The sequence below is a fragment of the Rhodococcus sp. GXMU-t2271 genome (assembly GCF_041414735.1).
GTDB classification, from domain to species: domain Bacteria; phylum Actinomycetota; class Actinomycetes; order Mycobacteriales; family Mycobacteriaceae; genus Rhodococcus; species Rhodococcus indonesiensis.
In genome coordinates this window covers 1-113625 of record NZ_JAUIZP010000002.1, presented here as the reverse complement: position 1 = coordinate 113625, position 113625 = coordinate 1, and the positions used below count along the sequence as shown (strand labels likewise).

Sequence of the window (113625 nt, the reverse complement as noted above, 5' to 3'; positions counted from 1 at the left end):
TCGAGGGCGCGGCGGGTGTCGGCGAGCCGGTGCGCGGCGCTGAGCCCGCCACGCAGGGTGCGGGCCTGCGGCGAGGACAGGTCCGCCAGCAGCGCCGTCACGTCGGCCAGCGTGTCCTCACCCCGCAGCAGCACGGTGAGCGCCTCGTCCTCGCTGCGCGCGTACAGCGGCCGCTGCCGGGCACCGAGACCGGCGTCGAGCACGCGCCGCACGTCGGCCGCGGCCGGGGTGTGCAGCTGCAGGATCCGGATCCGGCTGCGCGCGCCGGCCGCGTCGGCGAGATACTCCGCAGCGTCGCCGGAGTCGAGGACACCGGCGACGAGCAGTCCGAACACCTTCGCGCCCAGTGCATTCCGTTCTGCACGCAGCCGTCGCGGTTTGTCCAGCTCGAGGGTGACGAGGGAGACGGCGTGGCCGATGAGGACGAGTTCGACGTTCTCGAGCGGCCGGTCGGCCTGCACGGCCAGGTATCCGCTGACGACGCCGGCGTGCGTGACCGGCTGCACGGTCAGCGTCCGGCCGGGCCGGCTCGCGGTGACCGAGCCGGCGCCGTCCGGGCGCAGCTCCGAGATCTGCTCCGCCAGCTCCGCCGCGGCCTCGGGGTGGGCGACCACCTCCCCGGTGCGCTCGTCGAGATAGGCGACAGCGGTGTGAGTGGCGACGGCCAGTTCCCGCACGATCGCCGGCACGCCGCCACGCAGCACGGCACGGGTGATGCGCACCTGGGTGTCGGCCGCGCGCCGCACGAGTTCGTACTGCTGTTCGGCAAGCCGGGCGGTGACGGCACGGCTCACGGCGGCGAACGGCGTCGTGTACGGCACCTCGAGCAGAGTCAGCCCCACCGCGTCGGCCGCCTCGAGGACCGCCTGCGGAATCCGCTCGTGCGACAGCCCGGTGCCGAAGCCGAGGGCGGCGACGTCCGCCTCCGCGAGGCGGCGCACGTACTCGCCGCCCTCCTCCGGCTGCAGCCCCAGGCCGGTGGTGAGGACGAGTTCCCCACCGGAGAGCCACGGCCGCGGGTCCAGCAGTTCGGTGGGTTGAACGAAGCCGATCTGGCGATCCTTCCCGGCCCGGCCACCGCGCAGTGCCAATCCCAGTCCCGGTTGCCGCAGCAGCCAGGCGATGCCGACGCTCATGAGGTCATCGTAGAACGACTCGACGAAATGGCGCGGTGCGTTTCGCCGTGTTGTACGAAACGGCCCTGTCTCGGGTGCCTGGCCCACTTTCATACTCGAATCGTCTTTTCCGCCGCCGAGCCCGAGGAAGCCTCATGACGTACATCGAATACCGCCTTCCGCAGCAGCGTCGCCTGGTCACCGCGCTGCCCGGCCCGCGCTCGGCGGCACTGACCGAGCGGCGCCGCACCGCCGTCGGGGCGGGTGTGGCCTCCTCCGTGCCTGTCTACGCGGCCGACGTCGACGGTGGCATCGTCGTCGACGTCGACGGCAACGCCCTGATCGACCTGGGTTCCGGCATCGCGGTCACCAGTGTCGGCGCCTCGGACCCGGCGGTCGTGGCGGCGGTGCAGGAGCAGGTCGCGCACTTCACGCACACCTGCTTCATGGTCACCCCCTACGAGGGCTACATCGCCGTCGCCGAGAAGCTCGCGGCCCTGACCCCCGGCGACCACGCCAAGCGCACGGTGCTGTTCAACAGCGGCGCCGAGGCCGTCGAGAACGCGGTGAAGATTGCCCGCGTCGCCACCGGCCGCAGCGCTGTGGTGGTCTTCGACCACGCCTACCACGGCCGCACCAACCTGACGATGGCGCTCACCGCGAAGAACCAGCCCTACAAGGAGGGCTTCGGCCCGTTCGCCCCGGACATCCACCGCGTGCCGGCGTCCTACCCGTTCCGGGAGGGCCGCAACTACGACGGCACCGAGGTCACCGGCGAGCAGGCCGCCCACCGCGCGATCTCGCAGATCGACAAGCAGATCGGCGCGCACAACGTCGCCGCGATCGTGCTCGAGCCCGTCCAGGGCGAGGGCGGATTCATCGTGCCGGCCAAGGGATTCCTGCCGACCCTCGTCGACTGGGCGAAGGCCAACGGCATCGTCTTCGTCGCCGACGAGGTGCAGACCGGCTTCGCACGCACGGGTGACTGGTTCGCCAGCAACGATGAGAACGTCGTCCCGGACCTGATGACCCTCGCCAAGGGCATCGCCGGCGGCATGCCGCTCGCCGCGGTGACCGGCCGCGCCGAGCTGATCGACGCCGTGCACGGCGGCGGACTCGGCGGCACCTACGGCGGCAACCCCGTCGCGTGTGCCGCGGCGCTCGCCACCCTGGACCGGATCGAGCAGCTGGACCTGTGCGGCCGCGCCCGTCGCATCGAGCAGATCGCGACCGAGCAGTTGCGGGCGCTCGCCGCGGACGTCGACATCGTCGGCGAGGTCCGCGGCCGCGGCGCGATGCTCGCCGTCGAGTTCGTGCAGCCCGGCACCCGCGAGCCGAACCCGGAGGCCACCAAGGCGATCGCCGCGAAGGCGCTCGAACAGGGCGTCATCGTGCTCACCTGCGGCACCTACGGCAACGTCGTCCGCCTGCTGCCGCCGCTGGTGATCTCCGACGAACTGCTCACCGACGGCCTCGACGTCCTCACTGCCGCCGTCCGCGACGTCGCGGGCGTGCGCCCGACCCTGGCAGGAGCCACCCGATGACCCACACCCTTCCCACGGGGGTCCCGACCCGCCTCTGGCTCGGCGGCAAACTCACCGACTCCGCCACCGGCGCGACGTTCCCCGTCGAGGACCCGGCCACCGGCGCGGTCCTCGCCGAGGTCGCCGACGCCTCCGCCGACGACGGACTGCGCGCCCTCGACCTCGCCGTCGCCGCGCAGGCCGAGTGGGCGGCGACCCCGCCGCGCGTGCGGGGCGAGATCCTGCGCACCGCTTTCGAACTCGTCCACGCCCGCGCCGACGACTTCGCTCGCGTCGTCACCCTCGAGATGGGCAAGACCGTCGCCGAGGCCCGCGGCGAGGTGAACTACGGCGCGGAGTTCCTGCGCTGGTTCGCCGAGGAGGCCGTGCGCATCGGCGGCCGCACCGCCACCGCCCCCGCCGGCAACGGGCGCATCCTCGTCACCAAGGAACCCGTCGGGCCCGTCCTGGCAATCACCCCGTGGAACTTCCCGCTGGCGATGGCCACCCGCAAGATCGGGCCCGCCCTGGCCGCCGGTTGCCCGATCCTGGTCAAGCCAGCCGCCGAGACCCCGCTGACGATGCTGCTGCTCGGGCAGGTCTTCGCCGACGCCGGCCTGCCGGCCGGGGTCCTGTCGATCCTGCCCGCCACCGACGCCGCGGCGCTCACCGGGCCGCTGCTCGCCGACGCGCGGCTGCGCAAGATCACCTTCACCGGCTCCACCGGCGTCGGCAAACTGCTGGTCCGCCAGTCCGCCGACCGGCTGCTGCGCACCTCCATGGAACTCGGCGGCAACGCCCCGTTCCTGGTGTTCGACGACGCCGACGTCGACGCCGCCGTCGACGGCGCGATGGCCGCGAAGATGCGCAACGGCGGCGAGGCCTGCACCGCTGCCAACCGCTTCCACGTCGCCCGCACTGTCGCGGACGAGTTCACCGACAAGCTCACCGCCCGCATCGCGGCGCTGCGCACCGGCCACGGCCTCGACGACGGCACCGACCTCGGCCCGCTCATCACCGCCCGCCAGCGCGCCACGGTCGACACGCTGGTGCGCGACGCCGTCGAACGCGGTGCCCGCGTCCGCACCGGCGGGCAGATCCCCGACGGGCCCGGCACGTTCTACCCGCCGACCGTGCTCGACGAGGTGCCGGCCGACGCGCGGCTGCTGCGCGAGGAGATCTTCGGCCCGGTCGCGGCGATCACCGTCTTCGACACCGAGGACGAGGCCGTCGCCGCCGCCAACGACACCGAATACGGCCTGGCCGCCTACTTCTACACCCGCGACCTGAACCGCGCGATGCGCGTGGCGGGCGCGCTGAAGACCGGCATGGTCGGTGTCAACCGCGGGGTCATCTCCGACGTCGCCGCCCCCTTCGGCGGCGTCAAGGAGTCCGGTTTCGGCCGCGAGGGTGCTGCCGAGGGCATCGAGGAATACCTCGACACCAAATACATCGCCCTGTAGCGGGACCACCAGGAAATCGAATACCGGCTCGGTCCGGGAGTGCGGCACGTCGCACCCCCGGACCGAGCCGTATTCTGTTGCGGATCAGCCCTTCCGAAGCCGGTCCAGGCGGGCTTCGAGTCCGGCGATCATGGCGTCGAGGCCGGCGTCGAAACCTGCGTCCGGGGTGTAGTCGCCGCCCGATCCGGCGAACGCGTCGATCGCTGCGGTGAACACCGGGCTACCGCCGGCGAGGTCGGCGGTGTCGAAGATGTCGGCCGGGGCGTTGGCGTCGAGCGCGGAGCCGAAGATGAACGACTCCAGCGCGACGACGACCGGCACGATGGTCTCGATCGGCCACCCGGCGTCGGCGAAGCCCGCGGCCACCGCCTCGTAGACCGCCAGCGTGCGGGGCGCGCCCGCCACGGGCATCACGGCGATCACCGGGACCAGCGGCGCGTGCCGGGCGAACACGTCCCGGTAGGACAGGGCCCAGCGCCGCGTCGCCACGGCCCACGGCTCGACGCCGAACCCGCTCACGTCGACCTTGGTCATGAGATCCTCCTGCACCCACAGCAGGACGTCCTGCTTCGAGCTCACGTGGTTGTACAGGGCGGACGGGGCCACACCGAGGGCGCGGGCGAGCTTGGCGACGGTGAAGGCGTCGTAGCCGCCGTGTTCGATCACGTCGAGCGCGGCGTCGGTGATCACTTGCCGAGACAGCACTTTCGTCGACGGCCGACCGGCGCGCCGGTGCGTCCCCTCTCCCACGCCGCTTCCCTTCGTCTCACGATTCCCGGCCACGAATTGCCGCGAAGGTCTTCTCCTCGCGCCTCGATGAGGTTACAGTGTGATGCGACACATATGAATGTCGTTCATTTTCTCGAAGGGGAATCCCATGCAATCCATCGAGCGTGACGTCGTCGTCGTGGGGGCGGGCCCGTCCGGTCTGACCGCCGCCCACCGCCTGCGGCAGGCGGGCCTGCGGGTCGCCGTCCTCGAAGCCCGCGACCGTGTCGGCGGCCGCACCTGGACCGACACCATCGACGGAGCGATGCTCGAGATCGGCGGTCAGTGGGTGTCCCCCGACCAGACCGCCCTGATCGCCCTCCTCGACGAACTGGGCCTGCGGACGTTCGCCCGCTACCGCGAGGGCGAGAACATCTACCTCGACGCCGAGGGCCGGCCCGTCCGGTACTGCGGCGAGACGTTCCCCACGTCCGAGCGCACCCGCGCCGAGATGGACAAGCTGATCGCGCTGCTCGACGAGCTCGCCGCCGAGATCGGCCCCCACGAGCCGTGGGCACATCCGCGGGCGCGGGAACTCGACACCGTCTCCTTCCACCACTGGCTCCGGGCCAACTCGGACGACGAAGAGGCATGCGCCAACATCGGGCTGTTCATCGCCGGGGGCATGCTCACCAAGCCGGCCCACGCGTTCTCCGCGCTGCAGGCGATCCTCATGGCGGCCTCCGCGGGTTCGTTCAGCAACCTCGTGGACGAGGACTTCATCCTCGACAAGCGCGTCGTCGGCGGTATGCAGCAGGTGTCGGAGCGGCTGGCCGAAAAGCTGGGCGACGACGTGTTTCTCGGCAATCCGGTGCGAACCCTGCACTGGCCCGAAGGTGAGGAGGCCGGGGCACCGGGGCGCGTGCGCGCGGTGGCCGACGGGGTCGCCGTCGATGCCCGGTTCGCCGTGCTGGCGGTGCCGCCGAACCTGTACTCCCGCATCTCCTACGTCCCGCCGCTGCCGCGCCGCCAGCACCAGATGCACCAGCACCAGTCCCTCGGGCTCGTCATCAAGGTGCACGCCGTGTACGACACGCCGTTCTGGCGCGAGGAGGGCCTGTCCGGCACGTGCTTCGGCGCCGGGGCACTCGTCCAGGAGATCTACGACAACACCAATTTCGAGGATCCGCGGGGCACCCTGGTGGCCTTCGTGGCGGACGAGAAGGCCGACGCCGTCTTCGAGCTCTCCGCCGCGGAACGCAAGGCCGCGATCCTTTCGTCCATGGCCGGTTATCTCGGCGAGAAGGCGCTGAACCCGGTGGTCTACTACGAATCCGACTGGGGGTCGGAGGAGTGGACCCGCGGGGCCTACGCGGCGAGCTACGATCTCGGCGGCCTGCACCGCTACGGCAAGGACCAGCTCACCCCGGTCGGACCGATCCTCTTCTCGTCGTCCGATCTGGCTGCCGAGGGCTACCAGCACGTCGACGGCGCTGTGCGCATGGGCGAGGACACGGCCCGGCGCATCCTCGACGCCCTCGGCTCCCCCGCGACGGCGACCGCAGCGTCCGGCGCCCCGGCGCACTGACCGGCCGGACCACGATAAGACCGAACATACTGTTCCACACCACTTTTCACGCTCGCTCGGCGCCGGTCCCGGCGTCCGGCCCGCTCACGACGAGGTGAACATTCCGGTCCCGGCGGCGCCGCCCTCCGAACCCTCCGCACCCCATCCGCCGGCCGGATCCCCTGGCCCGGCACCACCGGTGCGGCCCACACTGATCACCAGAGTTCCTGCCCCCGGTCGGGCAGGCCTCCGAGAGGAACCCAGTCATGACCGATCTCCGCGAGAACTACATCGACGGCGCCTTCGTGCCCTCGACGGCCACGCAATCCCTGCCGCTGATCGACCCGGTCGACGAATCCCTCGTCGGCTCGATCCCGGTGTCGACCGCCGCCGACGTCGACGCCGCCGTCGCGGCCGCGCAGCGCGCGTTCCGGACCTGGGGCAGGACCACCCCCAAGGAACGCCAGGCGGCGCTGCTGAAGCTGGCCGACGCCCTCGAAGAGCACTGCGACGAACTCGTCGAGGCGGAGTGCCGCAACACCGGCCAGCCGAAATCCATGATCGCCGACGAGGAGGTCAAGGTCGGCGCGGACCAGCTGCGTTTCTTCGCTGGCGCGGCCCGCATGCTCGAGGGCAAGGCGGCCGGCGAGTACATGGAGGGCCACACCTCCTACGTGCGGCGCGAGCCGATCGGCGTGGTCGGGCAGGTCACGCCCTGGAACTACCCGCTGATGATGGCGCTGTGGAAGATCGGACCCGCGCTCGCGGCCGGTAACACGATCGTGCTCAAGCCGAGCGACACCACCCCCGACAGCACGCTGGTGCTGGCCCGCCTGACCCGGGACATCCTGCCCGACGGCGTCTTCAACGTCGTGCTCGGCAACGCCGCCACCGGAACCGCCCTCGTCGAGCATCCCGCGCTCGGCCTGGTGTCGATCACCGGCTCGGTCCGCGCCGGCACCGAGGTGGCGATCTCCGCGGCCCGGCAGCTCAAGCGCGCGCACCTCGAACTCGGCGGCAAGGCCCCCGTCCTGGTGTTTGACGACGCCGACGTGCCGAAGACCGCCGAAGCCGTCGCGGCGGCCGCCTTCTTCAACGGCGGCCAGGACTGCACGGCCGCCACCCGGGTACTGGTCCACGAGTCGATCCACGACGACCTCGTCGACGCGCTGGTGCGGCAGGCCGAGCAGCTGCGTCCGGGCCGGCCCGACGACCCGGACGCCTTCTACGGCCCGCTCAACAACGCCGTGCACTTCCAGCGCGTCACCGAGAAGATCGCCGCCCTGCCCGCCTCGGCGACGATCGTCACCGGCGGCAAGCGCGCCGGCGAGAAGGGCTTCTTCTTCGAACCGACGATCGTCACCGGCGTGGATCAGCACGACCCCATCGTGCAGGACGAGACCTTCGGCCCGGTCCTGACGGTGCAGTCCTTCGCCACCGAGGACGAGGCCGTCGCGCTGGCCAACGACGTCCGCTACGGGCTCGCCGCGAGCGTGTGGACCCGCGATCACGGGCGCACCCAGCGGCTGTCCGCCGCGCTCGACTTCGGCGCGGTGTGGATCAACTGCCACATCCCGCTCGTCGCGGAGATGCCGCACGGTGGGTTCAAGCAGTCCGGCTACGGCAAGGACCTCTCCGCCTACAGCGTCGAGGACTACACCCGTATCAAGCACGTCATGAGCACCCACGACTGACCCTCCGCGGCCCCACCGCGCCGTTGCCGGAAGCCGGCCGTACCCCTACCGCCGGCTTCCCCTACCGGATCGGAATCCCATGAGACTGGTTGTCGGATACCTCGCCACCCCCAGCGGCGCGGACGGGCTGGCGCTCGGCGTCCAGCTGGCCCGCAGTCTGGGCGCCGAACTCGACATCTGTATGGTCCTGCCCCCGGACCGCCCGGTGCCCTCCCGGGTGCCCGCCGAACCCGGATACGAGGACGTCCTCGCCGGCACGGGCGAAGCATGGCTCGCCCAGGCGGCGGCCACGGTGCCCGACGACGTGCGGGCACACACGCACCTGAGCTTCCACGACTCCTTCGCGCAGGGCCTGCTCGACGAGGTGGCCCGGCTCGGCGCGCGCGCCGTCGTTCTCGGGGCGGCGGGCGACGGGCTCCTCGGCCGGCACTCCGTCGGCACGGTGTCCTCCGAGCTGCTGCATTCGGCGCCCGTGCCGCTGGCCCTGGCACCGCGTGGATTCCGGCACTCCGCCGCGCCCCACGTCCGCGAGGTCACGTGCGCACTCGGCACCCGCACCGGAGCGGACGTCCTGCTCAGGACCGCGGTCCGCGCCTGCGAGCGGATGCGCACGCCGCTGCGGCTCGTCTCGCTCGTCGCCCTCGACCCGCAGGCTCTCGGCCGCGACGCGCGCAAGTCGCACGAGCTCGCCCTCGAGTCGGCGCGGGACCACGCCCGCACCCTGCTGGACACCGCCCGCGCCGAGCTTCCCGGCGACTACCCGGTCAGGTCGCTCGTCGCGGACGGGGACACCGTCGAATCGGCGGTGGCGAAGCTCGAATGGCACGACGGCGACGTCGTGATGGTCGGCTCGAGCCGGCTCGCCCAACCGCACCGGCTCTTCCTGGGTTCGACGGCAGCGAAGATGCTGCGGGTCGTTCCGGTGCCCATGATCGTCGTTCCCAAGCACGAGTTCGAGAACAGTGAGTAGACCCGTCATGACGAATTCGCTTCCCACCACCGAGATCCGGGAGGTCATCCCGATGACCGCACCCACCGACGGGGTCGTCTCCAAGGGCCTGGCCGCCGGCCAGATCGGCACGTTCGCCGGGGCCGTCCTGGGCATCTCGTCCGTCGCGCCGGGGTACACGCTGACGGCGAGCATCGGCCTGATCGTCGCGGCCGTGGGGCTGAAGATGCCGGCGATCTTCATCGCCGGGTTCATCCCGATGTTCCTCACGGCGTATGCCTACCGGGAGCTCAACTCCGAATCACCGGACTGCGGAGCGTCGTTCACGTGGTCGACGAAAGCCTTCGGCCCGTACGTCGGGTGGATGTGCGGCTGGGGCATGGTCATCGCGACGATCATCGTGCTGTCCAATCTGGCCGCGATCGCCGTCCAGTTCTTCTACCTGTTCCTCGCTCGGGTCACCGGCGACGCCGCGCTCGCGGATCTACCCGGGAACAAGCTCGTCAACGTCGGCACGACCCTGGTGTTCGTCGCGATCGCGACGTGGATCGCGAGCCGTGGCATCACCACCAGCGAACGCGTCCAGTACGCGCTCGTCGGCTTCCAGATGGTGCTTCTGCTCGCGTTCGCGGTCGCGGCGCTCGTGCACGTCGGCGCGGGCGACGCGCCCGCCGGACTCTCGCTCGACGCGGCCTGGTTCGACCCGTTCCACGGGCTCGCGCTCGGCGCCTTCGTGATCGGCGTGACCGGGTCGATCTTCGCGTTCTGGGGATGGGACACGTGCCTGACCCTCGGGGAGGAGTCCCGGGACCCGAAGAAGACCCCGGGGCGGGCCGGGTTGCTCTGCGTGGCAACGATCCTGCTGACCTACCTGCTCGTGTCGGTCGCTGCGATGATGTACGCGGGAGTCGGCACGACGGGTCTCGGGCTGGGCAATCCCGACAACTCCGAGAACATCTTCGGCGCCCTCGCCGATCCCGTCCTGGGCCAGTGGGGCGGCCTGCTGCTCTTCCTCGCCATCTTCGTCTCGTCGGTCGCAAGCCTGCAGACCACCTTCCTGCCCGCGGCGCGGACGATGCTCGCCATGGGCGCCTACGGCGCGTTCCCGCGCCGGCTGGCCGCGGTGCACCCCCGCTTTCTGGTGCCCTCGTACGCGACGGTCGTCGCCGGGGTCGTCACCGCCGTGTTCTACGCGGGCGTGACGTTCCTGTCCGAACGGACCCTGCTCGACACCATTGCGGCGCTGGGGATCATGATCTGCTGGTACTACGGGATCACCGCGTTCGCGTGCGTGTGGTACTTCCGCGGACGGCTGTTCACCAGCGCCCGCAACGCCGTGTTCCGCTTCGCCTTCCCCCTGTCGGGCGGGATCATGCTCGCCGCCGTCTTCGCGATCTCCGTGGGCGAGAGCATGAATCCCGACAACGGCAGCGGTGCCGAGATCGGCGGCGTCGGGCTGGTGTTCTTCCTCGGCTTCGGGATCCTGCTGCTCGGCGCGGTCCTGATGCTGGTGATGCGGGTCCGCAACCCGCAGTTCTTCCGTGGGGAGACCCTCACGCGCAGCACCGCCGCGCTCACCGGTGAGACGGACGTGCTCTCCACCGACCGCGGTTGACCTCGGGCCGCACCGATCCCCGCCGGCCGGGCGCTCAGCGCCCGGCCGGCGTCTGTGCGATCAGGCCGGCGACCAGTACGCGCAGGCCGAATTCGAAGGCGGCATCGGCCCGTTGCGGATTCGGGCCGGCGGCCTGCAGCGCGGCGCGCATCGCGTCCCCGGTTTCGGGGACGCTCGCCCACACCACCTCGGGTGCGGCGAGATCGAGCGCCGAGCCGAGAACGAAGCTGTCCACCGTCGTGACGGCATGCAGCACCTGCTCCGGCGTGAACCCGGCATCGGTGAAAGCCTGTGCCAGAGAGTTGTACATCCCGAACGCGACCGGTGACTGCACGGTCTGCGCGGTGAACAGCGGGATCAGCCGCGGATGCGCGGCGTAGGCGCGACGGTACTCGCGGGCGAGGGCGGCGACGGTCTCGGACCAGTCGCCGGCCGGGTCGCCCACGACGATGGTGGACATGATGCGTGCCCGCATGGCCTCGACGATCTCGGCGCGCCCGGACACGTGGTTGTACAGCGACGACGGCCGCACCTTCAGCCGTTCGGCCAGTCCGGGCATGGTGAAGTCCCCCGCGGTGTCCACCATCCGAATGGCTGCGTCCGTGATGATCTCGGGCGAGAGCAGCCGCTTGGGCGGTCGTGGCATACGAATACTCCTCGAAATCGTCGTGGGCTCTTGCCCTGAACGCGCTCGTCCACCATACTTAACGAATCAAATTCGTTTTATCCCCCGGACCGATTCCCGAGGACTCCATGCTCACCATCACCGCCACCACGCCGCCCGACTCGCTGTGCCGGGTGGAATCCCCCGATCGGCCGCCGCTGCGCGTCGGACTGGTCCAGCACCGCTGGCACGACGACGAACGGACGTTGCGCGCCGAACTCACCGAGGGCATCGCCACCGCCGCCGGGCTGGGCGCACGCGTCGTGTTCCTGCCCGAACTCACCCTCAGTCGCTACCCGGCCGACACACCCGGCGGCGCCGACGCCGCCCGGACCGCCGAGGACCTGCGGACCGGCCCGACCGTCGCCTTCGCCGCGGCCGCCGCCTCCGCCCACGGCGTGTTCGTGCACGCCTCCCTCTACGAACGTGCCGACGGCTCCGACGGACTCGGCTACAACACCGCCGTCCTCGTCTCCCCGGCCGGCGAACCCGTGGCCCGCACCCGGAAACTGCACATCCCCGTGACCGCCGGATACCACGAGGACACCTACTTCCGGGGCGGACCGGCCGACGACCCGTATCCCGTCCACACCCCCGACGGCCTCGACGGCGCCCGCATCGGCATGCCGACCTGCTGGGACGAATGGTTCCCGGAGGTGGCGCGCGCGTACTCGCTCGCCGGCGCCGAGATCCTCGTCTACCCGACGGCGATCGGTTCCGAACCCGACCATCCCGAGTTCGACACCCGTCCGCTGTGGCAGCAGGTGATCGTCGGAAACGGCATCGCCAACGGCACGTTCATGATCGTGCCGAACCGGCACGGCTGCGAGGGAGCCGTCACCTTCTACGGCTCCTCGTTCGTCTCCGATCCGTACGGTCGCATCCTCGTGCAGGCACCGCGCGACGAATCCGCCGTGCTGCTGGCCGATCTCGACCTCGCACAGCGCCGGGACTGGTTGTCGCTGTTCCCGTTCCTGGCCACCCGCCGCCCGGACACCTACGGCTCGCTGACCGCCCCGGTGGACGCGCACGCACCCTTCGGAGCCGCGCGATGAGCTGGCGCATGCCCGCAGAGAGCGAACCGCACGAGCGCACGTGGATGGCCTTCCCCACCGAGGGATACTCGCTGGGCGACACCGCGGAGGAGCACCACGAGGCCCGCGCCACGTGGGCGGCGGTCGCGCATGCCGTCGCCGAGTTCGAACCCGTCACCGTGGTGGCCGATCCCGGCCAGGTCGACGCGGCTCGCCGGTACCTGTCCCGCGACGTCGAACTGATCGAGGCTCCGCTGAACGACGCCTGGATGCGCGACATCGGGCCGACCTTCGTCCTCGACGACGACGGGCGCCGCGGCGGGGTCGACTGGGTGTTCAACGGCTGGGGCGCCCAGGACTGGGCCCGATGGGACCACGACGCCCGGATCGCGTCGTTCGTGCTCGAGCGCGCCGGCGTCGAGCGTGTGGCATCGACGCTCGTCAACGAGGGCGGCGGCATCCAGGTCGACGGTCTCGGCACCGTCCTGCTCACCGAGACCGTTCAGCTCGACCCCGGCCGCAACCCGCACCTGGACAAGGCCGCGGTCGAGGCGGAACTGCGGCGCACCATCGGTGCGACCTGCGCGATCTGGCTGCCGCGCGGGCTGACGCGGGACCAGGAACGCTACGGCACGCGCGGGCACGTCGACATCGTCGCCGCGATCGCGTCTCCGGGTGTGGTGCTCGTCCACGACCAGCGCGACCGGGACCACCCGGACTTCGACGTCACCGCCCTGATCGTCGACCGGCTGCAGCACAGCACCGATGCCCGCGGCGAGCCGTGGCGCATCGTCCGGGTGCCGGCCCCGGCGACGGTGCGCGACGACGAGGGCTGGGTGGACTACAGCTACATCAACCACTACGTGGTCAACGGCGGGGTGATCGCCTGCCGCTTCGGCGATCCCGCCGACGACGAGGCCGCGGAGATCCTGGCGGCCGCGTATCCCGGCCGCCGCGTCGTGGGGGTGGACGCACGGCCGCTCTTCCGCCGCGGGGGCGGCATCCACTGCATCACCCAGCATCAACCGCGGTGACGGGTCCGCCGGAGAGCGCCCGGAACGCATTCCCGAGCCGGGTCGGTGGTCGCTACCGTGCGGCCGTACGGGACGCGGTGAAGGGCGTCGGACCCGCGATCGCCACGTTCCCCGGGCGCTCATCGGGGACGAGCACACAGTGGGTACGGCCGTAGACGGTGTACATGCACTTGTTGTTGTGGTTGCACCGTCCGGTCACCGTGTGGTCCGCGCGGATGCGCTCGATCAGATCCGGCTCCCGCAGCAGCGCGCGCCCCATGGCGACGAAGTCGAACCCCTCCCGCATGCCGGTGGTGATGTGGTCGTAGTTGTTGATCCCACCCAGGAGGATCAGCGCGGTGTGCTCCATGACGGGAACGAACTGGCGAGCGGACTCGAGCATGTACAGATCCTCGTAGGGATACGAACCCAGCGCCCGTTTGCCGAACAGGCGCACACCCGTCCTGAAGGGTTCCTTCATGACCGACGCGAACTCGTCGACCGGCACGTCGCCGCGGAACAGGTACATCTGCTTGAAGAAGGACGAGCCCTGCGTCAGCTCGAACGCGTCGAGGTTGCGGTCCTGGTCGAGCAACTGCGCTGTGCGAAGGGACTCGGTGAGCCAGATGCTGCCGCGGATCCCGTCGTCCATGCTCATCTTCGCGGTGACAGCCACTCGCGTGCCGACCACTTCCCGCACCCGCCGGGCGATCTCACGGACGAAACGGGAGCGATTGTCGATGCTGCCCCCGTACTCGTCCTTCCTGCGGTTCAGAAGCGGACTGAGAAACGAGCTCGGCAGATACAGATGGCCGAAGTGCAGTTCGATTGCATCGAACCCGGCCTCGACCGCGACGGCGGACGCCTCACCGAATTGATCGACGACCTTCTGGATCTCGGCACGACCGATTTCGCGGCAGTACTCGAAAGACGACGGGTTGATCACCCGGCTCGGTGCCATCGCGGTGACACCTGTGATCTTCTTCGAGGCCACGACACCGGCGTGGCCGAGTTGAGCGGAGATTGCGCCGCCGGCCTCGTGGACGGCATCCGTCAGCTTCCGCAGCCCGGGAAGCGCCTTCCGGTTCATCAGTATCTGGCCGGGCGCGCTGGCGCCCTCGGGAGCCACACAGCAGTACGCGACCGTGGTCATGCCCACCCCACCGCGGACGAAGCCGAGGTGGAAGTCGATCAGGTCGTCGGTCACCAGCCCTTCGGGTGAACGCCCCTCCGACGTCGCGGCCTTGATGATGCGGTTGCGAAGCCGGACAGGGCCCAACATCGTGGGGGCGAACGGGTCCCGGGGCGCAGTGGCCGACCCGGTCGAGGTTTCCGAAACGGTCATGACGAGCAGCCCTCCCGACTGATGGAATGTGACCCTACTTACATTCCGCAGGCATCCGTGGCCGTGTCAACGAACGTCCCCCTCAGCGGACACCCTCGCGAGCTCGACGCTCGCCCGGGACGGCCGCCCCGGCGACGGTGCGTGACGAGGAGGACCACAATTCCGCCGCCGGGACGGCGTCCACTGCATCCCGGCATCGACCGCGGCGGTCGTCACCGGCGCAGTCCGGTGTCGGCGAAGATGCCCCCGGGACCCGCCCCCGCCTCTACTGTGTCTTCGGGACGGCCGGCGGCGCGTGCGGGAGGTTTCCAGTGACGGAGGAACGACCCGACACCGGGACGGCAGATCGGATCGTCGGTTCGATCGTCGACTCCACCGGCATCTCCCGCGCGAAAGCATTTCCCGCGCACATGCTTCCGTGGTTCGCCGAGGTCGGTGCCGGGGCGTCGCCGAGCTGGGCGGTGTTCTGCGTCGACGACCACCTGGCGTTCACACCGTCGCTGTCGGTGACGGGTGATCTGCGGCTCCGGATCGACCGCGACCGGCTCCGGTGCGTCGGCGACGGGATCCGGTGGGCTCCTGCCGGCCTGTACGACCAGGACGGGACCCGGTCGTCGCTGTGCACCCGCGGGGTGCTCGAGCGCGTCGTCGACGCTCTCGCCGGGATCGGGGTGCAGGCCCGGATCGGGCACGAGGTGGAGTTCACGCTCGTCGGCGGGCACGGCGAGTGGGCCGCATACGGACTCGGCGCCGTCCTCGGGCAGGACGAGTTCGTCGCCGACCTGCTGCGTGCCGCCGCAGGCGCCGGACTGGGGATCGAACAGATCCACGCCGAGGCCGGTGCGCAGCAGTTCGAACTGTCCCTGTCGCCCGCCGACCCGGTCGGCTCGGCCGACGACCTCGTTCTCGCGCGCATCCTGATCGGTCGCACCGCGCGCGCCCACGGGATGCGCGCGTCGTTCTCGCCCGTGCCCGTCACCGGCGGGTCGGGCAACGGCGCCCACGTCCACGTGTCCTTCACCCGGGACGGGCGGCCGCTGCTGTCCGGCGGCGACGGGCCACACGGGATGACGGACGCGGGCGGCAGCGTCGTCGCCGGCATCCTGCGCGCCCTCCCCGACTTCGGTGCCGTCCTCACCGGGTCCGTGCTCTCGCACCTGCGCCTGCGCCCGGGCATGTGGGCGGGCGCCTGGTGCTGCTGGGGACTCGAGAACCGCGAGGCCGCGGTGCGGCTGTGCGCCCTCACCCGGGGGAATCCGCACGGCGCGCACCTCGAGGTCAAACCGGTGGATCCCTCGGCCAACCCGTACCTCGCCTGCGCGGCGATCCTCGGGGCCGCGCAGGCCGGCCTCGTCGATGCGCTGCCCGTGCCGGCGGAGGTCCCGGTCGATCCGGCCCGGCTCACCGATGCCGAACGCGCCGCGCTCGGGGTCGGCCTCCTGCCCACGGGCCCCGACGACCGGCTCACGGCGCTCGCGTCGTCGCGGCTCGCCGGGGACCTGTTCGGGCCGTCCCTGCTCGAGGCGCTGCTGGCGGTGAAGAGCTACGAGTTCGACGAGTACCGCGCGCGGCCGCCCGCCGAGCTCGCGGAGCGGTTCCGCTTCGCCTGGACCACCTGAGTGCGTGGCGAATCTCACCGTAACGGGCGTGCGGGGATCGTCGATCTACGGCCGTCGGTAACTGTGGAGAACGGACGACCATGCACAACCCCGAGTCGGTGGATCCCCTCGCGGCCACCCAGCCCATCGCCAAGCTGCTGGCCCCGAGCGAGCCGGCCGCGGCACCCGCGTCGCGTCCTGCCGCCCCGGCCCCGATCTCTGGTGCCGAGGTCCGGCGCGTCAAACGGCTCACCTACGGTGACGAGCCCCGCGGGCGCTCGTGGCGGCCGGATCTGTGGACGGTCGTCGGCGTGCTGGCCGTGCTGCTGGCGGTCGTGTTCGTCGTCGTCGCGGTGCTCGTCTCGGGGAACCGGTCGCAACCGTCGTACCGGCCCGGTTACGCACCGTCGGGCATGGGCGCTGCGTCCGCGCCCGTCGCGGCCGTCGCGTGAGGACCCGCGACCTGCTCTCCTCCCGCTGAGCGGGATCGCCGGAGTGTCGACGCCCTCCCGGGGCAGCAGCATCGACCTGCTGACCGAGTAGGAGGAGTGAATCGATGAGTGAGTTCGAAGGCCGGGTCGCGCTGATCACGGGCGGGGCACGCGGACAGGGACGCAGCCACGCGGTGGCGCTGGCCGAGCGCGGCGCCGACATCGTGCTGTGCGACCGGTGTGCCGACAGCCCGGTGGTGCCGTACCCGCTGGCCACCGAGGCCGACCTGGAGGAGACGGCGGAGGCGGTGCGCGCCACCGGGCGCCGATGCCTCACCGCGAAGCTGGACACCGCGGACCGCCCGGCGATGGACGAACTCGTCGCGCAGGCGCACGCCGAGTTCGGCCGGATCGACATCGCGGTGGCGAACGCCGGAGTGTCGGTCGCCGCCCCGGTTCAGTCGATGACCGAGGCGCAGTGGGCCGAGGCGATCGGATCGAACCTGACCGGGGTGTTCAACACGGTCGGGGCGGTGGCAGCCGGCATGGTCGAGCGGGGCTACGGCCGGATCGTGACGATCTCGTCGATGCTCGGGCGCGCGGGCAACACCAACATGGCGGCGTACAGTGCGTCGAAGTGGGGCGTGATCGGGTTGACCAAGAGCGCCGCGCTGGATCTGGCTCCGCACGGGATCACGGTGAACGCGATCGCGCCCGGGAACATCTCGACGCCGATGATCCACAACGACTTCCTCTACGGCCTGATGCGCCCGGACCTCGAGCACCCCGGCGCCGACGACGTGGCGCCGGTCTTCCAGAGCCTGCACGCGCAGCCGGTGCCGTGGCTCGACCCCGAGGAGATCACCCGCGTGGTGCTGTTCTTCGCCGCCGAGGCGAGTGCCCACATCAGCGGCACCGTACTGCCGGTCGACGCCGGCAACGCGGGCCGAGTGACCGCATAGGCGCCTCCGGCGCCGGTGCGTCCTTTGGGCGGCCAGGGCAGCCCGAAGGACGCACCGGGGGCGTCAGCCCCAGCGGGACTGGCCGCCGTCGAGGGGGATGGTCGCGCCGGTGAGGTAGCCGGCGTCCTCGCCGACGAGGAAGACGACAGCCCGGCCGATGTCGGTCTCGGGGTCGCCGATGCGGCGCAGGGGGATTCCGGCGCGGAACTCCTCGGCCTCCTCGGGGTTGCGTTCCATCCAGCGCTCGAGTCCCGGCGACAGCGCGTGGGGGGCAATGGCGTTGACGCGGATGCCGTCGACGCCCCACTCGCACGCCGCGGCACGGGTCAGCGACCGCATGCCCTCCTTGATCGACCCGTAGACGCCGTAGTTGCTCGCGTCCCACCGGACCGCCGCCGAGGTGACGAGGTTGACGATCGATCCGCCCCCGCGTTCCTTCATCACCGGGTAGCAGGCCCGCATGAGCCGCAGCGTCGCGAGCGGGCCGGTGGCGAAGGAGCGCTCGAACTCGTCGTCGGTGAACGACAGCAGCGGTCCGGGCCGGCAGTCGTTGGCGTTGTTGACCAGGATGTCCACGCCGCCGAAGTGCTCGACGGTGCGCTGGACCGCCGCGTCGACGTCGTCTGGGTTGCTGACGTCGCAGCGCACGGCGAGCGCCTTGCCGCCGAGCTCCTCGATCGCCTCGGCCGTCGAAACCACCTTGGATTCGGTGCGGCCGGCCGCCGCGATCCGCACGCCCTCCTTGGCGAGGGCGAGGGCGATGCCCCGGCCGATCCCCTGCCCTGCGCCCGTGATGAGCGCGACCTTGCCGTCCAGCTTGCTCATGTGTCCTGCTCCGGTTCTCTCGCCACTTCGGAAGTCCCGGTGTGTCCCAGGCTTCCCGTCCACTATCCTTGACCAAGCACTTGCTTGTCTATGCCGGTTTCCCTGTTCTTCCGCGAAAAACGTCGGACGGCAAGCAGTCTCGAACCGATCCGAACTCGCAGAAAGGTAGCCACGTGCACCTTCCCAATCCTGCCGACCACACCGGGCGCGCCGTGATCGTCACCGGCGGCACCAAAGGCATCGGCTTCGTCGTCGCCGAGCACTTCCTCGCCGCCGGCGCCGACGTCCTGGTCTGCGCCCGCAACGAACCCGAGACGCTGCCCTCGGTCGACGGCCGCAGTGCCGCGTTCCGGGCCGTCGACGTGCGCGACCCGGCCGACGTCGCCGGCCTCGTCGACGACACCGTCGCCCGGTTCGGCCGGCTCGACGTGCTCGTCAACAACGCCGGCGGGTCGCCGGACGCCGACGCCGCCACCGTCTCCCCGCGTTTCGTGGAGAAGATCGTCGCACTGAACCTGCTCGCCCCGTTCTACGCCGCGCAGGCGGCGAACCGGGTGATGCAGGAACAGCCCGAGGGCGGCGCGATCGTCAACATCGGCAGCGTCTCGGCGCACGACCCGCAGCCCGGCACCGCCGCCTACACCGCCGCCAAGGCCGGCCTGCTGGGCCTGACGAAGGCTCTCGCCCTCGAATGGGCCCCGAAGGTGCGGGTCAACCACATCACCACCGGCCTGATCCGCACCGAGGCTGCCGCGTCGGTGTACGGCGACGACGGCGGCGCCGCCGTGACCCGGACCCTGCCGATGGAGCGGATGGCGGTCCCGTCGGACATCGCCCGGGCCTGCCTGTTCCTCGGCAGCGACCTCGCCGCCTACGTCAACGGCGCCGACCTCGCCGTCCACGGCGGCGGCGAGTTCCCGGCCCGGTACATGGCCCTGCACGGGAAGTGACCCGGCGCGGATCGGTGCCCGGATGCCGGGCACCGATCCCGCCTCACGCGAACGACGCCCGCGCCCCCGAGATCACGGCCCGCCCGTCCCCGACCACCTCGAACGACACGTCGTCGCGGCCACCCCAGGCCCGCAGCTCGGCGACGTCGCCGGGGAACACCGGCGCCGCGAAGCGGCCCTGCAGCGTGGCGAGATCCGCCGGATGCGCACCGACGAGCCGCGCCAGCGGCAGCGTCGCCGCCGCGAGCGTGCACAGCCCGTGCATGATCGGACGCGGTTGCCCGATCCGCGCGGCCGCCTCCGGGTCGATGTGGATATGGTGCCGGTCGCCGGTGAGCCGGTAGAGCGCGGCCTGGTTGGCGGCGGTGACCAGCGAGGCGGTCAGCTCCGGCTCACCCTGCGGACCCGCCGGCTTCGACGGGCCGCGCTCGCCGCCGAATCCGCCCGCGCCGGGCGCGAAGATCGACCAGGTCGCGACGAAGTACTCGCACTCGACCCGGACCTCGAACACGGCCGCGGCACCCTTGTCCCACACCTCGCCCACCGACGCCCGCAACTCCACCTCGCCGCGGCGCGGCAGCGGAGCCAGCACGGTCAGCTCCTGCGAACCGTGCAGTGCGGTGCCGGTGTCGAACGCACCGCGCGAGCCCAGCTCGTCCGGCGCCCACTGGGCCAGGGTCAGCGCGAACGTCGGCAGCACCCGCAGCCGGTCCTCGAGCACCAGGTCCAGGTCGGTGGCCGGCTGGGCGCCGACGGCGAGCGCGTACAGGATCGCGTCGCGCTCGTCGTAACTCACCGTGCGGGTGCCCAGGTCGGCACCGCGCCACGCCCCGGCTTTCTGCTCCACTGCCGTCATGTCGTGTCCTTCCGGGTTCAGGCCGCGCCGAGGATCAGGCCGGAGGTGGGAACCGCGGTTCCCGCCGTCACCAGCACGTTCTCGACGCCGTCGGGTTGGTTGGTGGAGGTGCCGCGCAGCAGCCGCACCGCTTCGGCGATGCCGTTGACGCCGTGCAGATACGCCTCGCCGACCTGCCCGCCGTGGGTGTTGGACGGCAACCGGCCGCCGAGCTCGAGGTTGCCCTCGCGGATGAAGTCCTTCGCCTCGCCGGGGCGGCAGAAGCCGAGTTCCTCGAGCTGCGGCAGCACCAGCGGGGTGAAGTGGTCGTAGAGGATCGCGGCGTCGATCTCGTCCGGGCTCAGGCCGCTCTGCGCATAGAGCTGCCGGCCGACCAGGCCCATCTCCGGGATGCCGGTGATGTCCGGCCGGTAGTAGCTGGTCATCATGTGCTGGTCCTTGCCGGACCCCTGCGCGGCGCCCTTGACGAGGACCGGCGTGTGCTGCAGGTCCCGGGCCCGCTCGGCGGAGACGACAACGAGCGCCTGCCCGCCGTCGGTTTCCTGGCAGCAGTCGAGCAGGTGCAGCGGCTCGGCGATCCACCGCGAGTTCTGGTGATCCTCGAGCGTGATGGGCTTGCCGTAGAACCACGCCGCCGGGTTGTTCGCGGCGTGCTTGCGGGCGACGACGGCCACCCGGCCGAAATCCTCACTCGTGGCCCCGTACTGGTGCATGTACCGGCGGGCGAACATCGCGACCCACTGGGCGGGAGTCGCCAGCCCCTGCGGCGTCAGCCATGCGTAGGCCGCGCGGTCGGCGGTCGAATCCATCGGCCGGTCGTGCTGGCCGAGACCGAACCGGACCCCGGAACGTTCGTTGAACGCGCGGTAGACCACGACGACCTCGGCGACGCCCGTCGCGACGGCCATCGCGGCCTGCTGCACCGTCGCGCATGCCGCCCCGCCGCCGTACCCGATGCGGGAGAAGAACTTCAGCTCCCCGAGCCCGCAGTTGCGGGCGACGAGGATCTCGCCGTTGGTCTCCATCGTGTAGGTGGCCAGGCCGTCGACCTCGGACGGGTCGATGCCGGCATCGGCGAGCGCCGCGACGATCGACTCGCACGCGAGCTGCAGCTCGGAACGGCCGGACTTCTTGGAGAACTCGGTGGCGCCGATGCCGACGATCGCGGCGGCACCGGAGAGCGGACTGGTCATCGGGTTCCTCCCGGCCGGTCGGTGAAGGCGATCGTGACGGTGCCGGTGGCGTGATCGCCGAGGCTGTTGGCCCCGCGGACCCGGACCTCGACGAGCCCGTCAGACTTGCCGACCACCTCACCAGTCATCGTCATGGTGTCGCCGGGGTAGTTCGGCGCGCCCAGGCGGATCTTCACCCGCCGCACCACGGCGCACGGACCGGCCCAGTCCGTCACGAACCGGCCCACCAGGCCGTTGCTGGTGAGAATGTTCATGAACACGTCCTTCGATCCGCGCTCGCGGGCGAGTTCGGGATCGTGGTGGACGTCCTGGAAGTCGCGGGTCGCGAGGGCGGTCGCGACGATCAGGGTGCGGGTGAGCGGGATCGCGAGTTCGGGCAGCACCTCGCCGATCTCGATGTCGTCGTAGCTGCGGTCCGTGGACACGGTGGCGGTCATGCGACCACCTCGACCCCGGCGGCGAGCTGGGCGCCCAGCCGTGCCAGGTCCGACGCGGACCCGCCGAGGGTGGCGCCGATCTGCTTGCCCCACAACAGGTGCCGATGCACCGGATAGTCGGTGTCGACGCCCATGCCGCCGTGCACGTGCGTCGTGCGGTGCACGACGCGCTGGCCGCCGTCGGTGGCCCACCACTTGGCGACGAGCACCGACGTGCCCGGATCCACGCCCTCGGCGAGCAGCCAGGCCGCCTGCCACAGCGTCACCCGCATGGCCTCGAGGTCGATGTAGCAGTCGGCGAGCTGATGGCCCACCGCCTGGAACGTCGCGAGCGGACGCCCGAACTGCATGCGCCCGTTGAGGTAGGTGACGGCCTGCTCGACCGCCCCGGCACCGACACCGAGCTGCAGGGCGGCGAGTGCGAGCTCGACGCGGTCGAGCAACCACTGCACCGCGGTGCCGTCGGCCGGGCCGAGCAGCTCGGCGGGCGCCCCGTCGAACGTGACGTTGCCGCAGATCTCCCACGTGGTGGACTGCGTCTGCTCCACGGCGACACCGTCACCGGCGAGGTCGACGACGAACAGCGCGGCACCGGCCGGCGTCGTCGCCGACACGATCGCGCGCTCCGCGACGTGGGTGACCGGGACGACGGCCTTGGCGCCGCTCAGGTGCCACCGGCCGTCGGTCTCGGTCGCGGTGGTCGCCGGAGCACCGTCGACGAACGGGCCGAACTCCTCGAGCCCGATCGTCAGCAACCGGCTGCCGTCGGCGACACCGGGAACCAGAGCGGTGCGCTGCGCGTCGGTGCCGAACTCGACCACCGCCAGGGCGGCGAGCACTGACTGCCAGATCGGGACGGGCGCCACGTGCCGGCCCTGCTGCTCGAGCAGCACGTACAGCTCGGACAATCCGAGACCGCCGCCGCCGAGCTCCTCGGGCAGGGCGACGCCGAGCAGACCGGTGGTGGCGAGTTCGCGCCACAGCTCCCGGTCGACGCGCTCGTCGCCGAGCTCGACCTGCTTGACCCGGTCGATGCCGGCCTTGCCGGTGAAGACCTCGCGGGCGAGGCCGCGAATCGCTTCCTGCTCTTCGCTGAAGTTGAAATCCATCTACGCGTCCTCCCGTGCGGCCGGCCGGAACGCGGGCAGCGTCAAATCCGGGTCGGCGTCGATCCAGTCCAGTTCCACCGGCATGCCGATCTCCACCGCGTCCGGCGCGACACCGGTCATGTTCGCGATCAGGCGGGTGCCCTCCTCGAGTTCGATCGTCGCCACGACGAGCGGGTACTCGAAGCCGGGGATCTGCGGGTGGTGGTTGACCACGAAGCTGTAGACGGTGCCGCGGCCCGACGCGTCGACGGTGTCCCAGTCGAGCGAGCGGCACTGCCCGCACATCGGCCCGGTCGGGTGCCGCAGGGTGCCGCACGACGTGCAGCGCTGGATCACCAGGCGGTGCTCCTTCGCCGCCTCGAACCAGAAGGCGTTGTCGGCGTTGAGCGCCGGGCGCGGCCGCAGCCCCTTCGGCTTCGCCTGTCCCGCGTCCTTCGGCCGGAAACGCAGCGTGCGCCACCGCTGGGTGGCGACGACCTCGCCGGCGCCGTTGCGGTACGTCTTGAGTGTGGTCACGAAATGCCCGGCGCCGAGGCCGGTCTTCTTCTCCTCCGAGATCGACTCGATCACCTCGGTGAGCGAGACCCGGTCGCCGGGACGCAGCTCGGCGAAGAACTCGAAGTCCGAGTCGGTCGCGACGACGGAGGTGTATCCGGCGGCGTCGAGGGTGGCGATCAGGTCGGTCCACACCTGTGACGGGTCGTTGTTCGCCATCTTGTCGGTGAAGGTGCGCATCGTCCACACCTGTGTCATGAGCGCGGGTGCGACGGCACCGTCGCGCCCGGTGGCGCGGGCGGCCTCGTCGTCGAGGTAGATCGGGCTGGTGTCGCCCATCGTCTCGACCCAGTGCCGGATCATCGGGGTGTTGACCTCGTCCGGACCCCACGTGGTGGGGGTCAGGGTCTGCCCCTCGAACGCGCGCAGCGCGGTCAGCAGTTCGCTCACTTGACCCTCTTCTCCCGCACCAGGCCCAGGCCCATGGTGCCGACCATGTCGCGCAGGACCTCGTTGACGCCACCGCCGAACGTGTTGACCATGCCCTGCCGGGAGATCTGCTCGATCTGACCGGCCAGCACCGCGCCCGGCGACTCGGGCCGGATGCGACCGGCCGCGCCGAGGATGCCCAGCAGCGTCCGGTAGACGTCGACGTGCGTCTCGGTGCCGTACACCTTGGTGGCGCCGGCGTCCGCGCCGGAGAGGGTGTCGGCCGCGACGGCGGCGGTCATCTTCCAGTTCAGCAGCCGCATCGCCTCGAGCTTGGCGTAGGTGCGGGCGAATTCCTGCTGCACCCAGGGAATCTCGATGGTGCCGTTCTCGCGGGCCCAGTCCAGCACCTGATGCCACAGCCCGTAGGTGCGGCCGCCGATCGCGGCCAGGCCGATGCGCTCGTGGTTGAGCTGGGCGGTGATCAGCGGCCAGCCGCCGTTGATCTCCCCGACCACGTCCCGGTCGGGGACGCGGATGCCGCTGTAGTAGGTGGCGGTGACCGACAGGCCGCCGACGGTGTGGATCGGCGACCACGAGAACCCGGGCGCGTCGGTCGGCACCATGAGGATCGAGATCCCGCGGTGCTTGGGGGCGTCGGCGTCGGTGCGGCACGCCAGCCACACGAAGTCGGCCGTGTTGGCGCCCGAGGTGAAGATCTTGTTGCCGTCGACCACCCACTCGTCGCCGTCGCGCACCGCGCGGGTCTTCAGCGACGCCAGGTCGGTGCCGGCCTCCGGCTCGGTGTAGCCGATGGCGAAGACGATGTCGCCGGAGAGGATGCCGGGCAGGAAGCGGTCCTTCTGCTCCTGCGTGCCGTACTTCATCAGGGTGGGGCCGACCGTGTTGACGGTGACGAACGGGAACGGCAGGCCCGCGCGCTGCACCTCGTCGAAGAAGACGAACTGCTCCTCGATGGACCGGCCCTGCCCGCCGTACTCCGTGGGCCAGCCGATCCCCAGCCAGCCGTCCTTGCCGAGCAGCGTGACGACCTCGCGGAAGTACTCGCCCCCCACTCCCTGCTCACCGGCGCGGCGACGCTTGTCCTCCGGCAGCAGCGACGCGAAGTAGGCGCGCAGCTCCTTCCTGAGCGCGACCTGCTCCGGGGATTCCTTCAGATCCATCGCGAATTCTCCTAGCGACCGAATGTCGTTGTGACCTCGGACGCTAGTCAGCGGGGCCGCCGCGCGGGCGAACCGTCTCGAACAGCGGGAACCGGCCGGTCACACCCGGCCGAGGCGTTCGGCGCAGGCGGCCATCTCGTCGACGACCCGGTCCAGCGTCCCGGCCTTCGGCGACGCCGACAGCACCATCCGCGTCGCTCCCAGCGCGCGGGCCCGGTCGAGGCGGGCCTCGTCGAGCCGCGGCAGCGTCGCCCCGAGCACCAGTTCCACGGCGCCGGGATCGCGGCCGGCCGATTCGGCGGCGCGGCGCATCTGCCCGATCGCCCGATCGAGGTCCTCCCCGGCCAGGCCGAGGGGCTGAAATCCGTCGCCCAGGCGTCCGGCCCGCCGGGCCGCGGCGGCGCTGTGCCCGCCGATGTACAGCGGCACCCCGCTCTCGCGGTGCGGCTTCGGCCAGCTGTGGGCGCCACGGAAGGCGTAGAACTCGCCGTCGAAGTCCACGCCCGCCGGGTCGGTGCCGGCCCACAGGGTGCGCATCACCGCGATCGCCTCGTCGGCGATCTTTCCGCGCCGGTCGAAGTCGCCGCCGCACGCCTCGATCTCCTCCCGCATCCAGCCCAGTCCCAGACAGATCCGGACGCGGCCGCGGGAGAGCCGGTCGAGAGTGGCCAGTCGCTTGGCCAGCACCACCGGATGGTGGTTGGGCAGCACCAGCACCCCGGTGGCGAGGCCGAGGTCGGTGGTGGCACCGGCGACGAACGACAACAGCTCGAGCGGGTCGGGCAGGTCGCAGTCGTCGGGCAGGTGGGACTTGCCGGTCGGCGAGTACGGATACGCGCTACCGGTGTTCGAGATCACCACGGAGTGCTCGACGGCGGAGATCTCGTCGAACCCCAGTTTCTCTGCGGCACGAGCGAATTCGAGAATCCTCTCGGGGTCCCCGCTGTGTCCCAGCTCGATCGGCACCACCACACCCAGCTTCACGTACGTCCGTCCTCTCGTGTCGCCGCTCCCCGAGCGGTCGTCTCCTCGATCAGCTTCGGCGCCCACACCACCTTGCCGAGCAGCCGGTCCGCGTCGGGCGCGGTCGCCAGCCACACCGCGGCGGCGGCGGGCACCGTCGCCGGCACGGCCTCGAATCCGGCGTCCTCGACGGCGCGCGTACCGCCCCGGGCCCGGCCCGCCTCGGTGACGACGAACCCGGGGGTCAGGTTGAACGCCCGGATCCCGCGGGCGCGGTACTCGGCGTTGATCATCCCGGCGATCCGGGCGAACGCGGCCTTCGACGCCGCGTACGACAGGCCCCAGCCGCCCTCCCCCGGCGGGGCGGGCGGGTCGACCGCCGCCGACCCGGACACCAGATCGATCACCACACCGCTGCCGCGGTCGAGCATCGCCGGCAGCACCGTCTGGATCAACGCCACCTGGTGCAGGTAGTTGCCGTCAATCATGGCGGCGGCGTCGGCGAGGTCGATGTCGAGCAGCCGGTCCATGTTTCCCGCGGTCTGCGCGTAGGCGTTGGCGACCAGCACGTCGATCCGGCCCCACACGTCCAGGACGCGCCGGCCCGCGCCGCGCACCGATCCGACGTCGAGCAGGTCCATCGGGACGGGCAACGCCCGCACCCCGAGAGCCTCGATCTCCGCGGTGGTGGTCTCGAGGCTGCCGGGCACGGCGATGGGTTCGTCGCCGTCACGGCGGCTCCGGGGCGGTACGGCGCCCTGTCCCTCGCGCACCGTGCGGGCGGTGACGGCGACGTCGAAGCCCGCACGGGCGAACGCGAGGGCGGTCTCACGTCCGATGCCGCGGCTGGCGCCCGTGACGAGGGCGACGCGGGTGCCGGACACCGGGCTACACGCTCAGCAGCCGCTGCCGGCCGTGTGCGGCGAATTCCTCGTCCAAGGCGGACTTGTCGGCCTCGCTCATGGCGGTGTACTCCGGCGCGCCGCGTCCCACCCACCGGTAGACGGGTTCGGTGGTGTGCCAGCGCTGCGCCTGCAGCTCGCGCTTGAGGACCTTGTTCGAGCCGGTCACTGGCAGGTTCGTCGACACCCGCACGAACCGGGGAACCGCCTTCGAGCCGAGATCGGCTTGGCCGGTGAGGAATTCGGCGAACTCCACCGGATCGAAGTCGGCGAGCGAGGCGATCTCGATCGCCGCCATCACCTGATCGCCCGAACGCGGGTCCGGCACCGCGTAGACACCGGTGGTCACGACCTTCGGGTGCCGGCGCAGGACCCGCTCGATCATCAGCGCCGAGGTGTTCTCGCCGTCGACCCGGATCCAGTCGCCCTTGCGGCCCGCGAAGTAGATGAAACCGGCCTCGTCGACGTAGCCGAGGTCGCCGGTCCAGTACCAGCCGTTGCGGATCCGCTCGGCGTCGGCGACGTCGTTCTTGTAGTAGCCCTCGAAGGCGCGGGCGCCCTCCTTGTTGATCATCTCGCCGATCGCCTCGTCCGGGTTGAGCACCCGGCCGTGCTCGTCGAGCACCGCACGGGCGCACTCGGCGAACGTGTCCGGATGCACCACCGCGATCCCGGCGTGCGCGGGCCGGCCGAGCGCGCCCTCCGGCGCCGCCGGATCGAGCCGGACCGACCCGGCGCCCTCGCTCGAGCCGTACCCCTCGTACAGCACCGCGCCGAACCGGCGCACGAACTCGGCCTTGTCCTCCGGCGAGGCCTCGGTGCCGAAGCCCCGCTCGAGCCGGTTGTCGGCGTCGTCGGGCTGTTCGGGGGTGGCCATCAGGTAGGCCAGGGCCTTGCCGACGTAGGTGAAGAACGTCGCGCCGAAGAACTTCACGTCGGGCAGGAACCCGGACGCGGAGAACTTGCGGGTCAGGCACACCGTCGCACCGTTGGCCAGGGCCGGCGCCCACAGCGCCATCAGCGCGTTGCCATGGAACAGCGGCATGCAGCAGTAGTCCACGTCGTCGCGGTGGTGCCCGTACTTGGCGGTGTTGGCGTACGCGAGCCGCGACAACCGGCCCTGGGAGCACTTGACGGCCTTGGACCGGCCGGTGGTGCCGGAGGTGAACAGCAGCAGGAACAGGCTGTCCTCACCGACGCCGTCGGCGATGGCCGGCTCCGCTCGGTGCGCATCGATCCGCGCCGCATAACCGGGATCGTCGATCAGCAGGAAACGGTCCTCGTCGAGGCCCAGGTCGAGTCCGCGCAGCTTCGCCATCCCGGCGGTGTCGGTGACGATGAGCTGGCAGTCCACGTAGCGGATCTCGGCCTCGAGTTCCGCCGCGCCGCGTGTGGGATTGATGCCGACGACCGTCGCGCCCGCCAGGGCGGCCCCGCCGAGCCAGAACAGGAAGTCCGGGACGTTGTCGAGGAGGATGCCGATGTGGAACGGGCCGTCGACGCGCAGCGACCGCGCGAGTGCGCCACGCGCGGCGCTCTCGCGCACCACGGCGTCCCACGTCCAGTCCTGTTCCCGGGTCCGCAGGCCGAGGCGGTCGTCGCCGACGCGGTCGAGCAGCATCTCGGCGATGGTGGCGCGCTGCACCCCCGTCTCCGTCGCGGCGGTACCGGGGTTCACGGTGCTCGTCATCGTCGCGGCTCCTTTCATGCCGTCCGGAGCACGCAGTGGGTGCCCCCGTAGATCGCGGTCATGCACTTGTTGCAGTGGTTGCACAGCGACGCGGCGGTCGCGTCCTCCTGCATGCGGTTGACGAGGTCCGGCTCGCGCAGCAGTGCCCGCGCGGCGGCGACGAACTGGAAGCCCTCGGCCATCGCCTCGTCGATGATCGCCCGGCCGGTGATGCCACCGAGCAGCACCAGCGGCATCTTCAGCTGCGACCGGAACTGCTTGGCGTCCTCGAGCAGGTAGCCGTCGCGGTAGGGGTACTCACGCAGGAAGTGCTTGCCCACCAGCTGGATTCCCAGCTTCGTCGGCTGCGGCATCACGGCGGCGAAGTCGCGCAGCGGCGCGTCGCCCTTGAACAGGTACATCGGGTTGAGCAGCGAGCTGCCGGCGGTCAGCTCGAGGGCGTCGAGCGAGCCGTCGGCCTCGAGCCACTTGGCGACCTGGATCGACTCGTCGAGCCAGAAGCCGCCGGGCACACCGTCGTCCATGTTGAGCTTGGCGAGGATCGCGATCTTGTCGCCGACGGCGTCACGGACGGCCCGGGCGGCCTCCCGCGCGAAGCGGGCGCGGTTCTCCAGCGACCCGCCGTACTCGTCCTTGCGCTTGTTGATCTTCGGGCTCAGGAACGAGCTGATCAGGTAGTTGTGCCCGAAGTGGATCTCGACGGCGTCGAAGCCGGCCTCGACGGCGCGGCGCGCGGCCTCGGCGTGGCCCTCGGTGATGCGGGCGATGTCCGCCTTGGTGGCGGGCTTGCTGAAGTTCTGGGTCGTCATGCGGAAGGCGCGGCTCGGCCCGAGGGCCGGGGTGCCGAGGTACTTCGCGGCGGCGACCGGACCGGCGTGGCCGATCTGCGCGGAGACCGCGGCGCCCTCGTTGTGGATCGCGTCGGTGAGCTTGCGCATGCCGGGCCGGGTCTCGTCGGTCCACTGCAGCTGGCCGGGAGCGGTCCGGCCGTCGGGTGCGACGGCGCAGTAGGCGACCGTCGTCATGCCGACGCCGCCGGCGGCGGGCCGGCGGTGGAACTCGATGAGCTCGTCGGTGACGAGCCCCTTCGGGGTCAGGCCCTCGAACGTGGCCGCCTTGATCACCCGGTTGCGCAGGGTCAGCGGGCCGAGCTTCGCGGGGGCGAAGGGATCGACCCTCGTCGTCGGGGTATCGAGAAATGTGGACATGCGGTTGCTCCTCCGGCAGCGATTCTGCGCCGAACGTAGCCCCGGCTGTCGGGTGGATCACGGCAAGTCTCGCTCAGTGGTAACCACTACCGCAGTGGCTGCCCGACATGAGAAATTGCAGTGGTACGCCTCACACGCGGCCGCGGCCGGGGTGGGGCTCCAAGGTCTATCGCCGCAGGTGGCACGGTGTTCACGTGACACGAAGGAAAGGTCCCCGCATGACTGCGTCCGCAGATCCCCGGCTCTACCTCGACGAGGTCGTCTCCCGTCTGACCGGCCCGGGTGGCCGGTTCGAGATCGTCGAGGAAGAGGTGCTCGGCGCCTCGATGCCGGTGATGAAGAACCGTGGCAAGGCCGTGGGTGAGCTGCTCGCCGACTCCCTGCGCTGGGGGGACCGGGACTACCTCGTCACCGCCGACCGCCGGCTCTCGTTCGCCGAGCACGCCGCCGCCGCGTACTCCCTCGCCCAGGCGCTGCGCAGCGACTACGGCGTCGAGAAGGGCGATCGCGTCGCGATCCTGGCCGCGAACACCCCGGAATGGGTGATTACGTTCTGGGCGAGCCAGACGCTCGGCGCGATCACCGTCGGCCTCAACGGCTGGTGGGTGCCGCGGGAGATCGAGTACGGCCTCGGGCACAGCCGGCCGAAGATCCTCGTCGTCGATGCCAAGCGCGCCGAGGCCCTCGCGGACGTCGACACCACCGGGATCACGGTCCTGACGATGGAGGAGGATCTGCCCCGCCTGATCGCGCAGTACGCCGGGGCCGAGCCGCCGCACGTCGACATCGACGAGGACGACCCGTCCGTCATCCTCTACACCAGCGGCACCAGCGGCCGGCCCAAGGGCGCGCTGCACTCGCACCGCAACCTGCTGGCGGTCGTCGACTACCACCGGTTCAGCGACGCCCTGCTCGCGGCGTTCACCGGCCGGACCTACAGCGACGACGTCCCCAGCGACCTGCGGTACCTGCTCACCTCGCCGCTGTTCCACATCGCGAGCCTGCACAACCTGGTGATCCCGCGGCTGGCGACGGGCAGCGCGGTGATCATGCACCAGGGTTCGTTCGACGTGGACAAGGTGCTGAGCCTGATCGAACGCGAACGCGTCACCAACTGGGGCGCGGTGCCGACGATGGCGTCGCGGCTGCTCGAGCACGAGGGCCTCGACAAGTACGACCTGTCGTCGCTGACGGCGTTCGCGCTGGCGTCGGCGCCGTCGTCGATCGCGTTCAAGGACCGGCTGCGCGAGAGGGTGCCGTTCGCGCGCGACGCCCTCGTCGACAGCTACGGCCTCACCGAGTGCAGCACCGCCATCGCGGTCGCCAACTCGCAGGACCTCGAGGCGTTCCCCGGCACCCTGGGCCGGCCGATCATCACGGTGAGCCTCGAGATCCGCGACCCGTTCGGCGAATGGCTGCCGGACGGGGTGGAGGGCGAGGTGTGCGTGCGCAGCCCGTTCGTCATGCTCGGCTACTGGGAGGACGAGGAGGCCACGGCCGCGGCGATCACCCCGGACCGGTGGCTGCGCACCGGCGACTACGGCGTCATCGAGAACGGCCGGCTGCGCCTGACGGGCCGTCGCTCGGACCTGATCCTGCGCGGCGGCGAGAACGTCTACCCCACCGAGATCGAGCAGACCCTCGACGAGCATCCGGCCGTGCGCGAGTGCGCCGTGATCGGCGTCCCGCACCCCGACCTCGGCCAGGAGGTCGCGGCGGTCGTCGTCCTCGCCGACGGGGCGAGCGCGACGGAGGAGGAGCTGCGCGAGTACGCGGCCGAGCGCCTGTCGTACTTCAAGGTGCCCACACGCTGGCGGATCACGTCCGACCTGCTGCCCCGCAACGCGACGGGCAAGACGGTGCGCCGCGAGGTCAGCATCTAGTTGCGCGGGGCGGTGCTTCTTGCGCGCGTTCTGACGCGCGCAAGAAGCACCGCCGGTCGCGGATGCGGCTACTGCGACCGGGACACGAATCCGGGGTCCTCGACCGCCAGTCGCTGCCGCACCGGCTCGGGCATGGTCGAGCACGAGTCCGCACTCGGGCGGTCGTCGGCGTGGTCGGCGGCCGAATCCTCGATCCCCACCGATGCGACGATGTTCTCCCAGCCGCCCCAGCCGGCGAAGCGGGCGGGCAGATCGACGTTGGCGGCGCCGTTGATGTGGAACGCCGCGCTCGGGTACGGCGCGTCCGGCGGCGTGGCGACGCCCCCGCCGGGCAGGCGCACCACGTCCTCCGGATTGGGCAGCATGCCCGCGAGTTGCATCGCGTGGTACTGGTACATCTCCCACGGCGCGGTGTCGAAGTAGTACCAGCTGGCCGCGCACACTCCGTAGAGGTCGGGACCGAACTGCGCGTAGTTCAGGTACAGCTCCATGATGCGGGCGTCGGGCAGGGTGGTGCTCAGCAGGATCGACGGCACCGTCTCGACGGCTTTGCGGATCGCGCTCTGGTCGGGGGTGAAGAACATGTTCTTCGCGAGCTGCTGCGGGATCGTCGAATACGTCTGCTGTGGCTCACCCGTCAGGTGGGCGACGGCACGGTCGGCATAGTCGCCCCAGTGGAATGCCTGCGCACGAAGACCCATCTGGTCGTCCTCGTGGGCGATCACCGAGGCGACGACATAGCGGCTGACATGATCGAGCGAGACGTACTGGTAGGTGACCGGACCGTCGTCGATGCGCATGAACCGCGACGACGCCGGCGTCCACACCCGCAGCGACGCGGTGGCCGTCAGCGCGATCAGCACGAGCGCCGCGACCGCCGCCCCTGCCCACTTCGCCCGCGCGGGCCACGGGTTGCGCGGCGGCTGCGCCGGCAGCGGGGGCTGCCCGGGCCGGGCGACGGGTGGCCACGGCGGTTCGGGCCGGCGGAATCCTGCGTATTCGGGCTCGCGGCGGGGCTGCGGCTCGGACCGGCGGGGCCACTGCACCGCGGAGCGCCGCAGGCGGGGCCACTGCACCGCGGAGCGCCGCAGGCGGGGCCACTGCACCGCGGAGCGCCACAGCCGGCGCGGCTTCGGGCCGCGGCCCTGCGGTTCGCGGCGCACCGGTTCCTCGGGCGTCGCCGCCCAGGCGCGCAGACGGGCGGCGACACACCGGGTGCACCGGCCGTCGACCCGCCTCTCGAACGGACCCACGATCCGGCCGCACGTGGTGCACCTGCCCGGCCTCATCGCTGCACACGCCTCCCACTGGTCACCGACACGACCCCCTCATCTTCGTCGCCGACGGTCACGGGCCGGTCTCGGGGGGGTCGGGACCCGGATGCTCAGTCCACCCGCGGCGCCCACTGGACGCCGTTGATGTGCGCACCGCCGTCGACGAACAAGGTGTTACCGGTGAGGTAACGCGCGGCGTCGCTCGCGAGGAACACCGCGACGGGCCCGATGTCGTCGAGCGGGTCACCGATGCGGCCCATCGGGTTGGCCTGCGCCGACGCCGCCGCCATCTGGGGGTCGGCTGCGGCCACCCGGCGGAACGCCTCGCTCTGCGCGCCCGGGCAGATCACGTTGCAGCAGATCTGCTTCGGCGCCCATTCCCGCGCCGCGGTGCGGGTGAGGGTGCGCAGCGCCTCCTTGGCGGCGTTGTACTGCACGGAGTACATGTGCGCGTTGACGCCGTTGAGCGAGCACAGGTTGATCACCCGGCCGGTGCCGTGGCGCTCGAGTTCCGGGAGAGCGCGCTGCATCGCCCAGAACGCCGCCATCACGGCCGTATCGAATCCGGCGCGCAGCTGCTCGTCGGTCATGTTCTCGAAACGGGCGTACCCGGAGCCGCGCCAGGCGTTGTTGACGAGGACGTCGAGACGGCCGAACCGCTCGACCGCGCCGTCGACCGCGGCGTGGACCTGGTCCTTGTCGGTGACATCGGTGCGCACGAAGTGGGCACGCGCACCCCACTCGTCGCGCAGCCACCGGGCGGTGGCGTCGCCGGCCTGCTCGTCGATCTCGGCGACGAGGACGTCCGCGCCCTCCCGCGCGTACGCCGCAGCGATGCCGCGTCCGATGCCCATGCCGGCGCCGGTGACTACCGCGACGCGGCCGTCGAGTGCTCCCATGCGGACTCTCCTATCGGGGGCGCGGAACCGTCTTGTCGATGAAGAGTCCCTCCACCGAGACGCACAGCTGCCCGTCGGCCGTCGTGATGTTGCCGACGGTGCGGATCTTGCGGCCGTCGACGGAGACGAGCCGGCCGGTGATCACCAGCGGCTCGAACAGCGGCGTGGGCCGGTGGTAGTTCGTCTCGAGCTTCGCCGTCATCCCGGACTTGCCGCCCCACGCGTTGGCGACGCCGAGCACATGGTCGAGGATGAGCGCGGACACCCCGCCGTGGACGCACCCGGGCGGACCCTGGTACGGCATCGTCAGCGTGACCGTGCCCCGCACCGAGCCGTCCTCGAGCCCTTCGAGGACCAGCGGTGGGGCGATGGCGTTCTCGGGCCCGGTGACCGGGTCGTGCCGGGTGACGCCCTCGCCGTTCCACATGTCGATCAGTCGTTCGGCGACCTCCGGGGCGTGCTCCTCGAGGTGGTCGGCGATGCTGTTCAGCTCCTCGGCGACCCGGTCGAGGTTGGCGTTGCCGCGGTCGGTGCGCAGCATGGCGTCGACGACGCGGCGCGCGGCGGCGGTCGCCCGGTCCACCGGCGCGTCCTGCGGCGCCGAGGTCAGCACCGTGCCGTGGGCGTGGGTGGCGGCGGTGGGATGCGTGCCGACCTTCACGGACGCACCTCCATGACGGCGTGCGTGAGGACGGGGGCGCCGTCGCGCTCCGGGCAGGTGGCCAGCAACGTCAGCCGGTCACCGTCGCGCCAGACGGCGGTCTCGATGGTCTCGCCCGGGAACAGCGAGCCGGCGAACCGCACCGACCAGCTCCGCACCCGCGCCGGGTCGCCGTCGAGCAGACCGTCGACGACGGCCTTGCACACGATTCCGTAGGAGGCCAGACCGTGCAGGATCGGCCGGTCGAAACCGGCGGCCTGTGCGAATGCGGGCTCGGCGTGCAGCGGGTTCATGTCGCCGCTGAGCCGGTACAGCAGTGCCTGCCGGGTGCCGGTGGGCGAGACGAGGACGGTGTCGGCGTCGCGTTCGGGCACCGCGTGCGGCGTCTCCGGGCCGGGTTCGCCCCCGAAGCCGCCCTCGCCGCGGGCCCAGATCTGCATGCCGGTGGTCCACAGCGGTGCACCCTCGGGGGTGGCGGCGGACTGTTCGAGCACGATGACGGCGGCCTTGCCCTTGTCCCACACGTGGGCCACGCGCGACGAGATGTGCGCCGTCCCGGAGGTGGGGATGGGGGCGTGCAGCTGCAGCGATTGCCCCCCGTGCAGGATGCGCCGCAGGTCGATGTCGATGCCGGGCAGGTTCATGCCGGCCGGCTTCAGCGCACCGGCCGAGATGCCCTGACCGGCCACCATCGCGAACGTCGGCAGCACCCGCAGGTCCTTCTCGTACACCCAGCGCAGCTCGGCCGGGTCGAGTCCGTCGCCGCCGGCACCGAGGCCGAGGTGATACAGCATGACGTCGCGGTCGGTCCAGACCGCTTCGCGCACAGTGGGTTCGGCGGACAGCGCGATCTTCGGGTCGATGGGCACGGTCAGTTCTCCTTCTCGTCCGCGGATCCGGTGAGGGTCCCGGCCCGGTACAGCGTCACCACGCACGCGCCGCCGAGCCCCAGATTGTGTTGCAGGCCCACGCGCGCGCCGTCGACCTGGCGGTCACCGGCCTCGCCGCGCAGCTGCCAGGTGAGTTCGGCGCACTGGGCCAGGCCGGTGGCACCGAGGGGATGGCCCTTGGAGAGCAGGCCGCCCGACGGGTTGACCACCCACCGGCCGCCGTAGGTGGTGGCCCCCGACTCGACGAGCTTGCCGCCCTCCCCCGGGCCGCACAGGCCGAGCCCCTCGTAGGTGATGATCTCGTTGATCGCGAAGCAGTCGTGCAACTCGATCACGTCGACGTCGTCGACGGTGAGCCCGGACTCGGCGAACACCCGGGCGGCGGCCGCCCCGGTCATCGGGGCGCCGACGACGTCGATCATGGAGCGGCTGTCGAACGATTCGCCGGTGTCGGTGGTCAGCGCCTGCGCCACGATCTCGACGGCCCGGTCCTCGAGGCCGTGCTCGCGCACGAACGCCTCGCTCGCCAGGACCGCCGCGCCGGCGCCGTCGGAGGTGGGCGAGCACTGCGAGCGGGTGAGCGGCGCGTGGATCATCTTGTCGCCCAGGACCTGTTCGAGGGTGTACTCGTCGCGGAACTGCGCGTAGGGGTTGTGCACCGAGTGCCGGTGGTTCTTCACCCCCACGGCGGCGATCTGCTCGGCGGTGGTGCCGTAGCGCTCCATGTGCTCGACCGCGGCATTGCCGAACAACTGCGCTGTCATCGGCCCGGTGCCCCACTCGTGCAGGTCGGTCATGACCTTCAGGTGGTGGTCGAGGGTGGTGACCTTGGGCAGTTCGCCGGTGCCGGTGAGGGAGGTGCGGGTCATCTTCTCGAACCCGACGGCCAGCGCGACGTCGGCCTGCCCGCCCTGCACCCAGTCCCGCGCCGTCATCAGCGCCGTGGACCCGGTGGCGCAGTTGTTGTCGACATTGACGATCGGGATGCCGGTCAGCCCCACCTCGTACAGGGCGCGCTGACCGGCGGTGGACGGCTGGAACACGTAGCCGACGGCGGCCCGCTGCACCCGCCCGTAGCCGATGCCGGCGTCGCTTAGGGCGGCGTCGACGGCCTCGCGGACCATCTCGGGGTATTCCCGGCCGCCGGTCTCGATCTTCTCGAACTTCGTCATCCCCACGCCGACGACGAACACGCGACGCCCGTGCCGCGCCGACGTCACCGCGGCGCTCACTTCCCGGGCTCGGGGTCGCGGGGCAGGCCGAGCAGGCGCTCCCCGATGATGTTGAGCTGGACGTTGGTGGTGCCGCCGGCGATCGACATGCACTGGGAGTTGAGGAACATCTGCGTCGCCGACCGGCGGTCCTGCGCGCCGAGCAGAGAGCGTGGCCCGGCCCAGTCCATCGCGACCTCCCACACCTGCTGGATGTGCTCGACGCCGAGCAGCTTCGCGACCGAGGACTCGGCGCCGGGCTGCGCCCCGGCCAGCGACCGCAGCGTGGTGCGCAGCGCCATCAGCCCGCCGGTCTGCGCGTCGCACAACACCTTCCCGAGGACGGTGGCCTGTTCGTCGTCGAGCCCGCCGGGCAGTTCGGCGGCCAGTTCGAGCAGGGCCTCGCCGCCGGAGCCGAGGGACGAGTCGTGCGAGAGGGAGACGCGTTCGTTGGCGAGGGTGGTGCGAGCGAGCTTCCAGCCGTCGCCGGGCTCGCCGACGAGGCACTCGTCCGGGACGAAGACGTTGTCGATGAAGATCTCGTTGAACAGCGCCTCGCCGGTGATCTCGCGCAGCGGGCGGATGTCGAGACCCTCGCTGCCGCGCATGTCGACGAGGAAGTACGACAGGCCCTTGTGCTTGGGAGCGGAGGCGTCGGTGCGGGCCAGGCAGATGCCCCAGTGGGCGTCGCGGGCCATCGAGGTCCACACCTTCTGCCCCTGCAGGATCCACCCGCCGTCGACCTTGGTGGCCTTCGTGGTCAGCGACGCCAGATCCGAGCCCGCGCCGGGCTCGGAGAACAGCTGGCACCAGACGATGTCGCCGCGCAGCGACGGCGGCACGAACCGCTCGAGCTGCTCCGGGCTGCCGTGCGCGATCAGGGTCGGCACCACCCAGTTGCCGATGATCATGTCGTGCGGCCTCAGGCTGGCCCCGCGCAGCTCCTCGGCGATCACCAGCTGGGTGACCGCGTCGGCACCCTTGCCCCACGGTGCGGGCAGATGTGGTGCGGTGTAGCCCTTCTCGGCGAGGTACGCGGTGCGTTCGGTGCCGTCGAGAGCGACGGCGGGCTCGAGTTCGCCGCGCACCTCGGTGCGGATCCGTTCCGCCTCCGGCGGCAGGTCGATGCCGAGGACGCGGCGGGTGCCGCCGCGGGTGAGGTCGGTGACGCGCCGGCGCCACGAGGCGGTGGAGCCGAGCAGGATCCGCAGCGACTGGGCGCGGCGCAGATACAGGTGCGCGTCGTGCTCCCACGTGTAGCCGATGCCACCGAGGATCTGGATGCAGTCCTTGGCCACGGCGAACGCGACCTCAGGGGCCGTGGCGCCGGCGACGGCGGCCGCGAGGGACGCCTCGTCGGCCTCGGCACCGCCGGGGGTCAGGGCACGGGCGGCGTCCCACGCGCACACGCGTGCCTGCTCGGCGAGTGCGAGCATGCGTGCGGCGCGGTGCTTGACGCCCTGGAACTGGCCGATCGGCCGGCCGAACTGGCGGCGCACGGCGGCGTACTCGGCGGCGGTGCGCACGCACCAGTCCGCGATGCCCGAGGCCTCGGCCGCGAACAGGGCGGCGGCGAGATCGGTGACGCGCTGCGGATCGATCCGCAGCACGTCGTCGGCGCCGAGCGCCAGCCGGTCCACCTCGAACTGCGAATTGCCGCGGACCACATCGTGACTGGGCAGGTCCTCGACGTCGACCCGGTCGCGGCGCAGCAGCACCCAGGCGCGGTTGCCGGCGTCCTCGGCCGCGACGAGCAGCAGATCGGCGGTGTGGCCGCCGAGGACGAATCCGGATCGTCCGGACAGTGTGGTGCCGGCCGAGCCGCGCCCCACCCGCAACGTGCCCGGCTCGAGGGCGACGCCGGCGAGCGTGGCACCGTCCGCGAGACCGGCGAGTTCGGCGGTGCGGCCGGCCTCGCGCAGCACCGCGGCGGTCAGCACGGTCGACAGGAACGGGCCGGGCACCATCGACCGGCCGAGTTCCTCGGTGACGACCGCGAGTTCGACCAGACCGCAGCCGGCGCCGCCAACCTCTTCGGGCAGGTGCAGACCGAGCACACCGAGTTCGGCGAGCGAGTTCCAGAACGCGGGACGGGTGTCGGTCTTGGCTTCGACGGCCTGGCGCACCACGTCGGCGGTGACGTGGCGGGTGGCCCAGCCGCGCACCGCGTCGCGCAGGTCGCGGTCCTCGTCTGTCAATCCAATGGTCATGTCGGCCTCGCGAATTCGATGGTGTCGGTCAGATGCGTTCGATGACGGTGGCGGTGGACAGTGCGCCGCCCGCGCACATGGTGACCAGGGCCGTGGACCGGTCGGACCGCTCGAGCTCGTGCAGGGCACTGGTGAGGAGCCGGGCACCGGTCGACCCGACGGCGTGACCGAGGGCGATGGCGCCGCCGTTGACGTTGACCTTGGACATGTCTGCGTCGAGCACCTGCGCCCACGACAGGACGACCGCGGCGAATGCCTCGTTGATCTCGACGAGGTCGATGTCGTCGAGCGTCATGCCGGCCTTGCCGAGGACGTGGCGGGTGGCATCGATCGGACCGTCGAGGTGGTAGTACGGGTCGGACCCGACCATGCCCGAGGCGACGATCCGGGCGCGGGGCCGCAGGCCCAGCTCCTGGGCGCGCTCGGCGCTGGTGAGCAGGACCGCGGCGGCGCCGTCGCTGATCTGCGACGCGGAACCGGCCGTGTGGATGCCGCCCTCGACGACCGGCTTCAGTGCGGCCAGGCCTTCGGCGGTGGTCTCGCGCAGGCCACCGTCGCGGGTGACGACGGTGGTCTCGCCGGTGGGCACGCCGTCGACGAGGACGGGCGCCTCGGTGGGGACGATCTCGCGGTCGAACCGGCCCTCGGCCCATGCGGCAGCGGCGCGGCGCTGCGACTCGAGGCCGAAGGCGTCGGTGTCGCCGCGCTTGATGCCGCGCTTGGCGGCGATGCGCTCGGCCGAGGTGAACTGGTCGCCCATGTCGATGGTCCAGTCGTCCGGGTAGGGGCTGCCGGTCTCGGGGGTGAGGGCCTGGCCGAGGAACACCCGGCTCATGGATTCGACGCCGCAGCCGATGCCCGCGGTGATCTGGCCGGAGGCGATGAGACCGGCGACGATGTGGACGGCCTGCTGGGAAGAGCCGCACGCGCAGTCGATCGACGTGGCGGCTGTCGTGTAGGGCAGTCCGGCGTGCAGCCAGGCCTGCCGGGTGACGTTGTTGGACTGCTCGCCGGCCTGGGTGACGCAGCCGCCGACGATCTGTCCCACCTGGTCGGCGGCGAGGCCGGTGCGCTCGAGAACGGCGCGCTGGGCGGTGCCGAGCAGGGTGGCCGGGTGCAGACCGGACAGGGCGCCGCGGCGGCGGCCGACGGGGGTACGGGCCGCGTCGACGATGACTACGTCGGTCATGAGCTGGCTCCTCGGAACATAAGTGCTGGGCAGGTGTTCATGGGACGCGCCGGGGAACAGAACCGGAACGCGTTCATTTTTGGAATGTATTCCATTTCTTACGCCGAGGCAATGGTCTGTTTAGGATCGGATGTCGGTCTATACCCGGCCGACAGAACTAGAATTCATTTCAGTTCTATGGGTACGCCACGGTTCGACGCACGAGTGCGCGACCGCGGGGGTCAGACAGAGAGCGCCGGGCTCGCGTTCGCCGGGCTCGTGTTCGCCGGACTCGCGTTCGCCGGACTCGCGTTCGACAGCCCCGCGAGCAGCAGCTCACACGCCACCCGCAGGTCGGACTCCGCGTCGGGAACCGAGATCCGGCCGTTGAGACTGGACTGGATGATCCCGAACCACGCCTGCTCGAGGACCCGCACGAGTGTCGCGTCCCGTTCGGTGACGTACTCGAGCCCGGCCGCACGGTAGAGCACCTCGCGGAAACGGTGGTCGATCTTCGCGACGTCGGGAATGGACGTCGCCTTGGCGGTACTCGTGGACTGGATCATCGCCGTCGCCAGCAACGGCCGTCGCCGCAGCGCCCGCGTCGCCCGCACGAGCGCCTCGTAGACGGCCTCCTGCGGAGTGGCGTCCGGGTTGGTGCGCTGGGCCATCCGGTCGCTCATCTGATCGATCTGATCGACCATGACCGCCACGAACAGGTGTGTCTTGGACGGGAAGTACCGGTACAGGGTGCCGATGGCGACGCCGGCCATCTTCGCGACCTCGTGCATCTGCACCCGCTCGAGTTCCTTCTCGGTCGCCAGGCTCGCGGCGGCGTCGAGGATGCGCCCGAACCGCGCGCGCTGCTCGGCGGACGTCGGCTCCGCGGCGTCCCGCGCTTCGGCAACTCTGGGCACGGGGTCCTCCTCCGTCGTCTCGTCCCTGCGGCAACGCCGCGCCCTCCAGCATCCCGCGTTCCACGCCGAGCCGCCGGAGATCTTCCACTCAGTGGGACGTGCCCGTGCTCGACGCACGAGAGGCAGGATACAGCGGTCCCGGTCACCCCTCGTTCCGGCAGGCCCCGGGTCAGATCAGATTGTCCTCCACCGGCAGCCCGAACGCGCCCCGCCCGTACATCGCGAGGGCACGCTCGGGATCGTTGGCGACGTGCACGCTGCCCGCGTGCGCATCACGCCATGCCCGCTCGACGGGGTTCCCCCGGCCGAGCGAGTTGCCGCCCGAGGTCTTGAACAGCAGATCGATCGCCTCGACGGCACGCTCGGTGCCCCGCACCTGGTCGCGGCGCAACCGCAGCCGCAGCCTCGTCGGCAGCGGCTGCCCCGCCACCGCCAGCTCGTACAACTCCCGGATGTTGCGGTCCGTCTGGAGGATCGCCGCATCGATCTCGGAGGCGGCCCGGGCGACGGCGACCTGCGCGAACTGGTCCTCGGCGAACCGGCCCCCGCCCAGGCTCAACCGCACCCGGTCCCGCATCGCGCCCAGATACTGCTCGTAGCAGCCGGCGACCGTTCCGATCACCGGCGCGGCGACCGCGGTGGTGAAGATCGCCGCGAACGGCAACCGGAACAACGGCCCCGGATTCACCGCATGTCCGGGGGCCCGCAGCTGCGCCAGGTCGTAGTTGCGCACCGTGCGGTGATGCGGCACGAACGCGTTGTCGACGGTGATCTCGTTGCTGGCGGTTCCGCGCATGCCCACGACGTCCCACACGTCCTGGATCCGGTAGTCGCTGCGCGGCACCAGGACGGTCATGAAGTCCACCGGCCGGCCCTCGGCACCGACGACGAGCGCCCCGAGCAACGCCCAGGTCGCATGCTCGCACCCGGACGAGAACCGCCAGCTGCCCGACAGCCGGAAACCGCCGTCGACCGGGACGAGTTCGCCGACCGGCGCGTACGACGAGGACAGCAGCGTCGAATCGTCCTGCCCCCACACGTCGTCCTGGGCCTGCGGGTCGAACAGGGCCAGATGCCAGGAGTGGACCCCGAGGATCGACGTCACCCAGCCGGTCGACCCGCAGGCCCCCGAGATCTCCCGTACCACCTCGTAGAAGCGCACGGGGTCGCATTCGAGACCGCCGTACCGGGCGGGCTGCAACATCCGGAACACCCCCGCGGCGGCCAGGTCCTGCACGGTCTGGTCCGGCACCCGGCGCGAGTCGTCGACCACGTGCGCGCGTTCCGCGATGGACGGCAGCAGTTCGCGCACCTTCGTCAGCACGTCGTCGGGCATCGGCGTCACTCCTTCGTGACCGGGGCGGGTACGAGCTCCCCCATCGTGCGGCGCCGTCGCCGCGGACCGCCGGAACGTGTCCCGGACAGTGGGATCGTCGCACCCCCGGTGACCGGCCTCACCTAGCGTCGAATCCACGGTCGCAGGCGGCTGCCGTCCCCCGGCCCACCCGCGCACAGCACCGAGGTGCTCCATCCGATACGACATTTCCTCCGAAAGGACGGACGACAGTGAGCTCCAGCAAGTCCGACGACGTCGAAGTTCGCGAGATCGTGGCCGGTGCCGCGCCCACCCGGTTCGCCCGGGGATGGCACTGCCTGGGCCTGTCCGAGTCCTTCAAGGACGGCAAGCCGCATTCGATCCACGCCTTCGGCACCAAGCTCGTGGTGTTCGCCGACAGCAACGGCAACCTGAAGATCCTCGACGCGTACTGCCGCCACATGGGCGGCGACCTCAGCCAGGGCACGATCAAGGGCGACTCGGTGGCCTGCCCCTTCCACGACTGGCGCTGGGGCGGCAACGGCCGGTGCACGTCGATCCCCTACGCGCGGCGCGTCCCGCCGATCGCGAAGACCCGTGCGTGGCACACCCTCGACCAGGACGGAATGCTGTTCGTCTGGCACGATCCCGAGGGCAACCCGCCGCCCGCCGACGTCACCATCCCCCGCATCGAGGGCGCGACGAGCGACGAGTGGACCGATTGGGTCTGGTACACCACCGAGGTCGACACCAACTGCCGCGAGATCATCGACAACATCGTCGACATGGCGCACTTCTTCTACGTGCACTACTCGTTCCCCACGTACTTCAAGAACATCTTCGAGGGCCACGTCGCGACGCAGATCATGCACGGTCAGGCGCGCGAGGACATGCGGCCGCATGCAGACGGCCAGCCGAGGCTCGTCGGCAGCCGCTCCGAGGCGGCGTACTTCGGTCCGTCGTTCATGATCGACGACCTGCAGTACAAGTACGAGGGCTACGACATCGACTCGGTGCTGCTCAACTGCCACTACCCCGTCAGCGAGAACAAGTTCGTCCTGATGTACGGGATCATCGTGAAGAAGTCGGACGCCCTCGGCGACTCGGCCGACGAGACGGCCCGCAAGTTCGGTGACTTCATCGCCCGTGGTTTCGAGCAGGACGTCGAGATCTGGAAGAACAAGACGCGCATCGAGAATCCGCTGCTGTGCGACGAGGACGGCCCGGTCTACCAGCTGCGCCGCTGGTACGAGCAGTTCTACGTGGACGCCGCCGACGTCAAGCCGGAGATGACCGAGCGGTTCGAGTTCGAGATGGACACCACCCGCCCCGTGGCTGCGTGGATGAAGGAGGTCGAGGAGAACCTCGCCCGCAAGACGGCAGCCGAGGAGGCGGCGACCACCGATGCAACCCCTGCAGTGCACTGAGTGCGGCGCCCGGGTTCTCGTCGCCAAGAACAGCTGGGAGCACACCTCCGTCCAGTGGAACGAGGAGGCGCGGTCCCGGTGCCCGGAGATGCGTGAGCAGGGTGGGCAGGACTCCCGGCCCGGGGCGCCGCGCCGCGGTTGCGCGAAGCTCGCCGAGACCATCACGTGGGCCGCGACCGAAGGCCGCCTGACCGTCCTCGACGACACCCCGGTCCCCGGACCGATCGTCCAGTAAGCCAGCCGGAAAGGAACTTTCGTGATCGACGTCAAGCAGTACGGCCCGTGGGCCGTCATCGCCGGCGGCTCCGAGGGCGTCGGCTCCGCCTTCGCCGACGAGCTGAGCAAGGCGGGGCTGAATCTGGTGCTCATCGCCCGCAAGCCCGGCCCGCTCGAGGAGACCGCGGAGAAGGTACGCAGCAACGGCGTCCAGGTCCGCACCCTGGCACTCGACCTGCTCTCCCCCGACGCCGTCGAGCAGATCCGGCAGGCGACCGACGACGTCGAGGTGGGGCTGCTCATCTTCAACGCCGGCGCCAACAGCTACGGCCACGAGTTCGTCTCCGGCGACCTCGACGGCTTCCGTGGCGTGATCACCCTCAACATCGATCGGCAGCTGGAACTTTCGCACCTGTTCGGGTCGAAGATGAAGGAGCGCGGGCGTGGTGGCATCATGCTGCTCGGCTCGCTCGCCGGCTACATGGGGTCCGAGCACCAGAGCATCTACGCGGCGTCGAAGGCGTTCAGCCGGGTCTTTGCCGAAAGCCTGTGGCTCGAACTGGCCCCGCACGGGGTGCATGTCGTCGAACTCGTCCTCGGCGTGACCCGCACCCCGGCGATGATCCGCGCCGGGTTGAACTTCGACATCCCCGGCATGCTCGTCGCCGAGCCGGAGGAGGTGGCTCGGGAGGGCCTCGAACACCTCACCGACGGCCCGGTGTGGGTGACCGGCGGCAACTACGAGGCCGCGGTCAAGCGCAGCGGATTCCCCCGCGACAAACTCGTCCGGGGCGCGGCCGAAGCGATGCGCAAGCTGCTGAACCGGAGCTGACCGACCGGATTTCCGGGCGCCGGTGTGAAAGCACCGGCGCGGGGGTACCTTACACACGATCGGGTCGGCCGGACTGCGCACATTCCATGACAGTCGGTCCACCGTCGACTTGCTGCGCAGGACGGCCGGCCCGATCGGTTCTCGTATCCGAACTGCCCATCCGCCGAGCACGGCGGGTGGGCAGTTCGTTTCGGTGCGGGTCGGAGCGCCGGCGGTCGGGACCAGAAGTTCGATACCGCAGATTCAGCGCCCGGACCCTGATGCGCGAGGCGGCATCGAGGTTCTCTCGGTGTCGGCGGATGGGGTGCCCGTTCGAGCGGGGCGCGTTCGAAGTAGGCAGCGTGCTCGAACGATCAGACCATGACCGTTATCGGCATCTACCCTCAGCAACTGGATCCATACACGCTGATGGACACCACTATGCCCCGGTTTCCTCGGGTTGCATCACATGCACGAGCGCTCCGGTGGGGTCGGTGAACATGGTGATCCGTCCTACGCCTGGAACGTCGTGTGGCTCCTCGAGTACCTTGCCGCCGAGCTCGGCAACCTTGGCGGCGGTGGCGTCCGCATCGGCCACGGCGATGTAGCCGATCCATCGTGGCGGAGGGGATCCGGCGTAATCTCGCGCCGTGGGATTCATCATTCCGGCGATGTCCTTGCCCTCGTGACGGAACAGTGTGTAGGTGCCCAGTGGGCCCGCGTCGACCTCGTGTTTCTCCCAGCCGAAGAGGGCACTGTAGAACTCCCCGGCCGACGCTTGATCGGGTGTGACAAGTTCGTTCCAGATGAAGCTGTTCGGTTCGGTCACGCCGGCCTCCTCGAAAGCGTGTGTGGCGCTCCTTCAAGACATATCCGAGTCCTGTCGAACACGCGTTCGTCCAAGCAATTGTCATTGTCTCAGGAGTCTCGTGCCTGCGGTGCCAGCATTTTCGTCGACCCGTTGTGGGTCCAGTTCCAGACCCTGATCCCTGCACGGGCCGACACCCATCCGTTGGGCTGTCACCGGCGGCGGGTACCGGACCGGGTGGTGTTCGACGAGCTCGTGGCCCGGCTCGTGCCGGGCTCCTACCAGGCGCACGCCGATGGCCGGGTCTCGGCCACCACCCTGCGGCCCGGCGACGAGTGGATCAGCGCGGGGGTGTTCGACCAGCTCGAACAGGCTGCGCCGGTGGACGGCGAGGGCCACCGGTCGGGGTCGTCTCGATCCGCCCGGCCTTCCGGCGACAGACCGGCGAGTTGCATTCGCCAGCAACGACTTCCACGAGTACCGTGACGGCAGGGTGGCCCGGTTGTGGACCGTCTTCGACGCGAGGGATCTGCTCGTGCAGCTGAGTGTGCTCCCCAAGTCGGGGAGTACCGCCGAGAAGGCCGTGATCGGCCTGCACCGACTCCGCCTTCGTCTCCGGCGCGCGAGAATCGACCGGTGATCGTGTGCGCCTTTCGTGCGACGTGCCTGGCACGATACGCACACCGGAGACAACGACATCAGGAGCTGCGGTCACCCGCGTCGGTGCCGGTTCTTCGTCCGTCGTGGTCCCCGGGTGCCTGCCGTTCCCGGTGCCCGGAACGCACCGGGGGCGTGGGCGTGTCCCTGGTGCTTCGTCGGGCGTCCGCTCTGCAGATGACTTCGCGCATACTCCTCACGGAAGAATGGAATCTCGGCCTCAGTGCAACAGCTTTCCCAGGGCACCCGCGGCGGCCATTACGGCTGCGGCGAGCTTTTCCTCTCCTGCCGTGAGCTCGAATACAGAGATGCCCACGGCAGCTTGGGTGCCGCCGGGACGACTCGGGACGGCGGCGGAGATGCCGATGGCCGCGGGGACGATTTCGCCTTGCGATAGCGCATAACCGCGGCGGCGTGCCGCGGCGACTTCGGGGCGTTCACCGTCCATCGGCGGCATCGAGGCCAGCATCGCCAGGCCCGCGGAGCCGCGGTCGATCGGATCCACCTGGCCGGGCCGGAATGCGATGTGCATTTTCGATCGTCGCGGCTCGACCACCATCATCGCGCGCACATCGGACTCCGATTCACGCACCACCAGGTGGGCGGTTGCCTCCACCGTGTCCGCGAGCTCCTCGAGGATCGGCCGCGCCAGGGTACGCAGGTCCTGCTCGACGGAGTCGGCAAGCGTCACGAGCCCGGTGCCGAGCGAGATCCGCTTGCGGTTGTCGCGCCGGCACAATCGGTGTGCCTCGAGGGTGCGGATCAGCCGGTGCGCGACCGTGCGGTGTACGCCGATCCCGTCCGCGATCTCACTGACCGTCAGTCCGCGTGGATGGACGGCAAGCAGTTCGAGGATTTCCAGTCCGTGATGCAGGGTCTTCGACATTCCCGAGTCCGCCTGTACGCGGACGATGTCCGAGTCGGCCGTTCGCTCCGGCCGTGACCCCACCTGTGTCATAACCACGCCTCCCTTGACAGGTGTGAACCGTACCACCTAGCGTATTCGTTAGTCGCACACACAGTGCGATAATAGCACACAGTGGGGACGGTTCAAGTGTCATGACGCCCAGCGATACGGATGTCGACGCGACGGTGCTCGCGCAGCTTCACCAGCTCTACGCTCGGCAGAGCCATCTCATCGACGGTGGCGCGGCAGACGAGTGGGCGCGGACGTTCACCCCGGACGGGGAGTTCCGCTCTCCCAGTTACCCGGCGCCCGTCGTCGGTGTCGAAGAGCTCACGGCGTTCGCCGAGCGGTTCTTCGCGGCCGCGACCGCGGCCGGCGAAGTGCACCGGCATGTGATCACCAACGTCGACGTCGAGCCCGGCGACGGGGACACCCTCGCGGTGCGGGCCTATCTGCAGATCGTGGCCACGGTCCGAGGCGGGAAATCGCGAGTGGTGCGTTTCACCACCCTCACCGACCGGGTGGTCCGCCACGACGACGCCTGGCGGATCGCGCGACGCATCGTCCGTCGCGACGACTTCTGAAAATCCACAAGACCTTTCGTACTTCTTTCGATACCGCTCTCCTGGAGGACCTCGACCATGGATACCGACACCACCGACGCCCAGAACCCGGGCCGCACCGTCACCACCGCGCTGACCGCCGTGTACCCGGAAATGGTCGGCAAGGTCGCCGTGGTCACCGGCGCCGCCCGGGGCATGGGCGCTCGATTCACCCAGGGCCTGGCCACCCGCGGCGTACACGTCGTCGCCGCCGACATCGACGACGTGCAGATGAAGGAAACCGCCGAGAAGATCAACGCCGCGCTCGCCGCGAATTCCCTGGCGGACCAGCCCGGTACTGTGCTCGGGACACGCGTCGATGTCACGAACGCCGAGGACCACGAGAGCCTCGCGCAGGTGGCGCTGCAGACGTTCGGACGCATCGACTTCTGGGTCAACAACGCGGGCATCTTCCCGTTCGCCCTGGCCGAGGAGATCTCGCCCGAGCAGATCGCCGCGACACTCGACGTCAATGTCGAAGGTGTCCTCTTCGGCGCGCAGGCTGCCGCCCGCCACCTGCAGCCCGGTGGGGCGATCGTCAACATGTCGTCGGTGTCGGCGCTCCGGGTCCGCAAGGGCCGCGGCGCCTACTGCACGTCGAAGGCCGCGGTCGCACATCTGACCGAAGCCCTCGCCGTCGAGTTCGGTGACAAGGGCATCCGGGTCAACTCGATAGCTCCCGGCTATATCGACACCGAGATGACCCGGTGGGTGCAGGACAATCCGGCTGCGCTGGCGCACGCCCTCGACGTCGTGCCGCTGCACCGCCTCGGTTCCCCGGAAGAGGTCCTCGGCCCGCTGTTGTTCCTGCTCTCCGACAGCGCCCGCTACGTGACCGGTCACTCCATCGCTGTGGACGGCGGCTCCCGTCATGTGTGAGTCCACCGTCCTCGTCCCGTCGGCCGACCGATTCACCTCCCGGACCGCCGGGCACGCCGCCGTCGACGGCGGCCTCCCTTCCTATTGTTCGAACGACCGCACCAGCGCGGAGACAGGGAACGCATTGTCATGACCGACGACACCTGGGACGTCATCGTCATCGGCGGCGGCGGAGCCGGCCTGGCCGCTGCGGTCACCGCGGCCGAGCAGGGCGCATCGGTGCTGTTGTTCGAGTCCGAGACCGAACTCGGCGGCTCCACGCAGCTCTCGGCCGGTCTGTTCACCGCCGCCGGCACCAGCGTTCAGCGGGGCCTGGGCATCGAGGACTCGGCCGAGAAATTCTTCCAGCACTACATGGACCTCAACCAGTGGATGCTTCAGCCGGGACTGATCCGCACTTTCTGCGAGAACGCCGGACCCACCCTCGAATGGCTGATCGAGCTCGGTGTGCAGATCCCGGCCCGCGAGTCCGCGAACGCCCACATGCCCGGACTCTGCCAGGCCGGCGTCGAGGACGTCTGGCGCGGGCACGTGCCCAAGGACCAGGGATACGGCTTGGTCCAGGTCCTCGACAAGGCCCGACGCAGGCACGGTGTCGAGGTGGTCCTGGGCACCCGGGTCCAGAAACTGCTCGCCGAGGACGGCCGTGTCGTCGGTGTGGTCGCGGACGACCTCGACGTCCCGGCTCACGCCGTGGTCGTCGCCTCCGGGGGCTTCGCGCAGGATCCCGAGCTGGTCGACCGCTACTATCCTGTCGCGAACAACGCCGGCGAGTCGCTGTTCGTGGTCGCCGCCCCGGGCAGCCGGGGCGATCACCTCGCGTTCGGTCGTGACGTCGACGCCGCCGTCACCGGCGACGGTTGGGGACTGATGCTCCCGACCGCCTACTTCCAGCGTTACCACCACTGGCAGTCCGGCTTCCCACCGAAGTCGCGGATCCACGTCAACCGGCACGGCCGCCGGTTCATGGACGAGGACGCCTCCTACGCGGTCTCCACCGGCATCATCGAGGCCCAGGACGGCCCGGTGTGGGCGATCTTCGACGAGCGGGCCCGGCTCGGCCTGCCCAGCGGGTACACCGACTGGATCCCCGGGCGCGTCGCCGAGGAGGCCGACGCCGGTCGGACGCTGCGAGCGGGCACCCTGGCCGAGCTGGCCGCGCTGCTCGAGGTACCGGCCGACGCGCTGGCCGTCACCGTCGAGCGGTGGAACGCGCAGCTCCCGGCTGGCACCGACGACGACTTCCTGCGGCACCGCACCCTGGCCAACAAGGGCTCCACGGCCGCCCCGGACGCGATCGCGCACGGTCCGTTCTACGCGGTGAGAATGCTGCCCGCCGAGCTGGTCTGCACGCACGCCGGCCTCGAGATCGACAGCAACGCCGCCGTCGTCGACAGGACCGGATCTCCGATCCCCGGTCTGTTCGCTGCCGGGGAGGCCGGCGCCGGAATCCTCGGACTCCGGTACGTCGGCGGCGGCAACGCCGTCGCCAACGCTCTGACCATGGGCCGGATCGCCGGTCGCAACGCGGCACGCGCCTCCCGCCTCTCGTCCACGCACCCCTCCGCCCTCACCTCTGTCCGCCCCTGACCTCAGGGTCTTCACCCCGGTCCCGCACACCCAAAGGACGCGCCATGATTGGTGATTCCCCCGTGATTCCCGTCGCGGATGAACCTGCGCACACCCAGTCCCACCCGAAGAAGCAGTCGACCGCCACGGTCATCCGCGCCGCTGTCGTCGGCACCGTCGTCGAGTACTACGACTTCGGCATCTACGGCTACATGGCCACCACTATCGCCGCACTGTTCTTCGTCTCGGACAACCCCACGGCCGGCCTGCTCGGCACCTTCGCCACGTTCGCCGTCGCGTTCTTCCTCCGGGTGCCCGGTGGAATCTTCTTCGGTCACATCGGAGACAAGTACGGCCGCAAGAACGCCCTGTCGTGGACGATCCTGCTGATGGTGGTGGCCACCGCCGGCATCGGCCTGTTGCCGTCGTACTTCACCCTCGGCCTGTGGGCCACGGCGATCCTCGTCCTGGCCCGCTGCCTGCAGGGCTTCGCCGCGGGTGGGGAGCTGGGCGGCGCCAACGCCTTCGTCTCGGAGTCCGCACCCGCCCGCTGGCGCGGGATGCAGACGTCGATGGTGAACACTGGCACCTACCTCGGCTCGCTGGCGGCCTCGCTGGTCGCGCTCGCCCTGACCTCGGTCTTCGACGACGAGACCGTGCTCGCGTGGGCATGGCGGATCCCGTTCCTGCTCAGCATCGTCATCGGTGTCATCGGGGTGTGGATCCGAACCCAGCTCGAGGACACCCCGGAATTCGAAGAACTCGCAGAAAGCGGCGAGACGAAGAAGCTCCCGATCCGGGAACTGCTGGCCACTTCCCGCAGCAGCGTCGTGAAGATCATCTTCCTCGGCGCCCTGATCACCGGTGGCTACTACATCGCCTCGGTCTACGCCGCCACGTACCTCAAGACCACCGGTGGCCACACCTCCCAGGTCGCGTTCCTGTCCACCTCCCTGGCCCTGGTGCTCGGTGTCATCACCCTTCCCCTCGCCGGCTGGGCGTCCGACAGGTGGGGCCGCAAGCCCGTGCTGTTCACCGGCAGCTTCGCCGCCATCGTCCTCGGCGTCCCGATGTTCATGATGATGGCGGGCGGCAGCATCTGGCAGGCCGTTGTGGGCCAGTCGGTCCTGTTCATCTGCGTCTCCGTGGTCAACGGGGCGTCGTACGTCACGTACGTCGAGATGCTCAAGACCTCGGTGCGCTACACCGGACTTGCGTTCGGCAACAACGTCACCAACATGGTCCTCGGCGGCACCGCCCCGTTCATCGCGACCTACCTCATCGCCCTCACGGGTAATCCCCTCGCCCCCGCCGGGTATTTCGTGCTCACTGCAGTCCTCACCTTCGTCACGGTCTTCTTCGTCACGGAGACCAAGGGCTGCGAACTGAAGACCGACTGACCCAGACAAGGACAGCGCTATGAACACCGAGTTCTCCGGCAAGACCGTCGCCGTCACCGGTGCCGGCAGCGGGATGGGCCGTGCCGAAGCACAGCTGCTCGCCTCCCTCGGGGCGCATGTGTGGGTCGCCGACATCGACCCCACCGCCGGCGAAGCCGTCATCGACCAGATCAGGGACAAGGGCGGTGCCGCCGACTTCTACCGGCTCGACGTCACCGATCCCGAGGGGTGGAGCCGATTCGCCGAGGTGATCGACGCCGCCGACGGGACCCTCGACGGACTGGTGAACAACGCGGGGGTCAGTTTTCGATACGGAATCGAGGACACCTCCGTGGAGGATTGGCGGCGGGTCATGGCGATCAACCTCGACAGCGTGTTCTACGGAATGCGGGCGTGCGCACAGTTGCTCAAGCGCAACAGTGGTGGCTCGATCGTCAACATCTCCTCGATCGCCGGTATGCTCGGTTACTTCGCCGCCGCCTACGGCGCCAGCAAATGGGGCGTCCGCGGCCTGTCGAAGGTCGGCGCACTCGAGTTCGCCGAACACCACGTGCGGGTCAATTCGGTCCACCCCGGGCTCGTCGAGACGCCGCTGCTGACCTCGGGTACGACGGAATTCGTCGACGAGAGCCTGAAATCCGTTCCCGTCGGCCGGTCGGCCGACCCCGACGAAGTGGCCGAAACCGTCGCATTCCTGTTGTCGGACAGATCGAAGTACATCACAGGCACCGAGATCGTCATCGACGGCGGCCTGACTTCCGGCGGCCTCTACCACCGCATCACCCGCGAGCTCGGCTGACATGTCACTCGAGGACAAAGCCGTCATCACCGACGTACTGCACCGGTATGCCCGCTACGTCGACCGCGCAGACTTCGACCGCGTCGCCGAATGCTACTTCCCGGACGCCATCGACACCCACGGCGGCTACATCGGGTCCGTCGACGGACTGATCGAGGACATGAAAACCCGGCACCGCACGATCGACTCCTCGATGCACTACATCAGCAACATCCTGATCGACCTGGACGGCGACACCGCGAACGTCGAGTCCTACTGCCTGTGCTACCTGCGCCAGGCACCGGCCGACGGCGAGTCGACTCAGATGCTGAGCACCATCAAGTGCCGATACGTCGACCGGTTCGAAAAACGAAACAGCCAGTGGCGCATCGCCGAACGTATCGTAGTATTCGACGAATCACGACACGAGCGGATCGAGAACGTCCTCGATCCGACCTGGGTGAGCCCCCGCAGGACGGCCGACGATTCCCTCTACACCGGGAAGCCGTAACCGGAACGTGCACGAGGGAGGTGACCGCGGCGGCAGAAAACCGCCACGCTCACCTCCCTCTCGGTTCGCAGAGAAGTGCTTCCTGAGCTGCGCGCATACTCCTTTTCGCTACCCGATACGCGATGCCCGCGGGGCGGCGGCGACCGCCACGGCGCGGTGTACATGCCGACGGCGGGATGGACCATCCAATAGCCGCACGAGGCACTACCAGCCCACCACGCCCGTGATGAAGTGCGGCACAGTCACGCACTCGTGCACAACGTGTGGAGGCCCCGCCGAATCCGGAATAGTGAATAAGCACGATTATCCATCAAATCACTTGGGATGCAATGGTTCTGATGCGAAATCATGTCCGCATGCGATCTGCGGGTCGACCGCATGGGCACGGGCTGGCGTCCGGTGCGGACTCCTGTGCCGCCTCACGTCCGTCGACCCCGTAGGAAACCCCGGTGGTACGGGAAGAGCTGCAGGTTCGGCTTCGGGGACTCAGGTTCGGTAGATGTGGGCGCGGTGGTCGATGTCGACGATCAGGACGGTGCGGTGTTCGTCGTCGACGCGGAGCAGGATGCGGTAGTCGCCGCGACGGGCACTGCGCAGGCCCTCGAGATCGTTCCGCAGCGGCTTGCTCAGCCGGTGGGGATTGTCTGCGAGTGGGCCGGAGATGAACTCGACGACCGCATGCACGATCCGCCCCGGTAGTCGGGACAGGGCTCGGCGGGCCGGTGAGGCGATCGCGACGTCGTAGGGTGCCGGCGCCTCCTCGGTCATCGGGGCGGCAGGCCGTGCTCGGCGCGCAGCTCGTCGAGCGAGACGGTCTGGCCGGCGGCGTACTCGCGGTCGGCGACCGCGACCGACTCGGCGGTGCCGGACCGAGACAGCCAGTAGATCGTCTCGTGTAGTGATTCCAGATCGTCGGCCGACATCAGGACCGCGGCCGGTTTGCCGTGCCGGGTGATCGTGATGATGTCGTGTGTGGCTTCGGCACTGTCCACCAGCGCTGAGAGCTTGTCCTTCGCTTCGCCGAGCGGTACCGTCGTCATGCTTCGATGATAGCCCCATTTTCGGCCTCAATGTAGCCATACATTTGGCCGATAACGAGGCCTTATGTCAAGCGGGAGCGGCGCGACGGTGCAGGTTATGGAACGCAGGTAAATCGTCGTTGGTGGGAGCACCTCAGGCCTGTGCCCGCAGCCGGGAGCACCGGATCCATCGACTATCCCTCTGCGTCCGAGATAGTCCTAAGCCTGAATCCACCGAAGGACCCACTGCGTAGCAGCGTGTCGAACTGAAGAAAGTGCCCCCTGAACTGGGAAGATTGAAGTTCTCACACAACAAATCCACCAGTTCACGAAAGGCACTTCCGGTGAAAGTGTCCCACAAGTTCATCGACGGCTCAGCGGTGTTCGACGAGGACAACCTCGTCTCGTGCGCTGGTCTGGTCCCGGTCATGACGTTGGCCGAACACACCCGTCTGTCGGACCTGCTCACCGAGAAGGTCTCGATCACCACCACGAAGGTTGCCTCCGGGGCCGCGAACCCGGCACCGAAACTGCTCACCCTGATCGCCGGGATGTGCGCCGGCGCCGACAGCATCGACGATATCGACCTGTTGCGCTCGGGCGGCATGACACACCTCTTCGGAGGTGTCTACGCCCCCTCGACCGTGGGAACGCTGCTGCGCGAGTTCAGCTTCGGCCATGCCCGCCAACTCGAATCCGTGCTCCGCGAACACCTGATCGCACTCACTGCCCGGGTCGAGATCCTGCCCGGTGTAGCCGAGCAGGCGTTCATCGACATCGACTCGCTGCTGCGTCCTGTCTACGGCCACGCCAAACAAGGCGCGAGCTACGGACACACGAAAATCGCCGGCAAACAGATCCTGCGCAAAGGCCTGTCTCCGCTGGCGACGACGCTCAGCACGGCGGACTCCACGCCGATCATCACCGGCATGCGACTACGCGGCGGGAAAGCAGGCTCGGGTAAAGGTGCAGGTCGGATGGTCACCCAGGCCATCGTGACCGCCCGGGCGGCAGGCGCAACCGGTGCCCTCGTGGTCCGTGGCGATTCCACCTACGGCACCCGTTCGGTCATCTCGGCATGCCTGCGCGCGAAAGTGTACTTCTCGCTCGTCCTGGCCAAGAACACCGCGGTCCAACGCGCGATCGACTCGATTCCCAACAACGCGTGGGCCCCGGTGAGATATCCCGGTGCCGTGCGTGACCCGGACACCGGAGCGTGGATCTCCGACGCCGAGGTCGCCGAAACCACCTACACAGCTTTCGCTTCGACCAAGGCTCCGGTCACCGCCAGGTTGATCGTGCGTCGTGTCAAAGACGCCCGCTACCCCGACGCGTTGTTCCCAGTGTGGCGATATCACCCGTTCTTCACCAACACCACCGCCCCGGCCGCCGACGCCGATGTCACCCATCGCCGGCACGCGATCATCGAAACCGTCTTCGCCGACCTCATCGACGGGCCACTGGCGCACATGCCGTCGGGGAAGTTCGGGGCGAACTCCGCCTGGGTGCTCTGCGCGGCGATCGCCCACAATCTGCTGCGCGCCGCCGGTGTTCTTGCAGGTGGGGGGCATGCTCGCGCCCGTGGGGCGACGCTACGCCGCAAGATCGTCAATCTTCCCGCCCGATTGTGTCGGCCGCAACGAAAACCGATCTTGCGGCTACCCACGCACTGCCCCTGGTCGGACGCATGGATTCGACTGTGGACCAACACCATCGGCCAAAGCCCGCCAACTATCGCCTGAACACCGACCGACCCGCCGAGACGGCACGACCGGAGTCGCACCGTGGAAAAGCTGGGCAGACCAGCGACTCCTTCACGTCCTGAGCCCGCACTCGCCCGGTATCCGGATCCGCATCAATCTTCAAGGCCTCATCCGTGGATTCAGGCTAAGGATGAAGTCCTCGCGCAGAAGAAGTACTTGGTGAAACAGATCGAGCGCATAGACAACGATCTGGCCTCAGCGTCTACCAGCGAGCGGGACGAGCTTGCGCAAGCTCTGGCCGTGGCGGAAGAAGTGCTCGACACACTCGTCGACGTGAAACACGCGCTCAAGTTCGATCAGACGATCGAGCAGGCCGCGCAGTGGATAGACAGGAATATGTCCAACACCTCGAACAAGCCGATGGCAGATCTGTCGAAGTCCATGTACGCGATCGCGTCCGGGATCGCTCACGGCTACACATGGACGACGAACTATCTACAGGACACCACTGACCTTTCGAACATCGTGGCTGATTTCCTGTACGCCGCCACAACCACCACTGAAGCCGCTGTCGCTCTCTACGAAGCACAAGCGTCAGCTGACGGCGAAATCGGCGAGAGCTGCCCGTCGCACCTTCGTGATACCGCGGAACGTCTGTATCGAACATACGCTGCCGGATCACCGGATCTTGCGGCACAGGCGGAGACGGGATCGACTTCGGCTGTCCCCCTCTAACGATGGAGATCACGACTACCCCGGATTGCTCTCCAGGACTCCCATCAGGTCCTGGAGGAGCGCATCGGCACGCTCTTCGATGTCATCGAAGAGATCGGCGAGGTCGTCGAGGCTTTCGTGGTCGCGGCGACGAGCGGCGATGCCGCGCTCGTAGTAACCGGAGTCGAGGTCGATCTCCGGCTCGACCCACGTATCGGCGTCGTCCCGTTGTGGGACAGGTAGTGCTCGACGGATCGGGGCCCGACCGGACAGGTGTGCTCGTACCAGCATCGACACCGACTGCGCGGTCATCGCTTGCGCGTGCGGGAGGTGACCCCAGCGGTCGATCGGACACAGCAGCGGCTGGCGGGCCTGTTCCGCATCGAGCGGGTCGGTGACGATCGCGGTCGGGTCAGTGAGGTGATGGCGCAGCAGATGCGTGCCCGGGTACTGGTCGAGAAACGCCTGAATGTCCGCCCACCGCTGGTAGACCTCGGCCGCCGGACTGTCGTCCGTGTCGGGATCCGGTGCGAGCCGGACGCGCTCGCCGGTCCAGGTCGTAACCACGACAGCGTCCCCGGCGAGGCGGATGTCGCGGCGGCGCAGCCGGGTGATGTCGGTAGAGGTCATGCCGGTGGCGGCAAGGACCAACAGGAGGGCGTCGCGGCGACCGAACAGCCCGCTCGGCCAGCCGGTGGTGGGCAGCTGTGCGGCGCGCTGCAGAAGTCGTCGGGCGATCCGGTCGAGGCGGGAGACGCGATTGGCATCGAGGTGCCGGCGCACCGTCTCGGTCCGCCCCGGGGCCGGGTAGCCGTGCCGAATGTGGACGGCGTTGATCGCCGACAGACGGCGTCTCCGCGTCGCGACCGCCGCGGGATGTTCATGCAGGAACAGCGCCAATGTCTCGGGTGCAGCAGGGATGGGCCGGCGGTCGGCGGCGGTGCACCAGTCAGCGAACAGTGCCCAGTCGTGCCGATACCGGGGCGGGACCCGCAGCCCGGACACCGTTTCCGGAGAGTCTCCGAGGTGCTCGGGCGAGGTACTCATACCGTTCAGAGACCCAGGTTGGTGACGGCGTTGCCGAGGAGGGGTGCGTGTTCGCGGGCGTAGACCTCGAGCATGGCGGGGGTGGTGTGTCCGGTCTGACGCATGATCGCGTGCGCGGAGGCGCCGTTGCGGAAGGCCTGGGTGACGAACCCGGCCCGCAGCGAATGCCCACCCAACTGCTGGACGATCTCGGGGTCGTAGCCGGCCTGTTGGGCGCGGCGGCGGATCGCGGCGTGCACCGCCGCCCCGGACAACGCCGTCTCGGAGAGGTTGCCGTTGCGGCGGATCGCGCGCAGCAACGGCGCACCGCTACCGGTGCGGGGGCGGGGGCCGCGGCACACGTGCGCCGCGAACGGCTCGGCGCTGCGGAGCAGCCGGATGACGGCGGGGCGGCCGCCCGCGTCGTGGGCGGCGACGACCTGGGCCCACCGCATCCATGCGCACGGCGGGCAGCTGGTGTGGCTGTGCGTGAAGGGCAGGGCCCGGACGGTGCCGCGGCCCTCCTGATCCGTCTTGGACTTCCGGAGGCGGATGTGCAGCCCGTCGAGCCGATGCAGCGCGACGTCGCTGCAGGTGAGAGCGACGAGTTCGCTGCGGCGGAACGCCCCGGCGAATCCCAACAGGAGGATCGCGGTGTCGCGGCGTTCGACCACCTCGTCCGCCCAGTTCTGGCAGTCGGCGCGGGCTTTGTCGACGATGGCGAGGATGTCGGCGGTGAGCAGCGGCGCGCGCGGGCTGCGGGGCCGGTCCCCGGCGGTGGCGTAGCCGCGGAGGATCCCGGACATCGCCTGGTGGACCAGGTCGTCGCCGGTGGGGCTGGGGTGCCCGCTCTGGCGGTGGTGGTGGGCGATCGCGGCGAGGCGATGGGCGAGGGTGGCCGGGGCGTAGGCCCGCTGTCCCGTCTCGGTGACGGTGTCGGCGCAGGCGACGAGGTAGGCGGCGACGGTGACCGAGTGCGCCGGCAGCGCGGTGTGGCCTTCCCGCTGGCACCAGGTGGTGAAGGCCCGCCACGCCGAGGCGTAGGTGCGGCGGGTGCCGGCGCCCCGCACCCCGGCCACCGACTCCGCGATCCGGTCGGCGGTGGCCGAGGCGAGATCCGGCAGCGCGTGCCCCGGCGGGGTCCCAGGTACCGCGAGCGGCGCGTCGTCGGCGGGTTCCGTCTCCATATCCTCGGTTGCAACCCGTACCGGACAGCGCCGACAGGGCCTCGGCGTGGGAAGACACGCTCACCTCGGGGTTCGCGGCAATAGCTGCGTGAATGGCATTTTCATGCTCGACATGTTCAGCGGTCGAAGCTTCGGATCGAGGGTCGGCACATCCGCGCCCGTCAGATCGTGCTCTCCGAGCAGCCCGACCATCCGTCCCTACCGAAGTCGCTCGCGCAGATGCTCGTACGGCGGCGTCGCGCCGCCGGTAGGCGGAACGAATTCGAACCCCAGCGATTTCCGGAACAGAACAACGCGGCGGAACAACGATTCCGGGGCGAGCCGCTCGGCCACCACGGTCGGTGAGCCGATCCGCTGGGCCGGCCACGGACCCGCTGGATCCCAGTTGCCGCTGTGCGTCACCGCCAGCACCGCGCCCCGCCCACCTTCGATCGCCCGGTGGATGTGTTCGAGTCCGCCTGCCACGGATTCGACGCGCTCGGCCAGCCGCACCACGATCCATCGACGGCAGCCCGAACGCCTCGCACCAGTACCTGGTGTGGGAGCGCAGGCTCGCGCGCACCAGCTCGTCAGGCACCTGCGTTGCGGTGGTGGACAACACCGGGCCAGGTTGCGCCGCAACTGAACAGGCCCACCACCGCGGGCCGCGCCGTCGGCGGCCACCTCGAACATGCGCATCGCCCACTGCTGCGGCAGTGCGCGCACCGGGATGACCGCCCGCGCACCGCCTGATCCACGCGCCGGCGGACCACGGAGCACGAAGGCCCGGCCGGTGCTCCCCGGCCGGGCCTTCGTCGTGCCTCTGCGCGCTAGGACTTCGGGCTGAACGCCGCCAACGGCTCGGAGCCGGACCAGTCGTGACCCCAGTAGCTGTCGGCGGTGATCTCCTCGGCCGTGTAGTACGCCTCGTCGACGAGCATTCCCTCGGTACCGAACTCGAGGTCCCAGCCGCCGGGGGCGCGCACGTAGAACGAGACCATCTTGTCGTTCGTGTGCCGGCCCAGCGTCGAGGAGATGGAGAACCCGAGCTTGCGCACCCGGTCGAGTGCCTGGCCGACGGCGTCGAGGGTGTCGACCTCAGTCATCAGGTGCACGAGGCCGGGCTCCTCCGTCGGCGGCGCCGGGCACAGGGCCAGGCTGTGGTGGCGCTGGTTCACACCGAGGAACCGCACGCGCCGCGCCGGGCCGGGAGCCTGGAGCCGGATCGCGCCGCGCGGCAGGAAGCCGAGCACCTCGGTGTAGAACGCGTGCGCCGCGTCGAAATCGGTGGCGGGCAGCACGACGTGGCCGAGGCCCTGCTCACCGGTGATCCACCGGCCGCCGTGCGGGGTGACGACGGGGCTGTGGTCGAGCACCGGACCGAAGAACACCTCGACGCGGGTGCCGATCGGGTCGTCGAACGCGATGACCTGCTCGGCGTCGCGGTAGTCGCACTCCTCCTGGGAGAGGACCTCGACGGTGACGCCCGCCTTCTCGACGGTCTCGCGGACACGCTGCAGGGCGAACTGATCGCGCACCTCCCAGCCGACGGCGAGCGCCTTGTCGGAATCGCCGGGCAGCACGATCAGGCGGGCCCGCCGCTCGTCGACCCGCAGGTAGAGGCCGTTCGGCTCGGGGCCGGAGCCGACGGCCATGCCGAGGCCGTCGACGACGAGTTCACGCCAGCGCGCGACGTCGGTGGTCTGGATCCGGAGGTATCCGAGTCCTCGAATATCCGTCATTTGTGTTCCTTCCAGGACGTTCGGCGGGAGAGCTAGATCATCGAGCGGTGGACGCCCTGCGGCTCGCCGCCGAGCTGGCTCAGGGCCGACGCGTAGAAGATCGAGCCGGGCACGTGGATCGCGTGCGTCAGGCCGGCGTGCGCGTCGCGCCAGAACCGCTGCATCGGGGTGTTCAACTGCAGCGCACCGCCGCCCGCGCGGGCGAAGATCTCGTCGACGGCCCGCACGGCCCGCCACGCCGCGGCGGTCTGGGTGCGGCGTCCGATGGCGCGGTCCTCGAAGGTGACTTCCTGGCCCTTCTCGGTCTTGTCCCAGAAGCGGTCGACGGTGTCGAGGATCGCGGCGCGGGACGCGGCGATCTCGGCGGCGGCTTCCCCGATCGCGAACAGCACGTGCGGGTCTTCCTTGATGGGCACACCCGTGATCGCGACGCGTTCCTTCTGCGCGGCGATGTGGCACTGCAGCGCGCCCTCGGCGATGCCGATCAGCGACGAGGTGATGCCCAGCGGGAAGATGCACGAGAACGGGAAGTTGTACAGGGTCTGGGAAAGCCCCGCCTCCTTCGGGGCGGTGCCGTCGAAGACCTTCGCCGCGTCGAGGGTGCGGTAGGCCGGAATGAACGCATTCTCGACGATCAGGTCCTTCGAGCCGGTGCCGCGCAGACCCACGACGTTCCAGCTCTCCTGGTCGATCTCGTAGTCCGAGCGCGGCAGCAGCACGTGCAGCACCTTCGGCGGCATCAGGCGGTTGCCGTCCTTGTCGCCCACGGCCGCGCCGATCATCACCCAGCCGCAGTGGTCGGTGCCGGACGAGAAGGACCAGCGGCCGTTGAGGATGTACCCGCCGTCGGTGGGCACGGCGACACCCATCGGGGCGTAGGGCGAGGCCATCCACATGTCCGGGTCCTCACCCCACACCTCGTCCTGCGCCTTGGTGTCGAAGAACGCCAGCTCCCACGGGTGCACGCCGACGATGCCGGTGACCCAGCCCGTCGCGCCGTCCATCGCGCCGATCGCCATCGCGGTCTCGGCGAACTCGCGGGGATGGACCTCGAGGCCGCCGTACTTCTTCGGCTGCAGCATGCGGATCGCTCCGGCGTCGCGCAGCCGCTTGGCGTTGCTGTCGGTCAGGCGCATGAGCTTGTCACCCTCGGCGCCCTCGGCGCGGATCTCGTCCGCGTACTGGATGATGTTGTCCAAAACCTGGCCCATGACTGTCAGCTCTCTGCTCGGGACCCGGGGGTCTACTTCTGGGCGGCGAGACCGACGGCGATCTCGATGAGTTGGTCTTCCTGGCCTCCGACGAGGTTGCGGCGGCCGGCCTCGATGAGGATCTCCGCGCCGGAGACCCCGTACCGATCGGCGTGCGTGGCGGCGTGCTTGAGGAAGCTCGAGTACACGCCGGCATACCCCATTGTCAGCGACATCCGGTCCAGGAGGCACTCGCCGTCCATGATCGGCCGCACCACGTCCTCGGCGGCGTCGATGATCTTCAGGGTGTCGATACCCGTCCGGATACCGAGCTTCTCGGCGACGGCGACGAACGCCTCGACGGGCGTGTTGCCCGCGCCGGCGCCGAACCGGCGGGTGGAGCCGTCGATCTGCAGTGCGCCGGCGCGCACCGCGAGCACCGAGTTGGCCACGCCGAGCCCCATGTTCTCGTGCCCGTGGAAACCGACCTGCGCGTCGTCGCCGAGCTCGGCGACGAGGGCCGCGACCCGGTCCGAGACCCCTTCGAGGACGAGCGCGCCGGCCGAGTCGACGACGTACACGCACTGGCAGCCGGCGTCGGCCATGATGCGCGCCTGCTTCGCGAGCACCTCGGGCGGCTGGCTGTGCGACATCATCAGGAATCCGACGGTCTCGAGTCCGAGCTCGCGGGCCAGACCGAAGTGCTGGGCGGAGATATCGGCCTCGGTGCAGTGCGTGGCGATCCGGCAGATCGACGCGCCGTTGTCGGCGGCCTCACGGATGTCCGACCGGACACCGAGACCCGGCAGCATCAGGAACGCGATCTTCGCCTGCGTCGCGGTCTCGACGGCGGCCTTGATCAGCTCCTGTTCGGGGGTACGGCTGAAGCCGTAGTTGAACGACGAGCCACCGAGGCCGTCGCCGTGGGTGACCTCGATGACGGGCACACCGGCGGCGTCGAGTGCACCGACGATCGAGCGCACGTCCTCGACGGTGAACTGGTGACGCTTGGCATGGGAGCCGTCACGCAACGACGAGTCCGTGATCCGGATGTCGAGATCAGCGCTGTAGGGCATCGACTGTGTTCCTTCGAAAGTACGGTCTGCGGTGGGGGTCTACACGCGGGCGGTGAGCAGCTTGGCCGCGAAGCTCTCGCCCACCTTCGTGGCGGCCGCGGTCATGATGTCGAGGTTGCCCGAGTACGGCGGCAGGAAGTCGCCGGCGCCCTCGACTTCGAGGAAGATCGCCACCCGGGCGCGTCCCCCGCTCATCGGGGTGGGGTCGTCGAACTGCGGCTCGGCGCGCAGGCGGTATCCGGGGACGTAGCCCTGCACCGTGGCGGCCACCTCGTGGATCGACGCGGCGATCGCGTCGCGGTCCGCGTCCTCGGGGATCGAGCAGAACACGGTGTCGCGCATGAGCATCGGCGGCTCGGCCGGGTTGAGGATGATGATGGCCTTGCCCTTGCGGGCGCCGCCGATGGTCTCGATGCCGCGGCTGGTGGTGATGGTGAACTCGTCGATGTTGGCGCGGGTTCCGGGGCCGGCCGACGGGGAGGCGACGCTCGCGACGATCTCGGCGTACTCGACCTCGGTGACCCGGGAGACGGCGTGCACCATCGGGATCGTGGCCTGGCCGCCGCAGGTGATGAGGTTGAGGTTCGGCGCGTCCTCGTGTTCGCCCATGTTCACGGCGGGCACGACGGCCGGCCCGAGGGCGGCCGGGGTCAGGTCGACGACCTGGATGCCGAGCTCGGCGTAGCGGGGGGCGTTCGCGCGGTGCACGTAGGCCGAGGTGGCCTCGAAGATCACGTCGGGCCGCTCGTCCTGGGCGAGCAGCCAGTCCACACCCTCGTGGCTCGCGACCAGGCCCTCGGTCGCTGCACGGGCGAGACCCTCGCTGCTGGGGTCGACACCGATCATCCACCGCGGCTCGATGACATCCGAGCGCAGCAGTTTGTACATCAGGTCGGTGCCGATGTTGCCGGGCCCGACGATCGCGGCGGTAGCCTTCGTCACTGGTGCACTTCCTTACTTGAATTCGACTGAGACGGAGCCGATGTCGCTGAAATCGGCGCGGAAGACGTCGCCCGGCCGGGCATCGACGGCGCGAGTGCACGAGCCGGGCAGGATCACGTGCCCGGCCTCGAGCCGCACCCCGAAGCTCGCCACCTTGCGGGCCAGCCACGCGACGGCGCGGGTCGGGTCACCGAGCACGGCTGCCGCCTCGCCGCGCGCGATCTCCTCGTCGCCCTGGTACAGCACCGCCGAGATCGCACCGATGTCGACCTTGTCCGGTTCGATGCGGCCCGCTCCGAGGATCACGCCCGCGGACGAGGCGTTGTCGGCGATCGTGTCCGCCAGGCCGATGCGCCAGTCCACGATGCGCGAGTCGATGAGTTCGATGCTCGGGACGATGTACTCGGTCGCCCGCAGCACATCCGCCTCGGTGCAGTCCTTGCCGGGCAGGGTCTCGCCCAGGACGTAGCCGATCTCGACCTCGATGCGCGGGTAGCAGAACTGCGCCGTGTCGATGGGCTCGTCCTCGGAGTACACCATCGTCGAGAGCAGGTGTCCGTAGTCGGGCTCGTCCACGCCCATCATCTTCTGCATGACCTCGGACGACAGGCCGACCTTGTGGCCGTAGACGGTGGCGCCCGCCTCGAGCCGGCGGCGGATGTTGATCAGCTGGATCTCGTACGAATCCACCACGTCGATGTCGGGAAAGGTCTCCGTCAGCGGGGCGATCGCGACGCGGTCGCGCTCGGCGGCCCAGAGGAGATCGGCGGCGGCGAGTCGCCGGGAACCGTCGAGCATCGTGCACTCCTGGAACTGGTCGATGATCCGCGCGTCGTCGCGCCGATCGGGCTGTCTCGAAGGTGACATATGCGCAGGTGGGACGGCGGAAGCCCTCCCGCTCAGCGGGATCGTGGACTAGCTGCGGTCGTCGTCGCGCAGCAGGAACGCGAGCACGGCCGACAGCCACGCGTCGCGGGCTTCGATCATCGTCCAGTGCCCGCACTTCGGGAACGTGTGCAGCTCGCAGTTCGGGATGTCGCGCATGGGCAGCATCGCCATGTCCACGGGGCTGACCCGGTCGTCGCGGCCCCACGTCAGCAGGGTCGGTGCGGTGATCTTGTGCAGCTGCGCCCAGTACGGGGTGACGTTCGACGCGGCCGCTGCGGCGGCACCGGCGGCGAAGGCCTTCGAGCTGTACATCCGGCGGGCGATCTCGAGGGTCTTCGGTTCGGTGGCGAGCGCCCAGCGCTCCTCGATGAGCTGGTCGGTGACCACGGCGGGGTCGTAGACCATGGACTGCAGCCAGCGGACGAGACCCTCGCGGGTCGGGTTGTCGGTGAACTCCATGAGCAGCTTGATGCCCTCGCCCGGCCCGGGCGCGAAGACGTTCTTGCCCATCCCGCCGATCGTGACGAGCTTGCGCACGCGGTGCGGCTCGTCGATGGCGACCTTGGCGGCGACGATCCCGCCCATCGAGTTGCCGATCATGTCCACGGCACCGAGACCGAGCCCGTCGAGGAAGGTGCCGACGGCCCCCTGCGCCATCACCATCGGGTGGCCGTCACCGGGGTCGCTGACGCCGAAACCAGGAAACTCGAGCACCAGGCAGCGGAAGTGCTGTGCGAAGTCGGCGAGGACGCCGCGGTAGTTGCGCCACCCCGTCACGCCGGGTCCGGAGCCGTGCAGCAGGAGCAGCGGCGGCCCGTCGCCGGCCTCGTGGTAGCGCAGCACACCCTGATCGGTGGAAAGTTCCTTCAGGGTCCCCTCGTAGCTCACTTCGGTCATCGTCGTCCCTGTTCGTCGCCGTGGTGCCGGGCACACCGCCCATTCGAACCGCAGGCTGCCAGCCCTCGTCGACGACGGCCATACACCATCCCGTTCAGCGAGATCACCGCTCCGGCGACCGGGTCGCCGCCGGCCGCGTCCGCTCAGCGGGACGCCCGTTCGGGCCTCCCCTGGCCTGTCCTAGCGTCGAGCCCATCGACCACGGCGTGCTCACGCCGATCCGTCCCACGACCCGGAGGTGGACTCATGCCCCTCGAGACGACGACCCTCGCACCATCGACAGCTGACGCGCCCAGCCCGGAGGACATGCGCCGGGTGATGGGACAGTTCGCCACCGGAGTCACGGTGGTGACGGGACTGGACGACGAGGGCCCGGTGGGGTTCGCGTGCCAGTCGTTCGCCTCGGTGTCGCTCGAGCCGCCCCTGATCCTGTTCTGCGCCGACCACCGCGGCCGTGCCTGGCCCCGGATCCGTGCAACGGGACGGTTCTGCGTCAACGTCCTCCGCGAGGACCAGTCCGACCTGTGCGCCCGGTTCGGCTCGAGCCGGGGACGCAAGTACGAGGATCTCGCGTGGGAGGTGTCCCGCTGGGGGACGCCGGCGCTGCCGGACGTGCTGATGCGCGTGCACGCGGAAGTGCACGACGTCCACGTCGCCGGCGACCACGACGTGATCATCGGCCGGGTGCTCGAGCTGGACACGGTGTGTGAGGAGCGGCCGATGGTGTTCTTCCGGGGCCGGTTCGGGATCGACCACCCGGTGCCGGTGGCCTGACCGGGCCCGGCGCCGGGCACGGACACCACCGTCTCCGATACCGTCTCCGTCCCGGGATCGGCACGACGACAATCGGAGGATGGACCCCAGGGCGCACGTGAGACGTTTCGACCACATCGGCATCACTGTCGCGGACCTCGACTCGGTGACGGCGTTCTTCGTCGGACTGGGTCTCGAGGTCGAGGGCACCGGATCCGTGGAGGGCGAGTTCGTCGAGACCGTCTGCGGCATCCCCGGCGCGCACTGTGAGATCGCCGTGCTGCGGCCGCCCGACGGAGGGACGCGGTTGGAACTCGCGAGCTTCGTCACGCCCGACCACGCGCCCGGATCGCCCATGGCGATGGCCAACGAACTCGGACTGCGCAACGTGTCCTTCGAGGTCGGCGACCTCCAGGCGGCCGTCGACGCGGTGGCTGCGGAGGGGTACGGCCTCATCGGCGGCATCGGCGAGTACGAGAACAGCGTGCGGATGGCCTACGTGCGTGGACCCGAAGGGATCATCGTGTCGCTGTTCGAGCAGATCGGCTGATGCGCGAGCGCCGTTGTCATGTGTCGATGCGGTGCCGTGGACGCGACGGAAGGTCCGAGAATGTCCTTCTGCAGCAGCCCCTTACGAGGATCGACGACGGTCGCGCTCGGCCGGCGAAGTGAGCGCCGGACTTCGCCGCCTTCGGCCGCCCGGGCGAGGACACTTGCTTGCGCCCGAAGCCTTCCCGTGCCATCCTCGACAACCATGACTACAGGAAAGGCGGCCACCGCCACCATCCGGTGAGCGCCGTGCCGATCTCGTCAGCGGTTCCGCACCGCACCCTGTCCACCAGCATCACCGACCCTCACGCCCTTGCCGCCGCCGTGTCCGCCCGGCGTGACCATTGGCTCGCGCAAGGACTGTGTACGAGACCTTCCGACCGGCCCGCCGCGGAATCCGCCGTCGCAGAGCTCTACCAGCGAGCGGGATTCGAGGAACCGGAGTTCGTCTGGGTACCTTCTCCCCCAGCGGCCCTGCAGTTGATTGCCGACGAGGGCTTCTCGGTCCCCCCGCTGCGCTTCGGAGAACCGGCACACCCTTCGGCGGGGATCGCCGCAATCTGGACCGCGTCCCGCGACCGAATGGACGCGCGTACACCTCGGCGGCAGGACCCGCTTCTTCGTGCGGCCGTGTGGGATTCGTTGCGGACCTCGCTGTTCGTCGGTGTCGCGACGGCGATACGCACACTGTTGCCGGGCCCGACTCCCGGCGTCACCTGGTACGGGCAACAGGAGGCACATCGGGTCGCGTACTACGACACGCTCCGACGCTACGGTCTCGCGGGCTTCGAGTCGCGCGACGACGAACTTCTCGATCTTCAGGGCGCACTGGTCCGTGCCACCGGATGGTGGTGGGCCTTCGAACGTGTCTGCGTCATGGCCGAACGGCCCACCGCGCTGCACACCGAACCCACACCCGGGGGCGTCCACAACGAACGCCGCTTACACCACTCCGATCGTCCGGCGCTCGAATTCGCGGACGGCAGTCATGTTTTCGTGCAGAACGGCACGATCGTTCCCGATTGGGTCGTCCTCGATCCCACCGTCGAGCGGATCAACGACGAGCGCAACGTCGAGGTCCGCCGATGTGCTGTCGAACGCATCGGCTGGGACCGGTACATCGGCATGGCCGCGCTCGCACTCGTGGACCGTGCCGACGATCCGGGAAACCCGGGATGCACGCTCGGACTCTATGCATCCCCGACCGGTTGGGGTCGACCCGGCCGGATCCTGCTCGTCGTCAACGGTTCCGTCGAACGCGACGGGCAACGGCGCCGTTACGGCCTGCACGTCCCCGATCAGGTTTCCTCCGCACTGGACGCCGCGGGCTGGACCTACGGCATCAGCGGTACCGACTATGCACAACTCGTTCGCCGAACCTGAACTCCACCGAGGTGATCCCATGCATTCCGAACTCGCCCTGTCCGATCTCACCCTGTCCGACCTCACGACTCTCAGCGGTCTGGACGTCCTCGACCACCTGGACCGGGAGGTGACCGTCCCGGTGACCGATGGTCTACAGGCTCAAGGCGATCTGATCGTCATTCCGTACGCGCTTGTCGGTGCCGCCGTCGAACGCACACCGTGGGCGCGCTCCATCCGGGTGCCGCTTTCGGGAGTGGAGTTGTTGCGGAGCGCCGCCGGCGGCAACCCGCACTCTCTCGTCGCCGACGAGGGCACCTGCAGGTGGACGACCCCCGTCCGGGACACCATGGGTCTCGCCCTGGGCATCGTCGAGACGACCGGGACCGCGTATCTCCTCCATCCCGAGCACGGGGCGACGGGGATCGCTCCGGGTTGCTACGTGATCCGTCGACAACGCGAGCACGGTGCAGGACGGCACGGGTCGCCACGGCTGGTCGCCGATTGACCTGAACACGTCGCCGAATCGACGTCGCCGACCAGACGCGTCGCCGCTCCGCGCAGCCCTGAGGTGTGGCGGGCTCGCGGCGGTAGTCTCGGTGATCGTGATGGTGACCGGGAGCGTGGTCGCCGAGGCCGGCTGGAGCGAGTGCGTGCGCGCCGACACGCAGTGTCTGCCAGGCTTCGGCCCACTGGTGGCCGCATGGGCGGCGGCAGGAGTGTTCGTGCTGGTATGGCTGGCCGCGGCATCGGCGGCCACCGTCGACGTCGTCGGCTCCCGGCCCGGCCTGCCCCGGGCGGCACTGTGGGTGCTGGTGGTGTGGACGGTGCCGGTGGTCGGTGTGCTCGCCTGGTATCGCCGCCGGCGCACCGGCGACGCCGTCCGCACGTGCGATGGCCCACCACCGATTTGACGTCGACTTCCCGAACTCCGGTCCTCGGCGAAGCATCCGATACGGAAGTCGATATCGCCGGGGGTCGTTATCCTCGCCTGGAACGGGAGGTGAGCGGTGGACCAGTCGGTTCCGTGGGTGCAGGTGCTGGTGCAGATGGTGCACGGCCCCGATGTGCCGGTGCGCGGGATCATCTCCAGCGCCGACGGAGGCCTGAGGTCCCGCGATGAGGTCGGTTGGACCGCGTTCTCCGGTGCGCTGCCGCCGACGTTCACCGGCGGCGGGATCGAGGCCACCGAGTTGCGGGTGTGGCGCGACGGGATGCGGGTGCGCATCGAACACCTCGACGGTCGCCCGCTGCTGTTGTGCGACGCGGTCACCTGCTGGCGGTTCCGTAAGGGCCGGGAACTGCCGCGGGTCGCGCCCGCGGCGACGCTGCGGTTCGTCGGCAACGGCACCGGTCTGCTCGCACGCCGTCCCGCCGAGGACTGGGTCGGTGACGACTACACCCGCCCGACCGGTCCGCTCACCACGACCACGTACCTGTCGCGGCCGGCGTGGCAGTTCGAACTTGCCCCACCGCCGCAAAGCAGGTCTCCGCGTACGGCGCATCCGATGCGCATGGTCGTCGATCAACAGACCGGACTGGTGCTCGAGCAGCGCATCGACGCTGTCGGGTCGGCCGAGCGCTGGTCACAGTTCTTCATCGGGGAGGTGTTCGACGAGGCGTTGTTCACCTGGGACGGGCCGGCCGAGTCCGTCGCCGCGGAAGCCCGCCGGCAGCGAGCTGCGGACCGGGCGCTGCGGGCCGAGCGGCGTCGGTGGTTCGACACCCACGTCACCGCCGAGCCCCTGAATGCGGCGGTAACCGCGGATCTGGACCTGCAATACCTCCACACCTTCGATTCCGGCACCGGTGCGTTCGAAGCGCGCCTCGGCCGCCGAGGGATCACCGCCTCGCTCGCCCGCCGCCCCCGATCGACCGAAGTGTGGGAGCTGCAGTGGGCGGGCCCGGTCCACCGCTGGTCGACATCCCGCTTCGACTGGGCTCTGGCCGTCCACGATGTCGAACTGACCGCCGAAGGACTCGCCGAGCTGCAGGCCCGCCTACACCCGGGTGAGCAGACGGTGCCCACCGGCGAGCCCTGACTCCGAACCCGGCAGGGCATCTGAGTGGTGCCCTCACAGCCTGCCGACTACTGAAGGTCACAACCTGGGGATTTCGACCAGATCATGACAATCCCCGCATAATGCCGAAAAGTCCCGGATCGTCTCTTGATTCAGAAGTGCCAGCCCAACATCGCGGGGCGGGCGACGTCGAACGCGCGGTCCACGTCGGCGATATCACGAGCACTGCGCGCCTCCACCCGGCCGGCTGCAGTAAACGTGCGGGCCTTGTGCGCGCCGAGGTACACCGCGGACAGCGCGTCCAGGTCCAGCGTGATCACCGGCGCCGCGTCGGTGCGGACGCACCGGGCCCTGCCGTTGCGGACCGTCAACGCGAAGGTGCCTCCGGCGCTGCGGAACGGATCCCGGACCGCCAGCACGGTGTCCAGATCGGCGGCATAGTCGCGGGCGGTCAACGCGGCCGGCACGTCCAGGATCCGCAGCCACAACTCGTCGAACCGTGCGGTGGTGCGCGGCAGACGGTAGTCGGTCAACAGCAGACGCAGCGGGTCGTCGGGATGTTGGACGGCTTCGATGCGGTGGGTCAGGTCCAGTCCGCACAGGGTGCGCCACAGCGCGGCGTGGGCGTCGTCGGTGATCGCGATCAACTCCTCGACCACCGCGACCGGCTCGGCGTCGGATCCCTTGCGGCGGAAGGTGGCGTATCCGTCGGGATGAACCAGGAAGAACAGCGCCGAGGTGCCGTCGCGGCGCTCCTCGGGATCGGCAAAGGTGTAATCCCAGTGGGCTTTCGGTCGGGCCTGCGCTCCCGGCGTGCGCAGCCGCCACCGGTCGTACAGTTCCGGCAACCGCCCGGCCGCCGTCGCAGCGTCGGCCAGGACCACCCCGCCGGGATCGGGGGCGTCCTCGCGGAAGCGAGCGAAGCGCCGATCGACGGTGACCTCGGTAGCGACGGTGGCCGGCCCGTATCCGAAGCGCCCGTAGATGCCGGCGTCGCTGGCGGTCAGGGCGGCCAGCGGTGCCCCGGTCGCCTCCATTCGGCGGTGCAGTTCGGTGAACATCGTCCGCAGCACGCCGCGGCGACGGTGCGTCGGGGCTACCGAAACCCAGCTGACACCGCACGCCGGTACCTGGTGCCCGCCGGGCACGGTGATCTCCATGTCCAGATACAGCGCCAGACCGATCGGCACCTCCCGCTCGGTTGCCATCACGATGTTCTCCGTCCGGAACACCGGACGAAGCAGTGTGCGCTCGGCATCGATGGGGTGATAGCCGAAGCCCACCGAGTCGAGCAGTTCCAGGGCCGGCCAGTCGTCGTCGGTGGCGGTACGGACTGTGAGGAAATCGTGCACGGTCATGTCCGAGAGACTGACACAACCAGCCCCTCGAACGCGAGTGATTTGTCCGGTTCAGGCTCGGTGCGGAGGCAGTCGGATTCCTCCGCGACGGACGCGGCGATGCGTGCTCACAGCGGCCCCCGGTTCGTGACCTGGAGGCTCATGTCGACGACCCGGTCGGCGATCGTGTCCACCACGGCGCCGTCGTGGCTGATCACCAGTAGGGAGATGCGTTGTGTTCGTACGAGATCGGACAAGATGTCGAGCACCCGCTGTCGGGATGCGGGGTCGAGTCCCGTGGTGACTTCGTCGCAGATGAGCAGCGACGGCTCGACCGCCAGGGCACGGGCGAGGGCGGCGCGCTGGGCCTCGCCGCCGGAAAGGGCGGACGGATGTTGCCGGGTGATCCGTTCGGCCAGGCCCACCTGGTCGAGCGCGCGGCGGGCCGCCGTGGCCGATTCCGGGCCGGTGGCACCGCGCAGGCGTGTCGGACCGCGCAGGATCTGCTCCCACACGCTGCGATACGGGTCGAAGGCCGCCTTGGCGTCCTGGAAGACGTACCCGATCGCCGCCGTCTGGTGCCGGGTCCGTCGCCGCACCGATGCGGCCAACGGGTGGCCGTCGAGAAGAACCCGTCCGGCCGTGGGTGGGTGCAAGCCGGCGACGACCCGGGCCGCGGTGGTCTTGCCGCAGCCCGAGGGGCCGTGAAGTGCCAGACATTCGCCCGGCTGGAGCGAGAGCGAGAAATGCTGCAGAACTCCGGTGTTGCGGTACCCCGCCGTAACGGCGTCCAGGATCAACCGGGCGTCGGCCCGGGTCGGGCGGCGATCCGTAGGGTCGGCGCGTGTCTGCGGGATCCGCGGGGCGGCGACCGGCAGGATCTCGGCATCACCGGTCTCGAGCACCCGTCCGCCGCCCATGACGATCACACGCTGGGCGACCGCGCGGACCGCGTCCAGGTCGTGGGTGACGAGCACGATCGTCAGGCCCTGCCGGGCCAGTCGGGTGATCTCGTCGAGGACCGCCGTCCGACGAGCCGGGTCCTGCCCGGTAGTGGGTTCGTCGAGGATCAGGCATGTCGGGTCTGTCAGCAGAGCCTGGGCGATGACCAGTCGTTGTTGTTGCCCGCCCGACAGTTGATGCGGGTAGCGGCGCAGCATGCCCGGATCGTCGGCGAATCCCGCACGTTCGAGTGCGTCGGCCACGGTCACCGGATGCCCGCGCCCTGGGCCGGCACGAGCGATGTCGTCGAGCACGGTACCGATCCGCAGGGCGGGGTTCAGCGCCGAGGAGGGGTGCTGGGGCACGTACCCGAACCGTGCCCCGCCCGTGTCCAGGACGGCCGTGGTCACCTCCACCCCCGGGCGGTGCTCGCCCATCAATGCCAGCGCGGTGGTGGTTTTGCCGCTCCCGGAAGCCCCGACGAGCGCGGTGACGACCCCGGCGGGAATGTCCAGGTCGACGCCTTCGACCAGGAGCCGATCCGGTGTCCGTGCGGTCAGTCCGCGCACGCGGATGGTGCCGCTGGGCACAGCGGCGGCCTGGGCCGCCGGGATTAGCTCGGTCATCGCCACTTCCTCGTCGACACCTCGCGTGTTGCCGCGCGAGCACCGGAGTCGAACAGCAGATTCACCCCCATCGCCAAGGCGATGATCAGGGCCGCGGGCAGGACGACACCCCACGGAACGAGGGCGAGGCCGGCGCGGTTGCGGTCGATCATCACGGCCCAGTCGGTGCCGGCCGAGTCTGCGCTCACCCCCAGGAAGCTGGCCGAGGCAACCAGGTAGATCGCCCCGACGAACCTCAGTCCGGCGTCCGCGGCGAGGATCGGGAGCAGTGATCGTCCCAGGTAGCCGAGCTGCCGGCGCCACCAGGTTTCCTGTTGTAGGACCAGCGCCTCCATGGCCGGGGTGTGCGCGGCGTGCAGCGCCGAGGCCCGCACCAGACGCGCCGCATCCGGGAACAGCAGCACCGCCACGGTCACTGTCAGAACGAGCAGGTCGGCGTCGGTGAGTGCCACGGCCAGCAGCAGCACCATGATCGACGGCAGCGACAGCAGCAGATCCAACGGCCGCATCAGCATCTCGTCGACGAGCCGTCGCCTGGCGGTCGCGGCAGCTACCCCCCACGGCACGGCGAGCAGGTAGGTCAGGACCACGGCCGCGGCGGCCACCAGCACCAGCGACCGCCCCCCGAGCATGACCTGTGTGAGCAGGTCGCGCCCCTCGGAATCGGTTCCCAGGAGCCACTGGTCCCCGTAGGTGAACGCCGGGCCACGGGCACCGGGTTCGGTGAGCAGGGGCCCGAGCAGCGCGACTGCGAGCGGGACCGCGGTCAGGGCAGCCCCGATGCGCACCCGGGACCGCCCACCCGCACGCTCGAGAAACGTGGAGCCGGTCACGATGCCAGTCCGGCCGTGGGGTTGAGCTGGAACGCCGCGATGTCGGCGACCGTGTTCACGGCCACCGTGATCACCGCGAACACCGTCACCAATCCCATCAACAGCGGAATGTCGCGGCTGCTGACCGCGCTGACCAGTAGCTGTCCGAGACCGCCGAGCGCGAATACCGCCTCGACGACCACGACCCCGCCGAGCAGCCAATCGGCGACCCGCGCGAGATGCTGCGTCGCCGGCGTGAGCGAGCCCGGCAGGGCATGCCGCCAGACCACCCGCCGCACGGGCACACCGAGGCGACGGGTGTGCCGGATGTATTCGGAGTCGAGGGTGGTGATCAGCGACGAGCGCACCAACCGCGACAGCGAGCACACCGGGCGGATCACCAGCACCAGTACGGGCAGCACCCACAGCTCCGGATGCATCAGCAACGGACCGCCGGCGCCGACCGCGGTGGGCGCGAACCACCCCAACCCGACCGCGAACACTGCCACCAGCACGATCGCCACCGCGAATTCCGGTGCCGCGTAGAACGCTACGGTCAGGGCCGTGACGGCCCGGTCGACCCGGTGGCCGCGGCGCACCGCGGCGACCACCCCGAGGAGCAGTGCCAGCGGGACGAGCACCACGAACGCCAGGGCGGCGAGGGTCAGTGTCGGCGCCAGCGCCGAGCCCAGCATCGCGGTGACCGGGCGCCCGGATACCACCGAGGTGCCCAGGTCGCCGCCGAGCAGACCGGTCAGCCAGTCCCCGAACTGCACGGACAGCGGCCGGTCCAGCCCGAGGAGCTCGCGCAACTGCGCAATCCGCCTCGGATCTGCGTCATCGCCCGCGATCACCACCGCAGCGTCCCCCGGCAGCGCGGCGGCGATCGAGAAGACGACGACGAGTACGCCCAGCACCTGGGCCAGTCCCACCGTGAGGCGGGTACCGGCGTAGCGGGCGAGCATCACGAAAGCCAGGCCTTGTCGAAGCGGGCGTACCCGAGGGTGTTGCTGGGCGCGTTCTCGGCCATCCCCGCCAGATGTGGCGCCATGCCGTGCAGGCCGTCGGAGAAGCCCCACACCAGCAGACCTCCCTCGCTGTGGAGCTGCGACTGCATCTGCTGATATGCGCGGGCCCGGATGTTCTCGTCGGTGGTTTCGCTGGCGGTGGCGAACAGTGCGTCGAATTCGGGGCGGCGCCACTGGGTGTAGTTCTTCGCCGATGTCGACAGCATCCGCTGCGCGAGGTGGGTTTCGATGGGCATGGCCCCGGAACGGAAACTCGACAACACACCCTCGTCGAGGGTGCGCGTCCAATAGGTCGATCCCTCAGTGACTTTCACCTCGATCTTCAGTCCGGCGCGCCCGGCCTGTTCGGCGAGGATGTTCGCCGCCTCGACGAATCCGTTGGTGGCACCGGTGGTCTGCAGTTCGATGGTGGTGTTCCGGACGCCGGCCTTGCGGATCAGGGCCTCGGCCTCGTCCAGATCCAGGGTGCGCTGCGGCAGATCCGCGGCATAGTATTTGGCGTCCTTGCCGAACAGGTCGTTGCCGACCACACCGGTGCTGCCCAGCACGGTGGTCACCAGTTCCTCGCGATCGACGAGGGCGAACATCGCCCGCCTCAGATCCACGTTGTCGAAGGGGGGCCGGTCCACCTTCATTGCGAACGCCGACATCGCGCTGCGTGGCGACCGCAGGATCTGCATCCGGGCGTCGCTTTCGTAGGTGCGCGCCGAGGTGACACCGAGGTCGTCGGCGTAGTCGACCTGCCCACCGAGCAGGGCGTTGATCCGTGCGGTCTCGTCCGGAGCGGTGAGGATCTCGAGTTCGTCCACATGGGGGGCGCCGTCCCAGTAGTCCGGGAATCGCGCGGTGACGAGCGAGCGACCCGGTTCGAACGAGACGAACGTGAACGGCCCGGAGCCGATCGGACGGCTGAAGTCGGTGGTGCCCTCCGGGATGATGTAGGCGCCGAACGCGGCCAGTACGTTCGCCAGTTCCCCGCACGGTCGCGCGCAGACGAATTCGATGGTGTGGTCGTCGAGGGCTCGGGAGCGGGCGATGTCGATCACCTCGAGTGAGGCCCGCGGGCGCAGTGCGTTCGCCGGGTTGAGGATCCGCTGGTAGGAGTACAGCACGTCGGCGGCGCGCACCGGCCGGCCGTCGTGGAAGACCGCCGGGCGCAGCTCCACCGTCCAGGTGGTCGCGTCGGCGTTCGGGTGCCAGGCGGTGGCGAGCCGCGGTACCGGGCCGAGGTCGTCGCCGTATTCGACGAGCTTGTCGTAGAGCGCGTTCGCGCGGGCGACGTCGGCGTACAGGTTGGTCTTGTGCGGGTCCAGCACCTCCTGTGCGCCACCGCCGGCGAACACCGCTCGCAGTCGGCCGCCGTCCCGGGGCGCGGCGGTGGGCGCGGGGGCGGTCTCGCCGCTCGTGCTGCATGCGCCGAGCAGTACGGCGCCGGCGGCGGCGCCGAGGCCGAGGAACGAGCGCCGGCTCAGGTGCGGCAGCGCGGACAGGGTGACCGGATTCATCGGGGTTTCTCCTTGAGCAATGGATCGAGGGGTCGAGGTGAAGCGTGAGGGTGAGTCAGAGAGCCTCGGCGATCACGTGGATCCGGTCTCCGCAGAGTGCGGTGCCGGCGAGATCGGTCAGGGCTGAGCGCCCCGGCCAGCCGGTCTCGGTACGGGGTCCGGGTGTGTCGAACAGGGCCCGCACCGCGAACCCGGCGCGCTGCAGGTGGCCGGTCAGCTCCAGCGGAAACAGCAACCGCCACGCCGAGGTTTGGACGAGGGGCTCGGCGGATTCCGGGATCTGCCACTGCCGACGGCGGCGTAGCAGCTGGGCGGCGTGGTCGATCCACAAGGTGGTCTCGGCCCGCCAGGTGCGGCCGTGCCAGGAGAAGGACGAGTGGGTGGGCTCGTCGAGAAGTTCGGTGTTGCCGAGGAAGAAGGCGCCGTTGCGCATTTCGGCGATCAGCAGCCCACCGGGACGTAGGTGCCTGCGGCAGCAGCGCAGGCATGATTCCAGCTCGGCGTCGGTGTGGCAGTACAGCAGGGCGCTGTCGAGGCAGACGATGGCGTCGACGCCCGCGTCGACCTCGAAGGTGCGCAGGTCGCCGACCGCGGCTCTCACACCGGGATACTGGTGTTGCGCGAATCGCACCATCGCTGGGGATTGGTCGATGCCCAGGCAGCGGTATCCGCGTCGGGCCAGGTATCCCAGGTCGCGGCCGGTGCCGCAGCCCAGGTCCAGCACCGTCGCGGGGTGTGTCCGCGGCGCCGGAGCGTCGGAGGTCAGGTAGGTCGCGAGAATGTCGTCGACGAACCGGGCGGCACTGTGGTCCGGATCGGGAAATCGTGCCTCGTACAGGGCAGGGTTGTCCGTCAACAAGTTCCGAGCCGACTCAGCCGCGGTCATGTCCGTGCTCCGGCCGGGTCGGCGAGCAGGCCGCGGCGGTGCAACAGCCAGATTCCGGTGGCCGAGCCCCACGCGAGGGCGATGCATATCAGCGCGCCGGGCCACCCGTTGCCCAGGTCGAGGCCGTACCCGATCAGCGCGTTTCCGCCGGCGGCAGCCAGCCCGGAGACCAGGTAGAACATCCCGAACAGAGTCCCGGAGATGTTCGACGCCCCGTATGCCGGGATCATCTCCATCACGAACGGCTGCGCGATCAGGATGCCTGCTTCGAGGATCAGGGCGGAGAGCACCAGTGGCGCCAGCGCCAACGCGATCCGTCCCGCCCCGGGGGAGGGTGCGCCCCACAGGACCGGCAGTGCCACCACGAACGCGGCACCCATCAGGATCAGTCCCGCCGCGATGGCGGTGCCGCGGCTGGTGTGGCGATCGAACCATCGAGTCAGACGCACCTGGGTGAGCAGCCCGAAGACGGTGGTGGACAGGAACAGCACCGCAACAGCTCCACTCCAGTCGGTGATCCGCCCGGCCAGTACCGGATACACCAGGTACATCTGCGTCTGCAGGGCGAACATCCCGAGCATGGCCACCGTGAACAGCACGAACCGGCGGTCGGCCAGCACCGTACCCCAGCCGCGCAGCACCGTCGTCTCGGCGCGGTCCACCGGGTGGGCGGGCAGAAACCGCCACTGCGCCAGGGTCAGGGCGGCGAAGACGACCGCCGCGGCGACGGCGACGGTACGGAAGTCCACCGTCAGCAGCGCGCTGCCGATCAGCGGTCCCGACAATGCCCCCGCCTGTGCGAAGACGTTGAAGACCGCGAACGCCTCCGCCCGGCGCCGAGGCTCGGCGACCGCGATGTAGGAGCGCACGGCCGGATTAAACAGAGCCCCAGCCAATCCCGACAGAACGGAGGCGAGCAGCAGCAGCGGCACGCTGGTGCCCAGAGCGAACACCGCGAAGCCCACCGACCGCAGTGCGCAGCCGGCGATGATGACCCGATGGGGTCCGAGCCGGTCGGCAGCGGTGCCCCCGATCAAGAACAAGCCCTGCTGGCTGAGGGTGCGCGCCCCGAGGACCAGGCCGGTGATCGCCAGGGACAGACCCAGGTTCCCGGTCAGATGCATCGACAGGTACGGCACCAGCATGTAGAAGCCGGTGTTGACGCCGTACTGGTTGAGCACCAGCAGTTGTACCGAGCGGGGGAAGCTGCGCAGCAGAGCGAATGTCCCTGCCGGAGAGTCGGTGGCGGTCATCGTGATTCCTCGTTGTCGGACCGGTACACGCCGAGTCCGGGCAGGCCGCTCGGACGCAGCTTTCCGTCTTCACCCCCGAGGCCGGTCCACGGATCTCGGGCGAGCAGGAGGTGCCCGTCCAGATCGCACCACCGGGCCAGGGACGCCAGCTGCGCTGCGGGGGCGATACCCAGCGAGCTGCACACCAGGCAGCCGAGCATCACCTCCATTCCGCGCGCGCCGGCCGCCACGGCCAGTGCGCGGGCGCGGTAGATGCCGCCGCACTTGGCGAGTTTGATGTTCACCACGTCCGCGAGGCCGGTCAGCTCGTCCAGGTCCGCCAGGTCGTGGACCGCCTCGTCCGCGACGAGCGGAAGATCGGTGCGGCTGCGCAGCTCCCGCATTCCGTCTCGGTCGTGCACCGGCAGTGGTTGTTCGAGCGCGACGACCGGCAGACCACCGCTGTCGGCGAGCACCGACAGGGCGGTGGCCGCGGTCCACGCTTCGTTCGGGTCGACGATCAGATCCACGCCTGGCGCGGCAGCGGCGATGGCGGCCAGCCGCCGGACCGATTCGGTCGGGTCGGCGTCGGTCTTGACCTTCAGCAGAGTGAACCCGCGCTGCGACAACTCGGCGGCCTCGGCGGCCATGTCCTGGGGCGCACCGATTCCGAGGGTGCGGGAGATCGGGATCTCGGCGGACAGCGGCAGTCCGAGGTGCGCAGCGACCGTCTGCCTGTTCACGCGTGCCCGGTAGTCGGCGACGGCGGACCACACGGCGCCGGCGACCGCCGGGTGCACCTGCGCCGGGATCGTTTCGGGAATCCCTGGGGCACCGCAGCACGCCGCGACTGCCCGCAGCTGGGTCTCGATGAGGTGCACGTCCAGGCCCGCGAACACGGAGGTGACGACCTCGCCGCGGCCGCACGATCCCGTGTCGGGGTCGGTCACGGTGACCGTGACCGCCTGGCGGGACGACATCACCGCCCGGCTGATCCGGAACGGCCGGGCCAGGGCAAGGGTGCTCACCGACCAGGTCAGGCTCATCGCGCCGTCTCCATCCGGTCCCTCGCCCCCGGGTGCGGGGCCCGCACGGCTTCGCACCGAGTCCAGCACTCCGCCGGGTCCCCGCACTCGGCGATCTCGTGCGGATGTGTTCGCGGCGGAGCGAGCAGGCCGTGCCGAGCACACCAGTCGTCGTCGAAGATGGTGCGCAGGTAGCGGTCGGGGCCGTCCGGAAAGACGGTGACCACCGGGCCCGGCCAGCGGGTGGCCGCCCACCCGGCCACCGTGGCCACCGCACCCGTCGACCAGCCGCCGGTGTGGAAGCCTTCCCGCGCCAGGCTGCGGCAGGCGTGCACGGCCTCGCGCGGGCCGACCCAGTGCACCTCGTCGAACATCTCGTATCGCACATTGCCCGGATGCACGCTGCTACCCAGTCCCCGCATGACCCGGCAGGTGGCGGGCTGTCCGAAGATCGTCGACCCCACCGCATCGACCCCGATGATCCGCAGGTCCGGCCACACCTGCCGCAACCGCAGACCCACTCCGCTGCTGTGGCCGCCAGTGCCTACACTGCACACAAGCACCTCGGCCCGCTCGATACCCTGTGTGGCCAGGCCCGCGACGATCTCGTCGGCGAGCCCGTGGTAGCCCACGGCGTTGTCGGGATTGTCGTACTGGTTGGGCCAGTACGCATCCGGGTCGGCGGCAAGAATCCGGTGCAGGACGTCGAGCCTGGCCTGCTGCCACCCGCCCTCCGGGTGCGGACGGTCCACGATCTCCAAGGTGGCACCCAGCGCGCACAGCAGATTGCGCATGGCGGGCTCGAGCTCGCAGTCCACCACCAGGGTGACGGGGTGGCCGAGTGGCTGTGCTACGTATGCCAGCCCCACCCCCAAAGTGCCGCTGGTGGATTCGACGATCCGCGCGCCGTCCCGCAGCTGCCCGCGTCGCCGGGCACCGACCAGCATCGACAGGGCCGACCGCGCCTTGAGCCCACCGAAGCCGAGCGACTCGATCTTCGCGAAGTAGCCCGGATGCGGGTTCGGCACCGGGGTGAGGATGCGCACGAGTGGGCTGTTCCCCACCCGCGCCGGCGAATCGATCACGGTCATCGTGCCCGCGACCCGTGGTACAGGTAGATCGGGCCGGCGTCCCCGGTGAGCCAGAAGAACGGGTACGGCTCGGCCGAGAGCGCGTCGATGCCGCGGCCGAGCAACTCCCGGGCGACCGCGGCGCCACTCTGGGCGAACATCGCGACCGGAAGCCGCCGGCCGGACGCTGCCGCCCGCGCGAACAACGTGTCGACGGTGCCGTTGCCCAGCATCATTCCGCTGGCCAGCACCGCATCACACTCGTCGAGATGCTCGGCGAAGTCGGTGACGATCGGCTCACCCCACTCGGTGGTGCCGCCCTTCAGATCACACGGCACGTACCGCAGCCCGCGCTCGCGCAAGCTGACGAGCAGCGAGTTGACCACTCCGATCACCAGCACCCGCCCGCCCGGTGGAGCGTCGACCAGTCCGGTCACGTGATGCGCCCGGGCCAGCGAGCGCTGCAGCGAATCCCCGGAATCCAGCTGCACCGTCACTGCGCGAGGCTCACCCGCGTGCGGGCACCGGTGCGTCAGGTAGGCGTCGAGTGCGGCGATCTGCACGGCGATCTCGGCATGGTGCAGCAGATCGGTCACCGCCACCCCTGCGCAGGCGTGCACGATCTCCGGGTCCACCGAGCCCGACTCGACCGCGCACGAGCCCGTCGCAGCCCCGACCCGCAGCGAGATCACCTGGTTGCGGTAGCCACCACTGCGCCCGCTGTGCCGTGCCCCCTGTGACGTGGTGAACGCAACCGACACCACCACGTCGCGCGGGGGACGCCGGGCAGGGTCGGTGCGGTAGCGTTCGAGAAGCGCAGCCAGGCGACCGTTCGTCGCGGTACCGATCGCTGAGGTGGCAGTCACGACGCCGGCTCCTCGCCGTATGTGGCGGAGATCGACGACAACAGGCGCTCGGCCAACGGGCGGGCCCCGGACCGCTCCGGCGAGACGACGACGACGCTGCCCAGGTAGCTGTTGTTGTCCATTCCCGGCGTGGTTCGGTGACCGGGCCCCTTGAACGCCGCCGAGACCACTGCCGGATCGGCTGTGACGGTGTCGATTCCTTCGATTCCGGCGACGACACCCGCCCTCGTCGGCACCAGCATGCTCACGGCTGCGCTCGAGGGCCGTCCGCCGTCACGGTGCTCGTCCGGGATCGTCGGGAGAATCGGCTCGCGTCCCAGTGCGAGCTCGACCGCCACCCGCGGCAGGTCGACTCCGCTCACATGCCGGATCAGCTCGGTGATTTGGTTGCCGGCCGGCCGTGGATTGATCTCGATGATCCGGGGCCCGGCGGCGGTCAGGCGTAGTTCGGTGTGCACCACCCCGTGATCGAGACCCACCGCATCGATCGCGTCCTCCGCGGCGGCCACCACTTTCACGCGGTCCCGCTCTGCCAGGTCGGCCGGGAACATGTGCCCGGTCTCCACGAAACCCGACACCCCACCCAGGCTCTTGTCGGTCACGCCGATCGTGTAAACCTTGCCGCGCGAAATCCAGCTCTCCACACTGAATTCCGGACCGTTGAGGAACTCCTCGAGCAACACCACCGGACTCCGCCGCTGCCCACGCGCATTGACCTCGAATCCCCGCAGTGCGTCCACCGCCGACTCGACATCCAGCCAACTGTCCGCGCGTCGCACGAACATTCCCGCACACAGATCGATGGGCTTGACCACCAAGGGGAATCCCACCGACTCGGCCGCGGTACGGAGCCGGATCGGGTCGTCGACCGACACGGTGGTATGCCGCGGCCCCGGGACACCGACGCAATCCAACACCGCCCGGGTGCGCGCCTTGTCGCAGGCCGTCTCGATCGCCTCGGGTGCCGGACCGGGAAGTCCGAGTGCGGCGGCAATTCGCGCGGCGGTCGGCAGGTAGTAGTCGCAGCTGGTGAGGACGCCGTCGATCCTTGCCTCGGCATCGATCCGCCGCGCCGCCTCGAGTGCGGCAGCCGGATCGTTGGTCTCGGCAGTCGCTACCGCACGACCGAGACGCAGCGGATGCGGGGAACCGTCCGGCAGGGTGTCCGGGTAGTGCTCCGGTCGTCGGGTCAGGAAAGTGAACTCGACTCCCAGGTCGGCAATCGCTCTCGGCAGCAACGTTCCCATTGCTCCGACCCAACTCTCCACCAGCAGTAGGTGTGCCACACGTGGCCTTCCGTTCGCATCCTCCGCAGTACCCAGCGACACAGAAGCTACTGACAATCGTTATCGTTAGCAAGACCGGTCGGTGCCGGAGGATTACGCGGTCGGTGAGAAGGGTCGCCCACGGAGGTCCGCTGATCGAGCCGGGGCTCGATACCACGCAGGCCGGCGGCACCGGGAAAGCCCGGAACAGCGGGGAATCGGAAGCATGACGAACGGCCGGCGGGTCGCTCACCTCGCCGCGTCATGCACCTCGTGCTCGCCAGGGGAAGTCGCACGGGAGATCTCGGCATGAACCGCCAGGACGGCGTCCCGATGCGCTGCATCGGTGGCGACGTTGCAGCCGAGCGCGAGATCCTCGAGGAGGAGACCCCGATGGGCCGCGAGGATGCGTGAGGCGACGGACCGTGCCGCGCCCGGTGACGCGCCCGCGGCCTCGATCGCCGCGGCCATGGGGTCGAGCCATTCGGTTACCACGGGGACGAGGAATGTCTGCTGCAGCTCGGGATCCCGCGTCGCTGCGGTATAGATCTCGAAGAACATGGCGGTTCGCCGGCGCCCACCCGGCGTGTGCGCGTCTACCCAGGCCATCTCGAGCCCCTGCGAGATCACGGAGGTCACGTGGGCGGCGGTCACCGACGGCGACGACTCGTCCGCCGAGAGATCGCGGATCCGCAGGAGCAGCTCCCGCGACGCGGCCAGATGGGTCACCAGAGTGCGGTCGACGATCTCGGCGATCAGGTTCTCACGACTGCCGAAGTGGTGGAGGAGATTTCTGGTCGACGTTTCGAGCCGCTCGGCCAGCGGACGCAGAGTGAGACCGAACAGCCCGCGCTCCTCGGCGTAGGCGCAACAGCCCTCGAGGAGTGCGCGCCGACGCTCGACATCCTTGTGGCGACCCATGCCGACGAGTTTATACTTCACATGTTTCATGAATCAAACGTGGAAGGAAAAATGGTGATGCAGGCACTGTCCCGCGACGACATCCTCGGATCGTTCGTCAACAGCTCGCGCAGCAGGATCAGGACGGTGACGTTCCCACCCGACTTCGACTCGGTGCGCTGGGCGGAACTCGACTTCTTCGGCTGGACGGACCCCCGAGCCCCGCTTCGCGCGTACCTGATTGCCCAGTACGCCGAGCAGGTGGTCGGAATCGAATTGCGACAGGCCGACACCGACAGGTCCCGGCCGCGCAGCACGATGTGCACAATCTGCCACGCCGTCCACCGCATCGGCGGAACGGCGCTGTTCACGGCGCGCAAGGCCGGCGCCGGCGGCAAAGCCGGAAACAGCATCGGAACCTACATGTGCAGCAACTTCGCGTGCTCACTGTATGTGCGAGAGCTGCTGCCACTGCCCGGCAGTCAGCCCGATCGAGCACTGCCCACCGAGGCTCGGATCTGCCATCTCGCGACTCGACTCGGTGGCTTCGTCGGGCGGGTGCTCGACAGGTAGGACCTGTGACCGCGCAGTGCAGAACCCGAGCGCCTCAACGCGAAGGACTACTGTCCCAGACTGTCGCGCAATGTCGTTCCCGGGTACGTGACGCGAAACAGGCCGCGGCGCTGCAGTTCCGGGACTACCAGGTCGACGAAGTCGTCCAGCGAATCCGGATACGCCGGACACATCAGGTTGAATCCGTCGCAGGCGCCGGCGACGAACCACTCCTCGATCCGATCCGCGATCGCCTCGGGCGTGCCGATCATCGTCGCGTGCCCTCCTCCGGCCGCGAGGTAGCCGAGCAGTCCACGCAGTGTGGGCCGGTGCGATTCGATGATCCGTTGCACCGTCGCGTAGCGGCCCTGGGGGCCGGAGAACTGATCGATGGGCGGCAGGTCGGCCACCGGCGCGTCGAGATCGTGGCCCGTGAAATCCTGACCGGTGAAGACGCCGAGCTGGGCGAGCGCGGCGTCGATGTCGATCAACGCGTCCAACGTCGCCTTCTTCGCCTGGGCCTCGTCCTCGGTGCGACCGACATAGGGGACGAGGCCCGGCAGTATCGCGATCGACGCGGGATCTCGTCCGGCGGCGGCAGCGCGGCCACGCAGATCGGTGGCGAAGTCGAGCGCCGCGGCCGAATCCCACGAAACCGAGTACACCGCTTCGGCGTGCCGCGCTGCGACGTTGCGTCCGGCCTCCGACGCTCCTGCCTGGAACAGCACCGGACGCCCCTGTGGACAGCGCGGGACGGTGAGCGGACCGTCGACGCGGAAGTGCTGACCGCGGTGCTCGATCCGACGGATGGCGTCGGCGTCGAGGTATCGACCGGCGGCGCGATCGACGGCGATGCCGGCCTCGTCCCACGAGTCCCACAGCGCAGTCAGCACCTCGATGAACTCCTCGGCGCGGCCGTAACGCTCGGCATGGTCCGGCAGAGCGTCGAGCCCGTGATTGCGGGCCTCCGCGTCGAACATCGAGGTCACGATGTTCACCCCGGCCCGTCCACCGCTGATGTGGTCCAGCGACGCGAGCATCCGCGCCGCATGGAACGGTGTGTAGAAGCTCGCGGACACCGTGGTGACCAGCCCGATGCGTTTCGTCGCGCGCGCCATCGCGGACAGCGCGGTCAGGGGTTCGAGAAACCACGTGGTCCCGGCCGTGTAGCTCGGATTCACGCAGTGTCCGTCGGCGAAGAACACCGCATCGAAGCAGCCACGCTCGGCTGTCCGGGCGAGTTCCTCGAAGTAGGTGATGTCCCCGATTCGCTCCGCCGCGGATGTCGGATGCCGCCACGCCGCCGAATGGTGGCCCACACCGTGGAGAAAGGCATTGAGATGGAGGGTGCGGGGCGCCGGCATCAGTTCATCACCAGCCCGCCGTCGACCACGAGGTTCTGACCGGTGACTGCTCGCGACCAGTCGGAAGCGAAGAACAGGACGGCGGCAGCGAAGTCCTCCGGGGTGGTGACCTTCCGCAGGGGCGTGGAGGCGGCGATCAGGTCGAATACCTCCTCGGGGGTCGCTGCCGATGCGTCGGTGGTGCGCAGCAGCCCACCAGAGACCATGTTCACACGGATGCCTTCGGGCCCCAGGTCTGCCGCGAACGTGCGGGTCAGCGACAGCAATGCTGCCTTGGCGGCGGTGTAGTCGTGATACGGCACCACCGGGTTCTGGAACAGGTTGGTGCCGATATTGATGACGCTGCCGCCGCCGGCCTCGCGCATGCCGGGCAGCGCCGCCTGGATCGTGTTGACGGCGCCGCCGACGATGCCGTCGAGTCGAGCGGCGAAATCGCCGTAGCCGATCTCGTCGGCTCTGCGGCGCGCGTCGCCGTTGAAGGAGAAGTCGGGCAGCGCGTTGTTGACCACGGTGGTGACCGGTCGGCCGAAGTGTTTCCCGGCCTGCGCGAGCATGCCGCCGACCTGGGCGGGGTCGGTCACGTCGGCGGCCAGCGCGACAGCGCGGTCCGAGCCGATCTTCCGGGCAAGGGCGTGGGCGGCGTCGCTACTGTTGCGGTAGTTGACCACGACGGCGGCGCCCTCGTCGGCGAACGACTGCGCGAGGTGGTGACCGAGACCGCGCCCGGCGCCGGTGACGAGTACCGTCTGGTTCTGCAGGAGCATTGTGTGTTGTTTCCCTTCGGTGGAAAGGGGTTTACCGCAGCGACGGACCACACGGCCGCGCCGGCTCGGCATCCCTTCGCTCGCATGATCGAGATCAGGTTCGACGGGTCTGTCTCTCAGCCGTTTCCGGCACCCCGTGTCGAGTCCGTCGCAAGACTACCCCGGCTGTGCCTGTCCGTCGAACTTCACTGTCACTTCGGGCAACTCACGAGCCTGCCCGGGATTGCCACCCGGCTCGAGGGCGGCGCGCACGGCAACATTGTTCCTCGACAGCAGGTCACGTCCACAGATCGACGAAATGGTGGATGGGGCCATGGCCGCGACCGACATGCAGCTCCCCGCCCGCTTCGATGCCTGCGGTGAGCCACCGTTTGGCATCCTCGAGCGCGGCATCCCAGGTTTCTCGCTGTGGTCGAAGGGTAGCCATGGCTGCCGACAGCGAGCAACCGGTGCCGTGCGTGTTCGAGGTGAGTACGCGGGGACTGCCGACCACGAGCGCATCCTCCTCACCCGCGGCTGGGTCTATGACGGTGTCGTAGACGGTGTCTCCAGGAAGATGTCCGCCCTTGGCCAACACCGCCACCCCGTAGCGATCGGCAATCTCATGGGCCTGCCCGAGCAGTTCCTCCCAGGAGTCGGCCGGAGACGTGGAGCTGAGGACTGCGAGTTCGGGAACGTTCGGCGTGATCAGATGGACCTGGGGAATGAGGTCTTCGAGCGCGCCTTCGGCCTCGCGGCTGAGCAACCGGTCGCCGCTGGTGGCGACGATGACCGGATCGAGCACAACCACGGGGGGCGCGACCGCGGCAAGCCATTCGGCGACGGCTTGCACCTGATCGGTCTCGGCGAGCATGCCGATCTTGACGGCGTCGACGGTGACATCGTCGCTGACCGCTTCGAGTTGAGCGGTGAGAAACGATGCCGGAGGAAGGTGGACACTGCGCACGCCGCAGGTGTTCTGGGCGACCAACGCCGTGACCACCGCCATTCCGTAGCCTCGATGCGCGGCAATGCTCTTCAGGTCCGCCTGGATGCCGGCGCCGCCGGTCGGATCCGTACCGGCAATGGAAAGCACTCGCGGCGGTGGAACAGCAGACATCGTCATTCGGACATCCCTTCGCTAGTACGAACTAGAGCAGGTTCGACGGGTGTGATCTCAGCCCTCCTACCGGGCACCCCGTGTCGAGAGGATCATAGGTGTCGACTTCGTTCGGCGGCCCGGTGGGTCTGGGCTGTGGCGGGCCCACTTGCCGCGCCCACCCAGGCGGGCCGCACGGCAGAAGCGTGGGCCCGAGGACCGAAAGCGTTCGTGCGGAACGTTCTTGTCCAAGCAGTGTGCCGGTCGACCCGCGTCTCGCCGAATGTGCGAACTCGTCGACGGGTTTGCTGTTGGGGTGGCCGCAGACGGCAGGGGCCATGGTGTGACTCACCCCCTGACGGTAGGCTGGACGCTGTGAGTAGGGCCAGTTCGGCGCGCCAGCGGTTGCTCGCTTTCGGTTCCGGAGAAGACTTGTCGCGACGCGCCCGATTGTTGAGCGACGTCCACGACGCGGTGATGTCCGGCCGGACGCCGCCGGTGCCTCCGCGTGACGTTGTCGCCCGGTCGTGGTCGCGTCTCCAGGCAGACGGCGTCAGTCCCGCCCGGTGTGAGGACGTGGTACTCGCGGACGTCGCCGAACTCGAAGCGCGCCGTGCACGAAGCGCCCTGAGGTCGGTTCTGCCCGAACTACGCGGCACCTTGACCGAAATGGCGAGCGACGCGAACTTCATCGTGGTCGTCGCCGACTCGGACGGGGTGGTGCTGTGGCGAGAGGGTGCACGTGACGTGCAGAGGGAAGCCGACGTCCTCGGATTCGTGGAAGGCGCCCGCTGGTCGGAGAAGTCGGTAGGCACCAATTCTGTCGGCACGTCGCTGGTCGAAGACGCTCCGGTACAGCTTTTTTCGGCCGAACACTATGCCCGGTCCCACTACGGCTGGTCGTGTACGGGGTCACCGGTCCACGATCCACGCTCCGGCGAGGTGCTCGGCGTACTGGATATCAGCGGGTCGGCGATGTCGGTGCATCCGGCCACCGTGGCCCTCGTGCAGACGGCTGTGCGGTTGGCCGAGTCGATGCTCTGGCGCGAGCATGCCGTCCACCTCGACAGGCTCCGTACCGATGCGGCGCCGGTGCTGGCAAGGACGTGCGGGCCTGCTGTCGTCGTGGACGGTCACGGATGGGTCGTGGCAGCCAGCGGCATCGGCGTTCCCGAACGACTGGCCTCACCGGAGGCCGACCGACCGCTGCTCGTGCCCGGTCTCGGACTTTGCGTACCCGAACCGCTCGGTGACGCATGGTTGGTGCGCCGCCGCGCGGAGCGGGCGGCCATCCGACTCGAACTCGACCTGGGGACGGCCCCTCGGGCGACGGTGCGGGGGGAGACGGAATGGACGCGTGCCCTGTCACCGCGGCACGCGCAGATTCTGAGGGTATTGGCACGTACCCGGTCGGCCGGCATCGATGCCGCGTCGTTGAGCGAGGCCCTGTTCGGCGACCGGGACCACATCGTTGCCGTCCGCGCCGAGGTCTCCCGGCTGCGCAAGAGCCTCGGCCCTGTGCTGACGCCCCAGCCGTACCGGTTCGCGGACGGTGTCGAAGTCCGTGTGATCAGGTGACATTCCGCCTCCGAACCTGGTCGCTCCGATTCGGCGCGGCGCGCGAGGCAGAGGTGCGCGCAGCGACGAAGTCGCGCAGGTCCGCACGTAGTCGGGGGTGCAGTCGTAAGGCGGCGGGGCTGTCGAGGATCTCCCCCAGCCGGGTCAGGTAACCGGCTGGGGTCATTCCGAATTCGACCAGAAGGTCTCCGGGACTTCCGCCGCCGTAGGGCAGCCAGCGACGGGCGAAGTCGATGATGCGGTCGTCTTCGGTGGCGGAACTCATGTGGGTCGAACTCCTGGCGGGTGCGATTCGGCGAGATGACTGAGGGAAGAAGTGAGTTCACGGTCGTGGTGGGCCATGGCGTCGGCGTAGAGGCGGCCGGCGCGATACGAGGAACGCACGAGCGGCCCCGCCAGGACGCCGGCGAAACCGATCTCCTCGGCGGCTTTCGAGTGTTCGACAAATTCTTCCGGCTCGACCCACCGCTCGACCGGGTGGTGTCGCGGCGAGGGACGCAGATACTGGGTGATGGTGAGGATGTCGCAGCCGGCATCGTGCAGGTCGTTCATCGCCTGCTGCACTTCCTGTGGGGTCTCCCCCATACCGAGGATCAGGTTCGATTTGGTGATCAGGCCGAAGTCGCGGGCCGCGGCGAGCACACCGAGCGAGCGTTCGTAGCGAAACGCGGGACGGATCCGCTTGAAGAGCCGCGGCACGGTCTCGAGGTTGTGGGCGAGCACCTCGGGCCGGGAGTCGAACACCTCGGCCAGCAGGTCCGGCCGTCCGCTGAAGTCGGGAACGAGATTCTCGACGCCGGTGCCGGGGTTGAGGGCGTGGATCTGTCGGACGGTCTCGGCGTAGAGCCAGGCGCCGCCGTCGGGCAGGTCGTCGCGGGCAACCCCGGTGACGGTGGCGTACCGAAGTCCCATCGCCTGCACGGACTCGGCGACGCGGCGGGGCTCATCCCGGTCGAGGTCGGCGGGTTTGCCGGTGTCGATCTGACAGAAGTCGCAGCGGCGCGTGCACTGCCGACCGCCGATCAGGAACGTGGCTTCGCGGTCTGCCCAGCATTCGAAGATGTTGGGGCAACCGGCTTCCGCACACACCGTGTGCAGTCCTTCGCGTTCGACCAGGCTCTCGAGTTCGGCGTACGCGGGACTGTTCTTGACGCGGGTCTTGATCCAGTTCGGCTTGCGTTCGACGGGGGTTTGCGCATTGCGGACCTCCAGTCGAAGCAACCTGCGGCCCGACGGGACCGGCGCGTCGGGTGTTGTTCCAGGTATGGGATTCACGTTTCGTTCGATTCCTGGGCGTGGGTTCCCGCCGGACCGCGGTTCCACGCGGGTCCGCGGTTCGGCGGGACTTGCTACATGTTGATCGGACGGCCCAGCGCGGCCAGAACCGATTCGTGCATCGCCTCCGACAGCGTCGGGTGCGCGAAGACGACCTCGGCGAGATCGTCGGCGGTCGCCTCCAGGGATCGAGCGATGCCGAATCCCTGAATCTGCTCGGTGACATCCGGGCCGACCATGTGGGCACCGAGGAGTTCGCCGCTGTCGGCGTCGAAGATCGTCTTCACGAACCCGTCGGCTTCGCCGATCGCGAGCGCCTTTCCGGACGCCTGCAGATCGAACTGCCCGATCTGCAGGCGACGGCCGGTCGCACGGGCTCGTTCTTCGGTGAGACCGAGGCTGGCGACCTGCGGCCGCGCGTAGGTACAGCCCGGAACGTAGTCGCGGTCCAACGGCCGGACGTGATCCGCACCGGCGAGCTTGTCCACACACAGGACGGCTTCGTGGCTTGCCTTGTGGGCGAGGCAAGGTGCGCCCGCCACGTCACCGATCGCGTACACGCCGAATGCGGTGGTGCGACACCACTGGTCGGTGGTGACGAATCCGCGATCGACCTCGACACCGAGTTCCTCGAGACCGAGGTCCTCGACGTTACCCTGGATTCCTGCCGCGACGAGAACTCTGTCCACGGTCGACTCGTCGATCGTTCCGTCGGCCGACCGGACGGCCACGGTGACGGCGTTCGTGCCGACCGTCAGTTCGGACACCGAGGCACCGGTGTGAATCCTGATGCCTCGCTTCTCGAACTGCCGCCGTACATGGCCCGCGACGGCAGCGTCCTCGATCGGCATGATCTGCGGGGCCAGTTCGACGAGGGTGATGTCGGTGCCGAGATCGTTGTACAGACTCGCGAATTCGATGCCGATGGCACCGGATCCGATGACCAGCAAGGACTTCGGCAGCTCCGGTGGGACCAGAGCGTCGAAGTATGTCCAGACCCGGTCGCCGTCGGGCACGACACCGGGAACCGAACGCGGCCGGGCGCCGGTGGCCAGGATGACGTGGTCGGCCCGGTACTCGGACACCGACTCGTCCGCGGCCGTCACTGCGACGACGCCCTTGTCGAGCAGCCGCGCCGACCCCCGGACGACGTCGATGCCGTTCTTCCTCATCAGGTAGCCGATGCCGTCGGACAGTCGCCCCGACACCGACCGGCTGAACTCGACGAGCCGGCTCATGTCGAATTCCACACCGCTGGCACTGAACCCGAGCGGCCGAAGGTTCGCCAGCGTGTGGGCGACATCGGCACCGTGCAGCAACGCCTTGGTAGGGATGCACCCCCAGTTCAGGCAGATCCCCCCGAGCCGGTCGCGCTCGACGACGGCGGTGCGCAGACCGTGCTGCGCGGCACGGATGGCCGCGACATAGCCACCCGGCCCGCTCCCGACGACGATGACGTCGTACTTCTCTGTCATGGTGTACCTCTCAGACCAGCATCAGCGCGGGGGACTCGACGAAACGCCGGAGTTCTCGCAGGAAGGTGGCGCCGAGCGCGCCGTCGATCACCCGGTGGTCGCACGAGAGCGTGACGGTGAGCATCGTGCGCGCAACGACCTGACCGTCGACGACGACGGGACGCTCCTGTCCGGCACCGACCGCGAGGATGGCGCCCTGCGGCGGGTTGATGATCGCGTCGAATTCCCGCACACCGAACATGCCGAGGTTCGACACCGTGAAAGTGCCGCCCTGGAACTCGTCGGCCGTCAGTTTCCCGGTCTTGGCCTTGGTCACCAGCGACTGCACCTCCCCGGAGATCTCGGCGAGTGTCTTGCCGTCGGCGCCGCGCACGATCGGGGTGATCAGTCCCGACGGCAGTGCGACAGCCACCGAGATGTCGGCACTCGCGAAGCGCAGGACCGACTGTGTCGCCTCGTCGAACTGAACGTTGACATCGGGCACCTTCCGCAGCGCCGCGGCACACGCCTTGACGACGAAATCGTTGACCGACAGTTTGACGGCGGGCACGGTCGCATTGATCTTCGTCCGCAAGGCGAGAAGGTCGTCGATCTGCAGGTCCGCGGTGAGCCGGAAGTGCGGGGCGCTGCGCTTCGACTCCTGCAACCGCTGCCCGATCGCCTTGCGCATCGCGGTGAACGGAATCGTCTCGAACTCCGCCTCCGCGACGGGTTCGGCCGCTGCGACGACTTCCGGTTGCAGCCGGAACCGGCGCTCGGCTTCACGGACGTCTGCCTCACACACCCGGCCGCGTGAACCGGTAGCCCGGCAGTCGTGCAGATTGATCCCGAGGGATGCGGCCAGACGTCGGGCCACGGGGGTGGCCGGGACGGCGGTGTCGTCCTCGAAGGAACGTCCCGGAATACCTGACCGCGGCGGCGACAGCGGCTGAGCGACGGTGCCACCGGCCGCCCGGATCGTGTCGTGGATGTCGGCGACGGAGATCCGGCCGTCCCGGCCGGTCCCCGTCACACGCGCCAGGTCGATCGACAACTCGTCCGCCAAGCGGTGGGCGTGCGGGGTCGCGAACACGTCACCGTTCGTCCGTCCTCGCAGGGCATCGGGAACGGTCGTCGCACCGGGACGCTGACGGGACCCGGCGACCGCCCCGGTCACCGGTACCGATTCGTAGGCCGCCGGCGCGGGTGGGCTGATCTCGAGATCCGGCTGCGCGACGGGGGGCTGTCCGGCCGGTGAGCGCCCGGACTCGGCCGGGGTCGGCACCTGATCTGCCCCGATGCCGGCGAGAAATTCCTCGATTTCGGCGTCGGAGACTGCAGCCTCGGCCGACACCGCCAGCACCGCACCGACCGGCAACGTCTCCCCCGGCCTGGCGACGACCCGGCGGAGCACCCCGTCGAACGGTGCCTCCAACTGGTTGGCGATCTTGCTGGTCTCGATCTCGCAGATCAGGTCGCCCTTCGAAAAGGACGCACCCTCCTCGACCAGCCACTCCGCCACGGTGCCTTCCTCCATGGACAGGCCCCACTTGGGAACTTCGATCAGTTTGATCTCACTCATGTCAGGCACTCACAACCTTGCGGACGGCGGCCTCGATCCGAGCGGCATTCGGAAGCCACGCCTGCTCGAGAACCGGGGAGAACGGCACCGGAGTGTGCGGCGGGGTGACCAGTTCGATCGGCGCCTTCAGTGCCCCGAACGCACGCGTCGCGATCAGCGCGGCGACGTCGTGACCGAACCCGCAGCGCGCCGCGGACTCGTCGGCGATCACTACCCGGCCCGTGGAGGCGACGGATTCGAGGATGCCCTCCTCGTCGAGCGGCGACACCGTGCGGGGGTCGACGACCTCGACGGAGATTCCCTCGGCGGCCAGCTTGTCCGCGGCGGTGTTGGCGGCGTTCACCATCGCCGACAGCGCGATGATCGTGACGTCCGTGCCTTCACGGGTGTAGTTGGCGACACCGAACGGGATCGTGTACGGCTCGTCCGGAACCTCGCCCTTGACGTCGTAGAGTGTCTTGTGTTCGCAGAACACGACGGGATCGTCGTCGCGAATCGACTGGATCAGAAGGCCTTTGGCGTCGTAGGCGTTCGACGGGGCGACGACCTTGAGGCCGGGAACGGCGGCGAACACGTTGTACGGTGACTGCGAGTGCTGGGCGGCGGCGGAGAATCCGGCGCCGATCATGCCCCGCACCACCAGCGGGGTACGGGCCTTGCCGCCGAACATGTACCGGAACTTCGCGGCCTGGTTGTAGAGCGCGTCGTAGCAGACTCCGAAGAAGTCCATGAACATCAATTCGGCCACCGGACGCAGCCCGGTCAGAGCAGCACCGGCTGCCATGCCGATGATCGCGGACTCGGTGATCGGGGTGTCGATGACACGGTCGGAGCCGAACTCGGTCCACAGACCCTTCGTCACCCCCAGCACGCCGCCGAACGCCTCCACCTTCCCGGACTCGAGTTCCGGATTGGTGCCGGCGTGACCGCCGCGCAGGTCCTCACCGATCTGCACGACCGTCGCGTCCCGCTGCATTTCCTGCGCGAGTGCGGCCTTGATCGCTTCGCGATATGTCGTCTTCGACGTGGTCATTCTCGTTCTCTCTCTCAGTACGACACGTAGACGTCGGTCAGCAGGTTCGTCAGCGGCGGGTACTCGGCAGCTCGCGCCTTCGTGACGGCGACGTCGACCCGTTCACGAGCCTCGGCCTCGATCGCATCGAGTTCCTTCGCCGTGACCTTCTTGCCGTCGACCTTCGCGCGGAACTTCACCAGCGGATCCTGGGTCCTGCGGAGTTCGGCGACCTGCTCCGCGGTGCGGTACAGCTGCGCGTCGCCCTCGAAGTGGCCGTGCCAGCGGTGTGCCACCGCCTCGATGGTGGAGGGACCGCCTCCTCTGCGGGCTCGCTCGACCGCCTCGCGCGCTGCCTCGTGCACCTCGAAGAAGTCGGTACCGTCGACGGTGGTTGCGGGCATCCCGAACGACGCGGCGCGCGCAGCGATACTCGGTGTGCCGACCGCATAGTCGCGGCCGGTGGCCTCACCGAATCCGTTGTTTTCGATGACGAAGACGATCGGCAACTCGAGCACGACTGCCATGTTCATGGCCTCGAACACGGTGCCCTGATTGGATCCGCCGTCGCCGGTGAACGAGGCCGCGACACCGCCGTTCCCCAGGGTCTTGGCGCTCAGCGCAGCGCCGATCGCCAGCGACGGGGCACCGCCGACGATTGCGTTCGCGCCGAGCATGCCGACCGACAGGTCGGCGATGTGCATCGATCCGCCCTTGCCGTGGCACAATCCGTCGTTCTTGCCGAAGATTTCGGCCATCATCCCGTCGAGGTCACACCCCTTGGCAATGCAGTGGCCGTGCCCGCGGTGGGTGGAGCCGATGTAGTCGGTGTCGTTCAGGTTCTCGCACACACCGACTGCGATCGCTTCCTGCCCCGAGTACAGGTGGATGAACCCCGGGATGTCACCGGTCGCGTTCTCCTCGTGCAACCGGTCCTCGAATTCGCGGATCTCCGACATCTTGCGATACGCGCTCAGTAATGCACTCTTGTTCAGCGCCATTGCTCTCCTCTGCTTTCTGCCTGAGGGCCGGCCGCACAGGGCGAGGCCCCGAGCGTGACGAGACTTCGGGACGGTTCCCGTCTCACGCCGTGTAACCCAGGTCACGAATGTAGGGAGAGGGTGCGAGCCCACTCAACGTTGCAGCGGATTGCAGCCCGGACCCCGCACGGGCACTCGCGGTGACAACCGGATCGACCGCCGCACGGAACGCGGTTCGGCGGCGACCGCTGTGGCCTGCACGAAGTGGGCCGGTGCCGCGGCTACCGGCCCATGGCTGGAACTCACAGCGAGTCGAGCAGATCCAGCGCCGTCGGAACGGCGGCCGGTGTCAGCACTCCGAGGCCGAACGAGGCCACCGGTGCTCCGATCGGCCGGTGGAGCAGAGAGAACACCGCTATACCCAGCAGGATCAGCCAGGCACCGACCACCGCGACACGGATCGGCGTGACCCCCTGCAGTGCCCCGATGCTGCAGACGCCACCCAGCAGCGCCCATCTCCAGCGCAGATTCCGCTCACAGAACGCCCGGATGCGCGGCTCGCTCACGCCCCGGGTCGGGTTCTGCCGGTCAGTGGTCGTCGTAGTGCCCCTCGTGCGCGGCGTGCCGATGCCCGTCGTGGATGTAGTCGACGTGGTCGCCGTGCGGGACGGCCACGTGCCCACAGCCCTCGCCGTGGGTGTGGTCGTGTCCTTCGTGGACGTGGTGCTCGGTGGGCTCGCACTCGTCGACGTGCCCGTCGTGGGCCCGGTGCAGATGCCCGTCGTGCACGTAGTCGACGTGGTCACCATGCGGGACGGCTACGTGCCCGCAGGATTCGCCGTGGGTGTGGTCGTGGTCTGCATGCTCTCGGTGGTCGGTCATCGCTGGACTCCTGCGTCGGGTTACGGCACCCCTCGTTCAGTATCCCATCGCGACCGGCGGTGAAGACCCGTCTCGGGCGCACACCTCGGACACCGTTCTCCGGCGGAGACCGCCGCGGCGCGAGTCGGAACAAGACCGGCACGGAGCGAGAGGCGGGTCCCGGTACCGACGGGCAGTCGACACTTCGGCACCGCAGACCGACTCGCAGTAGGAAACCTCGACCGGCCGACCGATGCGCCGGACCCCGGCTCGAGAATCCGGCTGTGCCGACTCAGGTAGTCCCGGCGTCTCCGACACGCCGGTGTCGGATCACGCGCCCGGGTGGTGGCCCGGACGCAGTTCCCTGATGGCGGAGCAGGACGCGCCGACGAATCGTCGTCGGCGCGTCCCGGTCGGGAGATTCCTCAGAGCCACTGTCCGCTCTGGACCGACAGCAGGCGGTCCATCGCGTCCGGCGACCACGTGCTCTCGGGGGGCTCGGGCGCCCGGCGGCCCCGGCGCGGGGCGCCGAGTTCGGGGTACAGGCTGCGCGAGACCTCCCGGGCGGCGTCCACCACGAGCGGTGCGACCCGCTCGAGCTGCGCGGTGCGGGCGTCGCCGCACAGCGAGATCGCCGCAACCGGACCGTCGTGCCCGCGCACAGCGACGGCGACGCATGCGACGCCGCGCACGGACTCGCTGCGCTCGAACGACAGACCGCGCCGCTGCCGGATCCGGCTGAGTTCCTGGTGCAGAGTCGCGAGGTCACCGATGGTGTGTTCGGTGCGGCGGGCCAGGCGCCGCTCGTACAGGTCGTCGACGCGCTCGGGCTCGAGCCAGGCGAGCATCGCCTTGCCGCCGGCGGTGGTGTATGCCGGTGCCCGGCCGCCGACCCGCGACGGCAGTGCCGTGGCGAAGCGGCCGCCGACCTTGTCGAGGTAGACGCTCTCGGCCCCGTCGAGGACGGCGAGATGGACCACCATGCCGGTCTGCATGTGCAGCTCGTGCAGGAGCGGCGCCGCCGACGCCCGGATCTCCCCGTGGCCACCGGCCCCGCCGCCGAGACCGAGCGCCCGCCGGCCGAGGCAGTAGCCGAAGGATGCGTGATCGACCCAGTTCAGCTTCACGAGCTGATCGAGGATGCGGTGCACGGTCGAGCGGGGCAACCGGGTGCGGCAGGCCACCTCCTCCAGCGTCAGCCGCGAGGACCGGCCCTCGAACGCGTCGAGGATGAGTGTCATCCGTTCGACCATCGACGGCGGCACGTCGCGCCGCGGGGCGGAGGTAGCTGTCGGTTCCGTTGCTTCGACGACTGCCATCTGCGGCCTCCCGATACTTCTGCTCCCGGCGGGAGCGGGAAAACTGAAATGAATTCTGAAAGTGTATCAGCTCACTCTCGCCACCAGTAGTGATCGGGGGCGCGAATTTCCCACCTGCGACCCTCGCGCGCCTCGCATCCGCGGTCGACCCCGGATCCCGCTCATCGGAACGTCGGCCGCGACGGAGCGGCGCGGTCCGGTACAACGGACCGACACCCTCCCAGTCCCGGCAGCGGAGAGGCTCGCATGCGCATCGGAATCGTCAGCCCCGTCGTGGTCCAGCACCCCGGCGTGCACTCCCCGTGGGAACGCACTGCCGGCGTCGACGACCTCGTCCGGGTGGCCCGGGCCGCCGATCGGCTCGGCTTCCACCATCTGACCTGCAGTGAGCACGTCGCCGTTCCGGTGGACGTCGCGGCCGCCCGCGGCGGCACCTACTGGGATCCGCTCGCCACCCTGAGCTATCTCGCCGCCCGGACGCAGCGCATCCGGCTCGCCACCCAGGTACTCGTCCTCGGCTACCACCACCCGCTCGAGATCGCCAAACGCTACGGCACCCTCGACGTCCTCAGCGGCGGGCGGCTGACGCTCGGCCTCGGGGTGGGCAGCCTGCGCGAGGAGTTCGACCTCCTCGGGGCACCCTTCGAGGACCGGGGCCCCCGCGCCGACGACGCCCTGGCCGCGTTGCGCGCCGCGTTGTCCCGGCGCCTGCCGGAGTACCACGGTTCCTATTACGAATTCCAGAACCTGCTCGTCGAGCCGCACGCCGTCCAACCCCGCGTCCCGCTGTGGGTCGGGGGGCGCACGCTGCGCTCGCTGCGCCGCGCCGTCGCCCACGGCGACGGATGGGTGCCGTTCGGGCTGCCCCTGCCCGACCTGACCGCGATGCTGGGCCGGGTGGACCTCCCGGCGGGCTTCGACGTCGTTCTCGACACCGGGGCGCCCCTCGACCCGCTGGGCGCGCCCGAGCGCACCGTCCGGTCCCTGGAACGACGTCGCGAGGCCGGCGCCACCGTCGTAGGGGCGACCGTCGCCGCGACCGACGCGACCCACTACTGCGAACAGCTCGAGTGTCTGCGGGCACTCGGCACCGACCTGGGGCTGGACTTCGCCCCGGCCGAACCATCCGAACAGGAGACCCGATGACCGACACCGCAGCGACCGACACCGCAGAGCTCGTCCAGTCCCTCCTCGCCCGCGTCCAGCTCCTCGAGGACAAGATCGCCGTCCAGGAGATCGTCACCGCCTACGGCCCCGCCGTCGACGCCGGTGACGCCGACGCGGTGGGCGAACTGTGGACCGAGGACGCCGTCTACGACGTCGACATGCGAATCATGAACGGCCGCAAGGAGATCATGGAGATGGTGCGCACGCGACCGCACCAGGACTACATCCACGAAGGATGCGGACACCTCCTCGACCCCGTGCACATCCGGGTCGAGGGCGACACGGCCGTGGCCACCTGCCATTCGCAGCTGCTGCGTCACGACGAGAACGGCTTCCGCGTCTGGCGCGTGACGGCCAACCGCTTCGAACTCGTCAAGAACGACGGCCGGTGGCGGATCCGCAAGCGCACGGCCCGGGTGCTCGACGGCCGCGACGAGTCGCGTGAGCTGCTCGCCCGCGCCGGCCGCTGACCCGGCCCCGAACCGGTGACGGCCGGCCCCGCATCCGGGGCCGGCCGTGTGCGTGTCCGACCGCGTCAGGCGTCGACGGTCGCGTTCTCGAGCGTCGCCTTGGCCCACCGGTAGTCCGCCTTCCCCGCGGGCGAACGCAGCACCTCGGGAACCGGCACGATCGTCTTCGGGATCTTGTACCCGGCGATCAGGGTCCGGCAGTGGTCGGTCAGTTCCCTGGCCGAGGGCGCTACCACGCCGGGACGGAACTGCACGGCCACCGAGACCCGCTCACCCAGGAGCGGGTCCGGGATGCCCGCCACCACCGCGTCGAGGACGGCCGGATGGCTCTTGACGGCCTCCTCGACCTCCTCCGCGTAGACCTTCTCGCCGCCGGTGTTGATGCAGGCCGAGCCCCGGCCGAGCACGACGATCGAGCCGTCCGCCTCCACGGTGGCCAGGTCACCGAGCAGGCACATGCGCACGCCGTCGCGTTCGGGGAACGTCGCCGCGGACTTGTCCGGGTCGTTGTAGTAGCCGAGAGGGACGTGGCCGATGCGAGCGAGGTAGCCGATGGTCTCCGAGCCGGGCTCGACCTCGGTCAGATCCGTGTCGACCACCCGCAGTGTCGGCGACGGGGAGATCCGGGCACGGCCGTCCGCGCCGGCGTCGACGGTGCCGGTCGCGCCCGCCTCCGACGAGCCGAAGGAGTTGCGCAGGTAGACGTTCGGCAGCAACTCCGCCAGTTGCGCGCGGACACTCGCCGACCACAGCGCTCCGCCGGAGCCGATGACCAGCAGAGAACTCAGGTCGAACTCCTTGCCGCGTGCGGCCACCGCGTCGGCCAGCGGCCGGCTGATGGCGTCGCCGACCACCATCACGATCGCGATCCGGTGCCGGTCGATCAGGCGTAGCGCCTCGATCGGCTCGAACGACCGCATCAGCACCTGCTTCGCACCCGCGAACAGCCCCATCAGCACCGAGTACATCGCGGCCCCGTGCATGAGCGGCGCCGTGACGAGATAGGACATCGGGTGCTCGTTTGCCGCGGCGGCCGCGGCGAGATCGGCAGAGCTGCGGTGCGGTTCGCCGTAGGGGTTACCGCCGGCCAGCGCCGCGAAGTAGAAGTCCTCGTGCCGCCACATCACTCCCTTGGGCATGCCCGTCGTGCCGCCGGTGTAGAGGATGTACCGGTCGTCGCCGCTGCGCTCACCGAAATCCCGCTCCGCCGAGGCGCTCTCCACCGCTTCCGCATACCGAGCCACGGTCGCACCCACACCTGCCGCAGCCTGTTCGAGTGCCGCCGTCTCCGCACTTCCGACGACGACGATGCGCCGCAGCTGTGAGGTGTGCGGCACGGCCTGCGCCGCGACGTCGGCGAACTCGTCGTCGATCACGAGTGCCACGAGGTCTGCATCGGTGTAGAGGTGCACGAGCTCGGCACCCACGTAGCGGAAGTTGATGTTCACCGGCACCGCGCGAATCTTCAAGCAGCCCAACATGACCTCGAGGAATTCGAGGCTGTTGCGCATGTGCAGGCCCACATGATCACCTGCCGCCACCCCGACGGCCGCGAGGTGGTGCGCGACCCGGTTGGCGCGGGCGTCGAACTCGGCGTACGTCCGGGACTCGTCCCCGCAGATCAGGGCCGTCCGGTCGGGTATCGCATCGACGACGGCCTCGGTGAGATCGGCCAGGTTCAGAGACATCGCGGGTCCTTCCGGGGTTCGTGGGTGGGTGAGGACGCGCACGACCACGCGATCGTCGCGCGTGTGCCGCGGATCACAGCAGCCTCAGTAGAACATATTCTCATTCCGGGATCAACGGTCCGACAGTGCCGATCGGGAGCCGGATCCTGAGCCTGGCTGCAGCCTCCGAGGACCGCCCCTCCCTGCGGGGGACCACGGTCCGAGAACACCCTTGTGCAAGTAATAGAATGAATACTAGTTTTCAGTCATCGTTCCGCACCCCCGCACGGACACAAGGAGCCCACCATGACCCAGAACACGACCCTCGACGGCCGCACCGCCGTCGTCACCGGAGCAGGCGCCGGCCTCGGCCGCGCCGAAGCCCTCGCTCTCGCCGACGCCGGTGCCGCCGTCGTCGTCAACGACATGGGCGCCGCCGCCCACGACGTCGTCGACGAGATCCGCGCCGCCGGAGGCCGCGCCGTCGCCGTCACCGGCGACGTCTCGGACTGGGCGCTCGGCGAGGAACTCGTCCGCACGGCGGTCACCGAGTTCGGCTCGATGGACATCCTGGTCAACAACGCCGGCATCCTGCGCGACAAGATGATCTTCAACCTGTCCGAGTCGGACTGGGACGACGTGATCCGGGTACACCTCAAGGGCCACGCTGCGACGTCGCGCGCCGCGGCCGTGCACTGGCGGCAGGCGTCGAAGGACGCGAACGGACCGGTCTACGGCCGCGTGATCAACACCTCCTCCGAGGCGTTCCTGTTCGGCTCGGCCGGGCAGCCCAACTACTCGGCCGCCAAGGCCGGCATCACCGCCCTGACCCTGTCGACCGCCCAGGGCCTGTCGCGCTACGGAGTGCGGGCCAACGCCATCTGCCCGCGCGCCCGCACGGCCATGACGGCGGACGCGTTCGGCGAGAGCAACACCGGTACGTCGGGCCTGGACCCGCTCGCGCCCGAACGAGTGGCCACGCTGGTCCGGTACCTCGCCTCCCCCGCCTCCGACGAGGTCAACGGCCAGGTCTTCGTCGTGTACGGCAAGATGGTCGCGCTCATGGAAGCCCCCAAGGTCGAGCACCGCTTCGACGCCGCAGGCTCCGCGTTCACCGTCGACGAACTCGGCGGCCAGCTCTCGTCCTACTTCTCCGGTCGCGGCCCGTACGAGACCTACGCCGCCTACAGTGTGGCCGAACTGGAGAAGGTCGCGCTCGCCACGGGCGACCCCGTCGACGCATGAGCGGAAGGGACACAGTCGTGAAACTGAGCGGGAAGACGGCCGTCGTCACCGGCGGTGCGGGCGGGATCGGCCGCGCCGTGACCCGGGTGTTCGTCCGCGAGGGCGCCCGCGTGCTGTTCGTCGATGTCGACGACGACCGCGGCCGCGCGCTCGAAGCCGAGCTGACCGGCGCCGGCGGCGAGGCGAAGTTCCTGCAGGCCGACATCTCCCGGCGCGAAAGTGCGGAACAGATCCGCGATGCCGCCGTCGCAGCGTTCGGCGGCATCGACATCCTGGTCAACAACGCGCACGCGTCGCGCCAGGCACCACTGCTCGAGCACACCCCGGAGATGTTCGAGCTGTCGTTCGGCACGGGCTTCTACCCCACCGTGCACCTCATGCAGGCCTGCTACCCCCAGCTCAAGCAGGCCCGCGGTTCCGTCGTCAACTTCGGCTCCGGATCCGCGCTCGACGGCATGCCGACGCAGACGTCGTACGCGGCGGCCAAGGAGGCGATCCGGGCGGTCAGCCGGGTGGCTGCGAACGAGTGGGCCGCCGACGGCATCCGCGTCAACGTCGTGTGCCCGTTCGCCGCAACCGAAGGCGTGCAGGCCTGGCAGCAGGCCTTCCCCGACCGGGCGGCCGCCGCGGCGGCGAAGGTGCCGTTGCAGCGCATCGGCGACCCGGAGACGGACATCGCGCCGGTGGTGGTGTTCCTCGCCTCCGACGACTCGAAGTACATGACGGGACAGACGCTGATGGCCGACGGCGGCAGCATCAAGCTGCGCTGAGCGACCGTCGACTTCCACCGCGCCGAGTCCCATCGCACTGAGTGGGACACCTGGTCGACAGCACCGGCGCCGCGTGGAAATCTGCGTCCTACAGGCCCGCCGGCCGGTGTCGTACCCGGCCGGCGGGCCGCTTCCATACCCGGCCTGCCGCACGGCAGGTCACGCCCGTACCGTCCGAGAGAGGGTTTCGACCGCATGGCTGCCTCCTCCCCCCTGTTCCGCCCGCTCCGTGTGCGTTCGCTGGAGCTGGCGAACCGCATCGTGATGTCACCGATGACGCGGTCGTACTCGATCGACGGTGTGCCGGGTGAGGACGTCGCCGCGTACTACCGGCGGCGGGCCGCGGGTGGGACGGGTCTGATCGTCACCGAGGGTGTCGCCATCGATCACCCGACGGCCGTGGATAATCCGCGGGTGCCGCGCATGCACGGCACCGAGGCACTCGCGGGCTGGCGCCGGGTCGTCGACGAAGTACACGACGCCGGGGGCCGGATCGTCCCGCAGTTGTGGCACGTCGGACCGCTGTGGGGCGCGATGAGCGCGGTCGATCCCGCACTGAAGCCGATGCGCCCGTCGGGCAGCTGGGGCACCCTGGGCATCACCTCGTACCCGGAGGACTACGTCGCGTGGGCCACCCGGCCGTCGGAGGCCATGACCGAGCAGGACATCGCCGACGTGATCGCGGCCTACGCTCGCGCCGCCGCGGCCGCCGCGGAGGCCGGATTCGACGGCATCGCGCTGCACGGCGGACACGGCTACCTGCTGGACTCGTTCCTGTGGGAGGGCACCAACACCCGTACCGACGCGTGGGGCGGTGACCTCGAGCGGCGCACCCGATTCCCCGCGGCCGTCGTCGCGGCCATCCGCGCCGAGATCGGCGACGATCTGCCCATCGTGTTCCGCTTCTCGCAGCACAAGCAGCAGAACTACACCGCGCGCATCGCCGAGACGCCCGACGAGCTGAAAGTGATCCTCGGTGCCCTCGTCGAGGCCGGCGTCGACATCCTCGACGCGAGCATCCGGCGTTTCGACACCCCCGCCTTCGAGGGCAGCGACCTCTCCCTCGCCGGCTGGGCCAAGCAGCTGACAGGCGTGACCACCATGGCCGTCGGCAGCGTCGGCATCGGCAAATCGCTGCGGGAGAGCCGGATCAGCGGCTCGGCCCCGATCGACGACAACGTCCACGAGGTCGAACGACGAATCGACAGCGGCGAATTCGACCTCATCGCGGTCGGCCGCCTGCACCTGGCCGACCCGGCCCTCGCGACCACCCTGCGGTCCGGGGGGCCGCTGCCCGAATTCGACCGCGCGATCCACGAAGCGTCGCTGACCTGACCCCGGAACGGGTGGGTGCGCGGCGGTGACGACAGGAGGCCTCCATGGGATCCTCGTTCCCCGAGCAACTTTCCGCTGTGCTCGACCGGCAGCGCCGGACGCCGGCCACGGCGTCGGCCACCGATCCGGGCCAGCGGGTCCGGCCCGTCCGCGCCATGATCGATCTGCTCGTGCAACACCACAAGCCGCTCACCGAGGCGGTCCACGCGGACTTCGACGGACAACTGCCGACGCACGTGGTCATGGACGACATCCTCACGTCCCTGACGGCACTGCACCGGGTCCGGGAGTCGTTGGAAGGCTGGGACAGCGCCGGTCGGCCCACCTACCGGATACCCGGACCGTCGGGGGCGCTGTGGCACTGCGGCCCGCATCACGACGCCGGGACGGTGGCCATCGTGGGAAGCCGCACCGCTCCCCTGTTCTCGCTCCTGGGACCGTGGGTCAGCGCGATCGGCACCGGTCACCGCGCCGTGCTGATGCCCGCCCACGGACTGCCGCGCACCGTGCGGGTGCTGTCGGACGCCGCCGCAGCCCTCCTCGACCCCGCCCACATCGCGGTGCTCGTCGGGATCGAGAACCACGACGACCAGATCACCGCCGACCGCTTCGACCACGTCGTGGTCACCGGCGAGCACCACGCGTCGCCCCCCGGCGGGACCGCGACGACCTCCTTGCTACGTCCCGGCGCTGCGGGACCGGTGAATCCGCACCGACGCACATTCGCCGACGCGCTCGCGACGACGTACGCCGCACTGCTGCCCGCCGTCACCGACCACGCCGGTCTCGTCGTGACCGTCACCGACCACCCGGGCAGCTGCCCGGTCCTGCGCTTCACCCACCCCGGCGCGGCCTCTGCTCCGACCGATGCTCCGACCGATCAGTGGGACGAGGATCGAGCTCCGGGTGTCGACCGGTGGAGAATGCCGGCATGAGCAGTCCATTCGAGGATCGCCTCGAGCTCGCGGACGTCGTCGCCCGGTACGCCCGTGCCGTCGACCGCCGTAAGCCGGCCGTGCTGCGTTCGCTCTTCACCGACGACGCCGAGTTCGTGCAGCCGCCCGGGCTGGTCCGCCGCGGGCACGACCCGGTACTCACCGGCGCGGGACCGATCGCCGACAGCGTGCTCGCCGCGGTCGCGCACCTGCACTCCACGCGCCACGTCCTCGGCCAGCACGTGGTCGACCTCGACGGCGACCGTGCCCGCGGCGAGCTGTACTGCGAGGCGCACCACGTGTACCCGAGCGGTGAGGGGTACCGGGACTACGCGGTGTCCGTCCGCTACCGGGACGAGTACCGGCGCGGGCCCGGCGGCTGGCGCATCTCGCGCCGGGAACTGGTCGTCGATCTCACCGCCGACCGTGAAGTGACGTTGCTCCGATCCGAGTGAAGGGAAAATCTTCGTGACACAGACGGAACCGGCCCTGACCCTGAGCGCCGCGGAACAACTGCTGGCCGTCGAGGAGATCAAACGGCTCTTCGCCGCACGGCTGCGGGTGATGGACACCAAGCAGTGGGATCTGTACCCCACGTTGCACACCGAGGACGTCGTGAGCGAGACCTGGGGCGGCCTGCCCGAGGACACCCAGCCGCGCACCGGTGGGCAGTCCAATCGGGTGGTGGGCCGCGAACCGTTGCGGCGCGCCATCGAGAACCTGCTCGACGGGGGCACTCCGGTCACCAGTGCGCACCACGGTCACACTCCCGAGATCACCCTCACCGGCGACATCACCGCGACCGGCGTCTGGGCGATGGAGGACGAACTGTGGTGGACGAACGGGACCGTCGAGGAACACCTGCACGGCTGGGGCCACTACCACGAGCAGTACCAGAAGGTCGACGGCGTGTGGTTGATCAGTTACCGCAAGCTCACCCGGCTGCGGCAGGTGCACACGCCTGGCTTCTTCGACTTTCTGAAACCGCTGTAGCCGCCGGCGTCACGGTCGCGACGATCCGTGCTCACCGTGGAGGTGGGCACGCTCGCCGTCGTGGTCGAAGATCGTGAGAATCTCCACCGGACCGTCGTGGGCACCGATGATGTGCGGGACCATCGTCGAGAACGCGGCGGCCTCCCCGGTCCGCACGAGCACGGTCCGCTCGCCCAGCTGCAGCCGGGCCGTGCCGGAGAGCACGGTGAACCACTCGCGGCCCGGATGCACCGCCGCCGCGCCGGTTCCGGTGGGCCGGTCGGGGGTGATCCGCATCTTCGCCACCGTCACGCCGTGCAGGGCACGTTCCCGGGACAGCAGCCACGTGGTCACGCCGGGCATGTGCTCGGGCTGCGGCCGGATCACCACGTCCTCGTCCTCGGCGGATTCGACGAGCTGATCGAGCGTGGTGCCCAGGGCCCGGGCGAGGGGCACCAGTTGATCGAGAGCGATCCGGCGGTTCCCGGTCTCGATGCGGCTCAGCGTCGACGGGCTGAGCCGGCAGCGGGCCGCCAGCGAATCAAGCGACCAGCCGCGGGCCAGGCGCAGGCTGCGGATGCGGCGGCGGATCACGGCGTCCAGATCTTGCGTCATACGCAAGATGGTATGCGTTCTCGGCACTGCGGCCGCTACCGTGAGCGACATGGCGCACCACCCCCACTCTCCGGGCCACCCGCACGCGCATCACGAGGCCGGGCTGGCGGACCTCCTCGACCTCGACGCCGAGGTGCTCGGCGCGTATCTGGACGAGGTGACGGCGTGGGCCGAACCGTACACCCCGGCCCGTCCCCGGCTGATCGCCGACGTGGGGGCAGGAACCGGAACCGGCAGCGTGGCCCTGGCCCGCCGATTCCCCGACGCGGAGATCGTCGCGATCGACCGGTCGGCATCGATGCTCGACCGCGTGCGCACCGCCGCTCGCGAACACGGTGTCGCCGAACGTATCCGGACCGTCCTGGCCGACCTGGACACCACCGGGATTCCGGTCGACGAGATCGACCTCGCATGGGCGGCGTCGTCGCTGCACGAGGTCGCCGACCCCGCCCGGGTGCTGCGCGACCTCCACACCGGCCTGACGTCCGGCGGACTGCTCGTCGTCGTCGAGATGGACGAACTGCCGCGCTTTCTGCCCGACGACACCGGACGGGACCGGCCCGGTCTCGAGGAGCGCTGCCTTCGGGCGCTCGAGGAGGCGGGATGGAACGCCCATCCCGATTGGCAGGCCCATCTCGAGCGCGCCGGATTCGAGGCCGTCGGCCGGCGACGGTTCACGACGGAAGCCACTGCAGCGCAACCGAACACGGTGCGGTATGCGTCGACCTACCTGGCGCGCATCCGCGAGGCGCTCGACGATCGACTGGACAGGGACGACCTCGACCGTCTCGATCGTCTGCTGTCACCCGGCAGCCCCGAACACCTGGCGCGGCGACCGGACCTGACGGTCCGCAGTGCCCGCACGGCGTGGGCTGCCCGGCGGCCCTGACCGACCCCGTCCGGTTCGGACGGCGAACATTGCGCGACTACTACCTGCGTGGCCTGTCCCCGAAGGGCAGCACTCCCGCGACGTCCGCGATCTCGAAACCGAACAGCACGTCGTCACCCCGTCGGGCGGCGTGGACCTTACAGATCCCGGCGGGCAACGGCGGCAACGGGACTCGCCGTGCCGCCACGACCGGCACGAGCAGACCGTAGCAGCGCAGGCGCAGCAACTCCACGTAGGCGACGTCGTCGACGACCGCCCCGTCCACGAGGGCGCTGACGTTCAGCCGACGATGATCGGCGCGGATGTCGTCGCCGGGGCTCAACCGCCAGGCCGTGTCGAGGGAGTTGAACCAGTCCAGCACGACGGTGATCGGCGCGATGCCCTGCACGTCGAGCCGCGCCGCGCTGATCCGGGTGGACAGGCCCGGCACGATCCGCAGCCCGTGGGCGGTCACCGTCAGGCTGTCGATGCGCCGATCGTCCCAGTCGAGATCGTTCAGCCGGACACGGGCACGGAGATGCGCGCGGTCACGGCGGATCCGGACGCCGTCGACGACGGCACGCAGCGGCACTCCCTGCACGGTCGTCTCGATCGGACGGCCGGCGTACCGGAGGGCGAGGCCCCGGCCGAGGAGGTCGACGAGGGTGTCGGGAACCAGCGCGGTGACAGTGCCCGCGCCCAGTTCGGCGAGCGGCTGCATCCATGCACGTTCCACCCCGGCATGATGCCACCGCACCACCGGTCATGGCGGGAGCACTGCGGGTGGTCGGGTCGCTCCGCAGGCTCTGCTCCCGTCGCTCTAGGCCGCTGCCTCCCGCAGCACCGTGACGAGCGTCGCGAGCCGGTCCGCGGCCCGGTCCGGATCGGGATGCAGCATGGTCAGCGGGACCATCACATCGGTGACTCCGACGGCGAGAAGCTCCTTCACTGCTCGCGCGGTCTCCGGCACGGCGATCTCGCCGCTCGCCTCGTGCACCACCTGCAGCCGCCCGCGAATCTGCAGGTCGTCGGGATCGCGCTCCTCCCCTTCGAGCGCGACGCGGAGCAGGTCGCGGCCCCGCCGCAGCTCGTCCGGTCCGGCACCCATGATGGGAATCCACCCGTCGCCCCACCGGGCGAGCCGGCGGATCACCGGCTTCGACAACGACCCCGAGACCCAGACCGGGATCCGCCGGTCCCCCGGGCGCGGCGAGCAGTACACATCGGTGAAGGCGACGCTGGGGCGCTGCACCGAAGCCGGGGCGTGCGCCCACAGGGCCCGGCACGCGGTGAGCGTGTCGTCGAGCAGCGGCCCACGATCGCGGAAGCTCAACCCGGCCGCCTCGTATTCCTTCTCCTGCCAACCGGTTCCGACGCCGAGATCGAGCCGCCCACCCGACAGGTGGTCCAGGGTGGCCGCGGTCTTGGCGAGCACGGCCGCGCCCCGCAACGCCGCGATGATCACGCCGGTGCCGAGGCGGATCGTGCGGGTCCGACCGGCGATCACCGCGAGGACGGTCATGGGTTCGAGCCACACGGCATCCGGTTCGGTGGCGAAGGGTCCCCACGCGTAACCGGAGGTGTCGGCTCCCATCACGACGTGGTCGGTGACGTTGACCCGGTCCACCCCGCTCTCCTCCGCGCGCACCGCGACGTCCACGAGGTGGGCGTAGTTGTCGCGGGCCAGCACGTCGCCGAAGTTGGGGAGATTGACGCTCAGGGTGGGAGAGTTCACGCGAAAGGTCCTTCGGGAGGAGGGGTCAGGGCGCCAGGGGACGATTGGTCCACGACCCGTCGGGGCGGGCGAACCACCCGCCGGCCGCGTAGCTGCCGCCGTCGACGTGCAGCGTGGACCCCGTCATGTAGCGGGAGAGGTCGGACGCGAGGAACAGGGCCGGTCCGGCGACGTCCTCGGGCCGGCCCGGGCCGCCGAGCGGCGCCCAGCCCGGCCAGCGGTGCCGGTCCGCCTCGGGCACGAGCCGCTCGTACGGCACCTGCGGCGTCTCGATCAGGTCGGGTGCGATCGCGTTCACCCGGATGCCGTGCCGGCCGACCTCGACTGCGAGACTGCGGGTGAAGTGCCGCAGCCCGGCCTTGTACGTGCCGTACACGACGTGCCCGGGAATGCCCCGGTGTGCCTCGACCGTGGTGACGTTGACGACGGAACCGCCCCGCCCCCGGTCGATCATGCCGGGAAGGACGGCGCGGGTCATCCGCAGGGCGTGGTCGAGGTTGACGCGGGCGAGGGCTTCCCACTCGGACTCGTCGGCCTCCGCGAAGGGCGTCGCGGCGCGGAGGAAGTCGCCGACGTTGTTGACGAGCACGTCCGGGTCACGGCCGGCGGCCTCCGTCGCGACGGCCGGGTCCGCTGCGTCTCCGACGATCGGTACCGCGCCGGGGACTTCGGCGGCGAGCCGCTCGGCCGCCCGGCGATCGGTGTCGACGAGGACGACGTGGGCGCCGTGCTCGGCGAACAGCCGCACGACGGCCGCGCCGATGCCGTTCGCTCCTCCGGTGACGAGCGCGGTCCGTCCGGACAGCAAGGGATGCGACGGATTGTTCGAGGTCGGCACGGGGGTCATCGCCGCGACGCTAGCCGTCCCACCCCGCCGGCATCAGGCCGTTCCCGTTGGCCGGGAACGGCGCCGGGCTACCCCTGCGGGCCGAAGGCCTGCGGTGGCACGCACAGCCCGGTCTCCCGCCAGATCCGCGTCGCGTCGTAGTAGTGGTCGTGGCCGGCGAGATCGATGTGCCGCTCGGTCAGTCCCCGCTCCGCCGCGACGGCCACGGCCTCGTCGTACCCGAGACTGGTGCGGGGCAGGTCGAATCCGGCTTCGCGCGCGACGGCCGAGGCGAGTGCCCGCACACTCACCGGCTCGGGATGGGCGGCATGCAGGACAGCGCCACCGGGCCCGGGACGGGTACCGCGAACCGCGAGTGCCGCGATCAGGCGGCCGAGATCGCCGACCGAGATCACCGACAGCAGTGGACGACCGTCCTCGACCCATGCGCCGAGACGAGAGAGGATCTGCGCGATTCCGGGCACGAACCAGCGGTCTCCGGGTCCGTGGACGAAGGCGGCGCGCACCACGGTGCCCCCGTAGTCCCGCACGGCCAGCTCGGCCGCGAGCCTGCTCGCACTGAGCGCCGAGACCGGGTTCGGCTCGACGGCGTCCTCGGCGACCCCGCGGTGCGGGCCTGGGCCGTAGACCCCGATCGTGCTGACGTAGATCACGTGGGGCCGGTGCTGCCGGGTCGATGCCGCCAGCAGGTTCTCGGTCCCGGCACGGTTCACCTCGTCGCACGTCTGCGGGTCCGATCCGGTGTACGAGGCCGCGTGCACGATCACGTCGGCGGCAGCGATCACGGCGCCGAGGGACGACGGTTCGGTCAGGTCCGCCGCGATCCTCCGCGTTGCCGCGGCAGGCACGTCGTCGGGCCGTCGCGCGACGCCCGTGCAGGGCACGCCGGACTCCGCGAGCCCCGCCAGCACGGCGCCGCCGACGAAGCCGGTCGCGCCGATCACCGCGATCCGCGGGGGTCGCACCGAAGGTTCGTCACGGCGGCACTCCGTGACGGCGGGTACCATTCGGCCGGGTGGGGGAAACCCGATGGGGTTCGTCACGATGCACCTCGTCGGAACACAGGGTGGGAACGGAGTGAGGACGGATGGCTCAGCAAGCGCGGGCGATGGCTACCAGGCAGCAGATCGTCCTGGGCGCGGCAGAGAACTTCGAACGGTCGGGCTACGAGGGCGCAAGCCTGGGCGCGATCGTCGAGAGCTCGGGTATCACCAAGGGTGCGCTCTACTTCCACTTCCGGTCGAAGGACGAGCTCGCCCAGGTCGTGATCGAGGAGCAGCATCGCATCTCGATCGCCGCGGTCGAGGCCATCGCGAACCTCGACATTTCCGCACTGGAGCAGATCGTGATGCTCTCGCACGAGATGGCGCGCCAGATGATCGACGAGCCGATCGTGCGGGCCGGAATCCGTCTGACCCTCGAACTCAGTGCCACCAACGGGCCCACCGGTCCGTACCTGGACTGGATAGCCGCCTGCGAAAAGCTCACCGAGCAGGCGATCGCCCAGGGCGACATCCTCGACACGATCGACGCGGCCATGCTGGCCCGGTTCGTGATCTCCGCCTACAACGGTGTCCAGCTCGTGTCCAACGTCCTCACCCACCGGCAGGATCTCGAGCAGCGCCTCGACGAGATGTGGATCCTGCTGCTGCCCGCCGTGATGCCCGCCGACCGCCACGGTGAGATCCCGCGGATCCGCGCGGCTCGCTGGACACCGCCGTCCGGCGACTGAACGACGGTCGCCGGCGGTCAGCATCGCGACCGGTCCGGCGCGAGCCGCACGACACCGCTCGCCAGTACCTCGCCCCACTGCTCGACGGTGGTGTGCACGGTCCAGGAATCGTGCGGATCGGTCCGCGCCACCACGTTCGCAGGCTCGTCCAGTTCGACGAACCGGTGGTAGGTGGCCTCGACGAGCGCGATGTCGGCGTGCGGGCAACCGCAGGCGGCCCGGGCACTCTGGCGGAACGCTTCGAGGAGCAGCATTCCGGGGACGTGATCACTAGGATGGTCGAACAGCACGGGGTGCCGATCGTCGACCCGCAGGCGCCAGCGGTTCTCGGCGTACTGCGGACCGAGTACGACATCCACGGGCCGGGACTGGCCGACGACGCCGGGGGAAATCGGCGGAGGGCAGACGGGATCCCCGATCCGGCGGGGACCGGCGCCGTTCCAGCGCAGCCGCTGGTAGGCGTCCGGGGTGAGGACGTTGGCCACCCCCTCCCCCGTACCCACCCGCTGTCCGTCGACGGTGAACACCACCGTGAGATCGAACTGGGAGAGCAGCCCGCCGCGATGAACCGGGTCGTCGAGGGAGGCGTCGAGCACGACCTCTGCGGCTCCGGCCCCGATGGCCAGCGCGTCCACCGCCGCGTCCACCCGCAGGGTCTGCATGACGAACGGATGGCCGAGCGGCACACGATACTGAGTGTGCCCCAAGTAGATTGCCGTCTGGCGTAGAGTCTCGGCGATCAGCATGGCGTCGTAGCGACCGGTGTCGGTCCGGTAGAAGCCGTGCAGCCGCGGCCATTGCGCACCCAGAAGGAACCGATGGGCGACGCCGACGGACGTGCAGTCCGTCAGGAACACCTCCGACACCGATTGCCGGTGGACGTACCGCCTGGGCACCGTCGACTCGAACCCGAGGACGGGACTGTTCCGGGGTACTGCGTCCGCATCCACGGTCATTGTCGCTTCTTTCATTGCAAACCGGCCGGACTGCTTTTATCGAGGGACTATAGACGACCGGGACGAATCGGGACACGCTCGAGTCCGGTAGCCGGCACGCCGGTGGCGAACAGCTTCCGTCCCCCGTCGATCGCTCGGATGAATTCTTCGAACTCGACAAACCGATCGACCGGTTTATGCTAATGTGTAGTGCAGTCGGGAAACAAAAAGGGTCGGTCATGGAGCACGCGGAGGGGTGTTCCCGATCGACCCGAGATCACAGCACCTCCGCGCCGCCGGGACTATACGAGGGGTAGTCCCAGCGGCGCGGAGGCGTGTCCGCATCGTTTCTGTACCCGCATCGTGTCTGCACCCGCATCGATTCTGTACCCGCATCGTGTCTGTGCCCGCACCGGCCCGGCCGGAACCTGGCGCTCTACTTGGTCGGGATCCGGCTCCGCGCTTCGGCGAGCTGGTCCTCGAGGCCGACGATACGGCACGCCGCGTCCACCGCCGTGCCGCTGTCGACCAGTTCCCGCACCCGCGCGACGATCCGGAGCTGGTTGCGGGAGTAGCGGCGGTGGCCCCCCTCGGAACGGTGCGGAACCACGAGGCCGGGGGCGTCGAGGCTGCGGAGGAAGGCGGGAGTGACGCCGAGCGCCGCGGCGGCGCGGCCCATGCTGAAGGCAGGGTAGTCGTCGTTGTCGAGTTCGTTGGTGACCGCGGGAGCACGGTCGTCGGTGGGATCCACGTGCCCTTCGTTGCTACGAGAGGGAACCCCGGCACGTGCAGCGCCGGGGTTCGTGACGGTTATGACAATGCCGGCCTCGACCGGCACGAGGAAATGACATATACGAGTTCGCAATCCCGATGGATACGCATCACCAGCCTCTCGCTCTGCTCTCCGGTGGCGACGTGGTCGGCCTCCCAGAGTCCGCCCCGTCGCGTCGTCGGGGTGGAGCCGCAGAACCGAGTGCGGCTCCACCCCCGTCTGCAACTTCGCCGGCAACCCGTCGGTTGCCCCTCTTCCGGATCCTTCGCGTTGACGCCCTCGAT

The 113625-nt window shown here is 69.7% G+C and carries 111 protein-coding genes, 1 pseudogene and 2 riboswitches (1 of these 114 only partly in view); of the genes and pseudogenes, 43 read left to right on the top strand and 69 right to left on the bottom strand.

The features are described from left to right. Window positions 1-1136, bottom strand: the 5' portion of a protein-coding gene (locus QYS60_RS01760; RefSeq protein ID WP_371382239.1) for a PucR family transcriptional regulator. It extends 367 nt beyond the left edge of the window; 1136 of the gene's 1503 nt are visible here — the first part of the coding sequence; its start codon is at window positions 1134-1136; its stop codon lies beyond the left edge, outside the window. A gap of 134 nt (window positions 1137-1270) precedes the next feature. Between QYS60_RS01760 and gabT the strand changes: the two genes are divergently transcribed. Continuing rightward, entirely contained in the window at window positions 1271-2659 is a 1389-nt protein-coding gene (gabT, locus tag QYS60_RS01755) for a 4-aminobutyrate--2-oxoglutarate transaminase (protein WP_371382238.1), read from the top strand. After that, a complete protein-coding gene (locus QYS60_RS01750; RefSeq protein ID WP_371382237.1) occupies window positions 2656-4101 on the top strand; it encodes an NAD-dependent succinate-semialdehyde dehydrogenase in 1446 nt (481 codons plus the stop codon). The genes gabT and QYS60_RS01750 overlap by 4 nt, the downstream gene beginning before the upstream one ends. A gap of 84 nt (window positions 4102-4185) precedes the next feature. On the opposite strand, the gene QYS60_RS01745 is transcribed toward QYS60_RS01750, so the two are convergent. Beyond that, complete coding sequence (locus QYS60_RS01745; RefSeq protein WP_054371262.1) at window positions 4186-4791, bottom strand: TetR family transcriptional regulator; 606 nt, start codon at window positions 4789-4791, stop codon at window positions 4186-4188. A 187-nt stretch (window positions 4792-4978) separates the two neighbouring features. Here QYS60_RS01745 and QYS60_RS01740 point away from each other — a divergent pair, with 187 nt between their 5' ends. The 4 genes from QYS60_RS01740 to QYS60_RS01725 all read left to right on the top strand — a co-directional run bounded on the left by QYS60_RS01740 (window position 4979) and on the right by QYS60_RS01725 (window position 10634). Continuing rightward, window positions 4979-6397, top strand: a complete 1419-nt coding sequence (locus QYS60_RS01740; protein WP_289380642.1) for an NAD(P)/FAD-dependent oxidoreductase — start codon at window positions 4979-4981, stop codon at window positions 6395-6397. A 245-nt stretch (window positions 6398-6642) separates the two neighbouring features. Continuing rightward, complete coding sequence (locus QYS60_RS01735) at window positions 6643-8070, top strand: gamma-aminobutyraldehyde dehydrogenase (RefSeq protein ID WP_289380643.1); 1428 nt, start codon at window positions 6643-6645, stop codon at window positions 8068-8070. A gap of 79 nt (window positions 8071-8149) precedes the next feature. Beyond that, window positions 8150-9040 (top strand): universal stress protein, encoded by an 891-nt coding sequence (locus QYS60_RS01730; RefSeq protein WP_289380644.1) that lies wholly within the window; start codon window positions 8150-8152, stop codon window positions 9038-9040. Window positions 9041-9092: 52 nt separating this feature from the next. Then, window positions 9093-10634: an APC family permease gene (locus tag QYS60_RS01725; RefSeq protein WP_371382300.1), complete on the top strand. Its 1542-nt coding sequence runs from the start codon at window positions 9093-9095 to the stop codon at window positions 10632-10634. 34 nt (window positions 10635-10668) lie between these two features. Here the strand turns inward: QYS60_RS01725 and QYS60_RS01720 are convergent, their stop codons facing one another. After that, window positions 10669-11280 carry a TetR/AcrR family transcriptional regulator C-terminal domain-containing protein gene (locus QYS60_RS01720; RefSeq protein WP_371382236.1) on the bottom strand — a complete coding sequence of 204 codons (612 nt, stop codon included), beginning with the start codon at window positions 11278-11280 and terminating at the stop codon, window positions 10669-10671. A gap of 107 nt (window positions 11281-11387) precedes the next feature. Here QYS60_RS01720 and QYS60_RS01715 point away from each other — a divergent pair, with 107 nt between their 5' ends. Together QYS60_RS01715 and QYS60_RS01710 are read left to right on the top strand one after the other, a co-directional pair. Beyond that, window positions 11388-12353, top strand: coding sequence for a nitrilase-related carbon-nitrogen hydrolase (locus QYS60_RS01715; protein ID WP_371382235.1), 966 nt, complete (start codon window positions 11388-11390; stop codon window positions 12351-12353). Then, window positions 12350-13366: an agmatine/peptidylarginine deiminase gene (locus QYS60_RS01710; RefSeq protein WP_371382234.1), complete on the top strand. Its 1017-nt coding sequence runs from the start codon at window positions 12350-12352 to the stop codon at window positions 13364-13366. The genes QYS60_RS01715 and QYS60_RS01710 overlap by 4 nt, the downstream gene beginning before the upstream one ends. Before the next feature lie 52 nt (window positions 13367-13418). Here QYS60_RS01710 and QYS60_RS01705 read toward each other — a convergent pair whose 3' ends face one another. Next, window positions 13419-14690, bottom strand: coding sequence for an NADH:flavin oxidoreductase (locus QYS60_RS01705; protein WP_289380649.1), 1272 nt, complete (start codon window positions 14688-14690; stop codon window positions 13419-13421). A gap of 311 nt (window positions 14691-15001) precedes the next feature. Between QYS60_RS01705 and QYS60_RS01700 the strand changes: the two genes are divergently transcribed. From QYS60_RS01700 to QYS60_RS01690, 3 genes are all read left to right on the top strand, one after another. Next, the gene (locus tag QYS60_RS01700) at window positions 15002-16309 is read left to right on the top strand and encodes a glutamine synthetase family protein (protein ID WP_289380650.1); all 1308 of its coding nucleotides are present in this window, start codon (window positions 15002-15004) and stop codon (window positions 16307-16309) included. 80 nt (window positions 16310-16389) lie between these two features. Further along, entirely contained in the window at window positions 16390-16740 is a 351-nt protein-coding gene (locus QYS60_RS01695; protein WP_371382233.1) for a hypothetical protein, read from the top strand. A 104-nt stretch (window positions 16741-16844) separates the two neighbouring features. Continuing rightward, window positions 16845-17681: a mycofactocin-coupled SDR family oxidoreductase gene (locus tag QYS60_RS01690; RefSeq protein WP_289380651.1), complete on the top strand. Its 837-nt coding sequence runs from the start codon at window positions 16845-16847 to the stop codon at window positions 17679-17681. A gap of 63 nt (window positions 17682-17744) precedes the next feature. Here QYS60_RS01690 and QYS60_RS01685 read toward each other — a convergent pair whose 3' ends face one another. Then, window positions 17745-18506 (bottom strand): SDR family NAD(P)-dependent oxidoreductase, encoded by a 762-nt coding sequence (locus tag QYS60_RS01685; RefSeq protein ID WP_003934690.1) that lies wholly within the window; start codon window positions 18504-18506, stop codon window positions 17745-17747. Between the two features lie 173 nt (window positions 18507-18679). Here QYS60_RS01685 and QYS60_RS01680 point away from each other — a divergent pair, with 173 nt between their 5' ends. Further along, entirely contained in the window at window positions 18680-19456 is a 777-nt protein-coding gene (locus QYS60_RS01680) for an SDR family oxidoreductase (protein ID WP_003934691.1), read from the top strand. A gap of 43 nt (window positions 19457-19499) precedes the next feature. Here the strand turns inward: QYS60_RS01680 and QYS60_RS01675 are convergent, their stop codons facing one another. The 10 genes from QYS60_RS01675 to QYS60_RS01630 form a co-directional block, all read right to left on the bottom strand. Then, window positions 19500-20312 carry a MaoC/PaaZ C-terminal domain-containing protein gene (locus QYS60_RS01675; protein ID WP_371382232.1) on the bottom strand — a complete coding sequence of 271 codons (813 nt, stop codon included), beginning with the start codon at window positions 20310-20312 and terminating at the stop codon, window positions 19500-19502. 17 nt (window positions 20313-20329) lie between these two features. Further along, a complete protein-coding gene (locus tag QYS60_RS01670) occupies window positions 20330-21505 on the bottom strand; it encodes a lipid-transfer protein (protein ID WP_289380108.1) in 1176 nt (391 codons plus the stop codon). Further along, window positions 21502-21942 (bottom strand): MaoC family dehydratase, encoded by a 441-nt coding sequence (locus QYS60_RS01665; protein WP_003934694.1) that lies wholly within the window; start codon window positions 21940-21942, stop codon window positions 21502-21504. The genes QYS60_RS01670 and QYS60_RS01665 overlap by 4 nt, the downstream gene beginning before the upstream one ends. After that, complete coding sequence (locus QYS60_RS01660) at window positions 21939-23051, bottom strand: acyl-CoA dehydrogenase family protein (protein WP_289380110.1); 1113 nt, start codon at window positions 23049-23051, stop codon at window positions 21939-21941. The genes QYS60_RS01665 and QYS60_RS01660 overlap by 4 nt, the downstream gene beginning before the upstream one ends. Continuing rightward, window positions 23052-23996, bottom strand: a complete 945-nt coding sequence (locus QYS60_RS01655) for a bifunctional MaoC family dehydratase N-terminal/OB-fold nucleic acid binding domain-containing protein (RefSeq protein WP_054371277.1) — start codon at window positions 23994-23996, stop codon at window positions 23052-23054. Continuing rightward, window positions 23993-25159 carry an acyl-CoA dehydrogenase family protein gene (locus tag QYS60_RS01650; RefSeq protein WP_371382231.1) on the bottom strand — a complete coding sequence of 389 codons (1167 nt, stop codon included), beginning with the start codon at window positions 25157-25159 and terminating at the stop codon, window positions 23993-23995. The genes QYS60_RS01655 and QYS60_RS01650 overlap by 4 nt, the downstream gene beginning before the upstream one ends. A gap of 99 nt (window positions 25160-25258) precedes the next feature. Continuing rightward, a complete protein-coding gene (locus QYS60_RS01645) occupies window positions 25259-26143 on the bottom strand; it encodes an LLM class F420-dependent oxidoreductase (protein WP_289380115.1) in 885 nt (294 codons plus the stop codon). Then, complete coding sequence (locus QYS60_RS01640; RefSeq protein ID WP_371382230.1) at window positions 26140-27006, bottom strand: SDR family NAD(P)-dependent oxidoreductase; 867 nt, start codon at window positions 27004-27006, stop codon at window positions 26140-26142. The genes QYS60_RS01645 and QYS60_RS01640 overlap by 4 nt, the downstream gene beginning before the upstream one ends. Before the next feature lie 4 nt (window positions 27007-27010). Then, window positions 27011-28714 (bottom strand): AMP-binding protein, encoded by a 1704-nt coding sequence (locus QYS60_RS01635; protein WP_371382229.1) that lies wholly within the window; start codon window positions 28712-28714, stop codon window positions 27011-27013. A gap of 14 nt (window positions 28715-28728) precedes the next feature. Beyond that, complete coding sequence (locus tag QYS60_RS01630) at window positions 28729-29922, bottom strand: NADH:flavin oxidoreductase (RefSeq protein ID WP_371382228.1); 1194 nt, start codon at window positions 29920-29922, stop codon at window positions 28729-28731. A 218-nt stretch (window positions 29923-30140) separates the two neighbouring features. Between QYS60_RS01630 and QYS60_RS01625 the strand changes: the two genes are divergently transcribed. Then, on the top strand, window positions 30141-31805 hold the full coding sequence (locus tag QYS60_RS01625; RefSeq protein WP_371382227.1) for a class I adenylate-forming enzyme family protein: 1665 nt from the start codon (window positions 30141-30143) through the stop codon (window positions 31803-31805). Between the two features lie 68 nt (window positions 31806-31873). Here QYS60_RS01625 and QYS60_RS01620 read toward each other — a convergent pair whose 3' ends face one another. The 9 genes from QYS60_RS01620 to hsaA all read right to left on the bottom strand — a co-directional run bounded on the left by QYS60_RS01620 (window position 31874) and on the right by hsaA (window position 42371). Then, window positions 31874-33058, bottom strand: a complete 1185-nt coding sequence (locus tag QYS60_RS01620; RefSeq protein WP_371382226.1) for a biosynthetic peptidoglycan transglycosylase — start codon at window positions 33056-33058, stop codon at window positions 31874-31876. A gap of 131 nt (window positions 33059-33189) precedes the next feature. Then, complete coding sequence (locus tag QYS60_RS01615; protein WP_289380127.1) at window positions 33190-33978, bottom strand: SDR family NAD(P)-dependent oxidoreductase; 789 nt, start codon at window positions 33976-33978, stop codon at window positions 33190-33192. A 10-nt stretch (window positions 33979-33988) separates the two neighbouring features. Next, window positions 33989-34639 carry a PaaI family thioesterase gene (locus QYS60_RS01610; protein ID WP_289380129.1) on the bottom strand — a complete coding sequence of 217 codons (651 nt, stop codon included), beginning with the start codon at window positions 34637-34639 and terminating at the stop codon, window positions 33989-33991. Beyond that, window positions 34636-35508: a MaoC/PaaZ C-terminal domain-containing protein gene (locus QYS60_RS01605; protein WP_289380131.1), complete on the bottom strand. Its 873-nt coding sequence runs from the start codon at window positions 35506-35508 to the stop codon at window positions 34636-34638. The genes QYS60_RS01610 and QYS60_RS01605 overlap by 4 nt, the downstream gene beginning before the upstream one ends. Window positions 35509-35510: 2 nt before the next feature. Continuing rightward, window positions 35511-36761 (bottom strand): lipid-transfer protein, encoded by a 1251-nt coding sequence (locus tag QYS60_RS01600; RefSeq protein WP_289380132.1) that lies wholly within the window; start codon window positions 36759-36761, stop codon window positions 35511-35513. After that, entirely contained in the window at window positions 36758-38950 is a 2193-nt protein-coding gene (locus QYS60_RS01595; RefSeq protein ID WP_289380135.1) for an acyl-CoA dehydrogenase, read from the bottom strand. Before QYS60_RS01595 ends, QYS60_RS01600 begins: the two co-directional genes overlap by 4 nt. Window positions 38951-38978: 28 nt before the next feature. Continuing rightward, a complete protein-coding gene (locus QYS60_RS01590) occupies window positions 38979-40139 on the bottom strand; it encodes a steroid 3-ketoacyl-CoA thiolase (RefSeq protein WP_003934709.1) in 1161 nt (386 codons plus the stop codon). 221 nt (window positions 40140-40360) lie between these two features. Next, window positions 40361-41035 carry a TetR family transcriptional regulator gene (locus tag QYS60_RS01585; protein WP_371382225.1) on the bottom strand — a complete coding sequence of 225 codons (675 nt, stop codon included), beginning with the start codon at window positions 41033-41035 and terminating at the stop codon, window positions 40361-40363. Between the two features lie 169 nt (window positions 41036-41204). Next, window positions 41205-42371 (bottom strand): 3-hydroxy-9,10-secoandrosta-1,3,5(10)-triene-9,17-dione monooxygenase oxygenase subunit, encoded by a 1167-nt coding sequence (gene hsaA / locus QYS60_RS01580; protein WP_371382224.1) that lies wholly within the window; start codon window positions 42369-42371, stop codon window positions 41205-41207. A 230-nt stretch (window positions 42372-42601) separates the two neighbouring features. On the opposite strand from hsaA, the gene QYS60_RS01575 reads away from it, so the two are divergent. The 3 genes from QYS60_RS01575 to QYS60_RS01565 are packed head-to-tail and all read left to right on the top strand — an operon-like array spanning window position 42602 to window position 44825. Beyond that, window positions 42602-43777, top strand: a complete 1176-nt coding sequence (locus QYS60_RS01575; protein WP_371382223.1) for a Rieske 2Fe-2S domain-containing protein — start codon at window positions 42602-42604, stop codon at window positions 43775-43777. Next, complete coding sequence (locus tag QYS60_RS01570; RefSeq protein WP_102031583.1) at window positions 43755-44012, top strand: hypothetical protein; 258 nt, start codon at window positions 43755-43757, stop codon at window positions 44010-44012. The genes QYS60_RS01575 and QYS60_RS01570 overlap by 23 nt, the downstream gene beginning before the upstream one ends. A 21-nt stretch (window positions 44013-44033) precedes the next feature. Continuing rightward, on the top strand, window positions 44034-44825 hold the full coding sequence (locus QYS60_RS01565; protein WP_371382222.1) for an SDR family NAD(P)-dependent oxidoreductase: 792 nt from the start codon (window positions 44034-44036) through the stop codon (window positions 44823-44825). A 418-nt stretch (window positions 44826-45243) separates the two neighbouring features. On the opposite strand, the gene QYS60_RS01560 is transcribed toward QYS60_RS01565, so the two are convergent. Continuing rightward, window positions 45244-45633: a VOC family protein gene (locus tag QYS60_RS01560; RefSeq protein ID WP_371382221.1), complete on the bottom strand. Its 390-nt coding sequence runs from the start codon at window positions 45631-45633 to the stop codon at window positions 45244-45246. Window positions 45634-45717: 84 nt separating this feature from the next. On the opposite strand from QYS60_RS01560, the pseudogene QYS60_RS01555 reads away from it, so the two are divergent. Next, window positions 45718-45984, top strand: a pseudogene (locus QYS60_RS01555) (IS5/IS1182 family transposase); the annotation flags it as partial. 505 nt (window positions 45985-46489) lie between these two features. On the opposite strand, the gene QYS60_RS01550 reads toward QYS60_RS01555, so the two are convergent. Then, window positions 46490-47227, bottom strand: a complete 738-nt coding sequence (locus QYS60_RS01550; RefSeq protein ID WP_371382220.1) for an IclR family transcriptional regulator — start codon at window positions 47225-47227, stop codon at window positions 46490-46492. A 101-nt stretch (window positions 47228-47328) separates the two neighbouring features. Between QYS60_RS01550 and QYS60_RS01545 the strand changes: the two genes are divergently transcribed. The 6 genes from QYS60_RS01545 (at window position 47329) to QYS60_RS01520 (ending at window position 52915) form a co-directional block, all read left to right on the top strand. Next, a complete protein-coding gene (locus QYS60_RS01545; protein ID WP_371382219.1) occupies window positions 47329-47760 on the top strand; it encodes a nuclear transport factor 2 family protein in 432 nt (143 codons plus the stop codon). A gap of 57 nt (window positions 47761-47817) precedes the next feature. Beyond that, window positions 47818-48657, top strand: a complete 840-nt coding sequence (locus QYS60_RS01540) for an SDR family NAD(P)-dependent oxidoreductase (RefSeq protein WP_371382218.1) — start codon at window positions 47818-47820, stop codon at window positions 48655-48657. 129 nt (window positions 48658-48786) lie between these two features. Beyond that, on the top strand, window positions 48787-50247 hold the full coding sequence (locus tag QYS60_RS01535) for an FAD-dependent oxidoreductase (protein WP_371382217.1): 1461 nt from the start codon (window positions 48787-48789) through the stop codon (window positions 50245-50247). A 44-nt stretch (window positions 50248-50291) separates the two neighbouring features. Beyond that, on the top strand, window positions 50292-51626 hold the full coding sequence (locus QYS60_RS01530) for an MFS transporter (protein WP_003934722.1): 1335 nt from the start codon (window positions 50292-50294) through the stop codon (window positions 51624-51626). Window positions 51627-51645: 19 nt separating this feature from the next. Then, window positions 51646-52425: an SDR family NAD(P)-dependent oxidoreductase gene (locus tag QYS60_RS01525; RefSeq protein ID WP_289378037.1), complete on the top strand. Its 780-nt coding sequence runs from the start codon at window positions 51646-51648 to the stop codon at window positions 52423-52425. 1 nt (window position 52426) lies between these two features. Continuing rightward, complete coding sequence (locus QYS60_RS01520; protein WP_289378038.1) at window positions 52427-52915, top strand: nuclear transport factor 2 family protein; 489 nt, start codon at window positions 52427-52429, stop codon at window positions 52913-52915. A gap of 486 nt (window positions 52916-53401) precedes the next feature. Here the strand turns inward: QYS60_RS01520 and QYS60_RS01515 are convergent, their stop codons facing one another. After that, on the bottom strand, window positions 53402-53683 hold the full coding sequence (locus QYS60_RS01515) for a type II toxin-antitoxin system RelE/ParE family toxin (RefSeq protein WP_029546908.1): 282 nt from the start codon (window positions 53681-53683) through the stop codon (window positions 53402-53404). Beyond that, window positions 53680-53955, bottom strand: a complete 276-nt coding sequence (locus QYS60_RS01510) for a type II toxin-antitoxin system Phd/YefM family antitoxin (protein ID WP_029546907.1) — start codon at window positions 53953-53955, stop codon at window positions 53680-53682. The genes QYS60_RS01515 and QYS60_RS01510 overlap by 4 nt, the downstream gene beginning before the upstream one ends. 323 nt (window positions 53956-54278) lie before the next feature. On the opposite strand from QYS60_RS01510, the gene QYS60_RS01505 reads away from it, so the two are divergent. Further along, window positions 54279-55676: an IS1380 family transposase gene (locus QYS60_RS01505; protein ID WP_289378085.1), complete on the top strand. Its 1398-nt coding sequence runs from the start codon at window positions 54279-54281 to the stop codon at window positions 55674-55676. Between the two features lie 180 nt (window positions 55677-55856). Next, window positions 55857-56372, top strand: a complete 516-nt coding sequence (locus QYS60_RS01500; protein ID WP_289378040.1) for a hypothetical protein — start codon at window positions 55857-55859, stop codon at window positions 56370-56372. Window positions 56373-56387: 15 nt separating this feature from the next. Here QYS60_RS01500 and QYS60_RS01495 read toward each other — a convergent pair whose 3' ends face one another. From QYS60_RS01495 to QYS60_RS01455, 9 genes are all read right to left on the bottom strand, one after another. Further along, window positions 56388-57398, bottom strand: a complete 1011-nt coding sequence (locus tag QYS60_RS01495) for a hypothetical protein (RefSeq protein ID WP_289378041.1) — start codon at window positions 57396-57398, stop codon at window positions 56388-56390. Between the two features lie 5 nt (window positions 57399-57403). After that, window positions 57404-58564 carry a site-specific integrase gene (locus QYS60_RS01490; RefSeq protein WP_289378042.1) on the bottom strand — a complete coding sequence of 387 codons (1161 nt, stop codon included), beginning with the start codon at window positions 58562-58564 and terminating at the stop codon, window positions 57404-57406. Between the two features lie 198 nt (window positions 58565-58762). Further along, the gene (locus QYS60_RS01485) at window positions 58763-59269 is read right to left on the bottom strand and encodes a hypothetical protein (protein ID WP_289378043.1); all 507 of its coding nucleotides are present in this window, start codon (window positions 59267-59269) and stop codon (window positions 58763-58765) included. Window positions 59270-59373: 104 nt separating this feature from the next. Beyond that, window positions 59374-60285, bottom strand: a complete 912-nt coding sequence (gene bphC / locus QYS60_RS01480) for a biphenyl-2,3-diol 1,2-dioxygenase (RefSeq protein WP_289378044.1) — start codon at window positions 60283-60285, stop codon at window positions 59374-59376. Between the two features lie 32 nt (window positions 60286-60317). Beyond that, a complete protein-coding gene (locus QYS60_RS01475) occupies window positions 60318-61496 on the bottom strand; it encodes an acyl-CoA dehydrogenase family protein (RefSeq protein WP_003934757.1) in 1179 nt (392 codons plus the stop codon). 32 nt (window positions 61497-61528) lie between these two features. After that, the gene (dmpG, locus tag QYS60_RS01470; protein ID WP_017679864.1) at window positions 61529-62551 is read right to left on the bottom strand and encodes a 4-hydroxy-2-oxovalerate aldolase; all 1023 of its coding nucleotides are present in this window, start codon (window positions 62549-62551) and stop codon (window positions 61529-61531) included. Window positions 62552-62590: 39 nt separating this feature from the next. Continuing rightward, the gene (locus QYS60_RS01465) at window positions 62591-63493 is read right to left on the bottom strand and encodes an acetaldehyde dehydrogenase (acetylating) (protein ID WP_371382216.1); all 903 of its coding nucleotides are present in this window, start codon (window positions 63491-63493) and stop codon (window positions 62591-62593) included. 12 nt (window positions 63494-63505) lie between these two features. Next, window positions 63506-64291 carry a 2-keto-4-pentenoate hydratase gene (locus tag QYS60_RS01460; RefSeq protein WP_119700336.1) on the bottom strand — a complete coding sequence of 262 codons (786 nt, stop codon included), beginning with the start codon at window positions 64289-64291 and terminating at the stop codon, window positions 63506-63508. A 117-nt stretch (window positions 64292-64408) separates the two neighbouring features. Further along, the gene (locus QYS60_RS01455; RefSeq protein ID WP_119700042.1) at window positions 64409-65278 is read right to left on the bottom strand and encodes an alpha/beta fold hydrolase; all 870 of its coding nucleotides are present in this window, start codon (window positions 65276-65278) and stop codon (window positions 64409-64411) included. Between the two features lie 246 nt (window positions 65279-65524). Here QYS60_RS01455 and QYS60_RS01450 point away from each other — a divergent pair, with 246 nt between their 5' ends. The 6 genes from QYS60_RS01450 to QYS60_RS01425 all read left to right on the top strand — a co-directional run bounded on the left by QYS60_RS01450 (window position 65525) and on the right by QYS60_RS01425 (window position 69984). Continuing rightward, a complete protein-coding gene (locus QYS60_RS01450; protein ID WP_040781099.1) occupies window positions 65525-66052 on the top strand; it encodes a flavin reductase family protein in 528 nt (175 codons plus the stop codon). A gap of 79 nt (window positions 66053-66131) precedes the next feature. Further along, window positions 66132-66581, top strand: a complete 450-nt coding sequence (locus QYS60_RS01445) for a VOC family protein (protein WP_119700041.1) — start codon at window positions 66132-66134, stop codon at window positions 66579-66581. Between the two features lie 239 nt (window positions 66582-66820). Next, window positions 66821-67963: a DUF6745 domain-containing protein gene (locus QYS60_RS01440; protein ID WP_371382215.1), complete on the top strand. Its 1143-nt coding sequence runs from the start codon at window positions 66821-66823 to the stop codon at window positions 67961-67963. Window positions 67964-67982: 19 nt separating this feature from the next. Continuing rightward, complete coding sequence (locus tag QYS60_RS01435; protein WP_371382214.1) at window positions 67983-68450, top strand: hypothetical protein; 468 nt, start codon at window positions 67983-67985, stop codon at window positions 68448-68450. A gap of 97 nt (window positions 68451-68547) precedes the next feature. Next, window positions 68548-68856 (top strand): hypothetical protein, encoded by a 309-nt coding sequence (locus tag QYS60_RS01430; protein WP_162919260.1) that lies wholly within the window; start codon window positions 68548-68550, stop codon window positions 68854-68856. 96 nt (window positions 68857-68952) lie between these two features. Further along, entirely contained in the window at window positions 68953-69984 is a 1032-nt protein-coding gene (locus QYS60_RS01425) for a hypothetical protein (RefSeq protein WP_190242343.1), read from the top strand. Window positions 69985-70115: 131 nt separating this feature from the next. On the opposite strand, the gene QYS60_RS01420 is transcribed toward QYS60_RS01425, so the two are convergent. From QYS60_RS01420 to QYS60_RS01365, 12 genes are all read right to left on the bottom strand, one after another. Beyond that, the gene (locus QYS60_RS01420) at window positions 70116-71321 is read right to left on the bottom strand and encodes a GNAT family N-acetyltransferase (RefSeq protein WP_289378045.1); all 1206 of its coding nucleotides are present in this window, start codon (window positions 71319-71321) and stop codon (window positions 70116-70118) included. Window positions 71322-71428: 107 nt separating this feature from the next. Further along, window positions 71429-72868 (bottom strand): ABC transporter ATP-binding protein, encoded by a 1440-nt coding sequence (locus tag QYS60_RS01415; protein ID WP_289378046.1) that lies wholly within the window; start codon window positions 72866-72868, stop codon window positions 71429-71431. After that, complete coding sequence (locus QYS60_RS01410; RefSeq protein WP_289378047.1) at window positions 72865-73701, bottom strand: ABC transporter permease subunit; 837 nt, start codon at window positions 73699-73701, stop codon at window positions 72865-72867. Before QYS60_RS01410 ends, QYS60_RS01415 begins: the two co-directional genes overlap by 4 nt. Continuing rightward, a complete protein-coding gene (locus QYS60_RS01405) occupies window positions 73698-74645 on the bottom strand; it encodes an ABC transporter permease (RefSeq protein ID WP_371382299.1) in 948 nt (315 codons plus the stop codon). The genes QYS60_RS01410 and QYS60_RS01405 overlap by 4 nt, the downstream gene beginning before the upstream one ends. Continuing rightward, a complete protein-coding gene (locus QYS60_RS01400; RefSeq protein ID WP_371382213.1) occupies window positions 74645-76213 on the bottom strand; it encodes an ABC transporter substrate-binding protein in 1569 nt (522 codons plus the stop codon). The genes QYS60_RS01405 and QYS60_RS01400 overlap by 1 nt, the downstream gene beginning before the upstream one ends. A 55-nt stretch (window positions 76214-76268) precedes the next feature. Next, window positions 76269-77099 carry a trans-aconitate 2-methyltransferase gene (locus QYS60_RS01395; protein WP_289378049.1) on the bottom strand — a complete coding sequence of 277 codons (831 nt, stop codon included), beginning with the start codon at window positions 77097-77099 and terminating at the stop codon, window positions 76269-76271. Continuing rightward, the gene (locus tag QYS60_RS01390; protein WP_289378050.1) at window positions 77096-78352 is read right to left on the bottom strand and encodes an MFS transporter; all 1257 of its coding nucleotides are present in this window, start codon (window positions 78350-78352) and stop codon (window positions 77096-77098) included. Before QYS60_RS01390 ends, QYS60_RS01395 begins: the two co-directional genes overlap by 4 nt. Next, window positions 78349-79377, bottom strand: coding sequence for an enolase C-terminal domain-like protein (locus tag QYS60_RS01385; RefSeq protein WP_289378051.1), 1029 nt, complete (start codon window positions 79375-79377; stop codon window positions 78349-78351). Before QYS60_RS01385 ends, QYS60_RS01390 begins: the two co-directional genes overlap by 4 nt. Beyond that, entirely contained in the window at window positions 79374-80447 is a 1074-nt protein-coding gene (locus QYS60_RS01380) for a PLP-dependent cysteine synthase family protein (RefSeq protein ID WP_289378052.1), read from the bottom strand. Before QYS60_RS01380 ends, QYS60_RS01385 begins: the two co-directional genes overlap by 4 nt. Beyond that, window positions 80444-81292: a hypothetical protein gene (locus QYS60_RS01375; RefSeq protein ID WP_371382212.1), complete on the bottom strand. Its 849-nt coding sequence runs from the start codon at window positions 81290-81292 to the stop codon at window positions 80444-80446. Before QYS60_RS01375 ends, QYS60_RS01380 begins: the two co-directional genes overlap by 4 nt. Then, the gene (locus tag QYS60_RS01370) at window positions 81289-82578 is read right to left on the bottom strand and encodes an ATP-grasp domain-containing protein (protein WP_371382211.1); all 1290 of its coding nucleotides are present in this window, start codon (window positions 82576-82578) and stop codon (window positions 81289-81291) included. The genes QYS60_RS01375 and QYS60_RS01370 overlap by 4 nt, the downstream gene beginning before the upstream one ends. A gap of 228 nt (window positions 82579-82806) precedes the next feature. Further along, window positions 82807-83478: a TetR family transcriptional regulator gene (locus QYS60_RS01365; protein WP_371382210.1), complete on the bottom strand. Its 672-nt coding sequence runs from the start codon at window positions 83476-83478 to the stop codon at window positions 82807-82809. A gap of 57 nt (window positions 83479-83535) precedes the next feature. Between QYS60_RS01365 and QYS60_RS01360 the strand changes: the two genes are divergently transcribed. Then, on the top strand, window positions 83536-84030 hold the full coding sequence (locus QYS60_RS01360; RefSeq protein ID WP_371382209.1) for an FBP domain-containing protein: 495 nt from the start codon (window positions 83536-83538) through the stop codon (window positions 84028-84030). A 47-nt stretch (window positions 84031-84077) separates the two neighbouring features. On the opposite strand, the gene QYS60_RS01355 is transcribed toward QYS60_RS01360, so the two are convergent. The 3 genes from QYS60_RS01355 to thiD all read right to left on the bottom strand — a co-directional run bounded on the left by QYS60_RS01355 (window position 84078) and on the right by thiD (window position 87242). Further along, window positions 84078-85373 (bottom strand): LLM class flavin-dependent oxidoreductase, encoded by a 1296-nt coding sequence (locus tag QYS60_RS01355; protein WP_371382208.1) that lies wholly within the window; start codon window positions 85371-85373, stop codon window positions 84078-84080. Then, the gene (locus QYS60_RS01350; RefSeq protein ID WP_371382207.1) at window positions 85373-86137 is read right to left on the bottom strand and encodes a 3-oxoacyl-ACP reductase; all 765 of its coding nucleotides are present in this window, start codon (window positions 86135-86137) and stop codon (window positions 85373-85375) included. Before QYS60_RS01350 ends, QYS60_RS01355 begins: the two co-directional genes overlap by 1 nt. Before the next feature lie 54 nt (window positions 86138-86191). Further along, window positions 86192-86284: riboswitch (TPP riboswitch) on the bottom strand. Between the two features lie 130 nt (window positions 86285-86414). Next, the gene (gene thiD / locus QYS60_RS01345) at window positions 86415-87242 is read right to left on the bottom strand and encodes a bifunctional hydroxymethylpyrimidine kinase/phosphomethylpyrimidine kinase (RefSeq protein WP_371382206.1); all 828 of its coding nucleotides are present in this window, start codon (window positions 87240-87242) and stop codon (window positions 86415-86417) included. After that, a riboswitch (TPP riboswitch) is annotated at window positions 87233-87327 on the bottom strand. (Overlaps the previous gene by 10 nt.) 338 nt (window positions 87328-87665) lie before the next feature. Here thiD and QYS60_RS01340 point away from each other — a divergent pair. After that, window positions 87666-88793, top strand: coding sequence for a GAF domain-containing protein (locus QYS60_RS01340; protein WP_371382297.1), 1128 nt, complete (start codon window positions 87666-87668; stop codon window positions 88791-88793). On the opposite strand, the gene QYS60_RS01335 is transcribed toward QYS60_RS01340, so the two are convergent. From QYS60_RS01335 to QYS60_RS01295, 9 genes are all read right to left on the bottom strand, one after another. Continuing rightward, window positions 88786-89058: a DUF3263 domain-containing protein gene (locus QYS60_RS01335; protein ID WP_003934784.1), complete on the bottom strand. Its 273-nt coding sequence runs from the start codon at window positions 89056-89058 to the stop codon at window positions 88786-88788. The genes QYS60_RS01340 and QYS60_RS01335 overlap by 8 nt on opposite strands. Next, window positions 89055-90068: a lipoyl synthase gene (lipA, locus tag QYS60_RS01330; RefSeq protein WP_371382205.1), complete on the bottom strand. Its 1014-nt coding sequence runs from the start codon at window positions 90066-90068 to the stop codon at window positions 89055-89057. Before lipA ends, QYS60_RS01335 begins: the two co-directional genes overlap by 4 nt. 74 nt (window positions 90069-90142) lie before the next feature. After that, on the bottom strand, window positions 90143-91543 hold the full coding sequence (gene lpdA, locus QYS60_RS01325; RefSeq protein WP_371382204.1) for a dihydrolipoyl dehydrogenase: 1401 nt from the start codon (window positions 91541-91543) through the stop codon (window positions 90143-90145). A 10-nt stretch (window positions 91544-91553) separates the two neighbouring features. Further along, on the bottom strand, window positions 91554-93104 hold the full coding sequence (locus tag QYS60_RS01320) for a 2-oxo acid dehydrogenase subunit E2 (RefSeq protein ID WP_371382203.1): 1551 nt from the start codon (window positions 93102-93104) through the stop codon (window positions 91554-91556). 1 nt (window position 93105) lies between these two features. Beyond that, on the bottom strand, window positions 93106-94137 hold the full coding sequence (locus QYS60_RS01315) for an alpha-ketoacid dehydrogenase subunit beta (protein ID WP_371382202.1): 1032 nt from the start codon (window positions 94135-94137) through the stop codon (window positions 93106-93108). A gap of 14 nt (window positions 94138-94151) precedes the next feature. Then, window positions 94152-95117: a thiamine pyrophosphate-dependent dehydrogenase E1 component subunit alpha gene (locus QYS60_RS01310; RefSeq protein ID WP_054371307.1), complete on the bottom strand. Its 966-nt coding sequence runs from the start codon at window positions 95115-95117 to the stop codon at window positions 94152-94154. Window positions 95118-95398: 281 nt separating this feature from the next. Further along, on the bottom strand, window positions 95399-95662 hold the full coding sequence (locus tag QYS60_RS01305) for a hypothetical protein (protein ID WP_289378064.1): 264 nt from the start codon (window positions 95660-95662) through the stop codon (window positions 95399-95401). A 22-nt stretch (window positions 95663-95684) separates the two neighbouring features. Then, window positions 95685-95978: a hypothetical protein gene (locus QYS60_RS01300; RefSeq protein ID WP_289378065.1), complete on the bottom strand. Its 294-nt coding sequence runs from the start codon at window positions 95976-95978 to the stop codon at window positions 95685-95687. A 404-nt stretch (window positions 95979-96382) separates the two neighbouring features. Beyond that, complete coding sequence (locus QYS60_RS01295) at window positions 96383-97276, bottom strand: IclR family transcriptional regulator (RefSeq protein WP_371382201.1); 894 nt, start codon at window positions 97274-97276, stop codon at window positions 96383-96385. A 246-nt stretch (window positions 97277-97522) separates the two neighbouring features. Here QYS60_RS01295 and QYS60_RS01290 point away from each other — a divergent pair, with 246 nt between their 5' ends. Together QYS60_RS01290 and QYS60_RS01285 are read left to right on the top strand one after the other, a co-directional pair. Further along, the gene (locus QYS60_RS01290) at window positions 97523-98422 is read left to right on the top strand and encodes a TIGR03619 family F420-dependent LLM class oxidoreductase (protein WP_289378066.1); all 900 of its coding nucleotides are present in this window, start codon (window positions 97523-97525) and stop codon (window positions 98420-98422) included. Then, window positions 98419-98913 carry a nuclear transport factor 2 family protein gene (locus tag QYS60_RS01285; RefSeq protein WP_003934795.1) on the top strand — a complete coding sequence of 165 codons (495 nt, stop codon included), beginning with the start codon at window positions 98419-98421 and terminating at the stop codon, window positions 98911-98913. The genes QYS60_RS01290 and QYS60_RS01285 overlap by 4 nt, the downstream gene beginning before the upstream one ends. Window positions 98914-98978: 65 nt before the next feature. Here the strand turns inward: QYS60_RS01285 and QYS60_RS01280 are convergent, their stop codons facing one another. Further along, window positions 98979-100601, bottom strand: coding sequence for an acyl-CoA synthetase (locus QYS60_RS01280; RefSeq protein ID WP_371382200.1), 1623 nt, complete (start codon window positions 100599-100601; stop codon window positions 98979-98981). A gap of 285 nt (window positions 100602-100886) precedes the next feature. On the opposite strand from QYS60_RS01280, the gene QYS60_RS01275 reads away from it, so the two are divergent. The 6 genes from QYS60_RS01275 (at window position 100887) to QYS60_RS01250 (ending at window position 105858) form a co-directional block, all read left to right on the top strand. Then, a complete protein-coding gene (locus QYS60_RS01275) occupies window positions 100887-101825 on the top strand; it encodes a 3-oxoacyl-ACP reductase (protein ID WP_371382199.1) in 939 nt (312 codons plus the stop codon). 17 nt (window positions 101826-101842) lie between these two features. After that, window positions 101843-102595 (top strand): SDR family NAD(P)-dependent oxidoreductase, encoded by a 753-nt coding sequence (locus QYS60_RS01270; protein WP_003939170.1) that lies wholly within the window; start codon window positions 101843-101845, stop codon window positions 102593-102595. A 195-nt stretch (window positions 102596-102790) separates the two neighbouring features. After that, the gene (locus QYS60_RS01265) at window positions 102791-103930 is read left to right on the top strand and encodes a 12-oxophytodienoate reductase (protein ID WP_371382198.1); all 1140 of its coding nucleotides are present in this window, start codon (window positions 102791-102793) and stop codon (window positions 103928-103930) included. Window positions 103931-103974: 44 nt separating this feature from the next. Further along, a complete protein-coding gene (locus QYS60_RS01260) occupies window positions 103975-104865 on the top strand; it encodes a coniferyl-aldehyde dehydrogenase (protein ID WP_371382197.1) in 891 nt (296 codons plus the stop codon). After that, window positions 104862-105320, top strand: coding sequence for a nuclear transport factor 2 family protein (locus tag QYS60_RS01255; protein WP_371382196.1), 459 nt, complete (start codon window positions 104862-104864; stop codon window positions 105318-105320). The genes QYS60_RS01260 and QYS60_RS01255 overlap by 4 nt, the downstream gene beginning before the upstream one ends. A gap of 13 nt (window positions 105321-105333) precedes the next feature. Next, window positions 105334-105858 (top strand): nuclear transport factor 2 family protein, encoded by a 525-nt coding sequence (locus tag QYS60_RS01250; RefSeq protein WP_371382194.1) that lies wholly within the window; start codon window positions 105334-105336, stop codon window positions 105856-105858. Between the two features lie 9 nt (window positions 105859-105867). Here the strand turns inward: QYS60_RS01250 and QYS60_RS01245 are convergent, their stop codons facing one another. Continuing rightward, window positions 105868-106452 (bottom strand): helix-turn-helix domain-containing protein, encoded by a 585-nt coding sequence (locus QYS60_RS01245; protein WP_289378073.1) that lies wholly within the window; start codon window positions 106450-106452, stop codon window positions 105868-105870. A gap of 49 nt (window positions 106453-106501) precedes the next feature. On the opposite strand from QYS60_RS01245, the gene QYS60_RS01240 reads away from it, so the two are divergent. After that, window positions 106502-107341 carry a trans-aconitate 2-methyltransferase gene (locus QYS60_RS01240; RefSeq protein ID WP_371382193.1) on the top strand — a complete coding sequence of 280 codons (840 nt, stop codon included), beginning with the start codon at window positions 106502-106504 and terminating at the stop codon, window positions 107339-107341. Window positions 107342-107381: 40 nt separating this feature from the next. On the opposite strand, the gene QYS60_RS01235 is transcribed toward QYS60_RS01240, so the two are convergent. From QYS60_RS01235 to QYS60_RS01220, 4 genes are all read right to left on the bottom strand, one after another. Beyond that, window positions 107382-108056 carry a hypothetical protein gene (locus QYS60_RS01235; protein ID WP_371382192.1) on the bottom strand — a complete coding sequence of 225 codons (675 nt, stop codon included), beginning with the start codon at window positions 108054-108056 and terminating at the stop codon, window positions 107382-107384. Window positions 108057-108140: 84 nt separating this feature from the next. Beyond that, window positions 108141-109055: a TIGR03619 family F420-dependent LLM class oxidoreductase gene (locus QYS60_RS01230; RefSeq protein WP_371382191.1), complete on the bottom strand. Its 915-nt coding sequence runs from the start codon at window positions 109053-109055 to the stop codon at window positions 108141-108143. A 25-nt stretch (window positions 109056-109080) separates the two neighbouring features. Next, window positions 109081-109902 carry an SDR family NAD(P)-dependent oxidoreductase gene (locus QYS60_RS01225; protein WP_371382190.1) on the bottom strand — a complete coding sequence of 274 codons (822 nt, stop codon included), beginning with the start codon at window positions 109900-109902 and terminating at the stop codon, window positions 109081-109083. A 68-nt stretch (window positions 109903-109970) separates the two neighbouring features. Next, the gene (locus tag QYS60_RS01220) at window positions 109971-110909 is read right to left on the bottom strand and encodes an NAD-dependent epimerase/dehydratase family protein (RefSeq protein WP_371382296.1); all 939 of its coding nucleotides are present in this window, start codon (window positions 110907-110909) and stop codon (window positions 109971-109973) included. An 80-nt stretch (window positions 110910-110989) separates the two neighbouring features. Here QYS60_RS01220 and QYS60_RS01215 point away from each other — a divergent pair, with 80 nt between their 5' ends. Beyond that, window positions 110990-111634, top strand: a complete 645-nt coding sequence (locus tag QYS60_RS01215; protein ID WP_289378079.1) for a ScbR family autoregulator-binding transcription factor — start codon at window positions 110990-110992, stop codon at window positions 111632-111634. Window positions 111635-111651: 17 nt separating this feature from the next. Here QYS60_RS01215 and QYS60_RS01210 read toward each other — a convergent pair whose 3' ends face one another. Then, a complete protein-coding gene (locus tag QYS60_RS01210) occupies window positions 111652-112590 on the bottom strand; it encodes a ScbA/BarX family gamma-butyrolactone biosynthesis protein (RefSeq protein ID WP_054371322.1) in 939 nt (312 codons plus the stop codon). Between the two features lie 415 nt (window positions 112591-113005). Next, window positions 113006-113320, bottom strand: a complete 315-nt coding sequence (locus QYS60_RS01205) for a helix-turn-helix domain-containing protein (protein WP_003939185.1) — start codon at window positions 113318-113320, stop codon at window positions 113006-113008. Window positions 113321-113625 lie beyond the last annotated feature (305 nt).

Coding starts and splice junctions, on each gene's coding strand:
- QYS60_RS01625 (WP_371382227.1), top strand. CDS start 30,141: ATGACTGCGTCCGCAGATCCCCGGCTCTACCTCGACGAGGTCGTCTCC.
- QYS60_RS01400 (WP_371382213.1), bottom strand. CDS start 76,213: ATGAATCCGGTCACCCTGTCCGCGCTGCCGCACCTGAGCCGGCGCTCG.
- QYS60_RS01255 (WP_371382196.1), top strand. CDS start 104,862: ATGAGCAGTCCATTCGAGGATCGCCTCGAGCTCGCGGACGTCGTCGCC.
- hsaA (WP_371382224.1), bottom strand. CDS start 42,371: ATGCCCGACGACGTGCTGACGAAGGTGCGCGAACTGCTGCCGTCCATC.
- QYS60_RS01285 (WP_003934795.1), top strand. CDS start 98,419: ATGACCGACACCGCAGCGACCGACACCGCAGAGCTCGTCCAGTCCCTC.
- QYS60_RS01445 (WP_119700041.1), top strand. CDS start 66,132: ATGGACCCCAGGGCGCACGTGAGACGTTTCGACCACATCGGCATCACT.
- QYS60_RS01535 (WP_371382217.1), top strand. CDS start 48,787: ATGACCGACGACACCTGGGACGTCATCGTCATCGGCGGCGGCGGAGCC.
- QYS60_RS01595 (WP_289380135.1), bottom strand. CDS start 38,950: ATGACCATTGGATTGACAGACGAGGACCGCGACCTGCGCGACGCGGTG.
- QYS60_RS01665 (WP_003934694.1), bottom strand. CDS start 21,942: ATGACCGCCACCGTGTCCACGGACCGCAGCTACGACGACATCGAGATC.
- bphC (WP_289378044.1), bottom strand. CDS start 60,285: ATGACGGATATTCGAGGACTCGGATACCTCCGGATCCAGACCACCGAC.
- QYS60_RS01415 (WP_289378046.1), bottom strand. CDS start 72,868: ATGACCGAGCTAATCCCGGCGGCCCAGGCCGCCGCTGTGCCCAGCGGC.
- QYS60_RS01420 (WP_289378045.1), bottom strand. CDS start 71,321: ATGACCGTGCACGATTTCCTCACAGTCCGTACCGCCACCGACGACGAC.
- QYS60_RS01350 (WP_371382207.1), bottom strand. CDS start 86,137: ATGCTCCTGCAGAACCAGACGGTACTCGTCACCGGCGCCGGGCGCGGT.
- QYS60_RS01530 (WP_003934722.1), top strand. CDS start 50,292: ATGATTGGTGATTCCCCCGTGATTCCCGTCGCGGATGAACCTGCGCAC.
- QYS60_RS01515 (WP_029546908.1), bottom strand. CDS start 53,683: ATGACCGAGGAGGCGCCGGCACCCTACGACGTCGCGATCGCCTCACCG.
- QYS60_RS01570 (WP_102031583.1), top strand. CDS start 43,755: ATGCAACCCCTGCAGTGCACTGAGTGCGGCGCCCGGGTTCTCGTCGCC.
- QYS60_RS01630 (WP_371382228.1), bottom strand. CDS start 29,922: ATGTCCACATTTCTCGATACCCCGACGACGAGGGTCGATCCCTTCGCC.
- QYS60_RS01705 (WP_289380649.1), bottom strand. CDS start 14,690: ATGACCGTTTCGGAAACCTCGACCGGGTCGGCCACTGCGCCCCGGGAC.
- QYS60_RS01660 (WP_289380110.1), bottom strand. CDS start 23,051: ATGGATTTCAACTTCAGCGAAGAGCAGGAAGCGATTCGCGGCCTCGCC.
- QYS60_RS01525 (WP_289378037.1), top strand. CDS start 51,646: ATGAACACCGAGTTCTCCGGCAAGACCGTCGCCGTCACCGGTGCCGGC.
- QYS60_RS01690 (WP_289380651.1), top strand. CDS start 16,845: ATGAGTGAGTTCGAAGGCCGGGTCGCGCTGATCACGGGCGGGGCACGC.
- QYS60_RS01740 (WP_289380642.1), top strand. CDS start 4,979: ATGCAATCCATCGAGCGTGACGTCGTCGTCGTGGGGGCGGGCCCGTCC.
- QYS60_RS01275 (WP_371382199.1), top strand. CDS start 100,887: ATGACCCAGAACACGACCCTCGACGGCCGCACCGCCGTCGTCACCGGA.
- QYS60_RS01390 (WP_289378050.1), bottom strand. CDS start 78,352: ATGACCGCCACCGACTCTCCGGCAGGGACATTCGCTCTGCTGCGCAGC.
- QYS60_RS01460 (WP_119700336.1), bottom strand. CDS start 64,291: ATGCTCGACGGTTCCCGGCGACTCGCCGCCGCCGATCTCCTCTGGGCC.
- QYS60_RS01730 (WP_289380644.1), top strand. CDS start 8,150: ATGAGACTGGTTGTCGGATACCTCGCCACCCCCAGCGGCGCGGACGGG.
- QYS60_RS01335 (WP_003934784.1), bottom strand. CDS start 89,058: ATGAGTTCCGCCACCGAAGACGACCGCATCATCGACTTCGCCCGTCGC.
- QYS60_RS01310 (WP_054371307.1), bottom strand. CDS start 95,117: ATGGCGCTGAACAAGAGTGCATTACTGAGCGCGTATCGCAAGATGTCG.
- QYS60_RS01215 (WP_289378079.1), top strand. CDS start 110,990: ATGGCTCAGCAAGCGCGGGCGATGGCTACCAGGCAGCAGATCGTCCTG.
- QYS60_RS01280 (WP_371382200.1), bottom strand. CDS start 100,601: ATGTCTCTGAACCTGGCCGATCTCACCGAGGCCGTCGTCGATGCGATA.
- QYS60_RS01720 (WP_371382236.1), bottom strand. CDS start 11,280: ATGCCACGACCGCCCAAGCGGCTGCTCTCGCCCGAGATCATCACGGAC.
- QYS60_RS01365 (WP_371382210.1), bottom strand. CDS start 83,478: ATGGGTCGCCACAAGGATGTCGAGCGTCGGCGCGCACTCCTCGAGGGC.
- QYS60_RS01300 (WP_289378065.1), bottom strand. CDS start 95,978: ATGACCGACCACCGAGAGCATGCAGACCACGACCACACCCACGGCGAA.
- QYS60_RS01650 (WP_371382231.1), bottom strand. CDS start 25,159: ATGGATCTGAAGGAATCCCCGGAGCAGGTCGCGCTCAGGAAGGAGCTG.
- lpdA (WP_371382204.1), bottom strand. CDS start 91,543: ATGACAGAGAAGTACGACGTCATCGTCGTCGGGAGCGGGCCGGGTGGC.
- dmpG (WP_017679864.1), bottom strand. CDS start 62,551: ATGCCCTACAGCGCTGATCTCGACATCCGGATCACGGACTCGTCGTTG.
- QYS60_RS01265 (WP_371382198.1), top strand. CDS start 102,791: ATGGCTGCCTCCTCCCCCCTGTTCCGCCCGCTCCGTGTGCGTTCGCTG.
- QYS60_RS01245 (WP_289378073.1), bottom strand. CDS start 106,452: ATGACGCAAGATCTGGACGCCGTGATCCGCCGCCGCATCCGCAGCCTG.
- QYS60_RS01360 (WP_371382209.1), top strand. CDS start 83,536: ATGCAGGCACTGTCCCGCGACGACATCCTCGGATCGTTCGTCAACAGC.
- QYS60_RS01220 (WP_371382296.1), bottom strand. CDS start 110,909: ATGGTACCCGCCGTCACGGAGTGCCGCCGTGACGAACCTTCGGTGCGA.
- QYS60_RS01710 (WP_371382234.1), top strand. CDS start 12,350: ATGAGCTGGCGCATGCCCGCAGAGAGCGAACCGCACGAGCGCACGTGG.
- QYS60_RS01315 (WP_371382202.1), bottom strand. CDS start 94,137: ATGACCACGTCGAAGACGACATATCGCGAAGCGATCAAGGCCGCACTC.
- QYS60_RS01320 (WP_371382203.1), bottom strand. CDS start 93,104: ATGAGTGAGATCAAACTGATCGAAGTTCCCAAGTGGGGCCTGTCCATG.
- QYS60_RS01520 (WP_289378038.1), top strand. CDS start 52,427: ATGTCACTCGAGGACAAAGCCGTCATCACCGACGTACTGCACCGGTAT.
- QYS60_RS01435 (WP_371382214.1), top strand. CDS start 67,983: ATGCATTCCGAACTCGCCCTGTCCGATCTCACCCTGTCCGACCTCACG.
- QYS60_RS01395 (WP_289378049.1), bottom strand. CDS start 77,099: ATGACCGCGGCTGAGTCGGCTCGGAACTTGTTGACGGACAACCCTGCC.
- QYS60_RS01735 (WP_289380643.1), top strand. CDS start 6,643: ATGACCGATCTCCGCGAGAACTACATCGACGGCGCCTTCGTGCCCTCG.
- QYS60_RS01210 (WP_054371322.1), bottom strand. CDS start 112,590: ATGACCGTGGATGCGGACGCAGTACCCCGGAACAGTCCCGTCCTCGGG.
- QYS60_RS01675 (WP_371382232.1), bottom strand. CDS start 20,312: ATGACGGCAGTGGAGCAGAAAGCCGGGGCGTGGCGCGGTGCCGACCTG.
- QYS60_RS01510 (WP_029546907.1), bottom strand. CDS start 53,955: ATGACGACGGTACCGCTCGGCGAAGCGAAGGACAAGCTCTCAGCGCTG.
- QYS60_RS01455 (WP_119700042.1), bottom strand. CDS start 65,278: ATGACCGAAGTGAGCTACGAGGGGACCCTGAAGGAACTTTCCACCGAT.
- QYS60_RS01715 (WP_371382235.1), top strand. CDS start 11,388: ATGCTCACCATCACCGCCACCACGCCGCCCGACTCGCTGTGCCGGGTG.
- QYS60_RS01540 (WP_371382218.1), top strand. CDS start 47,818: ATGGATACCGACACCACCGACGCCCAGAACCCGGGCCGCACCGTCACC.
- QYS60_RS01450 (WP_040781099.1), top strand. CDS start 65,525: ATGCCCCTCGAGACGACGACCCTCGCACCATCGACAGCTGACGCGCCC.
- QYS60_RS01405 (WP_371382299.1), bottom strand. CDS start 74,645: ATGCTCGCCCGCTACGCCGGTACCCGCCTCACGGTGGGACTGGCCCAG.
- QYS60_RS01475 (WP_003934757.1), bottom strand. CDS start 61,496: ATGGGCCAGGTTTTGGACAACATCATCCAGTACGCGGACGAGATCCGC.
- QYS60_RS01380 (WP_289378052.1), bottom strand. CDS start 80,447: ATGACCGTGATCGATTCGCCGGCGCGGGTGGGGAACAGCCCACTCGTG.
- QYS60_RS01260 (WP_371382197.1), top strand. CDS start 103,975: ATGGGATCCTCGTTCCCCGAGCAACTTTCCGCTGTGCTCGACCGGCAG.
- QYS60_RS01545 (WP_371382219.1), top strand. CDS start 47,329: ATGACGCCCAGCGATACGGATGTCGACGCGACGGTGCTCGCGCAGCTT.
- QYS60_RS01295 (WP_371382201.1), bottom strand. CDS start 97,276: ATGGCAGTCGTCGAAGCAACGGAACCGACAGCTACCTCCGCCCCGCGG.
- QYS60_RS01385 (WP_289378051.1), bottom strand. CDS start 79,377: ATGAGCCTGACCTGGTCGGTGAGCACCCTTGCCCTGGCCCGGCCGTTC.
- QYS60_RS01495 (WP_289378041.1), bottom strand. CDS start 57,398: ATGAGTACCTCGCCCGAGCACCTCGGAGACTCTCCGGAAACGGTGTCC.
- QYS60_RS01590 (WP_003934709.1), bottom strand. CDS start 40,139: ATGACCGACGTAGTCATCGTCGACGCGGCCCGTACCCCCGTCGGCCGC.
- QYS60_RS01225 (WP_371382190.1), bottom strand. CDS start 109,902: ATGACCCCCGTGCCGACCTCGAACAATCCGTCGCATCCCTTGCTGTCC.
- thiD (WP_371382206.1), bottom strand. CDS start 87,242: ATGACGATGTCTGCTGTTCCACCGCCGCGAGTGCTTTCCATTGCCGGT.
- QYS60_RS01615 (WP_289380127.1), bottom strand. CDS start 33,978: ATGGGAGCACTCGACGGCCGCGTCGCGGTAGTCACCGGCGCCGGCATG.
- QYS60_RS01725 (WP_371382300.1), top strand. CDS start 9,093: ATGACCGCACCCACCGACGGGGTCGTCTCCAAGGGCCTGGCCGCCGGC.
- QYS60_RS01695 (WP_371382233.1), top strand. CDS start 16,390: ATGCACAACCCCGAGTCGGTGGATCCCCTCGCGGCCACCCAGCCCATC.
- QYS60_RS01635 (WP_371382229.1), bottom strand. CDS start 28,714: ATGACGAGCACCGTGAACCCCGGTACCGCCGCGACGGAGACGGGGGTG.
- QYS60_RS01290 (WP_289378066.1), top strand. CDS start 97,523: ATGCGCATCGGAATCGTCAGCCCCGTCGTGGTCCAGCACCCCGGCGTG.
- QYS60_RS01490 (WP_289378042.1), bottom strand. CDS start 58,564: ATGGAGACGGAACCCGCCGACGACGCGCCGCTCGCGGTACCTGGGACC.
- QYS60_RS01240 (WP_371382193.1), top strand. CDS start 106,502: ATGGCGCACCACCCCCACTCTCCGGGCCACCCGCACGCGCATCACGAG.
- QYS60_RS01670 (WP_289380108.1), bottom strand. CDS start 21,505: ATGACCAGTCCGCTCTCCGGTGCCGCCGCGATCGTCGGCATCGGCGCC.
- QYS60_RS01355 (WP_371382208.1), bottom strand. CDS start 85,373: ATGCCGGCGCCCCGCACCCTCCATCTCAATGCCTTTCTCCACGGTGTG.
- gabT (WP_371382238.1), top strand. CDS start 1,271: ATGACGTACATCGAATACCGCCTTCCGCAGCAGCGTCGCCTGGTCACC.
- QYS60_RS01550 (WP_371382220.1), bottom strand. CDS start 47,227: ATGACACAGGTGGGGTCACGGCCGGAGCGAACGGCCGACTCGGACATC.
- QYS60_RS01685 (WP_003934690.1), bottom strand. CDS start 18,506: ATGAGCAAGCTGGACGGCAAGGTCGCGCTCATCACGGGCGCAGGGCAG.
- QYS60_RS01750 (WP_371382237.1), top strand. CDS start 2,656: ATGACCCACACCCTTCCCACGGGGGTCCCGACCCGCCTCTGGCTCGGC.